Annotated in this window: 110 protein-coding genes (2 of these 110 cut by a window edge); 53 read left to right on the top strand and 57 right to left on the bottom strand. The window is 61.6% G+C overall.

The genetic code is table 11. The features are described 5' to 3' along the window. Together C4Q26_RS11540 and C4Q26_RS11535 are read right to left on the bottom strand one after the other, a co-directional pair. On the bottom strand, positions 1–460 hold the 5' portion of the coding sequence (locus C4Q26_RS11540) for a DUF1329 domain-containing protein (RefSeq protein WP_023377941.1). 902 nt of this gene lie to the left of the window's left edge; the window shows 460 of its 1,362 coding nt (coding positions 1–460); it begins with the start codon at positions 458–460; its stop codon lies off the left edge, out of view. 26 nt (positions 461–486) lie between these two features. Then, the gene (locus C4Q26_RS11535; RefSeq protein WP_104881044.1) at positions 487–2,349 is read right to left on the bottom strand and encodes a DUF1302 domain-containing protein; all 1,863 of its coding nucleotides are present in this window, start codon (positions 2,347–2,349) and stop codon (positions 487–489) included. 235 nt (positions 2,350–2,584) lie between these two features. On the opposite strand from C4Q26_RS11535, the gene C4Q26_RS11530 reads away from it, so the two are divergent. Further along, entirely contained in the window at positions 2,585–3,907 is a 1,323-nt protein-coding gene (locus C4Q26_RS11530; protein ID WP_104883100.1) for a CapA family protein, read from the top strand. An 80-nt stretch (positions 3,908–3,987) separates the two neighbouring features. Here C4Q26_RS11530 and C4Q26_RS11525 read toward each other — a convergent pair whose 3' ends face one another. After that, positions 3,988–4,407, bottom strand: a complete 420-nt coding sequence (locus tag C4Q26_RS11525; protein ID WP_023377944.1) for an RcnB family protein — start codon at positions 4,405–4,407, stop codon at positions 3,988–3,990. 130 nt (positions 4,408–4,537) lie between these two features. Next, positions 4,538–5,842 carry a sigma-54-dependent Fis family transcriptional regulator gene (locus C4Q26_RS11520; protein ID WP_104883099.1) on the bottom strand — a complete coding sequence of 435 codons (1,305 nt, stop codon included), beginning with the start codon at positions 5,840–5,842 and terminating at the stop codon, positions 4,538–4,540. A gap of 235 nt (positions 5,843–6,077) precedes the next feature. Here C4Q26_RS11520 and C4Q26_RS11515 point away from each other — a divergent pair, with 235 nt between their 5' ends. The 3 genes from C4Q26_RS11515 to C4Q26_RS11505 are packed head-to-tail and all read left to right on the top strand — an operon-like array spanning position 6,078 to position 9,097. Continuing rightward, positions 6,078–6,962: an MBL fold metallo-hydrolase gene (locus C4Q26_RS11515; RefSeq protein WP_027906648.1), complete on the top strand. Its 885-nt coding sequence runs from the start codon at positions 6,078–6,080 to the stop codon at positions 6,960–6,962. A 39-nt stretch (positions 6,963–7,001) separates the two neighbouring features. Then, positions 7,002–8,282 carry an FAD/NAD(P)-binding oxidoreductase gene (locus C4Q26_RS11510; RefSeq protein ID WP_023377947.1) on the top strand — a complete coding sequence of 427 codons (1,281 nt, stop codon included), beginning with the start codon at positions 7,002–7,004 and terminating at the stop codon, positions 8,280–8,282. Next, positions 8,279–9,097 (top strand): sulfite exporter TauE/SafE family protein, encoded by an 819-nt coding sequence (locus C4Q26_RS11505; RefSeq protein ID WP_027906647.1) that lies wholly within the window; start codon positions 8,279–8,281, stop codon positions 9,095–9,097. The genes C4Q26_RS11510 and C4Q26_RS11505 overlap by 4 nt, the downstream gene beginning before the upstream one ends. On the opposite strand, the gene C4Q26_RS11500 is transcribed toward C4Q26_RS11505, so the two are convergent. Continuing rightward, positions 9,086–9,973, bottom strand: a complete 888-nt coding sequence (locus C4Q26_RS11500; RefSeq protein ID WP_023377949.1) for a LysR family transcriptional regulator — start codon at positions 9,971–9,973, stop codon at positions 9,086–9,088. The genes C4Q26_RS11505 and C4Q26_RS11500 overlap by 12 nt on opposite strands. Before the next feature lie 210 nt (positions 9,974–10,183). Between C4Q26_RS11500 and C4Q26_RS11495 the strand changes: the two genes are divergently transcribed. Further along, entirely contained in the window at positions 10,184–11,830 is a 1,647-nt protein-coding gene (locus C4Q26_RS11495; protein ID WP_104881041.1) for a GMC family oxidoreductase, read from the top strand. 97 nt (positions 11,831–11,927) lie between these two features. After that, complete coding sequence (locus C4Q26_RS11490) at positions 11,928–13,547, top strand: MFS transporter (protein WP_023377951.1); 1,620 nt, start codon at positions 11,928–11,930, stop codon at positions 13,545–13,547. 211 nt (positions 13,548–13,758) lie between these two features. On the opposite strand, the gene C4Q26_RS11485 is transcribed toward C4Q26_RS11490, so the two are convergent. The 4 genes from C4Q26_RS11485 to glyQ form a co-directional block, all read right to left on the bottom strand. Continuing rightward, a complete protein-coding gene (locus C4Q26_RS11485) occupies positions 13,759–14,529 on the bottom strand; it encodes a 1-acyl-sn-glycerol-3-phosphate acyltransferase (protein ID WP_023377952.1) in 771 nt (256 codons plus the stop codon). Positions 14,530–14,590: 61 nt separating this feature from the next. Next, on the bottom strand, positions 14,591–15,118 hold the full coding sequence (gene gmhB / locus C4Q26_RS11480) for a D-glycero-beta-D-manno-heptose 1,7-bisphosphate 7-phosphatase (RefSeq protein ID WP_104881039.1): 528 nt from the start codon (positions 15,116–15,118) through the stop codon (positions 14,591–14,593). A gap of 3 nt (positions 15,119–15,121) precedes the next feature. Further along, positions 15,122–17,176 carry a glycine--tRNA ligase subunit beta gene (gene glyS, locus C4Q26_RS11475; RefSeq protein WP_023377954.1) on the bottom strand — a complete coding sequence of 685 codons (2,055 nt, stop codon included), beginning with the start codon at positions 17,174–17,176 and terminating at the stop codon, positions 15,122–15,124. Continuing rightward, positions 17,173–18,120: a glycine--tRNA ligase subunit alpha gene (gene glyQ, locus C4Q26_RS11470; RefSeq protein ID WP_023377955.1), complete on the bottom strand. Its 948-nt coding sequence runs from the start codon at positions 18,118–18,120 to the stop codon at positions 17,173–17,175. Before glyQ ends, glyS begins: the two co-directional genes overlap by 4 nt. Before the next feature lie 84 nt (positions 18,121–18,204). Between glyQ and C4Q26_RS11465 the strand changes: the two genes are divergently transcribed. Further along, positions 18,205–18,756 (top strand): DNA-3-methyladenine glycosylase I, encoded by a 552-nt coding sequence (locus C4Q26_RS11465; RefSeq protein WP_023377956.1) that lies wholly within the window; start codon positions 18,205–18,207, stop codon positions 18,754–18,756. A 40-nt stretch (positions 18,757–18,796) separates the two neighbouring features. After that, complete coding sequence (locus tag C4Q26_RS11460; RefSeq protein ID WP_023377957.1) at positions 18,797–19,684, top strand: lysophospholipid acyltransferase; 888 nt, start codon at positions 18,797–18,799, stop codon at positions 19,682–19,684. A gap of 86 nt (positions 19,685–19,770) precedes the next feature. Here C4Q26_RS11460 and C4Q26_RS11455 read toward each other — a convergent pair whose 3' ends face one another. Genes C4Q26_RS11455 through def form a run of 5 tightly spaced genes read right to left on the bottom strand, consistent with a single transcriptional unit; the run spans position 19,771 to position 24,305 of the window. Beyond that, positions 19,771–20,088: a tetratricopeptide repeat protein gene (locus C4Q26_RS11455; RefSeq protein ID WP_104883098.1), complete on the bottom strand. Its 318-nt coding sequence runs from the start codon at positions 20,086–20,088 to the stop codon at positions 19,771–19,773. A gap of 11 nt (positions 20,089–20,099) precedes the next feature. Continuing rightward, positions 20,100–21,473, bottom strand: coding sequence for a Trk system potassium transporter TrkA (gene trkA, locus C4Q26_RS11450; protein WP_023377959.1), 1,374 nt, complete (start codon positions 21,471–21,473; stop codon positions 20,100–20,102). Between the two features lie 25 nt (positions 21,474–21,498). Continuing rightward, positions 21,499–22,809 carry a 16S rRNA (cytosine(967)-C(5))-methyltransferase RsmB gene (gene rsmB / locus C4Q26_RS11445; RefSeq protein WP_027906642.1) on the bottom strand — a complete coding sequence of 437 codons (1,311 nt, stop codon included), beginning with the start codon at positions 22,807–22,809 and terminating at the stop codon, positions 21,499–21,501. Continuing rightward, positions 22,806–23,738 (bottom strand): methionyl-tRNA formyltransferase, encoded by a 933-nt coding sequence (gene fmt / locus C4Q26_RS11440; protein WP_027906641.1) that lies wholly within the window; start codon positions 23,736–23,738, stop codon positions 22,806–22,808. Before fmt ends, rsmB begins: the two co-directional genes overlap by 4 nt. A 60-nt stretch (positions 23,739–23,798) precedes the next feature. Beyond that, positions 23,799–24,305, bottom strand: a complete 507-nt coding sequence (gene def, locus C4Q26_RS11435) for a peptide deformylase (RefSeq protein ID WP_011531480.1) — start codon at positions 24,303–24,305, stop codon at positions 23,799–23,801. A 207-nt stretch (positions 24,306–24,512) separates the two neighbouring features. On the opposite strand from def, the gene dprA reads away from it, so the two are divergent. Together dprA and C4Q26_RS11425 are read left to right on the top strand one after the other, a co-directional pair. After that, the gene (dprA, locus tag C4Q26_RS11430) at positions 24,513–25,610 is read left to right on the top strand and encodes a DNA-processing protein DprA (RefSeq protein ID WP_023377963.1); all 1,098 of its coding nucleotides are present in this window, start codon (positions 24,513–24,515) and stop codon (positions 25,608–25,610) included. Between the two features lie 38 nt (positions 25,611–25,648). Next, the gene (locus C4Q26_RS11425) at positions 25,649–26,206 is read left to right on the top strand and encodes an L-threonylcarbamoyladenylate synthase (RefSeq protein WP_023377965.1); all 558 of its coding nucleotides are present in this window, start codon (positions 25,649–25,651) and stop codon (positions 26,204–26,206) included. A gap of 150 nt (positions 26,207–26,356) precedes the next feature. On the opposite strand, the gene C4Q26_RS11420 is transcribed toward C4Q26_RS11425, so the two are convergent. Continuing rightward, positions 26,357–27,334 (bottom strand): NADPH:quinone reductase, encoded by a 978-nt coding sequence (locus tag C4Q26_RS11420; protein WP_104883097.1) that lies wholly within the window; start codon positions 27,332–27,334, stop codon positions 26,357–26,359. Positions 27,335–27,466: 132 nt separating this feature from the next. Here C4Q26_RS11420 and hemF point away from each other — a divergent pair, with 132 nt between their 5' ends. Both hemF and aroE read left to right on the top strand, forming a co-directional pair. Continuing rightward, positions 27,467–28,378: an oxygen-dependent coproporphyrinogen oxidase gene (gene hemF, locus C4Q26_RS11415; protein ID WP_023377967.1), complete on the top strand. Its 912-nt coding sequence runs from the start codon at positions 27,467–27,469 to the stop codon at positions 28,376–28,378. Between the two features lie 25 nt (positions 28,379–28,403). Continuing rightward, positions 28,404–29,228, top strand: coding sequence for a shikimate dehydrogenase (gene aroE, locus C4Q26_RS11410; protein ID WP_104881035.1), 825 nt, complete (start codon positions 28,404–28,406; stop codon positions 29,226–29,228). Between the two features lie 312 nt (positions 29,229–29,540). On the opposite strand, the gene C4Q26_RS11405 is transcribed toward aroE, so the two are convergent. The 3 genes from C4Q26_RS11405 to betC form a co-directional block, all read right to left on the bottom strand. Continuing rightward, entirely contained in the window at positions 29,541–31,106 is a 1,566-nt protein-coding gene (locus C4Q26_RS11405) for a SulP family inorganic anion transporter (RefSeq protein ID WP_027906640.1), read from the bottom strand. Positions 31,107–31,221: 115 nt separating this feature from the next. Then, positions 31,222–32,145, bottom strand: coding sequence for a choline ABC transporter substrate-binding protein (gene choX, locus C4Q26_RS11400; RefSeq protein ID WP_023377971.1), 924 nt, complete (start codon positions 32,143–32,145; stop codon positions 31,222–31,224). Between the two features lie 14 nt (positions 32,146–32,159). Next, positions 32,160–33,677 (bottom strand): choline-sulfatase, encoded by a 1,518-nt coding sequence (betC, locus tag C4Q26_RS11395; protein WP_104883096.1) that lies wholly within the window; start codon positions 33,675–33,677, stop codon positions 32,160–32,162. A gap of 109 nt (positions 33,678–33,786) precedes the next feature. Here betC and C4Q26_RS11390 point away from each other — a divergent pair, with 109 nt between their 5' ends. Together C4Q26_RS11390 and C4Q26_RS11385 are read left to right on the top strand one after the other, a co-directional pair. After that, positions 33,787–34,692 carry a LysR family transcriptional regulator gene (locus C4Q26_RS11390; RefSeq protein ID WP_104881032.1) on the top strand — a complete coding sequence of 302 codons (906 nt, stop codon included), beginning with the start codon at positions 33,787–33,789 and terminating at the stop codon, positions 34,690–34,692. 17 nt (positions 34,693–34,709) lie between these two features. Further along, positions 34,710–35,042, top strand: coding sequence for a DOPA 4,5-dioxygenase family protein (locus C4Q26_RS11385; protein WP_023377974.1), 333 nt, complete (start codon positions 34,710–34,712; stop codon positions 35,040–35,042). Positions 35,043–35,132: 90 nt separating this feature from the next. On the opposite strand, the gene trpA is transcribed toward C4Q26_RS11385, so the two are convergent. Both trpA and trpB read right to left on the bottom strand, forming a co-directional pair. Beyond that, entirely contained in the window at positions 35,133–35,942 is an 810-nt protein-coding gene (gene trpA / locus C4Q26_RS11380; RefSeq protein WP_104883095.1) for a tryptophan synthase subunit alpha, read from the bottom strand. After that, the gene (trpB, locus tag C4Q26_RS11375) at positions 35,939–37,156 is read right to left on the bottom strand and encodes a tryptophan synthase subunit beta (protein ID WP_023377976.1); all 1,218 of its coding nucleotides are present in this window, start codon (positions 37,154–37,156) and stop codon (positions 35,939–35,941) included. The genes trpA and trpB overlap by 4 nt, the downstream gene beginning before the upstream one ends. A gap of 109 nt (positions 37,157–37,265) precedes the next feature. On the opposite strand from trpB, the gene C4Q26_RS11370 reads away from it, so the two are divergent. Next, complete coding sequence (locus C4Q26_RS11370; protein WP_023377977.1) at positions 37,266–38,162, top strand: LysR family transcriptional regulator; 897 nt, start codon at positions 37,266–37,268, stop codon at positions 38,160–38,162. Here C4Q26_RS11370 and C4Q26_RS11365 read toward each other — a convergent pair. Continuing rightward, positions 38,159–38,482 (bottom strand): YqjD family protein, encoded by a 324-nt coding sequence (locus C4Q26_RS11365; RefSeq protein WP_023377978.1) that lies wholly within the window; start codon positions 38,480–38,482, stop codon positions 38,159–38,161. The genes C4Q26_RS11370 and C4Q26_RS11365 overlap by 4 nt on opposite strands. 150 nt (positions 38,483–38,632) lie before the next feature. Between C4Q26_RS11365 and C4Q26_RS11360 the strand changes: the two genes are divergently transcribed. Next, positions 38,633–38,848: a dodecin gene (locus C4Q26_RS11360; protein WP_023377979.1), complete on the top strand. Its 216-nt coding sequence runs from the start codon at positions 38,633–38,635 to the stop codon at positions 38,846–38,848. Between the two features lie 106 nt (positions 38,849–38,954). Beyond that, entirely contained in the window at positions 38,955–39,176 is a 222-nt protein-coding gene (locus tag C4Q26_RS11355; RefSeq protein ID WP_104883094.1) for a DUF1161 domain-containing protein, read from the top strand. Between the two features lie 77 nt (positions 39,177–39,253). On the opposite strand, the gene C4Q26_RS11350 is transcribed toward C4Q26_RS11355, so the two are convergent. Continuing rightward, entirely contained in the window at positions 39,254–40,258 is a 1,005-nt protein-coding gene (locus C4Q26_RS11350) for an LLM class flavin-dependent oxidoreductase (RefSeq protein WP_023377983.1), read from the bottom strand. 154 nt (positions 40,259–40,412) lie between these two features. Between C4Q26_RS11350 and C4Q26_RS11345 the strand changes: the two genes are divergently transcribed. Beyond that, positions 40,413–40,838, top strand: a complete 426-nt coding sequence (locus tag C4Q26_RS11345) for an OsmC family protein (protein WP_023377984.1) — start codon at positions 40,413–40,415, stop codon at positions 40,836–40,838. Positions 40,839–40,911: 73 nt separating this feature from the next. Then, positions 40,912–41,145 carry a DUF1161 domain-containing protein gene (locus C4Q26_RS11340; protein WP_023377985.1) on the top strand — a complete coding sequence of 78 codons (234 nt, stop codon included), beginning with the start codon at positions 40,912–40,914 and terminating at the stop codon, positions 41,143–41,145. A 30-nt stretch (positions 41,146–41,175) separates the two neighbouring features. On the opposite strand, the gene C4Q26_RS11335 is transcribed toward C4Q26_RS11340, so the two are convergent. After that, entirely contained in the window at positions 41,176–41,589 is a 414-nt protein-coding gene (locus C4Q26_RS11335) for a hypothetical protein (protein WP_023377986.1), read from the bottom strand. A gap of 55 nt (positions 41,590–41,644) precedes the next feature. After that, positions 41,645–42,058, bottom strand: a complete 414-nt coding sequence (locus C4Q26_RS11330) for a hypothetical protein (RefSeq protein WP_023377987.1) — start codon at positions 42,056–42,058, stop codon at positions 41,645–41,647. Positions 42,059–42,124: 66 nt separating this feature from the next. Between C4Q26_RS11330 and C4Q26_RS11325 the strand changes: the two genes are divergently transcribed. Then, on the top strand, positions 42,125–43,216 hold the full coding sequence (locus tag C4Q26_RS11325) for an aminopeptidase (protein WP_027906637.1): 1,092 nt from the start codon (positions 42,125–42,127) through the stop codon (positions 43,214–43,216). Between the two features lie 33 nt (positions 43,217–43,249). On the opposite strand, the gene C4Q26_RS11320 is transcribed toward C4Q26_RS11325, so the two are convergent. After that, a complete protein-coding gene (locus C4Q26_RS11320) occupies positions 43,250–43,900 on the bottom strand; it encodes an HAD family hydrolase (protein WP_023377989.1) in 651 nt (216 codons plus the stop codon). Between the two features lie 58 nt (positions 43,901–43,958). Next, positions 43,959–44,507, bottom strand: a complete 549-nt coding sequence (locus C4Q26_RS11315) for a gamma carbonic anhydrase family protein (RefSeq protein WP_023377990.1) — start codon at positions 44,505–44,507, stop codon at positions 43,959–43,961. Positions 44,508–44,609: 102 nt separating this feature from the next. On the opposite strand from C4Q26_RS11315, the gene prlC reads away from it, so the two are divergent. The 6 genes from prlC (at position 44,610) to C4Q26_RS11285 (ending at position 52,951) form a co-directional block, all read left to right on the top strand. Beyond that, positions 44,610–46,661, top strand: a complete 2,052-nt coding sequence (gene prlC, locus C4Q26_RS11310) for an oligopeptidase A (protein ID WP_256583400.1) — start codon at positions 44,610–44,612, stop codon at positions 46,659–46,661. Beyond that, positions 46,658–46,939 carry a YheV family putative zinc ribbon protein gene (locus C4Q26_RS11305; protein WP_023377992.1) on the top strand — a complete coding sequence of 94 codons (282 nt, stop codon included), beginning with the start codon at positions 46,658–46,660 and terminating at the stop codon, positions 46,937–46,939. Before prlC ends, C4Q26_RS11305 begins: the two co-directional genes overlap by 4 nt. A gap of 132 nt (positions 46,940–47,071) precedes the next feature. Further along, positions 47,072–49,081 carry a M3 family metallopeptidase gene (locus tag C4Q26_RS11300; RefSeq protein ID WP_104883092.1) on the top strand — a complete coding sequence of 670 codons (2,010 nt, stop codon included), beginning with the start codon at positions 47,072–47,074 and terminating at the stop codon, positions 49,079–49,081. A gap of 76 nt (positions 49,082–49,157) precedes the next feature. Further along, on the top strand, positions 49,158–50,216 hold the full coding sequence (locus tag C4Q26_RS11295; protein ID WP_023377994.1) for a PA0069 family radical SAM protein: 1,059 nt from the start codon (positions 49,158–49,160) through the stop codon (positions 50,214–50,216). 292 nt (positions 50,217–50,508) lie between these two features. Then, positions 50,509–51,228, top strand: a complete 720-nt coding sequence (locus tag C4Q26_RS11290) for a carbonic anhydrase (RefSeq protein WP_023377995.1) — start codon at positions 50,509–50,511, stop codon at positions 51,226–51,228. 187 nt (positions 51,229–51,415) lie between these two features. After that, positions 51,416–52,951, top strand: a complete 1,536-nt coding sequence (locus tag C4Q26_RS11285; RefSeq protein ID WP_023377996.1) for a SulP family inorganic anion transporter — start codon at positions 51,416–51,418, stop codon at positions 52,949–52,951. Positions 52,952–53,055: 104 nt separating this feature from the next. Here C4Q26_RS11285 and C4Q26_RS11280 read toward each other — a convergent pair whose 3' ends face one another. Continuing rightward, complete coding sequence (locus tag C4Q26_RS11280) at positions 53,056–53,697, bottom strand: hypothetical protein (protein ID WP_023377997.1); 642 nt, start codon at positions 53,695–53,697, stop codon at positions 53,056–53,058. A gap of 370 nt (positions 53,698–54,067) precedes the next feature. Here C4Q26_RS11280 and coxB point away from each other — a divergent pair, with 370 nt between their 5' ends. From coxB to C4Q26_RS11260, 4 genes are read left to right on the top strand one after another with little or no spacing between them, the layout of a single operon-like run. Then, entirely contained in the window at positions 54,068–55,195 is a 1,128-nt protein-coding gene (coxB, locus tag C4Q26_RS11275) for a cytochrome c oxidase subunit II (RefSeq protein ID WP_023377998.1), read from the top strand. A 43-nt stretch (positions 55,196–55,238) separates the two neighbouring features. Beyond that, positions 55,239–56,828, top strand: coding sequence for a cytochrome c oxidase subunit I (gene ctaD, locus C4Q26_RS11270; RefSeq protein ID WP_023377999.1), 1,590 nt, complete (start codon positions 55,239–55,241; stop codon positions 56,826–56,828). Positions 56,829–56,838: 10 nt separating this feature from the next. Beyond that, complete coding sequence (locus C4Q26_RS11265; RefSeq protein ID WP_023378000.1) at positions 56,839–57,405, top strand: cytochrome c oxidase assembly protein; 567 nt, start codon at positions 56,839–56,841, stop codon at positions 57,403–57,405. A 16-nt stretch (positions 57,406–57,421) separates the two neighbouring features. Continuing rightward, complete coding sequence (locus tag C4Q26_RS11260) at positions 57,422–58,309, top strand: cytochrome c oxidase subunit 3 (protein WP_023378001.1); 888 nt, start codon at positions 57,422–57,424, stop codon at positions 58,307–58,309. A gap of 45 nt (positions 58,310–58,354) precedes the next feature. Here C4Q26_RS11260 and C4Q26_RS11255 read toward each other — a convergent pair whose 3' ends face one another. Beyond that, positions 58,355–58,558: a twin transmembrane helix small protein gene (locus C4Q26_RS11255; RefSeq protein ID WP_023378002.1), complete on the bottom strand. Its 204-nt coding sequence runs from the start codon at positions 58,556–58,558 to the stop codon at positions 58,355–58,357. Positions 58,559–58,621: 63 nt separating this feature from the next. On the opposite strand from C4Q26_RS11255, the gene C4Q26_RS11250 reads away from it, so the two are divergent. The 5 genes from C4Q26_RS11250 to C4Q26_RS11230 are packed head-to-tail and all read left to right on the top strand — an operon-like array spanning position 58,622 to position 62,508. Then, positions 58,622–59,362, top strand: a complete 741-nt coding sequence (locus tag C4Q26_RS11250) for an SURF1 family protein (protein ID WP_104883091.1) — start codon at positions 58,622–58,624, stop codon at positions 59,360–59,362. Then, positions 59,328–59,912 (top strand): hypothetical protein, encoded by a 585-nt coding sequence (locus tag C4Q26_RS11245; protein WP_023378006.1) that lies wholly within the window; start codon positions 59,328–59,330, stop codon positions 59,910–59,912. Before C4Q26_RS11250 ends, C4Q26_RS11245 begins: the two co-directional genes overlap by 35 nt. A gap of 9 nt (positions 59,913–59,921) precedes the next feature. Further along, positions 59,922–60,995 carry a heme A synthase gene (locus C4Q26_RS11240; RefSeq protein WP_104883090.1) on the top strand — a complete coding sequence of 358 codons (1,074 nt, stop codon included), beginning with the start codon at positions 59,922–59,924 and terminating at the stop codon, positions 60,993–60,995. Next, positions 60,980–61,879: a heme o synthase gene (gene cyoE, locus C4Q26_RS11235; RefSeq protein ID WP_023378009.1), complete on the top strand. Its 900-nt coding sequence runs from the start codon at positions 60,980–60,982 to the stop codon at positions 61,877–61,879. The genes C4Q26_RS11240 and cyoE overlap by 16 nt, the downstream gene beginning before the upstream one ends. Then, positions 61,876–62,508: an SCO family protein gene (locus tag C4Q26_RS11230; protein WP_023378011.1), complete on the top strand. Its 633-nt coding sequence runs from the start codon at positions 61,876–61,878 to the stop codon at positions 62,506–62,508. Before cyoE ends, C4Q26_RS11230 begins: the two co-directional genes overlap by 4 nt. A 120-nt stretch (positions 62,509–62,628) precedes the next feature. Here the strand turns inward: C4Q26_RS11230 and C4Q26_RS11225 are convergent, their stop codons facing one another. The 3 genes from C4Q26_RS11225 to C4Q26_RS11215 form a co-directional block, all read right to left on the bottom strand. Continuing rightward, complete coding sequence (locus C4Q26_RS11225; protein ID WP_023378012.1) at positions 62,629–63,399, bottom strand: MetQ/NlpA family ABC transporter substrate-binding protein; 771 nt, start codon at positions 63,397–63,399, stop codon at positions 62,629–62,631. A gap of 64 nt (positions 63,400–63,463) precedes the next feature. After that, on the bottom strand, positions 63,464–64,135 hold the full coding sequence (locus C4Q26_RS11220) for a methionine ABC transporter permease (protein WP_023378014.1): 672 nt from the start codon (positions 64,133–64,135) through the stop codon (positions 63,464–63,466). After that, on the bottom strand, positions 64,135–65,142 hold the full coding sequence (locus tag C4Q26_RS11215) for a methionine ABC transporter ATP-binding protein (protein ID WP_023378016.1): 1,008 nt from the start codon (positions 65,140–65,142) through the stop codon (positions 64,135–64,137). The genes C4Q26_RS11220 and C4Q26_RS11215 overlap by 1 nt, the downstream gene beginning before the upstream one ends. A 228-nt stretch (positions 65,143–65,370) precedes the next feature. Here C4Q26_RS11215 and katE point away from each other — a divergent pair, with 228 nt between their 5' ends. Further along, positions 65,371–67,506, top strand: coding sequence for a catalase HPII (gene katE / locus C4Q26_RS11210; protein WP_104883089.1), 2,136 nt, complete (start codon positions 65,371–65,373; stop codon positions 67,504–67,506). A gap of 24 nt (positions 67,507–67,530) precedes the next feature. Here the strand turns inward: katE and C4Q26_RS11205 are convergent, their stop codons facing one another. The 4 genes from C4Q26_RS11205 to zur form a co-directional block, all read right to left on the bottom strand. Beyond that, positions 67,531–68,238: a PA5502 family lipoprotein gene (locus C4Q26_RS11205; protein ID WP_023378018.1), complete on the bottom strand. Its 708-nt coding sequence runs from the start codon at positions 68,236–68,238 to the stop codon at positions 67,531–67,533. A gap of 127 nt (positions 68,239–68,365) precedes the next feature. Further along, on the bottom strand, positions 68,366–69,148 hold the full coding sequence (znuB, locus tag C4Q26_RS11200) for a zinc ABC transporter permease subunit ZnuB (protein WP_023378019.1): 783 nt from the start codon (positions 69,146–69,148) through the stop codon (positions 68,366–68,368). After that, a complete protein-coding gene (gene znuC / locus C4Q26_RS11195) occupies positions 69,141–69,914 on the bottom strand; it encodes a zinc ABC transporter ATP-binding protein ZnuC (protein WP_023378020.1) in 774 nt (257 codons plus the stop codon). Before znuC ends, znuB begins: the two co-directional genes overlap by 8 nt. Then, positions 69,911–70,396 (bottom strand): zinc uptake transcriptional repressor Zur, encoded by a 486-nt coding sequence (gene zur, locus C4Q26_RS11190; protein WP_023378021.1) that lies wholly within the window; start codon positions 70,394–70,396, stop codon positions 69,911–69,913. The genes znuC and zur overlap by 4 nt, the downstream gene beginning before the upstream one ends. 18 nt (positions 70,397–70,414) lie before the next feature. On the opposite strand from zur, the gene C4Q26_RS11185 reads away from it, so the two are divergent. Then, a complete protein-coding gene (locus C4Q26_RS11185) occupies positions 70,415–71,371 on the top strand; it encodes a zinc ABC transporter substrate-binding protein (protein ID WP_049818686.1) in 957 nt (318 codons plus the stop codon). 110 nt (positions 71,372–71,481) lie between these two features. Here the strand turns inward: C4Q26_RS11185 and C4Q26_RS11180 are convergent, their stop codons facing one another. Together C4Q26_RS11180 and C4Q26_RS11175 are read right to left on the bottom strand one after the other, a co-directional pair. After that, the gene (locus C4Q26_RS11180) at positions 71,482–72,432 is read right to left on the bottom strand and encodes a homoserine kinase (protein ID WP_104883088.1); all 951 of its coding nucleotides are present in this window, start codon (positions 72,430–72,432) and stop codon (positions 71,482–71,484) included. Between the two features lie 69 nt (positions 72,433–72,501). Next, complete coding sequence (locus C4Q26_RS11175) at positions 72,502–72,789, bottom strand: DUF2782 domain-containing protein (protein ID WP_023378024.1); 288 nt, start codon at positions 72,787–72,789, stop codon at positions 72,502–72,504. Positions 72,790–72,863: 74 nt separating this feature from the next. Here C4Q26_RS11175 and polA point away from each other — a divergent pair, with 74 nt between their 5' ends. Further along, a complete protein-coding gene (gene polA, locus C4Q26_RS11170; RefSeq protein WP_023378025.1) occupies positions 72,864–75,611 on the top strand; it encodes a DNA polymerase I in 2,748 nt (915 codons plus the stop codon). A gap of 352 nt (positions 75,612–75,963) precedes the next feature. Here the strand turns inward: polA and yihA are convergent, their stop codons facing one another. Further along, entirely contained in the window at positions 75,964–76,596 is a 633-nt protein-coding gene (gene yihA / locus C4Q26_RS11165) for a ribosome biogenesis GTP-binding protein YihA/YsxC (RefSeq protein WP_023378026.1), read from the bottom strand. 193 nt (positions 76,597–76,789) lie between these two features. Between yihA and C4Q26_RS11160 the strand changes: the two genes are divergently transcribed. The 8 genes from C4Q26_RS11160 to C4Q26_RS11125 all read left to right on the top strand — a co-directional run bounded on the left by C4Q26_RS11160 (position 76,790) and on the right by C4Q26_RS11125 (position 84,546). Further along, on the top strand, positions 76,790–77,092 hold the full coding sequence (locus C4Q26_RS11160; protein WP_023378027.1) for a cytochrome c5 family protein: 303 nt from the start codon (positions 76,790–76,792) through the stop codon (positions 77,090–77,092). 31 nt (positions 77,093–77,123) lie between these two features. After that, complete coding sequence (locus C4Q26_RS11155; RefSeq protein WP_023378028.1) at positions 77,124–77,741, top strand: cytochrome c; 618 nt, start codon at positions 77,124–77,126, stop codon at positions 77,739–77,741. 151 nt (positions 77,742–77,892) lie between these two features. Then, a complete protein-coding gene (gene dsbA, locus C4Q26_RS11150) occupies positions 77,893–78,525 on the top strand; it encodes a thiol:disulfide interchange protein DsbA (RefSeq protein ID WP_023378029.1) in 633 nt (210 codons plus the stop codon). A gap of 12 nt (positions 78,526–78,537) precedes the next feature. Continuing rightward, positions 78,538–79,392, top strand: coding sequence for an endonuclease/exonuclease/phosphatase family protein (locus C4Q26_RS11145; protein WP_023378030.1), 855 nt, complete (start codon positions 78,538–78,540; stop codon positions 79,390–79,392). Between the two features lie 96 nt (positions 79,393–79,488). Continuing rightward, positions 79,489–81,486 carry a GGDEF domain-containing protein gene (locus C4Q26_RS11140; protein WP_104883087.1) on the top strand — a complete coding sequence of 666 codons (1,998 nt, stop codon included), beginning with the start codon at positions 79,489–79,491 and terminating at the stop codon, positions 81,484–81,486. 103 nt (positions 81,487–81,589) lie between these two features. Next, a complete protein-coding gene (locus C4Q26_RS11135) occupies positions 81,590–81,985 on the top strand; it encodes a hypothetical protein (RefSeq protein WP_023378032.1) in 396 nt (131 codons plus the stop codon). Positions 81,986–82,066: 81 nt separating this feature from the next. Further along, complete coding sequence (locus C4Q26_RS11130; RefSeq protein ID WP_104883086.1) at positions 82,067–82,843, top strand: N-acetylmuramoyl-L-alanine amidase; 777 nt, start codon at positions 82,067–82,069, stop codon at positions 82,841–82,843. A 92-nt stretch (positions 82,844–82,935) separates the two neighbouring features. Further along, positions 82,936–84,546 (top strand): EAL domain-containing protein, encoded by a 1,611-nt coding sequence (locus C4Q26_RS11125; protein ID WP_023378034.1) that lies wholly within the window; start codon positions 82,936–82,938, stop codon positions 84,544–84,546. Between the two features lie 18 nt (positions 84,547–84,564). On the opposite strand, the gene C4Q26_RS11120 is transcribed toward C4Q26_RS11125, so the two are convergent. Continuing rightward, complete coding sequence (locus tag C4Q26_RS11120; RefSeq protein ID WP_023378035.1) at positions 84,565–86,343, bottom strand: KinB sensor domain-containing domain; 1,779 nt, start codon at positions 86,341–86,343, stop codon at positions 84,565–84,567. Continuing rightward, on the bottom strand, positions 86,340–87,686 hold the full coding sequence (gene algB / locus C4Q26_RS11115; protein WP_027906627.1) for a sigma-54-dependent response regulator transcription factor AlgB: 1,347 nt from the start codon (positions 87,684–87,686) through the stop codon (positions 86,340–86,342). Before algB ends, C4Q26_RS11120 begins: the two co-directional genes overlap by 4 nt. Before the next feature lie 210 nt (positions 87,687–87,896). Here algB and C4Q26_RS11110 point away from each other — a divergent pair, with 210 nt between their 5' ends. From C4Q26_RS11110 to C4Q26_RS11085, 6 genes are all read left to right on the top strand, one after another. Continuing rightward, a complete protein-coding gene (locus tag C4Q26_RS11110) occupies positions 87,897–88,718 on the top strand; it encodes a BON domain-containing protein (protein WP_104883085.1) in 822 nt (273 codons plus the stop codon). Between the two features lie 175 nt (positions 88,719–88,893). Beyond that, complete coding sequence (locus C4Q26_RS11105) at positions 88,894–89,178, top strand: hypothetical protein (protein WP_027906625.1); 285 nt, start codon at positions 88,894–88,896, stop codon at positions 89,176–89,178. A gap of 43 nt (positions 89,179–89,221) precedes the next feature. Next, a complete protein-coding gene (locus C4Q26_RS11100; protein WP_003252966.1) occupies positions 89,222–89,383 on the top strand; it encodes a DUF1328 domain-containing protein in 162 nt (53 codons plus the stop codon). Positions 89,384–89,385: 2 nt separating this feature from the next. Beyond that, a complete protein-coding gene (locus C4Q26_RS11095; RefSeq protein ID WP_041925428.1) occupies positions 89,386–89,856 on the top strand; it encodes an inhibitor of vertebrate lysozyme family protein in 471 nt (156 codons plus the stop codon). 736 nt (positions 89,857–90,592) lie between these two features. Beyond that, the gene (gene gltP, locus C4Q26_RS11090; RefSeq protein WP_023378040.1) at positions 90,593–91,927 is read left to right on the top strand and encodes a glutamate/aspartate:proton symporter GltP; all 1,335 of its coding nucleotides are present in this window, start codon (positions 90,593–90,595) and stop codon (positions 91,925–91,927) included. 136 nt (positions 91,928–92,063) lie between these two features. Further along, entirely contained in the window at positions 92,064–93,293 is a 1,230-nt protein-coding gene (locus C4Q26_RS11085) for a nucleoside recognition domain-containing protein (protein WP_023378041.1), read from the top strand. Here C4Q26_RS11085 and C4Q26_RS11080 read toward each other — a convergent pair. The 9 genes from C4Q26_RS11080 to C4Q26_RS11040 all read right to left on the bottom strand — a co-directional run bounded on the left by C4Q26_RS11080 (position 93,275) and on the right by C4Q26_RS11040 (position 103,443). Continuing rightward, positions 93,275–93,898, bottom strand: a complete 624-nt coding sequence (locus tag C4Q26_RS11080) for an ABC-type transport auxiliary lipoprotein family protein (protein WP_023378042.1) — start codon at positions 93,896–93,898, stop codon at positions 93,275–93,277. The genes C4Q26_RS11085 and C4Q26_RS11080 overlap by 19 nt on opposite strands. After that, positions 93,895–94,833: an MlaD family protein gene (locus C4Q26_RS11075; RefSeq protein WP_023378043.1), complete on the bottom strand. Its 939-nt coding sequence runs from the start codon at positions 94,831–94,833 to the stop codon at positions 93,895–93,897. The genes C4Q26_RS11080 and C4Q26_RS11075 overlap by 4 nt, the downstream gene beginning before the upstream one ends. Before the next feature lie 3 nt (positions 94,834–94,836). Further along, positions 94,837–95,628 carry an ABC transporter ATP-binding protein gene (locus C4Q26_RS11070; RefSeq protein ID WP_023378044.1) on the bottom strand — a complete coding sequence of 264 codons (792 nt, stop codon included), beginning with the start codon at positions 95,626–95,628 and terminating at the stop codon, positions 94,837–94,839. Continuing rightward, positions 95,625–96,758, bottom strand: coding sequence for an ABC transporter permease (locus C4Q26_RS11065; protein ID WP_027906622.1), 1,134 nt, complete (start codon positions 96,756–96,758; stop codon positions 95,625–95,627). The genes C4Q26_RS11070 and C4Q26_RS11065 overlap by 4 nt, the downstream gene beginning before the upstream one ends. A 99-nt stretch (positions 96,759–96,857) precedes the next feature. Further along, the gene (locus tag C4Q26_RS11060; RefSeq protein WP_023378046.1) at positions 96,858–97,877 is read right to left on the bottom strand and encodes a DUF5924 family protein; all 1,020 of its coding nucleotides are present in this window, start codon (positions 97,875–97,877) and stop codon (positions 96,858–96,860) included. Between the two features lie 94 nt (positions 97,878–97,971). Further along, entirely contained in the window at positions 97,972–99,375 is a 1,404-nt protein-coding gene (locus C4Q26_RS11055) for a pitrilysin family protein (RefSeq protein WP_104883084.1), read from the bottom strand. Between the two features lie 29 nt (positions 99,376–99,404). Further along, complete coding sequence (locus C4Q26_RS11050; RefSeq protein ID WP_023378048.1) at positions 99,405–101,063, bottom strand: Na/Pi cotransporter family protein; 1,659 nt, start codon at positions 101,061–101,063, stop codon at positions 99,405–99,407. A 235-nt stretch (positions 101,064–101,298) separates the two neighbouring features. Then, complete coding sequence (locus C4Q26_RS11045; protein ID WP_023378050.1) at positions 101,299–102,069, bottom strand: TerC family protein; 771 nt, start codon at positions 102,067–102,069, stop codon at positions 101,299–101,301. Positions 102,070–102,135: 66 nt separating this feature from the next. Continuing rightward, entirely contained in the window at positions 102,136–103,443 is a 1,308-nt protein-coding gene (locus tag C4Q26_RS11040; protein WP_023378051.1) for a CitMHS family transporter, read from the bottom strand. 266 nt (positions 103,444–103,709) lie between these two features. Here C4Q26_RS11040 and C4Q26_RS11035 point away from each other — a divergent pair, with 266 nt between their 5' ends. Beyond that, complete coding sequence (locus C4Q26_RS11035) at positions 103,710–104,114, top strand: GFA family protein (protein ID WP_023378052.1); 405 nt, start codon at positions 103,710–103,712, stop codon at positions 104,112–104,114. Positions 104,115–104,149: 35 nt separating this feature from the next. Here C4Q26_RS11035 and C4Q26_RS11030 read toward each other — a convergent pair whose 3' ends face one another. From C4Q26_RS11030 to C4Q26_RS10995, 8 genes are all read right to left on the bottom strand, one after another. Continuing rightward, positions 104,150–106,108: a DUF4105 domain-containing protein gene (locus C4Q26_RS11030; RefSeq protein ID WP_104883083.1), complete on the bottom strand. Its 1,959-nt coding sequence runs from the start codon at positions 106,106–106,108 to the stop codon at positions 104,150–104,152. Then, the gene (locus C4Q26_RS11025; RefSeq protein ID WP_027906620.1) at positions 106,105–106,425 is read right to left on the bottom strand and encodes a DUF2388 domain-containing protein; all 321 of its coding nucleotides are present in this window, start codon (positions 106,423–106,425) and stop codon (positions 106,105–106,107) included. The genes C4Q26_RS11030 and C4Q26_RS11025 overlap by 4 nt, the downstream gene beginning before the upstream one ends. Positions 106,426–106,461: 36 nt before the next feature. Then, on the bottom strand, positions 106,462–106,755 hold the full coding sequence (locus C4Q26_RS11020; RefSeq protein ID WP_023378055.1) for a DUF2388 domain-containing protein: 294 nt from the start codon (positions 106,753–106,755) through the stop codon (positions 106,462–106,464). Positions 106,756–106,843: 88 nt separating this feature from the next. Beyond that, complete coding sequence (locus tag C4Q26_RS11015; protein ID WP_023378056.1) at positions 106,844–107,161, bottom strand: DUF2388 domain-containing protein; 318 nt, start codon at positions 107,159–107,161, stop codon at positions 106,844–106,846. Positions 107,162–107,463: 302 nt separating this feature from the next. After that, positions 107,464–107,679: a DUF1127 domain-containing protein gene (locus C4Q26_RS11010; RefSeq protein WP_023378057.1), complete on the bottom strand. Its 216-nt coding sequence runs from the start codon at positions 107,677–107,679 to the stop codon at positions 107,464–107,466. Positions 107,680–108,073: 394 nt separating this feature from the next. After that, the gene (locus C4Q26_RS11005; RefSeq protein WP_023378058.1) at positions 108,074–109,567 is read right to left on the bottom strand and encodes an acetyl-CoA hydrolase/transferase family protein; all 1,494 of its coding nucleotides are present in this window, start codon (positions 109,565–109,567) and stop codon (positions 108,074–108,076) included. A 187-nt stretch (positions 109,568–109,754) separates the two neighbouring features. After that, positions 109,755–111,191 (bottom strand): NAD(P)(+) transhydrogenase (Re/Si-specific) subunit beta, encoded by a 1,437-nt coding sequence (locus C4Q26_RS11000; protein WP_023378059.1) that lies wholly within the window; start codon positions 111,189–111,191, stop codon positions 109,755–109,757. A gap of 2 nt (positions 111,192–111,193) precedes the next feature. After that, positions 111,194–111,242, bottom strand: partial view of an NAD(P) transhydrogenase subunit alpha gene (locus C4Q26_RS10995; protein WP_023378063.1) — the 3' portion only. The gene runs 266 nt beyond the window's last position; the window shows 49 of its 315 coding nt (coding positions 267–315); its start codon lies off the right edge, out of view; the stop codon is at positions 111,194–111,196.

The raw sequence follows: 111,242 nt of genomic DNA, 5'->3' as shown, positions 1-111,242 counted from the left end.
TCTTGAAGTTCTGCAGGCCGTTTCCGCCTTCCGCGAGGGTCGTGCGAGTAGCGTTCTCCTTGACCGCAGCGAACACTTTTGGGGGCAAAGTGACGCTGCGATGTGTGGTGTACACCGGGATGCGATAGGTGTCCGGAAACCGTGCGAACATCGCCAGCTGTCCGGGTGTCAGGCGTGCCTTGTACTGTTCGGCATTTTGCGCCGTGATCACAAACAAGGGCTTCTCGTTGGCGTAGGGGTTGGGGATAAAACCACCGGCGTCCACTGAGCCGGTGCTGGCCGGCAAGCCGCCGGTCCAGGCTGGGATGCTGCCGTCGGCATTACCGGCTTTCTCGGCACCGATAGGGGTCAGCTCGCCTCCCAGGCGGGCTGCTTCCTGTTCGGACACGGCCGCCATCACCTGGCTGGCCAACAGGCTAAGGACCAGGCAGCTGCTGCGGATCAAGGCTTTGCGAAACATGGTCTACCTCCAGGAACAAAGGAGCGTCAGAAGCTCACGCCCAGGCTGACGGCGAGGAAGTCGCGGTCTGTGTTGGTGTTGAAGTCACCGCCGAAGTAGTCGGTGTAACTGATGGCGAGGTTGTAGCGGTTGAGGTATTCGGCATCCACGCCGATGCTCACCGACTTGTCTCCCTCGTTGAACGTCGGGCCAAAACCTTCGACGTCATGGGCAAAGGACACACTTGGGCGCAGCACCACACCGCCGATAAGGTCGGCGTACTCCAGCATTGCGCGCACTCGGTAACCCCAGGAGTCGGCGGTATAGAAGCCCTTGCTGTTGCACTGGTCCGGGTTGGCCGAGTTGGCGACCTGACGGCACAGGTTGTTTCCGGAAATACCACCAAGCAACGGGGCGCTACCGGCGGTGGACAATTCGCCGTTGCCATAGACACTGCTGCGGCCAAAGCGCAGGTCCGAACCATCGGTCGCGCCCAAGTCGGCGATGTGGCTGTAACCGACTTCGCCCACCAGTGTCAGGCGATCCGCACCGATGAAGGTCAACTGGTCGATGGTGCGGGTCAGGGTGACTTGTGCCTGGGTGAACGGCTTGCGCACGTAGCCGTTGATCAGCGAGCCGTAGGCGGAGCTTGCGAAACCGGTCTGGAAGACCGGCAGGCCGGCGTTGACCAGCGGATTGGTGGCAGCCGCGCCGAGGGTGGCGGCTGCCGACACATCACTGGCATTCAGTGACAGCGGCATGTTCGGGCGGTAACTGATTTCGCCGGCCACGGCGGTGGCGCCGACCGTCGTGCTGAAGCTCAGGCCGTACAGGCGAATGTCTTCCGGGTACTCCAGGTAGTAGCGTGCCGTGCTGACACCACCCTGCCCTGCCAAGCCGCCCACCGGGTCGAGCAAGGCGCCACGGCCGACCCTCCACGTACTGGTCGGGGTACGGCTGTGATAGTTCATGGCGTAGACACCGAACTCAGTGTCGTTGAGTTCAGGCACCATCCAGCGCAGGGCCACGCCGAACTGGCCACTGTTGCGTGGGTCCTTGTCGGAAAGGCGTGGCACATAACCATAACCACCGGGTATCCCGGTACCGTCCACGTCGCGGTCAAAGTCGCTGCCGTTGATTGCCATGTTGTTGTCGCAGCCCTTGGCGACCACATCGCTGCTGAAGAAAGTACCGCAGTTGTCGGCGACGGTTTTTTCCCATTGCAGCTGGTAGAAGGCTTCGAACGAAAGGCTGTCGGTCAGGCCCTGGTTGAAATAGAGCATGTTGACTGGAATCAGTGCTTCCTTGACCTCGGAGCCTGGACGGCGCAAGGCTGAGACATCGACCGGGTTGATACTGTTAATGCCGTTCTGGATGAAGGTGCTTTCACCCCAGCTGACCACCTGTCGGCCAGCGCGAACGGTGCCTGGCAAGTCGTTGATGGTGTAGTTGTGATAGACGAAGGCATCCAGCAACTCGAAGCCCGAAGACTTGGCGGCCATGTCGCGGTGGTTGTCATCGATGTCCTCGAGCAAGCGACCTTCATCCTTGAGCTCGAAGTCGTACCAGTACTTGCCTCGCACGAACACACCGGTGTCGCCGTACTTGAGCTCGAGGTCGTGCACGCCCTTGAAGATCTTCGAGAACGTTTCGCCCTTCTTGAAATTCAGGCGGCCGTCGTCGGAAGTCTGGGTAGAGGCCGTGCCTCCGTTGCGCGTGCCAATGAAGGCGCGGTCCGGGCTGTCCATGGCCCAGCTGGCCCCAATGGACAGGCTGGTATCGAAACGCCCTTCGATTTCCCCGATGTTGAAGGTAACGGCCTGTGCGCTGGTTGCCGCGAGTGCCAGGCTGACTCCCAGCGGAAGTACGCGAAGCCGAGGGCCCGCGACGCCGGTCATTGTTTTTTTCATAAGTGCTCTGCGCCTTGAACTTGCTGTTCATGAGAAAGCCTCCCCTTCGGCGGGGGCGTCTGCATGGTAAGCAGCGAGTCACAGCGGCGGCTTCTGAAAAAAAGTGATGCCCATAGCCAAATGAGAGGGTGGCGACTGTCGATAACCGGCAGCTATCGGGATGAACCATATTCAGTCTGATGCCACGCGGTCTTGGCCTATAGTCCGGACGGAATTCAACCTTCCGAGGCAGACCATGAAGATTGCCCTGACTGGCGACAGTATCCTGCAGCGCCGTCTGCACAGCCGGGATGACCAGGCGCTGAGCCCTTTGTTCGACCTGATCCGCGCAGCAGACGTGAGCTTCACCAACCTTGAGGTATTGCCCAACGACTTCGCCGGTGATCCCGCGCTAGAAAGCGGTGGCTCGCATTTCGGTGCCCCGTCCTGGGTGCTCGATGAACTGGTCGAAGGTGGCTTCGATCTGTTCTCCACGGCCAACAATCACAGCCTGGACTACGGCATCAGCGGGCTTCATGCGGCCCATGAGCAACTACGCAAACGTGAGCTGCTGTTCGCTGGCACCGGGCGCAACCTGGAAGAGGCCCGCCGACCGGTGTACTGCAGCAAACCGGCGGGTACTGTCGCGTTGCTGGCGTGCAGTTCGACCTACGGCAAGGGTCAGGAGGCCAGCGACCAGAGTCGAGACATGCCTGGCCGTCCGGGCCTCAACCCATTGGGTTACGACACTCTGCATGAGGTCAGTACCGAGCAGATGGCACAGGTACGCCAGCTGATTGCCGACCTGGGACTGGATCGTCTTTACCAGGGGGCGGTGGACCTCGGTTTCGCCCATCCCCTGCCTGACCCGTCGCTCGCGATATTCGGGCCATTCACCCCACTGTTGTTCCGTGAAGGTGCCAATACCCGGCTGCGTACGCTCGCCCGAAAAAGAGACCTGGATGGCATTTTGCGTTGGGTCGAAGAAGCACGGTTGACCTCGGACATTGTGCTGGTCAGCCTTCATGCTCATGAATTGGGCTACAACCCAGCGGGGGAATGGGACCTGGAAGTACCTGCCGAATTCATCCAGCCGGTGGCACGCAAGCTGATCGACGCTGGCGTCGATATCGTCGTAGGCCATGGTCCGCACCTGTTGCGAGGCATGGAGATTTACCAAGGCAAACCTATCTTCTACAGCCTGGGTAACTTCATCGGCCAGAACGAACTGGTCGAACGTCTGCCGGTGGACAGCTATGAGCAGTTCCGCGTAGACCGCCAGCAGACCCCGTCCAAGGTGTTCTTGCAGCGTACCCATAATGGCACGCGCAGTTTCCCGTCCGATGCGCGATTCTGGGAGAGCATTGTGCCGATCTGCACCTTCGATGGCCGCACCCTTACACGCATCGAGTTGCATCCAGTGCAGTTGGGGTTTGGCGAAGCCATCCACCGTCGGGGGCGGCCGCGATTGGCCTCAGGACAGCAGGCCAGGACCATTTTGCAGCGCTTTGCTGCCTTGTGCGCAGGCTTCGATACGCGTCTCGAGGTGAGCGGCGACACGGCGCAGGTCGTGCTTTGAGCACGCGATGTTCCACGTGGAACTTATGACATTGCCAACTACAAAAGCCCGCTGATGCGGGCTTTTGTATGCCCGCAAAATCAGTAGCCTGAAAGAACGCTGACGACCACGCCCGTGGCGATCGCTACCAGAACGTAGTCACCGTTCACATACAACCAGCGGTGATCGCGGGGAGGCGCGTACAGGTGACGTGCACGCCAGTCGGTTACCCAATAGCGGTCGTCGCGGTAGCGTGGCTCTACGACATAGCCACGATGCCATTGGCGATGCGGCATCGGCATGCCTGCATCGGGTCGGAAGTTCGGGTTGTGGTAGGCCGGGTATCGACCATTGTCATGTTGGTCATGTCGTTCGGGTTGGCCGTGGTGCGGATCGAACTGATGGGATGGGCCAGGGCCACCGTCGTGACGGTCAGGGCCAGGTGGGCCCGGCTGAGCGAAACTGGCCAAGGATGCGCTGAACGCAAGCGCGGCGCAGACTGCGGTCAGGGTTTTCTTCATGTGCGGATTCTCTGCTGTTTAACGCCCGGCGATGTCCTGCTGTGCGCCTGGTGCGGTTAACTGATCAGACCATGGTTTGTTCCAATTAATGTCAGGACAGTGGTAAAGATCCGGTAAAGTTCGCCTCGCCCTAACTAAGGCCGAGCGCTTTCAACCGTCGATACAAGGTTCGCTCACTCAGGCCAAGATGACGGGCCAGTTCGCTACGTGGCCCTTTGAATTGTTCCAGCGCTTGGGCCACTTCACTCAGGTCGTTGCGCCCTCGCCCACTGTTGACATTGACCTGCTGCACCACATCCTCTGGCAGGTGCTCAGGTCGGATCAGACCATCATCGGCAAATAACCGGGCCCTCTCCAGAATGTTGCGCAGTTCGCGGATGTTGCCCGGGAACGCATGCAGGCCAAGCTGCTTGAGCGCCTGCTCGGTCAAACTTGTCGGCTTGCCACTCATGCGCTGCAGCAGGCTCTCAGCCAGCAGAGGCAAATCCTCCACACGTTCGCGCAACGCCGGCAGCCGGATCGGGAAACCACTGATGCGGTAATAAAGATCTTCCCTGAACGTACCCTCCGCCACCATCTTCTTCAGCGGTTTATGGGTCGCCGACACGAGGCGGAAATCTGAATGCACGGTGCGCAGGCTGCCGACCGGTCGAAAGCTCCCCGACTCGATCAAGCGCAGCAGTTTGACCTGCATCGCCAACGGCACCTCGCCGATTTCATCGAGGAACAGCGTGCCACCGTGGGCCGCCTCGGCCAAGCCGATCTTGCGTTGATTGGCACCCGTGAAGGCGCCCTTCTCGTAACCGAACAGCTCACTTTCGAACAGTGATTCGGTCAGACCGGTGCAGTCAACGACGACCAGCGGGCCATTGGCGCGCGGGCTTCCCATGTGTATGGCCCGTGCGAACAATTCCTTGCCAGTACCCGACTCGCCCTGCAGCAGTACCGGAATTTGCGCAGGAGCCGCACGCTGCAGGCTGGCCAAGGCGGCCTTGAAGGCTGGCGCTCGGCCGACCAACCCCTGTTGTTGAGGTTGTGCAGATGCCAGCGTGATGGTGGTGAGCCGTTCGACGAAGGCCACGACATTGCCCTGTTCGTCGAGGATCGGGCGCAGCTCCACATCCACGTGTTCAGGGCCACGCGGCGTGTGATGGATGTGCAGCACACGCTCTGGCACTTTGCTGTCCAATGCCTTGCGCATCGGACAGTGTTCACCGGCTTGGTCACAGGGCACGGCATAGTGATGCGAGACGCGGTGGCACTTCTGGCCGACCGGCGCCTGCCCGTCACCGCCGAACTGACGGCGATAGGCTGCGTTGGCGGCGAGAATGTTGTAGTCGGTGCCCAGCACGATGGTTGGCAGTACATCGTGTTCGAGGTAGGACACCAGCGCGAGAATAGCCGGATGGGAGGCTGTGGCGTGAAGCTCAGACATGGGGGCACCGATGGATTGACCTGCCGCAGAGTAGCGAGGTCTGCCAAATACTGCCATTAGCTGACAGTCGACTGCCACAACCACTGTCACCCGTTCGTCTGCCAGTCCCGCAAACCCAATGAATACGCGGGATCGACCACAAAACCAGGGCCAAATCTTCTGGCATGCATCTTGATAAACCTCCAATCACTGCCTACGCCTCATATAAGGCGCGGTGGATTATTTGGAGAACGTGATGATCATCGGCAACAACCTTCACGTGGAAGCCTTCTTCGATGAGGCGACCTCGACCATCAGCTATCTGGTCCTGGACAACGAGACGCTTCAGTGCGCGTTGATCGACAGCGTTCTGGACTACGACCCGAAGTCTGGACGTACCTGCACGGCGTCGGCCGACCGTTTGATCGACCGGGTAAAAGCACTGAATGCCAAGGTGCAGTGGATTCTGGAAACCCATGTGCACGCCGATCATCTTTCCGCGGCGGCTTACCTCAAAGAGAAACTCGGTGGCCATACCGCCATTGGTGCGCACATTACCCAGGTGCAGAAAGTCTTCGGTGCGCTGTTCAATGCCGAATCGGATTTCGCCCGGGACGGTAGCCAGTTCGATGTGCTGTTCAAGGACGAACAAGGTTTTCGCATCGGCAACTTGCAAGCGCACGCTCTGCACACCCCTGGGCATACCCCGGCCTGCATGAGCTACTTGGTCGAGGACGCGGGTGAGAAAGCATTGTTCGTCGGCGACACATTGTTCATGCCGGACTACGGGACAGCGCGTTGCGATTTTCCAGGTGCCAACGCACGTACATTGTACCGCTCCATTCGCCGCCTGCTTGCCTTCCCAGATGAGACCCGCCTGTTCATGTGCCATGACTACCTGCCGGGGGGGCGGGAAATGCGCTACGTCACTACCGTGGCTGAACAGCGCGCCCACAACATCCACATTCACCAGGGGGTCGATGAGGACCACTTCGTCGCCATGCGCGAAGCCCGCGACAAAACCCTGGAAATGCCTGTGCTGATCCTGCCTTCGGTGCAGGTGAACATGCGCAGCGGCCATTTTCCCAAGCCCGAAGACAACGGGGTGAGCTACCTGAAGATTCCGCTGAACAAGCTCTGATCGTCTTTGCCCATAACCAGATTTCCAGGACGTACCGCCATGCCTGCCTTGCTGTCCCCCGCCAAAACATCCAATGCGGATCACCACAAAGTGGTGATCGTCGGTGCCGGAGCTGCCGGTATCGCCACTGCCTCCAGTCTCATCAGCCGCGACCCATCGCTGGATATCGCCCTGATCGACCCCGCCGATGTTCACTACTACCAGCCTGGTTGGACGATGGTGGGCGCTGGTGTATTCAAGTCGACCAGTACCGCGCGCACCATGGCTTCGACCATCCCCCGAGGTGTGCGGTGGATCAAGGCGCGAGTCGAAGGCTTCGACCCTCAGGCGCAGCTGGTCATTCTCGAAGACGGCCGTGCCGTCAGCTACGAACAACTCGTTGTCTGCCCAGGCCTGAAACTCGATTGGAGTGCCATCGAAGGGCTGAGCGAAACCTTGGGTCGAAACGGGGTGACCTCCAACTACCGATACGATCTGGCTCCCTACACCTGGTCGCTGGTGCAGAACCTCAAGCAAGGTCGTGCCTTGTTCACCCAGCCACCGATGCCGATCAAATGTGCCGGCGCGCCGCAGAAAGCGTTGTACCTGTCCTGTGACCATTGGCTTCGCAATGGGCAGCTGGGTGATGTGAAAGCCAGCTTCTTCAACGCTGGCGCGGTGCTGTTCGGGGTCGCCGACTATGTCCCTGCGCTGATGGCCTACATCGACAAGTACGGCGTTGATCTCAATTACTCGCATCGACTGGTGGCGGTGGACGGGCCGAACAAGCGCGCCACTTTCATTCGCACATTGCCTGACGGTAGCAGCGAAAGGCGCACCGAAGCCTTTGACATGCTGCACGTGGTGCCCCCACAGGTCGCTCCGGACTTCATTCGCAACAGTCCGTTGGTGGATGCGGCGGGTTGGGTCGATGTCGATCCCCATACCCTTCGTCACCGCTCGTTTGGCAATATCCACGCCCTTGGCGATGTCGCCAACACCACCAACGCCAAGACTGCCGCCGCCGCCCGCAAGCAGGCGCCGGTCGTGGCCAACAATGTTCTGGTAGCGTTGGGCAGGCTCGGCACCCTTGCCCAATACGACGGCTACGGCTCCTGTCCATTGACCGTCGAACGCGGCAAGATCGTGCTTGCCGAATTCACCTACGGGGGCAAGGTTGCTCCAAGCTTCCCCCGTTGGCTGCTCGATGGTCGTCAGGCAACCCGTCTGGCCTGGCTGCTCAAGGCAAGGGTACTGCCGCCTCTTTACTGGCAAGGCATGCTCAAGGGGCGTGAATGGCTGGCACGGCCTCAGCCGCTGGTGGTCGAGGGTACGCGGTGATCGAGCATCAACTGTTGGGCGCTGGGTTGGGCGCAATCATCGGTGGAGTGTTGGCACTGACCGGCGCGGGCGGCGGTATCCTCGCGGTGCCGCTGCTGGTGTTCGGCCTTGGCCTGTCGATGGTCGAGGCCGCGCCTATCGGCTTGCTTGCCGTAGGGCTCGCCGCATCCGTGGGGGCCGTGCTCGGCCTGCGTGAGGGGCTGGTGCGTTATCGCGCCGCACTGTTCATTGCCCTGATCGGCATCGCTGCTGCACCCCTTGGGCTGATGCTCGCGCATCGCTTGCCCAACACGCCGTTGGCACTGACCTTCGCCGGGGTACTGGTGTACGCCTGCCTGCGCATCTGGCGCAAGGCCAGCAACGAACTGCGTGGCGAGCACAATGATGCTCATCGATACATCGAACCGTGCGTGCTCAACCCATTGCAGGGCCGCTTGCGCTGGACGCTGCCGTGCGCCCGTGCCTTGGCCATGACGGGGGCATTGTCCGGGCTGCTGTCGGGCCTGCTTGGTGTGGGCGGGGGCTTCGTGATCATTCCCGCCTTGAACCGTTACACCAATCTGCGCATGAAGAGCATTGTCTCGACATCGCTGGCGGTAATCGCCCTGGTGTCCGCGGCAAGCGTTGTCAGCGCCAGCCTGGCAGGGGTGATGCAGTGGCGGATCGGTGCTCCGTTCGCCATCGGTGCGGTACTTGGCTTGTTGCTGGCGCGGCCACTGGCGGCCAGGCTTGCCGGGCCGCGCCTGCAGCAGATGTTTGCCGTGGCCGGCTGGTTCGCGGCCCTGCTGTTGGCCGGTAAGGCGCTACTCGGCTAACAGCTCGGCTTGTTCCGCAGCGCACAGCGCCAGCAGGTAGTCCCAGACCACCCGCAGGCGCACCGACTTGTGCAGCTCCCTGCGCGTGCAGATCCAGTAGCTGCGCTGGATGGTCTCGGTGGGTAATAGGCGGACCAGCGTCGGGTCGTGGCGGGCCATGTAATTGGGCAGCACGGCGATGCCCAAGCCTGCGCGGGCGGCATGCTGCTGGGCGATCACGCTGGTGCTGCGAAAGACCACGTTGGGCGCCCGGCAGAAGCTGTTGAGGAACAGCAGTTCCTGACTGAACAGCAAGTCATCGACATAGCCAATCCAACTGTGACGAGCCAGGTCATCGCGGTTTCGCAGCGGTGGCGCCCGGTCGAGATAGTTTTGGCTGGCGTAAAGGGCCAAGCGGTAGTCGGTGAGCTTGCGGGTAATCAGAAGGTCGGCATTGGGCCGCTCCAGGTGGATGCTGATTTCAGCTTCGCGGTTGAGGATGCTGACAAAGCGCGGTACTGCCACCAGTTCAACTTCCAGGCCTGGGTATCGTTCGAACAACGCGTTCATGCGTGGGGTGAAGAACATGATGCCGATGCCCTCAGTCACCCCAAGGCGGATCTTGCCCAACGGTGTAATGGCCTGGGTGATTTCTTCCTGCGCCAGCAAGGCGACATTCTCCATGGCTTCGGCGTGCTTGAGCAGGGCCTGGCCGGAACTGGTCAGTTCATAGCCCTGGGCGTGCTGCACGAACAGCGGCGTGCCAAGGCTTTTCTCGATGCTTTCGATATGCCGGGCCACGGTGCTGTGGGTAGTGTTCAGACGCTTGGCGGCGGTGAGCAGCCGGCCGCTGCGCTGCAACTCGAGGAAAAACCGCAGATCATTCCAGTCGAACATGCTTGTCCTTTCAGGCCGTCCGTTGTGGCCTATTTGCGGGTGAACCCGCTCCCACGGATACAGCGGTGCTTGTCGGGGCAATGCAAGCGACCCGCACAGGCATTGCGCTGAACGAAAACGCACAACCGCTGCGTGAAATCTCGTGTTTCCTCGTCGAAATTAATCAATAAGATGTAGGACGACAAGAACAATAATCAGGCGAGGTTTCACATGCCATCAGCCGATTCTGTCTTCGACTACGTGGTCGTTGGGGCCGGTCCTGCCGGTTGCCTGCTGGCCAATCGTTTGTCGGCCAACCCCTCCTGCCGAGTGCTGTTGCTTGAAGCCGGTGGGCGCGACAACTACCCCTGGATCCACGTCCCTGTCGGTTATCTCTACTGCATCGGCAACCCGCGCACCGACTGGTGCTTCAAGACCGAGGCGCAGTCCGGCCTGGGGGGGCGCAGCCTGGGTTACCCTCGCGGCAAGGTGCTGGGTGGTTGTTCCTCGATCAACGGCATGATCTACATGCGTGGCCAAGCCGCCGACTACGACCACTGGGCCGATCAAGGCAACGAAGGCTGGGCATGGAAGGATGTGCTGCCACTGTTCAAGGCCAGTGAAAACCATTTTGCCGGCAGCACTGATCACCATGGTGCCGACGGTGAGTGGCGCGTCGAGCGCCAGCGCTATAGCTGGCCTATCCTCGATGCCTTCCGCGATGCGGCTGAGCAGAGCGGCATCGGCAAGGTCGATGACTTCAATACCGGCGACAACCAAGGCTGTGGATACTTTCAAGTCAACCAGCGCAGTGGTGTGCGCTGGAATGCATCCAAGGCCTTTCTGCGGCCAATCAAGGATCGCCCCAACCTGACCGTGCTGACCGATGTGCAGGTCGACCAGGTGTTATTGAACAATACCCGTGCTCGGGCGGTGAAAGCGCAATGGCAGGGTGCCTGGCACGAGTTCTCCGCACGCCGCGAGATCATTCTTTGTGCCGGTGCCGTAGGCTCTCCTGGCATCCTGCAGCGCTCAGGAATTGGCCCGCGCAAGCTGCTGGAAAGCCTCGGTATCGGAGTTCGCCACGATATGCCTGGCATCGGCGGCAACCTGCAGGACCACCTGCAGCTGCGCCTGATCTACGAGATCCGCAATACCCGTACCCTCAACCAGATGGCCAACAGCCTTTGGGGCAAGCTGGGTATGGGCTTGCGCTATCTCTACGACCGCAGTGGCCCGTTGGCCATGGCACCGAGCCAACTGGGGGCCTTCGTACGCTCGAGTCCTGAGCAGGCCACCGCCAACTTGCAGTATCACGTGCAACCCCTTTCGCTGGAGCGCTTCGGCGAGCCGCTGCACCGTTTCCCGGCTTTCACCGCGTCGGTGTGCAACCTGCGCCCAGCAAGCCGTGGACGCATCGACATCCGCTCTGCCGACATGAACACGACGCCGCTGATCGACCCCAACTACCTCAGCGACCCCGAAGACCTGCGCGTCGCCGCCGATGCCATTCGCCTCACCCGGCGCATCGTCCAGGCCCCTGCCCTGGCCGCATTCGAACCCCGCGAGTATCTGCCCGGTCCGGCCTTGCAAACCGAAGAAGAACTGTTCGAAGCCGCTGGCAAGATTGGCACCACCATCTTCCACCCGGTCGGTACCTGCCGCATGGGCAATGGCCCGTTGGACGTTGTGGATAACCAGTTGCGCGTTCATGGCATCCCCGGGCTGCGCGTGGCGGATGCGTCGATCATGCCGCAGATCACCTCCGGCAATACCTGTTCACCCACTCTCATGATCGCCGAGAAGGCGGCCCAACTCATTCTCAAGGGGGCTACCACCCAGACCAGCTTCAACGAAGACGCAATACCGACGCCCTGACCCGGGTGCGTGCAGTACCGGCAGCTTGCGGTCAGAGGCTGCCGACAGTGGAACAACAAGAATAATCACTGTGGCCTTCGGGCCGAGGACAGCAACGATGTCGGATTACATTCAAGAGCAGGGTGCGGCGGCCAGCAGCTCCAGTGGCCGTGAGGAACGCAAGATCATTTTCGCGTCATCCCTCGGGACGGTGTTCGAGTGGTATGACTTTTTTCTCTATGGTGCACTGGCAGCGGTCATCAGCAAGCAGTTCTTCGCTGGGGTGAACGACACTACCGCCTTTATCTTCGCTTTGATGGCCTTTGCCGCCGGCTTCCTCGTTCGGCCTTTCGGTGCGCTGGTGTTTGGCCGTCTGGGTGACATGATCGGTCGCAAGTACACCTTCCTGGTCACCATCGTGCTAATGGGCTTGTCGACATTCGCTGTCGGCCTGCTACCCACCTACGCCAGCATCGGTATCGCTGCCCCGATCATTCTGGTGGTATTGCGCATGCTCCAGGGCCTGGCCCTGGGCGGCGAGTACGGTGGTGCAGCCACCTACGTGGCCGAGCACGCGCCACCTGGCAAGCGCGGTTTCCACACCGGTTTCATTCAGTCCACCGCCACCCTTGGACTGCTGCTGTCGTTGCTGGTGGTGCTGGCTAGCCGTTACATCAGTGGGGATCAGTTCGAGACCTGGGGCTGGCGCCTGCCCTTCCTGCTGTCGATCTTCCTCCTGGCCATTTCCACGTGGATTCGCATGAGCATGCACGAGTCGCCTGCTTTCGTGAAAATGAAGGCCCAGGGCAAGGTCAGCAAGTCGCCGATTCGTGAGTCGTTCACCTCTTGGCCAAACCTCAAGGTGGTGCTCACAGCCTTGTTCAGCATCAACGCGGGCCAGGCGGTGACCTTCTACACCGCGCAGTTCTACGTGCTGTTCTTCATGACGCAGATGCTCAAGATGGACCCTGCTCAGGCCAATACCCTGCTGATCATCAGCGTGGTGATCGGTGCGCCATTCTTCGTGTTCTTCGGCTGGTTGTCGGACAGGGTTGGGCGCAAGCCGATCCTGATGCTGGGCCTGCTGCTGGCCACGGTGCTGTACTTCCCGATGTTCAAAGCGCTAAGCCACTACGCCAACCCGCAAATCGACGCGGCCAGCCGCCAGGCGCCGATTGTGGTCACAGCGGACCCGAAAGGTTGCACCTTCCAGTTCGACCCGGTCGGCAAGGCGCGTTTCGACAGCCCATGCGACAAGGTCAAGACCTTCCTGGTCAAGCAAGGCCTGCCCTACAGTTCGGTGAATGCGCAGGGTACCGAGGTGGTGGTGAGCATTGGTGACAAGACCATCAGCGGCTTCGACGAAGCGGCCATGCGTGCTGCGGTCGAACAGGCGGGCTACCCGGCCAAGGCTGATCCAGCCAATGTTAACCAGGTGATGGTCGTGGTGCTGATCGTGGCGATGATCCTGATCGCGACCATGACCTACGGCCCACTGGCAGCCGTGATGGTCGAGCTGTTCCCGACCCGCATCCGCTACACCTCGATGTCCCTGCCCTACCACATCGGCAACGGCTGGTTTGGCGGCTTCCTGCCCACGGTGTCGTTCGCGTTGGTGGTATACACCGGGGATATCTTCTACGGCCTTTGGTACCCGGTACTGGTGACAGGGATCAGCCTGGTCGTGGGGATTTTCTGCCTCAAAGAGACTAAGGATGTGGATATCGACAAGGTCTGAGGTGTTTCACGGGCCCTGCCGCTGACAAGACGGCTGGCCTGCAAGGCTCATAAAAAAACCGGCTGTAAAAGCCGGTTTTCTTATACCTCGAAAAAACTTATGCACGATTTTCAGAAAAATGTCATACACAGAAATAAATAGCCAATTCAATCACTTAGCATCTATTTGAAGCATTCCATCCAAAAATTGCACACAAGTTATCCACAGATCGTCAGGCGATCTGCTCTTGGGCTTTTTCATCTGCTGGCGGCAGTGAACCCATGGCACGTTGGGTCGCTTCATTCCACGCGGCTGCGCGGTCATTGAGCTCGGCGATGGCACGCGGGCCGGTGCCATTGGCATACATTGGCTCGCCAATCACCACCTCGATGGTGCCCGAGCGTTTACCCCAGCCTTCCTTCGGCCAGAACTTGCCGGCGTTATGTGCGATCGGCAGCACCGGCAGGCCTGCGTTGACCGCCAGTGCGGTGCCGCCACGGGAGAACTTGCCGACCGTACCGAAGGGCACGCGGGTCCCTTCCGGGAAGATCAGCACCCATACCTTCTGCTTGAGCAGCTCATCACCTTTGCTTGCAACCTGGCGCAAGGCTTCCTTGGGGTTGTCGCGGTCGATGGCGATCGGCCGCAGCATGGCCATGGCCCAGCCAAAGAACGGGACGTACAGCAGCTCACGCTTGAGCACCTGGCTCAGTGGCGAGAAATAGGCGGACAAGAAGAACGTTTCCCATGTGCTCTGGTGGTTCGACAGGATCACGCAGGGCTCATTCGGCACGTTCTCGGCACCGGTGACCTTGTAGCGAATGCCCAGGATCACTTGCGCCAGCAGCACGGCGAAACGGCACCAGTAGACGTTGATGAAGCGATAGCGCTTGGGGAACGACAAAAATGGCGCGATGAAAAAGCTCAGGGAGCACCACAACAGCGAACTGGTGCCCAGCAGCAGGTAAAAAAGAAAGATTCTGATCGCCTGCAGGATCGACATAGTGGCATGTACCGTTGCGGGGCGCGCCCGCCTGAGAAAAATGCGCCCGAAGGCGCACTGTTTAAATTAGTTCTCTGGCGATAGCAGCCAGATCGTCGAAAATCAGTGTAGTTTCCGGCACACCCTTTTCCAGGGTCCGCTCGCCCTTGCCGGTTTTCACCAACACGGGTTGTGCACCGACGGCCAGGGCGGCCTCCAGGTCACCTTTGCTGTCGCCGATGAACCAGACGCCGCGCAGGTCGGCCTGGTAGTGCTCGGCGATCGCCCGCAGCATGCCAGGCTTGGGCTTGCGGCAATCGCAGCCTTCGTCCGGCCCGTGCGGGCAATACACGATATGACCCACTTCGCCACCCAGTTCGGCCACCAGCGCGCGCAGGCGGGCATGCATGGCTTCAAGGGTTTCCAGCGGGTAGTAGCCGCGGGCAATGCCGGACTGGTTGGTGGCCACGGCCACCGTCCAGCCGGCTTTGCTCAACTGCGCGATAGCCTCGACCGAGCCGGGAATCGGAATCCACTCCTCCAGCGACTTGATATAGGCGTCGGAGTCGTAATTGATCACCCCGTCACGATCGAGAATCAGCAGTTTCAAGGCTTACCCCAGCAGCGAAATATCGGCAACGCCCAGGAACAGGCCACGCAGGCGGCTGAGCAGGGCATAACGGTTGGCACGGACCTTGGCGTCTTCGGCGTTGACCATCACGGCCTCGAAGAAGGCGTCGACCGGGTCACGCAGGGCAGCCAGGCGGGCCAGTGCTTCGCTGTACTGACGCGCAGCAGCCATCGGCTGCACGGCCTGGTCGGCCTGCTGGATGGCCGAGTACAGGGAGAACTCGTTGGCATTGTCGAAGTACTTCGGTTCGACGTGGTCGGCGATAGCACCTTCGGCCTTGCTCAGCAGGTTCGATACTCGCTTGTTCGCCGCAGCCAGGGCGTTGGCTTCCGGCAGCTTGCGGAAGGCCTGCACGGCCTGTACGCGCTGGTCGAAGTCCAGGGCCGAACCCGGCTTCAGGGCACGCACCGACAGGTAGGTCGAGACGTCGATGCCTTCGTCTTCGTAACGCGCACGCAGACGGTCGAAGACGAACTCCAGCACCTGTTCGGCCAGGCCGGCGGCTTTCACCTTGGCACCGAACTGCTTGACCGCGAATTCGACGGCGGCATTCAGGTCCAGGTCCAGCTGCTTCTCGATCAGGATGCGCAGCACGCCCAGGGCGGCACGGCGCAGGGCATACGGGTCCTTGCTGCCGGTTGGCAGCATGCCGATGCCGAAGATGCCGACCAGGGTGTCGAGCTTGTCGGCGATGGCCACGGCTGCACCGGTCAGGGTCTGCGGCAGTTCGGCGCCGGCGCCACGAGGCATGTACTGCTCGTTCAGGGCCAGGGCGACGTCTTCCGGCTCGCCATCGTTCAGCGCGTAGTAGTAACCGGCGACACCCTGCATTTCAGGGAACTCGCCCACCATCTCGGTGGCCAGGTCGCACTTGGACAGCAGGCCGGCGCGACCGGCACGCGCGGCATCGCCGCCAATCTTGGGTGCGATGAATGCGGCCAGTTTGGAAACGCGCTCGGCCTTGTCGAAGACAGTGCCCAACTGAGCCTGGAACACCACGTTCTTCAGGCGCTCGTTGAAGGTTTCCAGCGGCTGCTTCTTGTCCTGCTTGAAGAAGAACTCGGCGTCGGTCAGGCGCGGGCGCACGACCTTCTCGTTGCCTTGCACGATCTGCTTCGGATCGCGGCTCTCGACGTTGGCGACGGTGATGAAGCGCGGCAGCAGCTTGCCTTCGCTGTCCAGCAGGCAGAAGTACTTCTGGTTGTCCTGCATGGTGGTGATCAGGGCTTCCTGCGGCACTTCGAGGAAGCGCTCTTCGAACGAGCAGACTAGCGGCACCGGCCACTCCACCAGCGCGGTGACTTCATCCAGCAGCGCTGGCGGTACGATGGCGCTGCCTTCCTGCTGCATGGCCAGCTCGGCGGTGCGCTTGCTGATCAGCTCGCGACGCTCGGCGAAGTCGGCCAGTACATAGGCCTTGCGCAGGTCCTCGACATAGTTGGCCGGGGTAGTGATGACCACGTTTTCCGGGTGATGGAAGCGGTGACCACGGGATTCACGGCCGGCTTTCTGCGACAGGATGGTGCACTCGACGACCTGGTCGCCCAGCAGCATTACCAGCCACTGGGTCGGGCGGACGAACTCTTCACGGCTGGCCGCCCAGCGCATGCGCTTGGGGATGGGCAGGTCGTTGAGCGAGTCTTCGACGATGGTCGGCAGCAGGCTGGCAGTGGCCTTGCCTGGAATGTGTTGGGAGAAGCGCAGCTTGGCGCCGCTCTGGTCGATTTCCGACAGCTCTACTCCGCACTTCTTGGCGAAGCCCAGAGCAGCCTGGGTCGGTTGGCCTTCAGCGTTGAACGCCGCCTGAATGGGCGGGCCGTCGATGTTGATGCTGCGGTCCGGCTGCTGCACGTCCAGTTGACGAATCAGCACGGCCAGGCGGCGCGGCGCGGCGTATACCTGCTTGCCGGTGTAGTTCAGGCCCGCAGCCTGCAGGCCTTTCTCGATGCCCGCCAGGAAGGCGTCGCCCAGCGAGGCCAGGGCCTTCGGTGGCAGCTCTTCGGTGCCCAGTTCTACCAGGAAATCTTGAGCACTCATTGTGCAGCCTCCAGCTTCGCCAACACTTCGTCACGCAATTCAGGGGTGGCCATCGGGAAGCCCAGGCGTGCACGGGCTTGCAGATAGCTTTGCGCTACGTCCCGAGCCAGGGTACGTACGCGCAGGATGTACCGCTGGCGCTCGGTCACCGAGATGGCGCGGCGGGCGTCCAGCAGGTTGAAGGTGTGGGATGCCTTCAGGACCATTTCATAAGTCGGCAGCGGCAGCTCAAGCTTGATCAGGCGGTTGGCTTCGCTTTCATAGAAATCGAACAGCTCGAACAGCTTCTCGACGTTGGCGTGTTCGAAGTTGTAGGTCGACTGCTCCACTTCGTTCTGGTGGAACACGTCGCCGTAGGTCACCTTGCCGAACGGGCCGTCGGCCCAGACCAGGTCGTACACCGAGTCTACGCCCTGGATGTACATGGCCAGACGCTCCAGGCCATAGGTGATTTCACCGGTGACCGGGTAGCACTCGATGCCACCGACCTGCTGGAAGTAGGTGAACTGGGTCACCTCCATGCCATTGAGCCAGATTTCCCAGCCCAGGCCCCAGGCGCCCAGGGTTGGCGATTCCCAGTTGTCTTCGACGAAGCGGATGTCGTGGACCAGCGGATCCAGGCCGATCGCTTTCAGCGAGCCGAGGTACAGCTCCTGGAAGTTGGCCGGGTTCGGCTTGAGCACCACCTGGAACTGGTAATAGTGCTGCAGGCGGTTGGGGTTTTCGCCATACCGCCCGTCGGCAGGGCGACGGCTAGGCTGCACATAGGCGGCGTTCCAGGTCTCTGGGCCGACGGCGCGCAGGAATGTAGCGGTGTGGAAAGTGCCGGCGCCTACTTCCATATCGTAGGGCTGAAGCACCACACAACCTTGCTCGGCCCAGTAGTTCTGCAGGGCGAGGATCAGGTCTTGGAAGGTACGCACGGCTGGCGTAGGCTGGCTCACGAAATTCACCTGTATCTGGGGATGCGGATGTAAAGAGCGGGAGTATAACCTGATTCGCCTCTCCCTCTACTCAATTGGAGCCTTATGCCACGCTGCTTTTGGTGTACCGACGATCCGTTGTACCAGGCTTACCACGACCAGGAATGGGGGACACCGCAGCGCGACCCGGCGTTGCTCTTCGAGATGCTTTTGCTCGAAGGGTTCCAGGCTGGGCTGTCGTGGATCACCGTTCTGAGGAAGCGCGAGCGCTACCGGGAGGTGATGTACGGTTTCGACCCGGTTCGACTGGCGCAGATGAGCGACGAGCGGATCGAGGAACTGATGCTCGATACCGGCATCATTCGCAACCGTCTCAAGCTCAAGGCGGCCCGGCGCAATGCTCAGGCCTGGCTGGCTGTGGATAACCCGGCGCAGTGGCTTTGGTCGTTCGTCGGTGGTGCGCCCAGGATCAACCATTTCCAGGCCCGTGAGGAAATCCCGGCTGTGACCGACGAGGCCAAGGCCATGAGCAAGGCCCTGCAGAAAGCCGGCTTCACCTTCGTTGGCCCGACCATTTGTTACGCCTTCATGCAAGCCACTGGCATGGTCATGGACCACACCACCGATTGTGATCGCTACGCCGCGCTGCTGCGTTGAGCGTTACAATGCGCGCCTTGCTGAAATAAGGAATCTGCCTGTGGAAAAGTTCAAGGGCGCCCTGATGGTCGGGGTGCTGCGACTGTTCGCCAAGCTGCCTTGGGGAGCTGTGCAACGCGTCGGCGCCGGTATCGGCTGGCTGATGTGGAAAATCCCCAATGGGTCGCGCAACGTGGTGCGTATCAACCTTGCCAAGTGCTTTCCGGAGATGGACCCGGTCGAGCGTGAGCAACTGGTTGGCCGAGCGTTGAAAGACATTGGCAAGTCATTCGTCGAAAGCGCCTGCGCGTGGATCTGGCCGCCGCAGCGTTCGCTGGAGCTGGTCAAGGAAGTCCACGGCCTGGAAGTGCTTGAGAAGGCCCTGGCCTCGGGCAAGGGCGTGGTGGGCATCACCAGCCACCTGGGCAACTGGGAGGTGCTGAACCACTTCTACTGCAACCAGTGCAAACCGATCATCTTCTACCGCCCGCCAAAGCTCAAGGCGGTGGATGACCTGCTGCGCGAGCAGCGGGTGCAGATGGGCAACCGTGTGGCGCCTTCGACCAAGGAAGGCATCCTGAGCGTGATCAAGGAAGTACGCCGTGGTGGACAGGTGGGGATTCCGGCCGATCCGGAGCCCGCCGAGTCTGCCGGTGTCTTCGTGCCGTTCCTGGGTACCCAGGCGCTGACCAGCAAATTCGTGCCGAACATGCTGGCCGGTGGCAAGGCAGTCGGGGTATTCCTGCATGCACTGCGGCTACCGGACGGTTCCGGGTTCAAGGTCTTCCTCGAGGCGGCGCCGGAGGAGATGTACAGCGAGGATGTGGCCGTATCGGCGGCGGCCATGAGCAAGGTGGTCGAGCGTTATGTGCGCGAGTACCCGAGCCAGTACATGTGGAGCATGAAGCGCTTCAAGAAGCGCCCGGCCGGGGAAGCGCGCTGGTATTGATAAGGCGCTCCCCTGTGGATAGGGTTACCTGCGAATGCGGTCTTGGATTTGCTGGCGCGTTCGCGGGTGACCCCCCGCCCACACGGTTACGAAGCCGATGTTTTGCTCAATTTCTTGAGGAACACCGCCATCTCTTTCTCGGCCTGCTTGTCGCCATGGGCCTGCGCCGCCACCATCCCCTCCTCCCAGGCCTTGCGCGCAGCCGCCAGGTCACCCTGCAGCTGGTACGCCTTGCCCAGCAGCTTCCAGGCTGCAGAATACATCGGGTCTTGCTCCACGCACCGCGCCAAATGAACCGCCGCCTCGGCACCCTTGCCTTCGTCCAGCCAAGCCTTGCCCAGGCCAAACCTGAGCAACGGGTTATCCACACCCTTGGCCAGCATTTTTTCCAGCGATTCGCGCATGCCGTTTCTCCTTAGAAGAAGGTCAAGCCGACGTGGAACAGCTTCTCCACATCACGGATGTGTTTCTTATCCACAACGAACAGGATGACATGGTCGCCCGTCTCGATCACGGTGTCGTCGTGGGCGATCAGCACTTCCTCGTCCCGGATGATCGCGCCGATGGTGGTACCCGGCGGCAGGGCGATGTCTTCGATGGCCTTGCCAACTACCTTGCTCGACTTGGCGTCACCATGGGCAACCGCCTCGATCGCTTCGGCCGCGCCACGGCGCAGTGAGTGTACGCTGACGATATCGCCCCGGCGCACGTGGGCCAGCAAGGTCCCGATCGTGGCCAGCTGGGGGCTGATGGCGATGTCGATTTCGCCGCCTTGCACCAGGTCGACATAGGCCGGGTTGTTGATGATGGTCATCACCTTGCGCGCACCCAGGCGCTTGGCCAGCAACGACGACATGATGTTGGCCTCGTCGTCGTTGGTCAGGGCCAGGAAAATGTCGGCGTCAGCAATGTTCTCCTCCAGCATCAGGTCTTTGTCCGATGCGCTGCCCTGCAGCACCACGGTGCTTTCCAGGGTGTCGGAGAGGTGTCGGCAACGTGCCGGGCTCATCTCGATGATCTTGACCTGGTAGCGACTTTCGATCGCTTCGGCCAGACGCTCGCCGATCTGGCCGCCGCCGGCGATGACCACGCGCTTGTTGGTCTCGTCGATGCGTCGCAGCTCGCCCATGACGGCGCGAATGTCCTTGCGTGCCGCGATGAAGAACACTTCGTCGTCAGCCTCGATCACGGTATCGCCCCTCGGTGTGATCGGCCGGTCACGGCGGAAGATCGCCGCCACGCGGGTATCGACGTTAGGCATGTGCGCGCGGATCTGTCGCAACTGCTGGCCCACCAGCGGGCCGCCGTAGTAGGCCTTCACCGCAACGAGTTGCGCCTTGCCTTCGGCGAAGTCGATCACCTGCAGAGCACCGGGGTGTTCGATCAGGCGTTTGACGTAGTTGGTCACTACCTGTTCTGGGCTGATCAGCACGTCCACCGGGATATGGTCGTTGTCGAACAGCTCTTCACGGGTCAGATAGGAAGACTCACGCACCCGCGCGATTTTGGTCGGGGTATGGAACAGCGAGTAGGCGACCTGGCAGGCCACCATGTTGGTTTCGTCGCTGTTGGTCACCGCCACCAGCATATCGGCGTCGTCGGCCCCGGCCTGGCGCAACACGGTGGGTAACGAGCCGCGACCCTGCACCGTGCGGATATCGAGGCGGTCGCCCAGGTCACGCAGGCGTTCGCCGTCGGTGTCGACCACGGTGATGTCGTTGGCTTCGCTGGCCAAGTGTTCGGCCAGCGTTCCGCCGACCTGCCCTGCGCCGAGGATGATGATCTTCATCCGCTACTCCCTAACCTTTTTTCACTTAGCCACGCGAGGCGGCAATCTTGATCAGCTTGGCATAGTAGAAGCCGTCATGGCCGCCTTCCTGGGCCAACAGCTGGCGCCCGTGAGGCTGGCGCAGGCCGGCCTCGGTCGCCAGGTCGAGTTCACGGGCACCTGGGGTGCGGGTGAGGAAGGCGTCGATCACTTCGGTGTTTTCCGTCGGCAGGCTCGAGCAGGTGGCGTAGAGCAGGATGCCGCCCACTTCGAGCGTCGGCCACAGAGCATCGAGCAATTCGCCTTGCAGAGTGGCCAGGGCCGGAATGTCGTCGGCCTGACGGGTCAGCTTGATGTCCGGGTGACGGCGGATCACGCCCGTGGCCGAGCACGGTGCGTCGAGCAGGATTCGCTGGAACGGCTTGCCATCCCACCAACTGGCGGTGTCACGGGCGTCGCAGGCAATCAGCTCGGCGTCCAGTTGCAGACGGTCGAGGTTCTCGCGCACACGGGTCAGGCGCTTGGCTTCCAGGTCGATGGCCACGACATGGGCCAGGCCCGCTTCGGCTTCGAGCAGGTGGCAGGTTTTGCCGCCAGGGGCGCAGCAGGCGTCGAGCACGCGTTGGCCTGGGGCCAGTTCCAGCAGGTCGGCGGACAGCTGCGCGGCCTCGTCCTGTACGCTGACCCAACCTTCGGCGAAGCCCGGCAGTTGGCGAACATCGCAGGCTTCAGCCAGCAGGATACCGTCGCGGCTGAACCGGCACGGGGTGGCGGCGATGCCCGCCTCGGCCAGCAGGCCAAGATAGGCATCACGGCTGTGATGACGGCGGTTGACCCGCAGGATCATCGGCGGATGGGCATTGTTGGCGGCGCAAATGGCTTCCCACTGCTCGGGCCAGAAGGCTTTCAGCGATTTCTGCAGCCAACGCGGGTGAGCGGTGCGCACCACCGGATCGCGCTCCAGGCCGGCGAGGAGTTCTTCGCCTTCGCGCTGGGCGCGGCGCAGCACGGCGTTGAGCAGGCCCTTGGCCCACGGTTTTTTCAGCTTATCGGCGCAGCCAACGGTTTCCCCGATGGCGGCATGGGCCGGAATGCGGGTGTAGAACAGCTGGTACAGGCCGACCAGCAACAATGCCTGCACATCGCAGTCGGCGGCCTTGAACGGCTTTTGCAGCAACTGCGCAGCCAGCAGGTCCAGGCGAGGCTGCCAGCGGGCGGTGCCGAATGCCAGGTCCTGGGTGAGGCCTCGGTCGCGCTCATCGACCTTGTCCAGTTGTGCCGGCAACGAGCTGTTCAGCGAGGCCTTGCCGCTCAGGACAGCGGCCAGGGCGCGGGCGGCGGCCAGGCGTGGGTTCATTGGCCCAACACCTTGCCGCTGGCGAACTTCTCGCGGCGGCTGTTGAACAGGTCACTGAAGGCCAGGGCCTTGCCGCCGGGCAATTGCAGGCGGGTCAGGCTCAAGGCCTGCTCGCCACAGGCGACGACCAGGCCGTCCTTGCTGGCGGAAAGGATTTCACCCGGGGCGCCTTTGCCTGTGGACACGTTGGCGGCCAGCACTTTGACGCTCTCGCCATCCAGGGTGCTGTGGCACACCGGCCATGGGTTGAACGCGCGAATCAGGCGCTCCAACTCGACGGCTGGGCGGCTCCAGTCGATGCGGGCCTCGTCCTTGTTCAGCTTGTGAGCGTAGGTGGCCAGGGCATCGTCTTGTACTTCACCCTGCAGGGTGCCGTCGGCCAGGCCTGCGATGACCTGCACCACGGCCGGCGGTCCCATTTCGGCAAGGCGGTCGTGCAGGCTGCCACCAGTGTCGTCGGCGCTGATCGGGGTAACCACCTTGAGCAACATCGGGCCGGTGTCCAGGCCCGCTTCCATACGCATCACGGTCACGCCGCTCTCGGCGTCTCCAGCCTCCACGGCGCGCTGGATCGGCGCGGCGCCTCGCCAGCGGGGCAGCAAGGAGGCGTGGCTGTTGATGCAGCCAAGGCGCGGGATGTCCAGCACTGCTTGCGGCAGGATCAGGCCATACGCGACCACCACCATCAGGTCTGGCTGCAGTGCCGCCAACTCCGCCTGGGCCTCGGCGTTGCGCAAGGTTGGCGGCTGGAACACCGGAATGTCGTGGGCTACGGCCAGCTGCTTGACCGGGCTCGGCATGAGCTTCTGGCCACGGCCAGCAGGGCGGTCGGGCTGGGTGTAGACGGCCACCACTTCATAGGGGCTGTCGAGCAGGGCCTTGAGGTGTTCGGCGGCAAACTCTGGAGTGCCTGCGAAGACGATGCGCATGGAGTTCTCGCTTCAAAAAAGAAAAAGGCTTGCCGGAGCAAGCCTTCTGGAAGGAATGGATCAGGCTTGCTGGCGGTGCTGCTTTTCCAGTTTCTTCTTGATCCGGTCGCGTTTGAGCTGAGACAGGTAGTCGACGAACAGCTTGCCGTTGAGGTGATCGAATTCATGCTGGACACACACCGCCAGCAAGCCTTCGGCTTCAAGCTCGTAGGGCTTGCCATCCCGGTCCTGGGCCTTGACCCGGACACGCAGCGGACGGTCGACGTTCTCGTAGAAGCCCGGTACCGACAGGCAGCCTTCCTGATACTGACCCATGTCGTGGGTCAGCTCTTCGACCGTGGGGTTGATGAAGACCCGCGGCTCGCTGCGGTCTTCGCTGAGGTCCATCACCACGACTTGCTTGTGGACGTTGACCTGGGTGGCGGCCAGGCCGATGCCAGGCGCTTCGTACATGGTTTCAAACATGTCGTCGATCAGCTGACGCAGGGCGTCGTCGAACTCCGTCACCGGTTTGGCAATGGTGCGCAGGCGCGGGTCCGGGAATTCGAGAATGTTCAAGATGGCCATAGGGTCAGGCAGTCACTGTGCGTTCGGTTGAAAACTGAGCACACATAATAAAGGGAATCGGGGGATTCGGCACCTGGCAAAGCTCGGCTACGGTTTCAGGAGACGACTTCAACGTCATTCGATGGACAGGTTGTCAAAGTATTATCAACAAACTTATCCACAGGTTGTGCCACGTTTATGGCCCTCTTCCGATCAAGGATGATCCCCATGTCGACTCACCATTCATCGAATTGTCCGCCTGCCGAACTGGAGGCGCGATTACGTCTGCACCGCTTGCCCGAGATAGGACTGCGTCGCTTTCAGCGCCTTCTGGAGGCCTTCGGAACGGCGTCTTCGGCGCTGAGTGCACCGGCCAGTGCCTGGCGTGCCCTTGGCCTTGCGCAAGCCAGTATCGATGCGCGCCGCTGTGCGCAGGTACGCGAGGGTGCTTTGGCTGCAATGGCCTGGCTAGAGCGTCCAGGCCAGCATTTACTGATGTGGGACGGTGCCGGTTACCCCGCGTTGCTGGCGGAAACGGACGACCCGCCGCCCCTGTTGTTCGTCGCAGGCGACCCCGCTTGCCTGGAGCAACCGCAGCTGGCCATTGTGGGTAGCAGACGTGCTTCACCTCCGGCTCTGGACACCGCTCGGGCATTTTCACGTGCCCTTGCGCAAACGGGTTTCACCATCACCAGTGGCCTGGCGCTGGGCGTTGATGGTGCCGCTCATCGGGCGGCGCTGGAGGTCGGAGGGCAGACGATTGCCGTGCTTGGCACTGGGCTGCAAAAACTTTATCCACAGCGCCATCGTGACTTGGCGCGAGCGATCATCGACAGCGGCGGTGCGGTGGTTTCGGAGTACCCGTTGGATGCTGATCCCCTGCCTGCCAATTTTCCGCGACGCAATCGCATCATCAGCGGCATGTCCCTGGGGGTGCTGGTTGTCGAAGCCAGTCTGGGCAGTGGCTCGCTGATTACTGCCCGCTTGGCGGCTGAACAAGGCCGGGAGGTGTATGCCATTCCCGGTTCGATCCACCACCCGGGCGCCAGGGGATGCCATCAGTTGATACGCGATGGCGCGCTGCTGGTCGAGAGCGTGGAGCAGATCATCGATACCCTGCGGGGTTGGCAGAATCTGCCGCAACCGGCTGTGGATAAACCTCAACATCCGCTCCTGGCCCTTCTGCACGCAGCACCCCAGACCAGCGAGGGGTTGGCGCTCAGCAGTGGCCGGCCTTTGGCCGAGGTACTGGCCAGCTTGACCGAGCTGGAGCTCCAGGGCCAGGTCAGCAATGAAGCCGGACGTTGGTTTGCCCGCTCGGCCTAAGTAAACTGCGCCCAAGGCTTAGATGCGGAGAGATACAAATGGTGAGCAGTTGGCGTGTGCAACAAGCCGCACGTGAAATTCGGGCGGGGGCGGTGATCGCCTATCCGACGGAAGCGGTCTGGGGCCTGGGCTGCGACCCCTGGAACGAGGACGCGGTGTATCGCCTGCTGGCCCTGAAGTCGCGGCCTGTGGATAAGGGGCTGATTCTGGTCGCCGACAGCATCCAGCAATTCGATTTCCTGTTCGAGGATTTCCCTGAAGACTGGATCGACCGCATGAGCAGCACCTGGCCGGGACCCAACACCTGGCTGGTGCCGCACCAGGACCTTTTGCCGGAATGGGTGACGGGGCAGCACGACACCGTGGCGCTGCGGGTCAGTGACCACCCATTGGTACGTGAACTGTGCGCGCTGGTGGGGCCGCTGATTTCCACCTCTTGCAACCCTGGCGGGCGCCCGGCAGCCAAGACCCGGTTGCGGGTTGAGCAGTATTTCCACAACCAGTTGGACCTGGTGCTGGGTGGAGCGTTGGGTGGGCGAAAGAACCCGAGCGTGATTCGTGACCTGGTGACTGGCGAAGTCGTTCGACCGGGTTGATTTGCCTGGTGGACACCGACTTTTGATGGGGCGGTGGCTGTGTGGTTACTGTTGCCGCTCTTTCGCGACCCAAGGCCGCTCCTGCAGAGGGGCTGCATCAGCGCGAATCTTTACTGCGCAGCCCTCGCAGGAGCCGACTTGCCGGCGATTTCAGGGCAGTAGTACCGTCGAACCCACGGTCCTGCGCGCCGACAACTCAGCCTGCGCCTTGGCCGCCTCGCTCAGCGGATAGCGCTGCTGGATATCCACGACCAGCTTGCCACTGGCGATCATCGAGAACAGATCGTCCGCCATGGCCTGAGTGTTTTGCGCATTGTTGGCATAGCTTGCCAGCGTTGGTCGGGTGACATACAGCGAACCCTTCTGCGACAGGATCCCCAGGTTGACGCCGGTCACCGCTCCGGAGGCATTGCCGAAACTCACCATCAGCCCCCGTGGTTTGAGGCAGTCCAACGAAGTCAGCCAGGTGTCGGCACCCACGCCGTCATACACCACCGGGCATTTCTGACCGTCGGTCAGTTCCAGCACGCGCTGGGCGACATCTTCGCGGCTGTAGTCGATGGTCGCCCAAGCCCCTAGTGCCTTGGCCCGCTCGGCCTTTTCGGCGGAGCTTACGGTTCCGATCAGTTTGGCGCCCAGCGCCTTGGCCCACTGGCACGCCAGCGACCCTACCCCACCGGCTGCTGCATGGAACAGAACGAAGTCACCCGGCTGCACGGCGTAGGTCTGCTTGAGCAGGTACTGCACGGTCAGACCCTTGAGCATCACTGCCGCGGCTTGCTCGAAGCTGATGCTGTCGGGCAGCTTGACCAGATTGGCTTCGGGCAAGGTATGTACCTCGCTGTAGGCGCCCAGTGGGCCGCCAGCGTGGGCCACACGGTCACCGACCTCCAGCCGGGTGACGCCTTCGCCAACTGCCTCGACAACGCCGGCTGCTTCGGTGCCCAGGCCCGAAGGCAGAGACGGTGGCGAGTAAAGCCCGCTGCGGAAATAGGTGTCGATGAAGTTCAGGCCAATCGCATGGTTACGCACCCGCACTTGCTGCGGACCGGGTGGCGCAGGCTCGAACTCCACAAGTTGCAGAACCTCTGGGCCGCCATGCTGGCTGAACTGTATACGCTTGGCCATCTCGCACTCCTGTTGTCGGGATCGGAAGGCCTTCTATCGGACGCCTTTGCTTGATCGTCGTCAACTGCGGCGCGCTGGCTGCCGGTGGTATGCTACGCGGCGAATTTCTTCCTGCTCCTTCCAGGTGACCCGATGACCAGCCGCACCGAGGCCGTGAAAGCCTACCTGCTCGACCTGCAAGACCGCATCTGCTCTGCCCTCGAAGCTGAAGACGGCGGCGCCCGCTTCGTCGAGGACGCCTGGGTGCGCGAAGCCGGTGGCGGTGGCCGTACGCGGGTGATCGGTGAAGGCAAAGTGATCGAGAAAGGCGGCGTGAACTTCTCCCATGTATTCGGCGCCGGCCTTCCGCCTTCGGCCAGTGCCCACCGCCCGGAGCTGGCGGGTCGTGGCTTCGAGGCGTTGGGCGTGTCGTTGGTGATTCACCCGCACAATCCACATGTACCCACCTCCCATGCCAATGTGCGTTTCTTCATTGCCGAGAAGGAAGGCGAAGAGGCGGTCTGGTGGTTCGGCGGTGGTTTCGACCTGACCCCCTACTACGGCAACGAGGAAGACTGCATCCACTGGCACCGTGTGGCCCAGCAGGCCTGCGCGCCGTTCGGCGCCGACGTGTACCCCCGCTACAAGGCCTGGTGCGACCGTTACTTCCACCTCAAGCACCGTGGTGAACCTCGGGGTATTGGGGGCTTGTTCTTCGATGACCTGAACGAGTGGGACTTCGATACCTGCTTCGCTTTCATCCGCGCCATCGGTGACGCCTACGTCGACGCTTACCTGCCGATCGTCCAGCGCCGCAAGGACACGCCCTACACGCCCCAGCAGCGTGAGTTCCAGGAGTACCGCCGTGGCCGCTACGTCGAGTTCAACCTGGTCTACGACCGTGGCACTCTGTTCGGCCTGCAATCGGGTGGGCGCACCGAGTCGATCCTGATGTCGTTGCCACCGCAGGTACGCTGGGGTTATGACTGGAAGGCCGCACCAGGTAGCGAAGAAGCGCGCCTGACCGAGTATTTCCTGCAGGACCGTGACTGGCTCGCCCAGTAAGTCTGTGGATAACCAAGGAGCCCTCATGGATCAGTATGTCGTTTTCGGCAACCCGATTGGCCACAGCAAGTCGCCTTTGATCCATCGTCTGTTCGCCGAGCAGACCGGTCAGGATCTGGAGTACGCCACCCTGCTGGCGCCGCTGGATGAGTTCAGCGATTGCGCCCGCGGCTTCTTCAAGCAAGGCAGCGGGGCCAATGTGACCGTGCCGTTCAAGGAAGAGGCTTTCCGGCTCTGCGAAAGCCTCACGCCTCGGGCCCGGCGAGCGGGCGCAGTGAACACCTTGAGCAAACTGGCGGACGGCACGCTGCAAGGGGATAACACCGATGGCGCGGGCCTGGTGCGAGACCTGACGGTGAATGCCGGGGTCGAGCTGACAGGCAAGCGCATCCTCATTCTCGGTGCCGGAGGTGCGGTACGCGGCGTGCTGGAGCCGATCCTGGCGCACAAGCCACAATCATTGGTGATCGCCAACCGCACGGTGGAAAAGGCCGAGCAGCTGGCGCGTGAATTCGATGAGCTGGGGCCGGTGGTGGCCAGCGGTTTTTCCTGGTTACAGGAGCCGGTGGATGTGATCATCAATGCGACGTCTGCGAGCCTTTCCGGTGAGTTGCCACCGATTGCCGACAGCCTGGTCGAGCCGGGGCGGACGGTTTGCTACGACATGATGTATGGCAAGGAGCCGACGCCGTTTTGCCAATGGGCCAGCAAGCTTGGGGCTGCCAAGGTGCTGGATGGGCTGGGGATGCTGGCCGAGCAGGCGGCCGAGGCGTTCTTCATCTGGCGTGGGGTGCGGCCGGACACGGCGCCTGTGCTGGATGAGCTGCGTCGGCAGTTGGCGCGCCGTTGACCTCGGATCGCTGTTGGATGAATTGGCGTTCCAGGGCGATCTGCTGCCGGTATTGAGCGAGCTTTGCTTCGGATTGCGCTTTGCCAGTATAGGGATCCCGAGCGGTCATTTGGCTTTCCAGCCGGGCAATGCGTGCTTGTGCATCGGCAACGCTCCAGCAGTCATCCGCAGCATAGGTGCCTGGCGCCACCAGCAATGGCACCAACGCGAGGTAAACGCAGCTACTCATGGCGTACTCTGTGGTGAATGGACGCCATGCACTTTTTCATCGCCTGCAGGTTGTCCGCAACTGACAGAATTGACAGTTGACTGTCAGTCTTCGAAACGTATTGGACAGTTCGCAAGGCCTTCCAGCTTCTGCAATTCCTCTACCACCTGCGGCCTTGCCCGCTGCAATGTCAGGCTCCCACCAAGGCGCATCAATCGCCGCGCTTCGCGGTGCAGCATATCCACACCCGAGTAGTCGATGAAGTTCACCTGCCGCGCATCGATCACCACATGCGGCCCCTGGCAGCGCTGTAACCGCACTTGCAGGTAATGCGCTGCGCCGAAGAATATCGACCCGCCCACCCGCAGCATGTCGGCTTCGCCTTCCCGGCTCTGCTGCACCCGTGGCCGCGAAGTGCGCTTGAGGTAGAAGAACAGTGACGCCAGCACCCCGGCATAGATCGCTGTCTGCAGCTCCAGCAGCAAGGTGGCGGCGGCGGTCAGTGCCATGACCAGGAACTCAGAGCGGCTGACCCGAAACAGCGCCCGGATTGCCCGATGGTCCACCAGCCCCCAGCAGATCAGCAAAATGCTGCCGGCCATGGCCGGAATGGGCAGATGCGCAATCAACCCGGCGCCCATGACGGCGAACAACGCCACCCACAGGGCCGAGAACACGCCAGCCATGGGGGACTGAGCACCCGCGTCGTAACTTAGCCCGGAACGGGTGAACGAGCCGGACGACAAGTAGCCGGAGAAGAATGCCCCGACGATGTTCGACACGCCTTGGCCACGGATTTCCTGGTTGGCGTCGATCAGTTGCTCGGAGCGCGACGACAAGGAACGGGCAATCGAAAGACTGGTCACCAACCCCAGCATGCCCACGGCGACGGCACTGGGCAGTAGACGCAAGATCAGCTCGAAGTCCAGCAATGGCAGTGGGCTGAGCGGCGGCAGTTGGCCGACGAAGGCAGGCACGCGCTGTACATGGCCAAAGACGCTCGGCAACAGCCAGGTCACCAGACTCACCAGCACCAGACTTATCAACAGGCTGGGCCAGCGGGGGCGCAGGCGTTTGAACGCCATCCCGATCAGCAAGGTGGCCAGTCCCAGCGCCAGCGACGGCCAGTCGACTTCTCCGGCATGGCTAGCCAAGTCCTGCAGGGTTTTCAGCGCCGTGGCCTGGCTGGGCAGGTCCATGCCCAGCAGATTGGGCAATTGGCCGAGGGCGATGACGATGGCGGCGCCCAGCGTGAATCCAAGCACCACGGAATGGGAAACGAAATTGACCAGCGCGCCGAAACGCAGCAAGCCCAGCAGCAATTGGAAAATGCCGGCGAGGAACGTCAGCAGCAGCACCAGGGTCACGTAGTCAGCGCTTGTGGGCACGGCCAGCGGGCTGACACTGGCGTAGAGGACGATGGAGATGGCGGCGGTCGGGCCGCAGATCAGGTGCCAGGAGGACCCCCACAGGCAGGCGACCAGAACCGGCACGATGGCGGCGTACAGGCCATACTCGGCAGGCAGCCCGGCGATCAGGGCATAGGCGATGGATTGTGGCAAGGCCAGGATGGCCCCACTCAGGCCCACCAGCAGGTCCTGGCGCAGACTGCGGCCCGATTGGCGGGGCAGCCAGGTGAGGAAGGGCAGCAGGTGGTAAAGGCGCGGCATGCATCGTTCCTGTTCATTGTCGCCTACGAGGGCTTGGCCTTCGTTGCGCGACACAAGGCCGCCCCCGCAAATTCTCTGGGTGTGCGGAGCGGCCTCAGTAGCCCACAGTCAAAAATCAGAGCCTAGCGTTCACTGCCTCCAGGGCATCGCCATCGGCCTTGGTGGTAACGCCTGCCAACCACGCTTCCAGCACCTGCGGATTGGCCTTCACCCACGCTTTGGCCGCTTCATCGAAGCCGATCTTCTTATCCACAACCTCGGCCATGATGCTGTTTTCCATGTCCAAGGTAAATTTCAGGTTGCCAAGCAGTTTCGCCGCATTTGGGCATGCTTGTGGATAACCCTTGCGCGTCAACGTGTAGACGTCGCCTTTGCTGCCGAACCACTTCTCCCCGCCGGTCAGGTAATGCATTTTAAGTTTCACGTTCATCGGGTGAGGTGTCCAGCCGAGGAAAGTGATGAACTGCTGCTTCTTCACGGCGCGGTCCACCTGCGCCAGCATTGCCTGCTCGCTGGATTCGACCAGTTTCCACTGGCCGAGGTTGAACTGGTTCTTGTCGATGATCTCTTTCAGCGACAGGTTGGCGGGGGCCCCGGAACCGATCCCGTACAGCTTCTTGTCGAACTGCTCGGCATGCTTCTGCAGGTCGGCAAAGTCTTTCACGCCTGCCTGCCAGACATAGTCCGGCACTGCCAGGGTGAACTCGGTTCCCTCCAGGTTGCGCGACAGCCGCTGCACATCGCCGTTGGCGATGAATTTGTCATGGAAGCCCTGCTGTGCAGGCATCCAGTTACCAAGGAACGCGTCGACCCGGCCATCTTTGAGGCCACCGTAGATGATCGGTACCGCCAGGCTGTCGATCTTCACCTGGTAGCCCAGGCTTTCCAGAAGCAGGCGGCTGATGGCGTTGGTGGAAGCGATATCGCTCCAGCCGGGGTCAGCCATTTTCACGGTGCTGCATTGTGCATCGCTGTCGGCGGCATGGGCCGTGCCCAGGCTCAGGGTAAGGGCGAACACGGCGGCGGAGAACTTCTGCATGGCGGCCTCTCTTCTCAATCCAGGGGGGCGGGCTGTGGATAACGTGCCTTGCGCTCGAGGTCGTCGAGATCGATGTGGTTACGCATGTACTGTTGGCTGGCATCGACCATCGGTTGGTGGTCCCAGCTTTTCAGCGTGCCGATGGCCAGCGCTTCGGCCACCAGACGGCGGCGTCTCTGGCTGGCCAGCACCTGCTGGCGCAGGCTGGGGATATCCCAGCGTTGGTGGGCTTCATCGACGAATGCCTGCAGCAGCGCCTGATGGTCCGGGCTGCTGGTGAGGTTCTCCCGCTCGTGCGGGTCGCGGCTCAAGTCATAGAGTAAGCAAGGATCGTCCTCGCTGTACACGAACTTGTACGGGCCACGACGGATCATCATCAGTGGGCCGACGGTGCCTTCGGCCATGTATTCGCCGATCACCTCGTCATGGCCACCCTGCCCTTGCAGGTGGCCGAGCAATGAGCGGCCATCCAGGTGCAGGTTTTTATCCACAGCACCGCCGGCCAGTTCGACCAGGGTCGGCAGCAGGTCACAAGTGGAGACCGAAGCGCTGACTCTCGTTGGAGCGAAGCGTTTCGGCGCATGGATCAACAGTGGCACACGGGCCGACATCTCGAACCAATGCATCTTGTACCAGAGCCCGCGCTCGCCAAGCATGTCGCCATGGTCGCCGGAGAATACGATCAGGGTGTCATCCGCCAGGTCACACTCCTCGAGCGTTTGCAGGAGTTGGCCGATGTTGTCGTCGATATAGCTGCATGCGCCGAAGTACGCGCGGCGTGCGTCGCGAATCTTATCCACAGGCAGGGTTCGGTCCCACAGGTCGTAGACCTTGAGCAGCCTTTGCGAGTGCGGGTCCTGCTCATGCTGGCCGAACTCAGCGCGCGGCATGGGGATATCCACAGCCTCGTAGCGATCCCAGTAGCGTCTGGGGATGGTGTACGGATCATGGGGATGGGTCATGGACACCGTCAGACAGAACGGGCGGCCATCATTGTCGCGGACATGGTCGTAGAGGTACTGGCGCGCCTTGAACACCACCTCCTCGTCGAAGTCCAGTTGGTTGGTGCGCACGCAAGGGCCGGCCTGAAGTACCGAGGACATGTTGTGATACCAGCTCGGGCGCTCGTCCGGGGCGTCCCAATTCACCGCCCAGCCATAGTCGGCCGGGTAGATGTCGCTGGTCAGGCGCTCCTCGTAGCCGTGCAACTGGTCTGGACCGCAGAAGTGCATCTTGCCGGAAAGTGCGGTGCGGTAACCGAGGCGGCGCAGGTAGTGGGCGTAGGTCGGCACATCAGCGGGGAAATCGGCCGCGTTGTCATAGGCACCAATGCGGCTCGGGAGCTGGCCACTGACCAGGGTGAAACGCGACGGCGCACAAAGCGGGCTGTTGCAGTAGGCGGAGTCGAACACCACGGCTTGCTCGGCCAGGCGGCTCAGGTGGGGCATCTGAATGGGTGAAGGGGCGTAGATCGGTAGCAGGGGCGCGGCCATCTGGTCGGCCATGATGAACAGGATATTCGGGCGCTTCATGGTTGGCTTCCATCGTTCAGTATTATGCGAACCGCTTGCCTACCAAGATGCGACTGTGGATAACATGGGTAAAGCCCATGGCGGGCAATGACTGGGATTAGCCAAGCTTATGTTTGAGCACCTTGCCAAGTTATCCCTCGATGCTCTGCGCGTATTCGAGGCCGCTGCTCGGCTGCGCGGGTTCACCGCTGCCGCGACCGAACTGGGGACCACCCAGCCGGCAGTGAGTCAGCAGGTCAAGCGGCTTGAGGCGCAGCTGGGGGCGCGCTTGTTCGACCGGATCTACCGGGGAATAGAGCTGACCGAAGCGGGCCAACAGCTGTTCGAGCAGGTACATCAGGGCCTGCAGACCATGAACGAAGGCATCGGCCAGGTCAGTGGCCGTGGCCAGCGAGAAGTGCTCCAGGTGGCCACTGATTTCGCCTTCGCGGCGTTCTGGCTGATGCCGAGGCTGCAGCGTTTTCATCAGGCTTATCCACAGGTCGATGTGAGTCTTGTCACTGGCGAGCGCAGTCAGGGCATGTTGCGGCCCGATATCGATGTGGCAATCCTGTTCGGGGACGGGCGCTTTCATCAGGGCGAGAGCAGGTGGCTGTTCGATGAGGAAGTATTCCCTGTCTGCAGCCCTCGGCTGATTCATGGCAAACCCCTGTCAGCCGTGGCTTTGCAACGATTGCCGTTGCTCCATTTGCGGGGCGAGCAGGCCAGTCGCTGGTTCGACTGGGCGGGCGTGTTTCGTGGACTCGGTGTGGAAAGCCCGGCCCCCTCCGGCCAGCTGCGTTTCGATAACTATACGTTGCTGATCCAGGCTGCCATCGCAGGCCAAGGGGTGGCCATCGGCTGGCGGCATCTGGTCGATGGCTTGGTGGAACAGGGGCTTCTATGCCGGCCGCTGGAGCAGAGTCTGAAGTCGAGTCGGGGCTATTATGTGGTATTGCCACCGCGCAAACGGCGTGGGGCATTGATCGAGCGGTTTGTCGACTGGCTGGAGCAAGAGCGCAGTGGCAATTCGTAGTGCATTCAGGAGTTTTCGTGCAAAGAATCAAGGGCTATCACGCCCATGTCTATTACGACGCGTCCACCATCGACCAGGCCCGCGAGTTGTGCGAAGAGGCCGCGCGGCTGTTTCCTGTAACCATGGGGCGTATGCACCAGAAACCGGTCGGTCCGCACCCAGACTGGAGTTGTCAGTTGGCGTTCGGACCAGAGGTGGTGGGGGTGGTGTTGCCGTGGTTGGCGTTGTACCGCAAGGGGCTGGTGGTGTTTCTGCATCCGCTGACGGGGGATGAGCTGGCCGACCACAGGGACCATGCGATCTGGATGGGCGCTGTGCGGCCGCTGGATCTGTCGATTTTTGCGAGTTAGGGCTTCAGGTCCCATCGCCGGTGTGCCGGCTCCTACGAGGTCCGAGCAGACCTGTAGGAGCCGGGTTGCCGGCGATGAGTACGACGTGTATCAGGCGCGAGCGCTGCGCACGCCATCGGCCAGTGCCGAGCAAAGGTTCAGCACGTCCTTCACAGCCTGATCGGCATTCTCGGCCTTGGCGATCTTGTCCACCAGCGCCGAACCCACCACGACACCGTCCGAGAGACGGGCAATCGCGGCAGCCTGCTCCGGCGTACGAATACCGAAACCAACGCTGATCGGCAGATCGGTATGTCGACGCAGACGGGCGATCGCCTCGGTCACGTGCTCGGTGGTCGCCGAGCCGGCTCCGGTCACACCCGCCACGGAAACGTAGTAGACGAAGCCCGAACTGCGCTCGAGCACCCGCGGCAGGCGAGCATCGTCGGTGGTCGGGGTGGTCAGGCGGATGAAGTCGATGCCCGCGGCCTGGGCCGGGGTAGCCAGTTCAGCGTCGTGCTCCGGTGGCAGGTCGACGATGATCAAGCCATCGACACCCGCTTCTTTGGCTTGGGCCACGAACTGTTCAACGCCAAAGCGGTGGATGGGGTTGTAGTAACCCATCAACACGATCGGCGTGGCCTGGTTGCCCACGCGGAACTCACGGACCATCTGCAGGGTTTTCGCCAGCGTCTGACCGGCCTCCAGTGCGCGCAGGGTGGCCAGCTGGATCGCGACGCCGTCGGCCATCGGGTCGGTGAACGGCATGCCCAGTTCGATCACGTCCGCGCCGGCTTCAGGCAGGCCTTTGAGGATCTGCAGCGAGGCGTCGTAGCCAGGGTCGCCGGCGGTGACGAAGGTGACCAGCGCGGAGCGGCCTTCGGCCTTCAGTTCGGCGAAGCGTTGTTCAAGACGGCTCATGCCTGTTTCTCCTGGGCGGCCATGTGATTCATCACGGTTTGCATGTCTTTGTCACCACGGCCGGACAGGCAGATGACCATCAAATGGTCCTTGGGCAGGGTCGGCGCACGCTTGATGGCTTCAGCCAGGGCATGGGAGCTTTCCAGGGCCGGGATGATGCCTTCGAGGCGGCACGTGGTGTGGAAGGCCGCGAGGGCTTCGTCGTCGGTGATGCTGACGTACTCCACGCGCTTCACTTCGTGAAGGTAGGCGTGCTCCGGGCCGATGCCTGGATAGTCGAGGCCTGCGGAAATCGAGTGGGCGTCTGTGATCTGACCGTCATTGTCCTGCAGCAGGTAGGTGCGGTTACCGTGCAGCACGCCTGGCACCCCACCGTTGAGGCTGGCGGCATGTTTGTCGGTGTTCACGCCGTGGCCACCGGCTTCCACGCCGATGATCTGCACGCTGGCATCATCGAGGAAATCGTGGAACAGGCCCATGGCGTTGGAGCCACCGCCGACGCAGGCGATCAGGCTGTCGGGCAGGCGACCTTCCTTTTCTTGCAGCTGGGCGCGGGTTTCCTTGCCGATGATCGACTGGAAGTCGCGGACCATCGCCGGGTACGGGTGCGGGCCGGCCACGGTGCCAATCAGGTAGAAAGTGTCTTCGACATTGGTAACCCAGTCGCGCAGGGCTTCGTTCATGGCGTCTTTCAGGGTGCCGGTGCCGGCGGTGACCGGGACGATCTCGGCGCCCAGCAATTTCATGCGGAACACGTTGGCCTGCTGGCGCTCGATGTCGGTGGCGCCCATGTAGATCACGCAGGGCAGGCCGAAGCGTGCGGCGACGGTGGCGGTGGCCACGCCGTGCATGCCGGCGCCGGTTTCGGCGATCAGGCGCTTCTTGCCCATGCGCTTGGCCAGCAGCACCTGGCCGATGCAGTTGTTCACCTTGTGGGCGCCGGTATGGTTGAGCTCTTCACGCTTGAAGAAAATCTTCGCGCCGCCGCAGTGTTCGGTCAGTCGCTCGGCGAAGTACAGAGGGTTCGGGCGGCCGATATAGTCGCGTTGGAAGTAGGCCAGTTCTTCGAGGAACTTGGGGTCGGCCTTGGCCGCTTCGTACTCACGGGCCAAATCCAGCACCAGCGGCATGAGGGTTTCGGCCACGTAGCGGCCGCCGAACGAGCCGAACAGGCCGTTGGCATCGGGGCCAGCGCGGTATTGAGTCTGGGTCATGGTGCGCTCCAAGGCGTGATCAAAGGGATATGGGCTTTACTCTAACCACGACACGCTCGCCTGAAAACCGATAAGATTGCGTAAACCTGTCAGAAAAACTCACACGTAAATGGCTCAGGATCTCCCTCCCCTCAACGCCGTGCGCGCTTTCGAAGCTGCCGCCAGACTCAACAGCGTCAGCTTGGCGGCCGAAGCGCTGCATGTAACCCATGGTGCCGTCAGTCGGCAGATCAAGGTGCTGGAAGAGCACCTGGGCGTGGCGCTGTTCGTCAAGGACGGGCGTGGCATCAAACTCACAGATGCCGGTGTGCGCCTGCGTGACGCCAGTTCCGATGCCTTCGACCGCCTGCGTGCTGTGTGCGCCGAGCTGGGCCGGGATGTCGGGGAGGCGCCGTTCGTCCTGGGTTGTTCGGGCAGCCTGCTGGCGCGTTGGTTCATTCCCAGGCTCGGTCGGCTGAAGGCGGACCTCCCCGAACTGCGCCTGCACCTGTCTGCAGGTGAAGGCGACCTGGACCCACGACGGCCTGGGCTGGATGCCTTGCTGGTGTATGCCGAGCCGCCCTGGCCGGCGGACATGCAAGTGCATGTGCTGGCCGAGGAGCGCATCGGGCCGGTACTGAGCCCGCACTTCGCCGGTTTCGAGCGCTTGCGTGGCGCACCGGCCAAGGCCTTGCTGGAGGAGGCGCTGCTGCACACCACATCACGGCCTCAGGCTTGGCCGACCTGGGCCGGGCAGCAGGGGCTGGACCCCGCGGCGTTGAAGTACGGCCAGGCATTCGAGCATTTGTACTACTTGCTGGAGGCGGCCGTTGCCGGCCTGGGCGTGGCAATTGCCCCGCAGCCCCTGGTGGCCGATGACTTGCGTGCGGGACGTTTGACTGCGCCGTGGGGCTTTTCACCGACCTCCGCTGCCCTGGCGCTTTGGGTGCCCCGGCGCGCCGCGGATGGGCGCGCCGAGCAACTGGCGGATTGGTTGCGTCGTGAACTTCAGCGTCAGGCGGGTTAGTTGCGACGGGACAGCAGGTAAGCCGCCAGCAGACCAAGTGCGCCCACCGCCACGCCTGTGGTCGTCCAAGGATGCTGCTGTGCGTAGTCTCGGGTGGCAATGCCGGTCTGACGGGTACGGGTCTTCACCTCCTCGTAGGCATCGCTGAGCAGGCTGCGCGAATGCTTGAGCGCGCTTTCGGCGTTGCTGCGGATGGCCTTCATCGACTTCTGGGATTCCTCGGACGCGTCATGTTTGAGCGTTTCAAGGGTTTTCAAAAGGCTTTCGATTTCCGCTTCCATGCTTTCCAGGGATGCTTTGCGCAGCGAGTTGCGGTGCATGTTGACTCTCCTTCGCAGGGTGGACTGTACAGGTTGCGACTGCGCGGGCAGGCAAAAGTGCGATCGAACTTTCGATGGTGGCTGCTGCTCGCAGGTAAACCATGCCTGCGCTGCTAGGCTGAATCTCACCGTCATCCAAGGAGAGTGCTCATGTCCGATCATCACACCTACAAGAAGATCGAGCTGGTGGGATCTTCACCCAACAGCATCGAAGAGGCGATCAACAATGCCCTGGCCGAAGCTGGCAAGAGCATCAAGCACCTGGAATGGTTCGAAGTGGTCGACACCCGGGGTCACATCCGGGACAACAAGGCGGCGCACTTCCAGGTCACGCTTAAGGTCGGGTTCCGCATCGCCAATAGTTGACCCATGATCGGGATGGAAAGTCCCGGCGTGATGGCGTTATAACGCTGGAGGGTGCCTGGGTGGCGCCCTTCTTGTCTTTTCTCATCTGAAACAAGGAATGCGGTCGATGAAGAAACTGATGCTTGCGATAGGCCTGATGGCGCTGGCCGGTGGTGCGATGGCGGCCGGGAAGCCGTGCGAGGAACTCAAGGCGGAAATCGCGGCCAAGCTCGATGCCAAGGGTGTCAAGGGCTACGCGCTTGAGATCGTCAACAAGGGTGACCCAGCGGGCAAGGTGGTCGGCACCTGCGAAGGCGGCAAAAAAGAAATCGTCTACCGACGTGGATGAGCGTTGGCCCGTTCGCCGGCAAACCCGCTCCCACGGGCGGTGCCCCCGCAGGAGCCGGTTTGCCGGTTGATTGGGCGCTACTCGGCCTTCAAGGCCTGCGCCAGTAATTCATAGGACCGGACCCGGTCTGCATGCTCGTACAAGTCGCAGGTGAAGATCAGCTCATCCGCGCCCGTCTGTTCCAAGAGCACTTGCACCTTGGCCCGCACTTTCTGCGGGCTGCCGATCATCGCCAGGCCCAGGAAGCTGCCCACTGCGTCCCGCTCATGGGGCAGCCAAAGGCCGTCCATGCTCGGCACCGGGGGCCGCTGCATCAGGCTTTGTCCGCGAATCAGGGCGAGAATGCGCTGGTACACGGATGTGGCCAGGTATTCGGCCTTCTCGTCGGTTTCTGCCACGACCATCGGTACTCCGAGCATTACATAAGGCTTGTCCAGGACCGTGGACGGTTTGAAATGGTCGCGGTAGATGCGGATGGCCTCATGCATGTAGCGCGGCGCGAAGTGCGATGCGAAGGCATAGGGCAGCCCACGCATGCCCGCCAACTGGGCGCTGAACAAGCTGGAGCCGAGTAACCAGAGTGGTACCTCGGTATCGTGGCCGGGGACGGCGATCACTTTCTGATCAGGTGTGCGCGGTCCGAGATAGCGCGACAGTTCTTCGACATCGTCGGGGAAGTCGTCAGCACTGCCGGAGCGTTCGCGGCGCAGGGCCCTTGCAGTCATCTGGTCGGAGCCTGGCGCACGGCCAAGGCCCAGGTCGATGCGGCCCGGATAGAGGCTGGCCAGGGTACCGAACTGCTCGGCGATCACCAGGGGCGCGTGGTTGGGCAGCATGATGCCGCCGGAGCCGACCCGAATGGTCGATGTGCCACCGGCCAGGTAGCCGATCAGCACTGACGTGGCCGAACTAGCGATCCCATCCATGTTGTGGTGTTCGGCGACCCAGAAGCGGTTGTATCCGAAGCGCTCGACGTGTTGTGCCAGGTCCAGCGAGTTGCGCAGCGACTGCGCCGGGCCGGCGTCGGCACGGACGGGCACCAGGTCGAGGGTGGAAATTTTCAGGTCACGCAACTGCGTCATCGGAGCCTCCGTAAGGGTGATTGGCCAGAGGCCATGTGAACTCTGTATGGGCACATTCGGCCGTTTCAATGCGTGATGGCCGATTAGTCTGAACTTGCCGGGGGGCGTTGGCCTCTGAACCCATGAGTACCTAACCCAGCGCTCAGGAGGCAATATGAAGAAGACAGCATCAGCGATCTGGCAAGGTGGTTTGAAAGACGGCAGCGGCTTTCTCTCCACGGAAAGCGGGGCCCTGAAGCAGAACCCTTATGGCTTCAATACCCGTTTCGAAGGCTCACCTGGCACCAACCCGGAAGAGTTGATCGGCGCAGCCCACGCAGGCTGTTTTTCGATGGCCCTTTCCATGATGCTGGGCGAGGCGGGGCTGACCGCAGAGCGCATCGACACCATCGCCGAGGTCTCTCTGGATAAACAGGCCGATGGCTTTGCCATTACCGCGGTGCACTTGGTTCTGCGGGCCAAGGTGCCGGGGGCCAGCGAGTCGCAGTTCCTGGAAATCGCCAACAAGGCGAAGGCAGGCTGCCCGGTTTCCAAACTGCTCAATGCCACTGTCAGCCTCGATGCCTTGCTGGTGGGCTAGGCGGCGCAACTGCGGCGGTTTGCGGTAGTCTAAACAGCGTTGGCAGCGAGACTGCCTTTTGAGGAGCTGTTCAATGATCCGCGTAACAATCGCCGTGCTGGCTTCCTTGGTCGCTACGTCCGCACTGGCCGCGGTCAAACCGTGCGAGGAACTGAAGGCCGAGATCGAAGCGAAGATCCAGGCGCAAGGTGTGCCGTCCTACACCCTGGAAATCGTGCCTAACAGCGAGGTCAAGGACCCCAACATGGTCGTGGGCAGCTGTGATGGCGGTACCAAGAAAATCATCTACCAGAAGAATGACCGGTAGCAGGTGGGGCCGCTTTACGGCCCCAAGCGCTCAGGGCACGCAGAAGACCCTGCTGGGTTCATTCACCAGCACCTCGCGGTTGGCATCGTACAACAGCACTTGTGGCTTCATCACCGGTGCCCTGGCCTCCAGGCGATAGCGCTCGCCGGCCTTGAAGTCGTCGTAGCGTACGGTCAGGTAACAGGTGCGATCCACGGGTTGGGACATGACCCCGCCGGAGTAGATCTCGTAGTCGAAACGCACCACCAGTTCATGCTTGCCCGGCGTGACCTGGAAAAAGCGACCGTCCTCCAGGCGCTTGCCATCGAGTCGATCGGCCATGATGACCCGTCCTGGGGTGGTGGTATAGAGGTCGACCCAGGCCTGCTTGGGGTCGGCGGGCGGCAAGGGGCTGGCGCAAGCCCCCAGTGCGCTGAGAGCGATCAGCATCATAGGCTGGCGCATGGCGAAACTCCCGCTTGCGGTTCACAAGCTACAAGCATAGCGCCGTTCAGCATGTTCAGGTACGTTGGCAGCCCGCTGGCAGCCCTTGTCCGACCAGTTTTTGCTGCTGGTCGTAGAGTTTGATCCAGGGGCGGAAACCGATGCTGCCGGCCTGCATCTGGTAGCGCTGGCCAGCGCTGAAGTCCTTGAACGTGAGATTGAGTTGGCAGTCGCGCCACAGGGGCTCGCTGACCGGGCCGATATTGCTCGGTGTGACTGGAAACTGGTAACGCACGGTCAATTCGTGGCTGCCGGGCGCCACTTCGAAATAGCGTTTGTCGGCCCATTCGCGCTCGTCCACTTCAACGGCGTGCAGTGAGGTGTCGTCACTTGGGGCGAGATCGACCCATGCCTGGTTGGGGTCTGGGTTGGGCAGCGTCGAGCAGGCGGACAACAGCATCAGCAAGCCGATGGCAAACAGTGGACGCATGGCGAAACTCCCCCTTGGCAAGATAGTCTTGGAGCGCATCGGCTGTGAGCGAGTAGATAGCCCAAGATGGTTCGATTTCTTCTTTTAAAGCGCTCAGGCTCTGGGCCACTCGACCGCGTTTTGACCTGTTTGGTTCCCTGGTTGGCCGCCCTTCTGCTGAACGGTTGCAGCAGCCTTGGGTATTACGGTCAGTTGGCTGAGGGTCAATGGCAGTTGTTGAATGCCCGCACGCCGGTGGCGCAGGTCATTGCCGACCCTGCTACCACGCCACGTTTGCGAGCTCGACTGGAGCATGCCGAGCAAGCTCGGGCATTTGCCAGCGAGCATCTGAAACTGCCGGACAACGGTAGTTACCGGGTATACGCCAATTTGGGGCGCCCCTTCGTCGTCTGGAACGTATTCGCCACGCCGGAGCTTTCGCTGCAGCCGGTGACCCACTGCTTCCCCATCGCGGGCTGTGTGGCCTATCGCGGCTATTACCGACAGGGCGCGGCACGCGGTGCGGCGGCGGTGATGCGCCGGGACGGCATGGATGTCTATGTCGGCGGCGTGGAGGCCTATTCGACCCTCGGCTGGTTCGATGACCCCATTCTGTCGTCGATGGTCGGCTGGGGGGATGAGCGGCTGGCTGCGCTGATCTTCCATGAGTTGGCCCACCAACGTGTCTATGTGAAGGATGACACCGAGTTCAACGAGTCATTCGCCACCTTCGTCGAGCAGGAAGGATCGCGGCAATGGCACGTGGCGCGCGGGTTTGCAACGATTCGGGACGGTCAGGTGAAACAACGCGACCAGTTCACGCGACTGGTTCTTGCCAGCCGCGAGCGACTCCAGGCGATCTATGCCGGGCCGCTGGACGATGCCCACAAGCGTATCGCGAAGCAGGCGGAGTTCGAACGCTTGCGTCGGGAGTATCGAGTGCTGCGCGACACCCAGTGGAGCGGCGACAAGCGTTACGACGCCTGGGTATACGGGCCAATGAACAATGCCAAGCTGTTGCCATTTGGGCTGTACGACCAGTGGGTGCCAGCCTTTGCGGCGCTGTTCGACGACGTGGGCGGGGATTGGGCGCGGTTCTATGGACGGGTCGAAGCGCTTGGGCGGTTGCCCCTTGCAGCGCGCAAGGCAGCTTTGGAGCAGTTGTTGACCGGGCATTGAGGTTTTGGGGCCGCGCAGCAGCCCCGACTGCCATCAGGCCTTGATGAATGCCGCGTGCATCTGGGCCAAGGTCGCGAAGTGGAACGCCGGCTCCTGTGCCATCAGCTCTTCATGGCTACCAAAGCCGTAACCCACGGCCACTGCCTGCAGGCCGTTGCTGCGGGCGCCGATCAGGTCGTGTTTGCGGTCGCCGATCATCAAGGTCTCGGCCGGGTTCAGCCCCTGCTCGTCGAGCAGGTGCCGGATCAGCTCCACTTTGTTGGTGCGAGTACCATCGAGCTCACTGCCGTAGATCACCTTGAAGTGGTGGTCGAACGCGAAGTGCCGGGCGATCTCGCGGGCATACTTCCAAGGCTTGGACGTGGCGATGTACAAGGTGCGGCCCTGCCCATTGAGCGCACTCAGCAGCTCGGGAACCCCATCGAACACCAGGTTTTCGTACAAGCCGGTGACGCTGAAACGCTCACGGTAGAAGTTCACCGCATCCCATGCCTTGGCCTCGTCGAAGTTGTAGAACTGCATGAAGGCCTGCAGCAGGGGGGGGCCGATGAAGTGTTCGAGGCGGGTCAGGTCCGGCTCGTCGATACCCAGCTTGGCCAAGGCGTACTGGATCGAGCGCGTGATGCCCTCGCGGGGGTCGGTGAGGGTGCCGTCAAGGTCGAAGAGTATGTTTTGCTGGTGCATGTGAAGGGGGTCACTCAAGTCGTTGATCGTTCCATTGGCGGGCTTACCCGCGAAGAGGTCATTCCGGTCGGTCGTAGCCTTCGGCCAGGTGCTGGTCCTTGAGCTTCACGTAATTGCTGGCGCTGTAGGGGAAAAAGGCGCGTTCCTTGTCAGTCAGCGGTCGGGCCTGCTTCACCGGACTGCCGACATACAGGTAACCGCTTTCCAGACGCTTGCCCGGCGGCACCAGGCTGCCGGCGCCGATGATCACTTCGTCCTCGACGATGGCGCCATCCATGATGGTGCTGCCCATGCCGACCAGGATGCGGCTCCCCAGGGTACAGCCATGCAGCATGACCTTGTGGCCAATGGTGACATCGTCGCCGATGATCAGCGGGAAACCATCGGGGTTGAACGGGCCTGCATGGGTGATGTGCAACACGCTGGCGTCCTGCACGCTGGTGCGCGCACCGATGCGGATGCGGTGCATGTCGCCGCGGATCACCGTCAGTGGCCAGACCGAGCTGTCCTCGCCGATTTCCACATCGCCCAGCACCACCGCCGAACGGTCGACGAAGGCCCGTGGTCCAACTTTCGGAGTGTGTTGCTGGAAGCTTCGGATGGCCATGATAGCGTCTCTCATCTGTGCCGATAGGCAGGCTGCCTGCTGCGGTCGGCGTCGATTGTAATTAAGATGGTCCAGTGTTTCTCCTGCCAAGGTATCCAAACCGTGAGTGCGAACAACCCGCTTCTGCAGTCCTACGATCTGCCGCCCTTCTCGGCGATCCGTGCCGAACATGTGCTGCCGGCGATCGAAGAGATCCTGGCCGACAACCGTAAAGCCATTGGCCAGATCCTCGAACAGCAAGGCAAGCAGCCCACCTGGGCCGGCCTGGTGCTGGCGATGGACGAGCTCAACGACCGACTGGGCGCCGCCTGGAGTCCGGTAAGCCACCTCAATGCGGTGTGCAACAGCCCGGAGCTGCGCGAGGCCTATGAGTCCTGCCTGCCGGCACTGAGCGCCTACTCTACCGAACTGGGGCAAAACCGCGCGCTGTTCGAAGCCTACCAGGCGCTGATCGACAGCCCGGAAGCCGCAGGCTTCGACGTGGCGCAGAAAACCATCCTGGAGCACGCCCTGCGTGACTTCCGCCTGTCGGGTATCGACCTACCTGCCGACAAGCAGCAGCGCTACGCCGAAGTGCAGAGCAAGCTGAGCGAGCTGGGCAGCCGCTTCTCCAACCAACTGCTCGATGCCACCCAGGCCTGGACCAAGCACGTCACCGACGAGGCAGCCCTGGCCGGTCTGACCGATTCGGCCAAGGCGCAGATGGCCGCCGCCGCTCAGGCCAAGGGCCTTGAGGGTTGGCTGATCACCCTGGAGTTCCCCAGCTATTACGCGGTAATGACCTACGCCAGCGATCGCGCCCTGCGCGAGGAGCTGTATGCCGCGTATTGCACCCGCGCCTCGGACCAGGGCCCGAATGCCGGGCAGTTCGACAACGGCCCGGTGATGCGTGAAATCCTCGACCTGCGCCAGGAACTGGCCGAGCTGCTCGGTTTCAAGAATTTCGCCGACCTGAGCCTGGCCACCAAGATGGCCGAGTCCAGCGACCAGGTGCTGAGCTTCCTGCGCGACCTGGCCAAGCGCTCCAAGCCCTTCGCTGCCCAGGATCTGGAACAGCTCAAGGCCTATGCAGCCGAACAAGGCTGCGCTGAGCTGGCCAGTTGGGACGCCGGCTACTTCGGCGAGAAGCTGCGCGAACAACGCTACAGCGTTTCGCAGGAAGCCCTGCGTGCCTACTTCCCGATCGACAAGGTGCTGTCCGGCCTGTTCAACATCGTCCAGCGTCTGTACGGCATCGAGATCGCCGAGCTCAGAGGCTTCGACACCTGGCACCCCGATGTGCGTCTGTTCGAGATCAAGGAAAATGGTCAGCACGTCGGCCGCTTCTTCTTCGATCTGTACGCCCGCGCCAACAAGCGTGGCGGCGCCTGGATGGACGGCGCTCGCGACCGTCGTCGCACCGCCAGTGGCCAGTTGCAGAGCCCGGTTGCCAACCTGGTGTGCAACTTCACCCCGGCCGCACCTGGCAAGCCCGCTTTGCTGACTCACGATGAAGTCACCACGCTGTTCCATGAATTCGGCCATGGCCTGCACCACCTGCTGACTCGGATCGAGCATGCGGGTGTATCGGGCATCAATGGCGTGGCTTGGGATGCGGTCGAGCTGCCGAGTCAGTTCATGGAAAACTGGTGCTGGGAGCCCGAAGGCCTGGCGCTGATCTCTGGCCATTATGAAACGGGCGAACCGCTGCCCAAGGACCTGTTGGACAAGATGCTGGCTGCGAAGAACTTCCAGTCCGGCATGATGATGGTGCGCCAGCTGGAGTTCTCGCTGTTCGATTTCGAGCTGCACGCTCGCCACGGCGACGGCCGCAGCGTACTGGAAGTGCTCGAAGGCGTGCGTGACGAGGTCTCGGTGATGCGTCCGCCGGCCTACAACCGCTTCCCCAACAGCTTTGCCCACATCTTCGCGGGCGGTTACGCGGCAGGCTATTACAGCTACAAATGGGCGGAAGTGCTGTCGGCTGACGCTTTCTCGCGCTTCGAAGAAGAAGGTGTGCTCAACGCCGAGACCGGGCGTGCATTCCGTGAGGCGATCCTCGCCCGTGGTGGCTCCCGCGAGCCGATGGTACTGTTCGTCGACTTCCGTGGTCGTGAGCCTTCCATTGATGCATTGCTGCGTCATAGTGGCTTGAGCGAGGACGCAGCGGCATGAGCGAGGTAGTCGTGAACAGAACCAAGAAGCGCTTCATCGCTGGGGCGGTATGCCCGGCATGCAGCGAGCCCGACAAGCTGATGATGTGGAACGAGGACGATGTGCCGCACCGCGAATGCGTGGCCTGCGGCTTTGCCGACACACTCAATGAGCAGGGCCTGTCGGTGCCCAAGGAACTCGGCACCCGGGTCAACCAGCTGGCACCCAAGGCTGCTCCTGCCAAGGTCCAGACGGTGCAGTTCTTCCCCAATCCGAAGCTGAAGAAACCGGCTGAGTGAAGCCCTGATGCCACCTGGGCCTTGTGCCTGGGTGGCATTCTCCTCTGCCCTGGGTGGTACATAGTGACGCCACCTGTTGTCTCTCCAGTGCGCATGCTCGCCTGCTCTTCAACATGAGCAAGGCAACGCACCATGGATACCCGTAATCCATTCCTGCAACACAGCAAGGTACCGCTGGACTACCATGCGGTGACCCTGGACAACATGCTCGCGGCTTTCGATTTCGTGCTGCAAGCCCATGAACACGGTATTGCGCGGATCATCGACGCTCAACAGACGCATCCGACCTGGGACGACTTCGTGCTGGCGATCGATGAACTGGACGCCCAGTTGCTGGCCGTCTTCAATGCGTCGTTGCCGCTGCTGGGCAGAGGAGAGGATTGGGGCAAGGCCGTCCTCGGGTTCTATGGAAAGGTTGTTGAACGCTTCGACCAGAAGCTGACCAATGGCCGCCTGCAAGCGCTGTACGAGCGCTTGGCGAGGCGTGCCAACGGCGTGAATCTGGACGCGCACAAGCGTGCCACCTTGCGCTGGTACCTCGACAACTTCGCCATCAGCGGCACGGCCCTCGATACCGACGGCAAGGCCCGTCTGGCTGAGTTGCAGAGGCAGATCACCACCTTGCGCGGGCAATATCAGTTGAATCTCAACCGCCCCGGCCTGCGCATCGACGATGAAGCTCAATTGCGTGGCATTCCCCAGCGTGTGCGCGACGAACTGGCATCCCGAGCGAGGGAGGCAGGTGAGCGAGGTTGGTTGATCGCGTGCGAGACTGCGGTCACTGAAACGGTGCTCATGTACGCTGAGCATCGTCCGCTACGTGAAAGCGTCTATCGTGCGTACCACCTTCGAGGTGTCAGCGAAGATGGGCAGCAGGACAATGGCACGTACTTGCAGCGTCTGGCGGAACTGCTGGATGAGAAAGCGCTTTTGCTCGGTTTTGCCAACCACCCTGAACTGAGCTTGCAAGCCAAGAGCGCGGGGGGACTCGCGCAGGTGAACAGGTTCCTTCACGACCTGGCCGACAATCTGCGGCCAGCCATGATCGAGCGTCGCTCACGGATCGAGAGCCAAGCCGCCGTGCAGGGTGTGAGCGACCCTGAGCCGTGGGACATGAGCTTCTTGCAGGCGCGACACAAAGCGTCGACCAAAGTGCTTTCCACCGAGTCACTGCGCGAGTTCTTCCCGTTGCCCGTGGTAGTGTCGGCATTGACCCAGTTGGCTGAGAAGCTATTTGGCCTCTTGCTTGTACCAAAGCCGTTCGCCGCCTGGGATGAAAGCGTGCAGACATTCGAGGCCTGGCAGGACAACGCCTTGATCGGCTTCTTGTATCTGGACGCCGTGCAGCATCCTGGCAAGCAGCTGGATTGGGTGAGCACCACTTACATACGCAGCCGTCGGGTCAATGCCGAAGGGGTGTATCAAGAAGCTGCCGTCGTAGTGTTCAGCGACATTCCAGCCGCCGTCGATGGCGGCCAGCCGCTACTCGATCACCTGTCCCTGCGCAAGCTCTACCATGAGTTTGGCCATGCCTTGCACCACCTGCTGGTGCGTACCACAAACCATGTATTGTCCAATGTGTCCGCGCTCGGTACGGACGGCGTCGAGCTGTTTGGCAAGCTGTTCGAGCGTTGGGTGTGGAACGCGGATTACCTGGCCGGAATCTCGTCGCATCAATGGAACGGCACTAAGCTCGATCGCACGCGGGTGGAGGAATGCCTGGGCCGCCTTAGGCAGGATGGCCTGGAGGAAGCGGCAGGCCACCTGAGCCTTGCGCTGTTCGACCTGGACCTGCATGCCACACCGAAGGATGGTCGGACCCTTGAACAACGCCTGACCGACGCCCGCGCACGCTGCGGATATTGGCCGCTTGCCGACTTCGAGCGTCCTGCCCATGCCTTCCAGCACCTGGTAAGCGGCTACGATGCGGGCTACTACGCCTATTTATGGTCGGACGTGCATGCCTTCGACCTGTTCACGCGTTTCGAGGCTCAAGGCCTGCTCGACCGTGGCACCGGGCGCGCGTTGCAGGAGGCATTGTTCGCCCCAGGAGCCTCACGGCCACTTCGCGAAGGAATCGAGGCCTTCCTTGGGCGTGCACCAAGCCACCTGCCCTACTTGCGCTGGCATGGTGTGAATTGATACTGCCCTGACCAAAGGGGCTGGAAGAATCATCTGGGCTGAGGCACTGTATGTAAATACAGTATCGAGGTGAGCGATGATTCCTCCAGCGCCGCAAAAGGGCCGTGGCACGGTTCACAATCCGCACAACCGCTTCGCACCGAGTCAATCGGTGGCCGAAGACGATGGCTGGTATCAAGAGGTTCCTCTCACCCAGGGTACCGAGGTGAGCGTCGAAACGGCCAAGTCAGTCATCAGCCGCAACACCTCCCCCGACCTGCCCTTCGATCGTTCCATCAACCCCTACCGTGGCTGCGAACATGGTTGCATCTACTGCTATGCCCGCCCCTCGCATGCTTACTGGGACTTGTCTCCGGGCCTGGATTTCGAAACCAAACTGATCGCCAAGACCAACGCAGCCGAGGTGCTGGCACAACAGCTGAGCAAACCGGGTTATGTCTGCGCACCGATCAACCTGGGCTCCAATACCGACCCCTACCAGCCCATCGAACGTGAACAGCAATTGACCCGGCGTCTGCTTGAGGTGCTGTTGCGCTTTCGCCATCCGGTCACCATCGTCACCAAAGGTGCGCTGGTGCTGCGTGATCTCGACTTGTTGGCGGAGATGGCCAGCCAGCGCCTGGTGCGGGTGATGATCAGCCTCACCACGTTGGATGATGAGCTCAAGCGCGTGCTGGAACCCCGCGCGGCGGCACCCAAGGCGCGGTTGAGGGCGATTCGGGTATTGCGCGAAGCAGGGGTGCCGGTGGGCGTGCTGTGCTCCCCCATCATCCCGATGATCAATGACAGCGAGCTGGAGCACCTGCTGGAAGCCGCCAAGGAAGCCGGCGCGCAGAGCGCCGCCTACATGATGCTGCGCCTGCCACTGGAAGTGGCGCCGCTGTTCGAGCAATGGCTGCACGACCACTATCCACAACGTGCCGCGCATGTGCTCAGCTTGATCCGCCAGAGCCGAGGCGGCGAGCTCTACGACAGTCGGTTCGGGGCACGCATGCGTGGCGAGGGGGTATTCGCCGATCTGCTGGCCCAGCGTTTCGCCAGGGCCATGCGTCGTCTGGCTTTCGAACGCCGGGAGGCTCAGTCTCTGGACTGCTCGTCCTTTTGCCCTCCGGGTGGACAGATGGCGCTGTTCTGAACCATCGAGGCAATGCTGTTGCATCCAATGAGGCTAATGGCAGCCAATAATTTCACTCATAGGGGTTGGCGGCTGATGCTTTTTTGATATTATTCAGCTCCCTCCTCCTTGGTCTGGAACGCTTGTTCTAGAGCCTCCGAATTCAGTTTCAATTAAGTTTTCCCCGCTAGCGTATGCAATCAGTCGGCAGCGACTGTGATGAATGGCCTGCGTGCGTCATCTAAATCCCCGCATAGCCAGAATCTTTCACCGGTAAAATGGATTTACCTACAAACCGTCAAGAGGATGAATCATGCCCGTCAAGGACCCATCCAAGGTCGTTCCGGAGGCCCCCGCCGAGAGCGCCGATGCCGCCCTGAAGCACATCGTCGACGGCTTCCTGCGCTTTCACCATGACGTCTTCCCCGAGCAGCAAGAGTTGTTCAAGAAGCTCGCCACCGCGCAGAAGCCGCGCGCCATGTTCATCACCTGCGCCGACTCGCGCATCGTCCCTGAGCTGATCACCCAGAGCTCGCCAGGCGATCTGTTCGTGACCCGCAACGTCGGCAACGTGGTCCCCCCGTATGGTCAGATGAACGGCGGCGTTTCCACCGCCATCGAATATGCGGTGCTCGCCCTAGGCGTGCATCACATCATCGTTTGCGGCCACTCCGACTGCGGCGCGATGCGTGCCGTGCTCAACCCCAGCTCGTTGGAGAAGATGCCAACGGTCAAGGCTTGGCTGCGCCACGCCGAAGTCGCCCGTACCGTGGTCGAGGACAACTGCTCGTGCGGCAGCGAGCACGAGACCATGAAAGTGGTGACCAAGGAAAACGTCATCGCCCAATTGCACCACCTGCGCACACATCCTTCGGTCGCGTCGCGCCTGGCGGCGGGCCAGCTGTATATCCATGGTTGGATCTACGACATCGAGACCAGTCAGATCGAAGCCTACGACGCGGCAAGCGACAGCTTCCTGCCGCTCACCGCGGGTGAGCCGATCCCCTGCGCGACCCCGAGAGGCCGCTACTAAGCGACCCTGACACCCGCATTACCTTGATAGCCGACTGCACCCGTTCTGGGTGCGGTGCGGCCTTCTGCTGCCTTGAATCTCCCTGACTGTCTTGCCGGCAACGCTGCTGGCGGCCCGCGCCTGCGCGCTTGTCAGGGCCAACATGCCTATGGCCAGAGGAATGGCCTGTGACAGAGGAAGGAAAGAAATGGTGAACAAGACACAGATAACAGCGGCATTGCCGCGCGAACTACTGGCATCAGTCGTAGTGTTTCTGGTGGCCCTGCCGTTGTGCATGGGCATTGCGATCGCCTCGGGCATGCCTCCGGCCAAGGGCCTGATCACAGGCATCATCGGCGGTATCGTGGTTGGCTTCCTGGCAGGTTCGCCGCTGCAGGTCAGTGGACCGGCGGCTGGTCTGGCGGTGCTGGTGTTCGAGCTGGTACGCCAGCATGGCATCGCCATGTTGGGGCCGATTCTGCTGGTAGCAGGCTTGTTGCAGCTGCTGGCCGGGCGCCTGAAGTTGGGCTGTTGGTTCCGGGTCACGGCCCCAGCGGTGGTGTATGGCATGCTGGCCGGCATCGGGGTGCTGATCGTGCTGTCGCAGTTGCACGTGATGTTTGACACCGCCCCGCAGCCAACCGGCATGCAGAATCTGCTGGCGTTTCCTGCGACAGTTGCCGCAGCCCTGCCGTCGGAAAGCGCCGGCGCGGCCTGGCAGGCCGGTGCGCTGGGGCTGGGCACCATCGCCATCATGTGGGGCTGGGAGCGCCTGCGGCCTCAGCGACTGCGCTTCATCCCCGGCGCCCTGCTGGGCGTGGCATCAATGACGGCAGTCAGCATATGGCTGGGGCTTTCGGTGAATCGGGTGCAGGTGCCGGCCGACCTGACCGAGGCCATCGACTGGATTCGCCCGGATGACCTGCTGAAGCTGGCCGACCCTACGCTTCTGGTAGCGGCCTTCGCCTTGGCTTTCATCGCCAGTGCCGAAACCTTGCTTTCAGCCGCTGCGGTGGACCGCATGCACAGTGGCCAGCGTTCGGACTTCGACCGTGAATTGTCCGCTCAAGGTATCGGCAATATGCTGTGCGGCGTGCTTGGCGCCTTACCGATGACCGGGGTGATCGTACGCAGCTCAGCCAATGTCCAGGCGGGAGCAAAGACCCGCGCCTCGGCCATCTTCCACGGCCTTTGGCTGCTGGCGTTCGTCGTCGCCCTGAGCAGCGTGCTGCAGCAAATCCCGGTGGCAAGCCTGGCAGGCGTTCTGGTGTTCACGGGTATCAAACTGGTGGACTTCAAGGCCTTCCGTGGTTTGGGGCGCTACGGGCGGATGCCGATGTTCACCTACGCGGCCACCGCGCTGGCCATCATTTTCACCGACCTTCTGACCGGTGTGCTGCTGGGCTTTGCCCTGACCCTGCTCAAGCTGGCTTTCAAGGCGGCGCGCCTGAAGATCAGCCTGGTAACCCTGGAAAAGCCTGGGCACATGGAGCTTCGGCTCAGTGGTGCCGCGACCTTTCTCAAGGTGCCGGCGCTGACCCAGGTGCTCGATACCGTTCCGGCGGGTACCACATTGCATGTGCCGCTGGGCAACCTGAGCTACATAGACCACTCATGCCTTGAGCTGCTGGAGGACTGGAGCCGCAGCAATTCGGCCAATGGTTCGCGGTTGAAGATCGAGCAGCGCCGCTTGAAACGGCGCATCGAGGGCCGGTTGCGTACGACCGTGGGCGTCGGAGCGTAACCCCAAACTGGCGTACAGGGCGACGTGGTCATTGGTGGGCGCGGGACAAACCCGCCCCCACAGGTCCGGTGGAATCGAAGGCCTCTGTTGCGCAGCCTTGGCGGTCAAGCCGGCTGGCCCAGCTCCACGCCAAGCTGGCGCGACAGGCACGGCCAGCGTTTCCAGGCTGCGCCGGTTTCCGGGCTGCACAGGTTTTCGCGGTATTGTTCGACCGACTCCGCGGCGAAGCTTTCGTCGTCCAGCATTTCATCGACCGAGTGGTGCACCACCTCATCCAGCTGGTTGGCGAAACTTTCACCGATCAGTTGGTGAGCGATGAGGTTGGCCACGGTCGTGTCGACCGGGATCAATGGCTGCTGGAAGTGGCGGATGTAAAGGTCGTTGACCTCTTCCACCAGCCGGTGTGCCAGGTAAGCCTCATCCAGCAGGCAATCCAGGCCCACATGACCCTGCATCACGCTGGGTGGCTGCAGGAAGTAGGCTTCGGCGATCTTCAGCACCGGTTTGATCTGCGACTCGATACCCGCCTCGCGGGCGACTGCGTTTGCCGCCTCCAGCAATTCTGGAACCTGGTCGATGTAAGCGCTGACGAAGCGCGCCAAAGTACCCTGGGCGTCCTGCTCAGGCAGTTGGATCGAGGGGTGCAGATGGGGTAGTTGCGCCTCGAGACGCTGTTTCAGTTGGCCGGTACGGCTCTCATGTTGGTGGGCTTGGCTAATCTGCTCGCGCACGGCAGCGATGTTCATGACAACTCCAGGGACAAGGCATTACAAACGGAAGACACTAAGGTAGCTCGGTATACGGAATGCCTAAGACAAGTTTGTTATAAAACCCGCAAACGTGTGCGGACCGAGCTATATCAATATGCCATTATTGTGCTAGCAAGGCTCTAGCCCGCGGTTTGTGGGGGCATTATCCAATTTCGTGCGGTTCATTTCACGCCCTTCATTGCGCACCATTGGTCGCTGTCTATACTCCCGTTGAACGTGATTCGTTGATGAGGCCCGTCTGCTTTCGCAGGGGCTCGGTCGTCGAAGTCAGGCAGTCTTGACCGCCGTTCCCGCTTGCCGCAGGTGAATGCCTCCGGGACAACAAGAACTAGAAGGGGAACCCGCAATGATGCGACATCCACATGTCTGGATGGGCCTTCTGTTGTGGTCGGTTTTCGGTCAGGCACACGCCGCCTGGACTGTGAACATGGCGCCAGGGGCGACGGAAGTCTCCAACGCCGTGTTCGACCTGCACATGACCATCTTCTGGATCTGCGTGATCATTGGCATCGTGGTGTTCGGTGCGATGTTCTGGTCGATGGTCATCCATCGGCGTTCCACGGGGCAGCAGCCCGCACATTTCCACGAACACACCTGGGTGGAAATCCTTTGGACGGTCGTCCCCTTCCTGATTCTGGTGGCCATGGCCATTCCGGCCACCAAAACGCTGATCGACATCTACGACGCCAGTGAGTCGGACGTCGATATCCAGGTGACCGGTTACCAGTGGAAGTGGCATTACAAGTACCTGGGCCAGGACGTGGAGTTTTTCAGCAACCTGGCCACGCCAGCGGACCAGATCCATAACAAGGCGCCCAAGGACGAGCATTACCTGCTCGAGGTCGATCAGCCACTGGTGCTGCCGGTGGGTGCAAAGGTGCGCTTCCTGGTGACTGCTGCCGATGTCATTCATTCCTGGTGGGTACCCGCCTTCGCCGTCAAGCGCGATGCCATTCCAGGCTTCGTCAACGAGGCTTGGACCCGCATCGAGAAGCCCGGTATCTACCGTGGCCAGTGCACCGAGTTGTGCGGCAAGGACCACGGCTTCATGCCAGTGGTGGTGGAGGTCAAGTCCAAGGCCGATTACGACACCTGGCTGGGTGAGCGCAAGGCAGAAGCGGCCAAGCTCAAGGAGTTGACCAGCAAGGAGTGGACCCTTGAAGAGCTGGTCGAGCGTGGCGACAAGGTCTATCACACAACCTGCGTGGCCTGTCACCAGGCCGAAGGCCAAGGCTTGCCGCCCATGTTCCCGGCACTCAAAGGCTCGAAGATCGCAACGGGACCGAAGGAAGGTCACTTGAACATCGTCTTCCACGGCAAGCCTGGCACGGCCATGGCTGCCTTCGGCAAACAACTGTCGGAAGTCGACATCGCCGCCGTCGTTACCTACGAGCGCAATGCCTGGGGCAACAACAAGGGCGACATGGTCACGCCCAAAGACGTGCTGGCGCTCAAGCAGGCCGAAGCGCAATGAACCGGGATACTCGCGGCAATCAATGGGTTGCAGGAGACAGGACATGAGTGCAGTGATCGACGACCACGCCCACGGCCACGAACATGCCCATGGCCCAGCCAAGGGCTTGATGCGCTGGGTGCTGACCACCAACCACAAGGACATCGGCACGATGTACCTGTGGTTCAGCTTCATGATGTTCCTGCTCGGCGGCTCGTTCGCCATGGTGATACGCGCCGAGCTGTTCCAGCCGGGACTGCAGATCGTGGAGCCGGCCTTCTTCAACCAGATGACCACCATGCATGGCCTGATCATGGTGTTCGGTGCCGTGATGCCCGCCTTCGTCGGACTCGCCAACTGGATGATCCCGCTGATGGTCGGGGCACCGGACATGGCCCTGCCGCGGATGAACAACTTCAGCTTCTGGCTGCTGCCGGCGGCGTTCCTGCTGCTGGTCTCGACCCTGTTCACCCCGGGCGGCGGGCCTAACTTCGGCTGGACCTTCTACGCCCCGCTGTCGACCACCTATGCGCCGGCCAGCGTGACGTTTTTCATCTTCGCCATCCACATGATGGGTATCAGCTCGATCATGGGGGCGATCAACGTGATCGCCACCATCCTCAACCTGCGTGCCCCCGGCATGACCCTGATGAAGATGCCGCTGTTCGTCTGGACCTGGCTGATCACCGCTTTCCTGCTGATTGCGGTGATGCCGGTACTGGCTGGCGTGGTGACCATGATGCTGATGGACATTCACTTCGGCACCAGCTTCTTCAGCGCCGCCGGTGGCGGTGACCCGGTACTGTTCCAGCATGTGTTCTGGTTCTTCGGCCACCCCGAGGTGTACATCATGATCCTGCCGGCGTTCGGCGCTGTGAGCTCGATCATTCCGGCATTTTCGCGCAAGCCGCTGTTCGGCTACACGTCGATGGTGTACGCCACCGGTGCGATTGCCTTCCTGTCGTTCATCGTCTGGGCGCACCACATGTTCGTGGTTGGCATCCCGGTGGTTGGCGAGCTGTTCTTCATGTACGCCACCATGCTCATCGCCGTACCCACCGGGGTCAAGGTGTTTAACTGGGTCAGCACCATGTGGGAGGGCTCGTTGACCTTCGAAACGCCGATGCTGTTCGCCATTGCCTTCGTCATCCTGTTCACCATCGGCGGGTTCTCAGGATTGATGCTGGCCATCGCACCGGCTGACTTCCAGTACCACGACACGTACTTCGTGGTGGCGCATTTCCACTACGTCCTGGTACCCGGGGCGATCTTCGGCATCTTTGCCTCTGCCTATTACTGGTTGCCCAAGTGGACTGGCCACATGTACGACGAAACCCTGGGCAAGCTGCACTTCTGGTTGTCGTTCATCGGCATGAACCTGGCTTTCTTCCCCATGCATTTCGTTGGCTTGGCCGGCATGCCACGGCGGATTCCCGACTACAACCTGCAATTTGCCGACTTCAACATGGTGTCATCGATCGGTGCCTTCATGTTCGGTGCGACGCAGATCTTCTTCCTGTTCATCGTCATCAAGTGCATCCGCGGTGGCGCACCTGCGCCGGCCAAGCCTTGGGATGGCGCCGAGGGCCTGGAATGGTCGATCCCCTCGCCAGCGCCCTACCACACCTTCCAGACGCCACCGGAAGTGAAATAGGAAAGTGCCCATGAACGGCCTGTCACTCAAACGCCTGGTGCTGCGCCTGCTGATGCTGACCGTTGTGATGTTCGCGTTCGGCTTTGCCCTGGTGCCCCTCTACGACGTGATGTGCAAAGCCTTTGGCATCAATGGCAAGACCGGCGGGCAGTACGAAGGCACCCAGCTCAGCGACCCGTCGCGCAGCGTGCGGGTGCAGTTCATGTCGACCAATGCCGGTGACATGGTCTGGGACTTCTATTCCACGGCCGACCAGATCGACGTCAACCCAGGGGCGGTGAACCAGATGATTTTCATCGCGCGGAACCCGACGGAGCGGCCCATGAGCGCCCAGGCCGTTCCCAGCATCACCCCGGCCGAGGCGGCGGCGTATTTCCACAAGACCGAATGTTTCTGCTTCACCCAGCAGGTGCTGCAACCCGGCGAACGCATCGAGATGCCGGTGCGTTTCATCGTCGATCGCGACCTTCCGGCCAGCGTGAAGCACCTGACACTGGCCTACACCTTGTTCGACATCACCGCTCGCCACCCGCCGGTCGCGCATCTCGCGACCCAGGACGTCCAGGGCGCCCGTTAAGGGAAGGAGAACAGCAATGGCAAGTCACGAGCACTATTACGTCCCGGCGCAGAGCAAGTGGCCGATCATCGCGACGATCGGCATGTTCATCACCATGTTCGGCCTGGGCACCTGGTTCAATGACCTCAAGGCCGGGCATCCCGATTCCCATGGGCCACTGATCTTTTTCATCGGTGCGTTGTTTCTGGCCTACATGCTGTTTGGCTGGTTCGGCGCGGTGGTCAAGGAAAGCCATGCCGGTCTCTACAGCGCGCAGATGGACCGCTCGTTCCGCTGGGGCATGAGTTGGTTCATCTTCTCTGAAGTGATGTTCTTCCTGGCCTTCTTCGGTGCGCTGTTCTACGTGCGCGTGCTGGCTGGCCCATGGCTGGGGGGCGAAGGACACAAGGGGATCGCCCACATGCTGTGGCCAAGCTTCGAGTTCGCCTGGCCGTTGCTCAACACCCCGGACCCGAAACTCTTTCCGCCGCCCAAGGAGGTGATCGACCCGTGGCACCTGCCGCTGATCAATACCATCTTGCTGGTCAGTTCCAGTGTAACCATCACCATCGCCCACCACGCCTTGCGGCGTGATCATCGTGGGGCACTGAAGTTGTGGATGGCGCTGACCATCATCCTGGGCATCAGCTTCATCGCGCTGCAAGCGTACGAATATCACGAGGCCTACACCAAGCTTGGGCTGACCTTGGGTTCTGGCATCTACGGCGCGACTTTCTTCATGCTCACGGGCTTTCACGGTGCCCACGTTACCCTTGGCACGATCATTCTGATCGTCATGCTCGTGCGTATCCTGCGCGGGCATTTCAACCCGGACAAACACTTCGGTTTCGAGGCGGCCAGTTGGTACTGGCACTTCGTCGATGTGGTGTGGGTCGGGCTGTTCATCTTTGTCTACGTGCTGTAGGGGCGGTTGCGGGCAAGCCGGCTTTAGCCGCAGATGCAACGTGTTTCAGAAGGGGGCGTTGGAAACCAGCTGGCCACTGATGAAGCCCCAGGCCACCAGCCCCACGGTGACGGCGGCCAGGGCGACACGAACGGTCAGTGCCTTGAGCAGCCGGGTCGAGTTTTCATCGTCCTTGACCAGAAACACCAGGCCACTGAACAGGCTGGCAATCGTGGCCAACAGCATCAGGACAATCGCGGCCTTGAGCATGACGATACTCCGGGGGGATGCGGTGATGTGGATAAGTATAGCGCTCGACCGTATGAGGCCGTTGTGAGGCCGTTTCGACCAGGCTGGATGCCCACCCTGGTAGTGCTTGCACTGCTGCCGGTGCTGATTTCGCTCGGCGGCTGGCAGCTCGGCCGCGCGCAGGAAAAACGCGCCCTGCTGGACACCTATGCCCAGCGCCAGGTGGAGGCCCCGGTGGGCGCGGCTCAGTTGCAGCTGGCTGAGGATGTAGCTTACCGACGCGTGCACCTCTTTGGACGCTTCGATGGCGAACACAGTGTGCTGTTGGATAACCGCATGCGCGACGGCCAGGCAGGCATCGAGCTGCTCCAGCCCTTCCATGACCAGGCCAGCGGGCTGTGGCTGTTGGTCAACCGCGGCTGGCTGCCCTGGCCCGACCGCCGTGTACCCGTGCACTTCGAGACGCCTGCGCAATCCATGGTGCTGGATGCTTCGGTCTATGTGGCGCCGGGCAGTGCTTTCCAGCTTCACCCCGACCCGGAGGGCGGTCAATGGCCTCACCTGCTGACCGCTGTCGACCCCGCCCTCCTGTGGCAACAGCTGGACCGCGAAGGTTTCGCCCATGAATTGCGCCTGCAGCCCGGCCCCGCCAGCTACCGTGCAGACTGGCCGGTGGTCGCCATGGGCCCGGAAAAGCACCAGGGCTATGCCGTGCAGTGGTTCGCCCTGGCCACCGCCCTGGTGCTGCTTTACCTCTACTTTGGCTGGCACAACAAGAAGGAGAACGACCATGGCCGCCGCCACCAGTCCACTGGACGTGCCTGAAGGCCGCAAACCCAAAGCCCGTGGGCGTTTGCAGCTGATTCTGATCCTGCTGGTGGTGCTCGGGCCGATGCTGCTCGCCACCTTCATGTACAAGCTGCAGTTCTGGGTGCCGGAGGGGCGCAGCTATCACGGCGTGATGATCGGCAATGGCGAGAGCCTTGCAGACATCGGCATCACTGCGCAGGACGAACGGTGGCAGCTGCTGGTCAGCACGCCCCAGGCCTGCGCCGACGATTGTCAGAAACTGGTGTACCTGGCCCGGCAGATCCAGATCGGCCTTGGTCGCGACGCCAGCCGTGCCAGTCATGCCTTGGCCATCGCCCAGCCATTGAGCCCCGACTATCAGGCCCTGCTGGGTCGCGAATATCCCCAGTTGCAGCGCTACCCGCTGGATATTCAACGCTACCTGCAGAAAGTGGAGGAGGCCGGTCCGCAACTGTGGATCGTCGACCCTCACGGCAACCTGGTGCTGCGCTATGACGCCAAGGTCAACGGCAAGCATGTGCTGGACGACCTGCGTCACCTGCTCAAGCTGTCCAACATCGGCTAGGAGCCTGTCATGGCCAGACCTGGATTCCGCCTCGCTGTGTTCGCCACCCTGCTGGCACTGCTGGTCGTCCTGCTCGGTGCCTATACCCGCCTCACCCATGCAGGCCTCGGTTGCCCGGACTGGCCAGGCTGCTATGGCTTCATCAGCGTTCCCAAGACTGAAGCGCAGCTGGCCCATGCCGAATTGCACTTTCCCGAACACCCAGTGGAAGAGGCCAAAGGCTGGGCCGAAATGGTCCATCGCTACTTTGCCGGTACCTTGGCGCTGGTGATCGCTTACCTGGCCCTACAGGCGGTGCGCCGTCACGCGCGTGATGGCCAGCCCTACCGCTTGCCGGTATTGCTGCTTGGGGTGGTCCTGGCCCAGGCGGCATTCGGGATGTGGACGGTCACTCTCAAGTTGTGGCCGCAGGTGGTCACTGCGCACCTGCTGGGGGGCTTTACCACGTTGAGCCTGCTGTTACTGTTGTCGCTGCGTCTATCCCGGGCATTTGCGCCACTGCCAAAACTGCCGTTGAGCCTGCGCAGGGTGGCTGCCTTGGCATTGCTGGTGGTGATTGGGCAGATCGCCTTGGGTGGTTGGGTCAGTGCCAACTATGCCGCGGTTGCCTGTATCGACTTGCCCACCTGCCATGGGCAATGGTGGCCGTCAGCCGACTTCAGCAATGGCTTCCACCTGACCCAACATGTCGGTCCGAACTACCTCGGCGGGCAGCTGGACAGCGATGCGCGCACGGCCATTCATATCAGCCATCGACTGGGCGCGATGATCGTCACCTGTGTCCTGCTGATGCTCAGTTGGAAGCTTCACCGCTGTGGCCTGAGCCGGTTGGCGCGCCTGGTGCTCCTGGCATTGGTGATGCAGGTCGGGTTGGGCATCAGCAACGTGCTGTTCCATTTGCCCCTGGCCGTCGCCGTGGCACATAACGCAGGCGGCGCGCTGTTGTTGCTGAGCATGGTGCTTGTGAACTACCGCATTCGGGTGGTCGACAAGGTTCGCGTCGGTCATGGCTGGCGTCTTACGCCTGTGCCAGGCGTAGGCCTCTCGCAACCTATGAGGAATGATTCGTGGCGACGCTTCTGAGTGCACACCGCTCGCGTGCCGGTTGGCGCGACTATCTGGAATTGACCAAACCCAAGGTGGTCGTGTTGATGCTGATCACCTCGCTGGTGGGCATGTTTCTCGCCACCCGTGCGGGTGTGGCCTGGAGCGTGCTGGTGTTCGGCAATTTGGGCATAGCCCTGTGCGCCGGTGGTGCGGCGGTCATCAACCATGTGGTCGACAGGCGTATCGATGCACTCATGGCACGCACCCAGAAGCGGCCACTGGCCGAAGGCCGGGTAGCGCCTCTGCCGGCGCTGTTGTTCGCGCTGGCGTTGGCCCTGATGGGCATGGCTTCGCTGCTGGTCTTCACCAACGCCCTCACGGCCTGGCTGACCCTGGCTTCATTGTTGGGTTATGCAGTGCTCTACACCGGCTTTCTCAAGCGCGCCACGCCACAGAACATCGTCATCGGCGGGTTGGCTGGCGCGGCACCGCCGTTGCTCGGCTGGGTGGCGGTCAGCGGCCACATCAGCGCCGAGCCACTGCTGCTGGTGCTGATCATCTTTGCCTGGACGCCCCCGCATTTCTGGGCGTTGGCCATTCACCGCAAGGAGGAATACGCCAAGGCCGATATTCCGATGCTGCCGGTAACCCACGGCGAGGGATACACCAAGCTGCATATCCTGCTCTACACCCTGATTCTGCTGGCGGTTACCCTGTTGCCCTACGCCATCCACATGAGCGGCCTGCTCTACCTGGTTTGTGCCCTTTTGCTCGGCCTGCGCTTTCTGCATTGGGCGTGGGTGTTGTACCGTGGCAGCCGGCCGCACGCGGCGATCGGCACGTTCAAGTACTCTATCGGCTACCTGTTCGCACTGTTCATCGCGTTGCTCGTTGACCACTACTTGTTGCTGAACCTATGACTCGAACCCAGAAAACCGTATTCATCCTCGTCGCCCTGGTCGCGCTGATCCTGGGCCTTACCGTCAACAAGGTGCTCAATGGCCGCAGCCAACCCAACCCTGCCGAGCTGATCGACGCCGGCATTATCCTGCTGCCCCAGAGCCGTACGGTGGCGGACGTGACCATGACCAATCAGGACGGCCAGCCGGTAAAGCTGGATGACCTCAAGGGCAAGTGGTCGCTGCTGTTCTTCGGCTACACCTACTGCCCGGACATCTGCCCTACTACCCTGGCCCAGTTGCGCCAGGTGAAGAGCGAACTGCCCAAGGAGGCCGTGGACCGGCTGCAAGTGATGCTGGTGAGCGTTGACCCGAACCGCGATACGCCGAACCAGCTCAAGCAGTACCTGGGCTATTTCGACAAGGACTTCGTGGGGGTCGCGGGGTCGATCGAGGATACCCAGAAACTGGCCAACGCCTTGAGCATTCCCTTCATTCCGGCCGATACCAGCAAGCCTGGGTATACCGTGGATCACAGTGGCAACCTGGCAATCGTCGGGCCGGACGGGCGTCAGCGTGGGTTCATTCGAGCGCCGTTCAATAACCAGAAGCTGGTGGCGCAGTTGCCGGGGTTGGTCAAGCGGGATTGAACCAGGCCCTGAAAGCCCCGCGGGTGAACCCGTTCCCAGAGCTTTTCCGCTGATCTGGAGCACAGCGGTTCACCTGTGGGAGCGGGTTTGCCCGCGAAGAGGCGGGTGTAGATCTGCGGCTTAGAACGCCGGAATCACCGCACCCTTGTACTTCTCTTCGATGAATTTCTTCACCTCTGGCGAGTGCAGCGCAGCAGCCAGTTTCTTCATGTCGTCCGAGTCCTTGTTGTCCGGACGAGCCACCAGAATGTTCACGTAAGGCGAGTCGCTGCCTTCGATGACCAGTGCATCCTTCTCCGGGTTCAGCTTGGCTTCCAGCGCATAGTTGGTGTTGATCAGCGCCAGGTCGACCTGGGTCAGTACGCGGGGGATGGTGGCTGCTTCGAGCTCACGGAACTTCAGGCCCTTGTCGTTACCGGTGATGTCTTTGACGGTGGACAGGATGTTCTTGTTGTCCTTGAGCTTGATCACACCGGCCTTGTCCAGCAGCAACAGGGCACGACCGCCGTTGGTGGCGTCGTTGGGGATGACCACGGTGGCACCGGAGGACAGCTCGTCGAGCTTCTTGATCTTGGTCGAGTAGGCGCCCAAGGGCTCCAGGTGCACGCCGGTAACGCTGACCAGCTGAGTGCCCTTGGACTTGTTGAATTCATCCAGGTACGGCTGGTGCTGGAAGAAGTTGGCGTCCAGGCGCTTCTCGGCGACCTGCACGTTCGGCTGGATGTAGTCGGTGAATTCCTTGACCTTCAGCTCTACGCCTTCCTTCGCCAGCTGTGGCTGGACGAACTTGAGGATCTCGGCGTGCGGCACCGGGGTGGCGGCAACGGTCAGGGTGTCGGCGTGGGCCGAGAAGGCCGCGATGGCGGCAGCGACAGCAAGCAGCTTCTTCATTGATCACTCCTTGTGAGGGCCGCGACGGCCCCCGAACGGGTCGGCCTGGCCGACCCCATTGGGGTTACTTACGGGAAAAATGCACGACCAGTTTGTCGCCCACGCTTTGCAGGACTTGAACCAGAATCAGCAGCAGCACGACGGTAACGATCATCACGTCGGTCTGGAAACGCTGGTAGCCGAAGCGGATCGCCAGGTCGCCCAGGCCGCCGGCACCCACCACACCCGCCATGGCGGTGTAGGACACCAGGGTGATGGCAGTAACGGTGATGGCTGCGAAGATGCCCGGACGGGCCTCTGGCAGCAACGCGTTGGTGATGATCTGGCGGGTGGTGGCGCCCATCGACTGGGTGGCTTCGATGATGCCACGGTCCACTTCGCGCAGGGCCGTTTCGACCAGGCGTGCGAAGAACGGCGTGCAGCCTACCACCAGCGGCGGGATGGCGCCCGCGACACCCAGCGAGGTACCAGTGATCATCACGGTGACCGGGATCATCACGATCAACAGAATGATGAACGGCAGCGAACGCAGCACGTTGACGACGAACGACAACAGCGCATAGACGCCCTTCTGCTCGAACATCTGCCGTGGTCCGCAGAGGAACAGCAGTACGCCCAGCGGCAGGCCTAGCAGCACGGTGAAGAACAGCGAGCCGAACAGCATGATCATGGTATCGACGGTGGCCAGCCAGATTTCGGCCCAGTCGACGTTGGCGAAGAAATTGAGCGCGTCCATCAACGCAGTACCTCCATATGTACGTCAGCTGCCTTGAAGCGGTCGAACGCCGCCTCCATGTCGCCGCCGGTGACGGCCAGGGTCAGCTGTCCATAGGGGACATCCTTGATGCGGTCGATACGTCCAGCGAGGATGCTGTAGTCGACCCCGGTCTCACGGGCCACGGTGCCCAACAGCGGTGCGTAGGTCGCATCGCCCTGGAATGTCAGGCGCACGATGCGGCCTGGCACGTGGGCGAAGTCGTCACGCTGCTCGCTTTCATCGACGTGTTCGTCTTCCTGCACGAAGCGCTTGGTGGTCGGGTGTTGCGGATGCAGAAATACTTCGGCCACCGAGCCCTGCTCGACGATATGGCCGGCATCCATGACCGCAACGCGGTCGCACACCCGGCGGATCACGTCCATTTCGTGGGTGATCAGCACGATGGTCAGGTTCAGCTCGCGGTTGATCTCGGCCAGCAGCTGCAGCACCGAGGCCGTGGTCTGTGGGTCGAGGGCGCTGGTGGCCTCGTCGCATAGGAGGATTTTTGGGTTGGTGGACAAGGCACGGGCGATGCCGACGCGCTGCTTCTGACCGCCAGACAGCTGTGCCGGGTACTTCCTGGCATGGTCCTGCAGGCCAACGCGGGCCAGCAGTTCGCTGACGCGCTTGTCGATCTCGCTGCGCGACAGCTCGCCGGCCAGGGTCAGTGGCAGCGCCACGTTGTCGGCCACGGTCTTGGATGCCAGCAAGTTGAAGTGCTGGAAAATCATCCCGACCTGCTGACGAAAACCGCGTAGCTGGTTGGCATTGAAGGCGGTGACATCTTCGCCGTCGACGATGATCTTGCCGCCCGAGGGCTCCTCGAGGCGATTGATCAGGCGCAGCATGGTGCTCTTGCCCGCACCGGAGTGGCCAATCAGGCCGAATACCTGGCCGTTTTCGATGGTCAGGCTGGTCGGGTTGAGAGCTGGGATTTCCCTACCGGCGACGCGGTAGGTCTTATGCACATTTTGGAACTCGATCACGTAGCGAACCTTGTGGGGCGCATGGAATTTGTGTCGGCGGTTGGCCGGGGGTCGCGCATTTTAGCCTTTTCCCATAGCTGTTCTTAGCATTTATTTCGTCATGCACCAATCCAGCGGGCATAACGCGACAACCGGTAATCCTGATTGAACGCTCGGCAAAGCTTCCTAGTCACTACTTGAACGAGCCCGTACAGGGCATGCCTGAAGACTGACGAGGAGAGCCGACTCATGCCCACCAAGAAGAACGACGCGCCCAAGCACAGTGAAGTCGCCGGCACCGATACCCCTGACCGGGCCAACACCAACGCCAAGCTGCAGCGGCTGGAGTCCTGCCGCAGCGATGCCACCGGGCAGGCGCTGCGCACCAACCAGGGCGTGAAGATCGCCGATAACCAGAACAGCCTGAAGGCGGGCCCTCGCGGACCATCGCTGCTCGAAGACTTCATCCTGCGCGAGAAGATCACCCACTTCGACCATGAACGCATCCCTGAGCGTATCGTCCACGCCCGGGGTACCGGTGCCCATGGCTACTTCCAGAGCTACGGCTGTCATGCCCAGTTGACCAAGGCTGGCTTCCTCCAGGACCCGGAGAAGATCACGCCGGTGTTCGTACGGTTTTCCACGGTACAAGGGCCACGCGGCTCGGGAGACACGGTGCGCGATGTGCGCGGCTTCGCCGTCAAGTTCTACACCGATGAAGGCAACTTCGACCTTGTTGGCAACAATATGCCGGTGTTTTTCATTCAGGATGCGATCAAGTTTCCTGACTTCGTGCATGCCGTGAAGCCTGAACCGCACAACGAGATACCGACGGGCGGCTCGGCCCATGACACCTTCTGGGACTTCGTTTCGCTGGTGCCGGAATCGGCGCACATGGTCATCTGGACCATGTCCGATCGCGCCATTCCGCGCAGCCTGCGGATGATGGAAGGCTTTGGCGTGCATACTTTCCGCATGATCAACGCCGAGGGCGTGGCCAGTTTCGTCAAGTTCCACTGGAAGCCGCGCCAGGGCGTGCATTCATTGCTATGGGATGAGGCACAGAAGCTGGCGGGCAAAGACACCGACTACCATCGCCGCGACTTGTGGGAAGCGATCGAAACCGGTGACTACCCTGAGTGGGAGCTGGGTGTGCAGATCGTACCTGAGGCCGATGAGCACAAGTTCGACTTCGACTTGCTCGATCCGACCAAGATCATTCCCGAGGAACTGGTGCCAGTCACCAAGCTGGGCAAGATGGTGCTCAACCGCAACCCGGACAATTTCTTTGCCGAAACCGAGCAAGTGGCTTTCTGTCCGGGGCACATCGTGCCGGGTATCGACTTCAGCAATGATCCGCTGCTGCAGGGCCGGCTGTTTTCCTACACCGATACTCAGATCAGCAGGCTGGGTGGCCCGAACTTCCATGAGATCCCGATCAACTGCCCGATGTCGCAGAACCACAACGGCCAGCGCGATGGCATGCACCGCATGACCATCAACAGGGGGCGTGCCTCATACGAGCCGAACTCTATCGACGGCGGTTGGCCCAAGGAGACGCCTCCTGCGGCGCAGGACGGCGGTTTCGAGAGCTATCAGGAGCGCATCGACGCGCACAAGATCCGCCAGCGCAGCGAATCGTTCGGCGACCATTTCTCCCAGGCGCGGCTGTTTTTCCAGAGCATGAGCCCGACTGAGCAGCAACACATCATCAAGGCCTACAGCTTCGAGTTGGGCAAGGTGGAGCGAGAGACCATCCGCCAGCGTGAGGTGAACGAGATCCTGGCTAACATCGACCTGAAGCTGGCGGCTGCAGTAGCAGCGAACCTCGGGTTGCCGGCGCCCAAGCAGGGCACGGTGAAGGTCAAGGGAAGCAAACTCGCGCAATCCGAGGCGCTGAGCCAGATGAACCATCCTGGTGACGTCGGTATCAAGGGGCGCAAGATTGCGCTGCTGGTGGCCGATGGGGTGGATGCGGCTAGCGTTGACGCGCTGGTCAAGGCGCTGGAGGCCGAGAGCGCCCGTCCACTGCTGCTGGGGCCGAGCTCCGCGCCGGTGAAGACGGCAGATGGCAAGCAGTTACCGGTAGACGCGTCGATGGAGGGTATGCCGTCGATCATGTTCGATGGGATAGTCGTTCCGGGCGGCAGCGAATCGGTCAAGGCGCTGGCGTCTAGCGGCTTGGCGAAGCATTTCCTGCTGGAGGGTTACAAGCATCTGAAGGCGATGGTGCTGACCAAGGATCTGGCAAGCAGCCTGGGCCTGAAGCAAGACAGGGGGCTGCTGCTGGGAGATGACCAGGCGGTAATGAATGCCTTCGTCAAAGCCGTCGAAGGGCATCGGGTATGGGAGCGAGAGGCCGTCGCGGAGGGTGTGCCGGCCTGAGGGCTGCAAACGCAGCCCTGATCGTCACTGCTGATGCGGGACCAGAACGACCTGTGCCCGCATCGAGCGTCGGATTTCATGCTTCTGCTTGAGCTCGAAATCGCTGTCGATCTTGTGCACGCGCTTCTCAAGCAGTGTCTTCAGCCAAGGCGCGTCTTCGGTCCGAGGTACCTGGAACACCACCTCGCACTGGTAATTCACCACGTCCTTGGCAATTTCGTCGAGCTGGCGTCGCATCGCCCGGATATCGGTGGTTTTCAGCGCAACGACGGTGCTTGGTGCAGCCGGGTCGATCACCCGCGCCTGGGGCTTGGCCTCGGCAGCCTTCAGCGCTGCCTCGGCTTTTTCCAGCTCGGCCTTGCGTGCCTGGGTAACGGCATCGCCACCGGTCACCGCTGGCGCCTGGGGCATCAGCGCCCGGGCACGGGCCAGCGCGGTGGCTGCAGCATTGACGTCGCCCTTCTGCAGGACGATCTGGCTACGCTGCAGGTAGGCTTCGGCAAGCTGGCGCTGGTATTGCTCCAGGCGTGCGTCGTCGGGCGACTGGGTCTGCAGCGCCGCCAGCTGATCTTCGGCGGTGGCCAGCTCATCGCTGGTGATACTTTGCTGCAATTGCTGCCAGGCATCGGCTTGGGCAGGTGCACCCGCCTGTTCGACCGGCGCGCTGGAACAGGCAGCCAGGAACAGCGAAAACGCGGCAACAAGCAGATAACGGGAGGCGAACGGCTTCATTCCTGCGACTCTCTATTTGCGCAAAAAGCGAGCAAGTCTACACCCAGGGGCATACGCTCGAAAACAGGTCTTACAGACCCTTTACCCTTGAAAAGGTTGCAGGGTATGCCTGCGCACCCCCCGGTTTTCAGCGCTTGGGCAAGGCCAGGCTCAGCAAGAATAGCACTGCGGCGCACACCACGATCGACGGGCCGGCCGGTGTGTCCTTGAACCATGACAGGGCCAGGCCGCCACACACGGCGGTGACGCCCAGCAGGCTGGCACCCAAGGCCATTTGCTCGGGGGAGCGGGCGTGACGTTGTGCCGCGGCGGCGGGAATGATCAGCAGCGATGTGATCAACAGCACCCCGACGATCTTCATGGCGACGGCGATGACCACTGCAATTAGCAGCATCAGCGCCATGCGCAGGCTCGCCACTGGCAAGCCTTCGACCATGGCCAGCTCTTCGTGCACGGTGACCGCCAGCAGCGGGCGCCACAAGGCTGCGAGCAGCAGCAGGACCAGCGCGCTGCCACCGAGGATCCAGGCCAGGTCGGTGGTGCTGATGGCCAGCAAATCACCGAACAGATAGGCCATGAGGTCGATGCGCACATCGTGCATGAAGCTGAGCGCCACCAGGCCCAGCGACAGGGTGCTGGGGGCCAGGATGCCGAGCAGGGTGTCGGAGGCCAGCGGCTGGCGCTGTTGCAGCGTCACCAGCAGGATCGCCAGCAGCAGGCAGCCCACGGTCACTGCCAGCGCAGGGCTGACATCCAGGGCGAAGCCCAGTGCCACGCCGAGCAGGGCCGCGTGGGACAGCGTATCGCCGAAGTAGGCCATGCGCCGCCAGACCACGAAGGAACCCAGTGGGCCGGCCACCAGCGCCAGGGAAAGGCCCGCAAGCAGGGCATACAGAAGAAAATCAGCCATGCTTGCAGTGCTCTCCGTGAACATGGGTGCCAGGGGCGATCACCGAGCCATGCAGGTCATGGCTGTGATCGTGGTGGTGATGGTAGATGGCCAGGCTTGGCGCGTTCTGGCCGAACAGCTCGACGAACGCCGGGTCGTTGCTGACCTGCTCGGGGTGGCCGGAGCAGCACACATGGCGGTTCAGGCAAACCACCTGGTCGGTGGCGCTCATCACCAGGTGCAGGTCGTGCGACACCATCAGCACGCCGCAGCCATGGCGGTCGCGCAGGCGAGTGATCAGGTTGTACAGCTCGGTCTGCCCGACCACGTCGACGCCCTGCACCGGCTCATCCAGTACCAGCAGCTCAGGTTCGCGCAGCAGTGCGCGGGCCAGCAGCACGCGTTGCATCTCACCCCCGGAGATGGTCTGGATCGGGCTGTCGATGACCTGTTCGGCGCCCACTTCCTGCAAGGCCGACAAAGCAGCCGCACGGTCGACACCCGGTACCAGTCGCAGGAAGCGCAGTACCGAAAGTGGCAGCGTGGCGTCCACCTGGATTTTCTGCGGCATGTAGCCGATGCGCAGGCGCGGTTTGCGCCATACCGTACCGCGGTGCGGCTTGAGCAGGCCGAGCACGGCGCGTACCAGCGTGGTCTTGCCGGCGCCGTTGGGGCCGATCAGCGTGACGATCTGCCCAGGGGAGACCGACAGGTCGATGCTGTCGAGCACTGCCTCGCCACCGAAAGTGACGCCGACCTGCTCAAGGCGGATCAGTGCATCGCTCATGCCGCGCTCCGGCAGTTGCCGCACAGGCCGACGATCTCGACGGTCTGGGTTTCGACGCTGAAACCTACGTCCTTGGCACTGGCGATGATGGCGTCGCTGATGCTGTCCTGCTCCAGCTCGATGGCTACATGACATACCCGGCAGATCAGGAACTGGCCTTGGTGCGCATGTTCAGGGTGACTGCAACCGATGAAGGCGTTGAGCGATGCGATGCGATGGACCAGGCCGTTTTCGAGCAGGAAGTCCAGTGCCCGGTACACGGTAGGGGGCGCGGCGCGGCGCCCATCCTGCTCGCTGAGCACGGCAAGGATGTCATAGGCGCCCAACGGCTTGTGGCTCTGCCAGACCAGCTCCAGTACGCGACGGCGCAGAGCGGTCAGGCGCAGGCCCTGGCGCGTGCACAGGGCGTCGGCCTCAGCCAGTGCGCTGTGTACGCAATGGGAGTGATCGTGGGGACGGTGAGCCAGCGGCGTAATGGACATGGGCAGCGACGGTTCTGGATGGAGACGTTATTATGTTACCTGTTTCTGACGAGTCGAGTATTCATCGTGTCCCGATTCCTTGTGCTTTTTGTCGCTTTCCTCGCCTGTTCGGCGCACGCCGACGTGCGGGTGCTCACCAGTATCAAGCCGCTGCAGCAGATTGCCGCCGCCGTGCAGGACGGCGTAGGTACGCCCGATGTGCTGCTGCCGCCGGGCGCCTCGCCGCACCACTATGCCCTACGCCCCTCCGACATGCGGCGTGTGGGCGATGCTGACCTGTTGTACTGGATCGGGCCGGACATGGAGAGCTTCCTGCCACGGGTGCTGGGCAGCCGCAGCAAGCCCACGGTCGCGGTTCAGTCGCTGCCGGGCATGAGCCTTCGTCACTTCGGCGAGGATAGCCATTCCCATGAGGAAGAAGACCACGACGACCATGATCACGATCACCGGCCGGGTAGCCTGGATGCGCATTTGTGGCTGTCGTCGGTCAACGCCCGGGTGATCGCGACGAAGATGGCCGCCGACCTGGCGTCGGTCGATCCTTCCAACGCGGCGCGCTACCAGGGCAACCTGAAAGCTTTCGTCGAACGTCTGGATGCCTTGGATGCGCGTATCAAGGCGCGGGTATCGGGTATCGCCAACAAGCCGTACTTCGTGTTCCACGAAGCCTTCGACTACTTCGAGGCCTCTTACGGTCTGAAACACGCCGGAGTGTTCACTGTCGCTGCCGAGGTGCAGCCTGGCGCGCAACATGTGGCCGCCATGCGCAAGCGCCTGCAGGAAGTGGGCAAGACCTGTGTCTTCAGTGAGCCACCGCTGCGGCCGCGGTTGGCCGAGACCCTGACGGCAGGGTTGCCGGTGCGCCTGGCCGAGCTGGATGCCCTGGGTGGCACCGACCTGGTGGATGCCGGGGGCTATGAGCGGCTGCTGGAGAAATTGGGTGCTGATCTGGCGGGGTGTCTGGAACAGTTGTAAGCCTGTTCCGACCGCTTCGCGGGTAAACCCGCTCCCACGGCGCTAGCGAAAACCCCCAGGTTATCGCTTTAGTGCAGGAGCGGGTTTACCCACCAAGAGGCAGGCGCGGCCTAGAGCGCGAACGGCAGGTGCAACGCCACCTGCTGACGCTGCGCCAGACGCACCTCGAACTCGCTCGGGTCATGGATCATCACGTCCATGCCGGCGAACGACTCGGCCGCGATCAGTCGCGACAGCCAGAACCGCACGCAGCCGACTCGCAACATCTCTGGCCACAGCTCAGCTTCCGCCGCCGTGAACGGTCGCAGCGCCGCATAGGCCGCCAGCAGCGCCTGGGCGCGGGGCACATCGATGGCGCCGTGCTCATCCAGGCACCAGTCGTTCACGGTGATGGCGATGTCATACAGCATCGGGCCCGAGCAGGCGTTGTAGAAGTCGATCACACCGGTCAGGTGGGTGCCTTCGAACATCACGTTGTCGCGGAACAGGTCGGCATGCAGGTTGGCCCGGGGCAAGGCCAGGATCTGCGCCCTGTGCGCGGTGATCTCGTCCAGTGCCGGCTGTAGCAGCGCAGCCTGCCCGGCGGTGAGACGCGGCAACAGCTCGGCACCCGATTGCAGCATCCAGTCCAGGCCGCGGTCGGTACGGCGCTCGATGATGCGCTCGCGGGTGGCGAGGTGAATGTGCGCGAGCAGTTCGCCCACCTGAGCGCAATGCTGGTTGTTGGGCGCCTTGATGTGCTTGCCCGACAACCGTGGTTGCAGCAGGGCCGGCTTGCCGCACAGTTCGCGCAGGGCGTTGTCGTCGCGGTCGCGCAGTGCATAGGGCACCGGCATGTCTGCTTCGTGCAGAACATCGAGCAGCTCGATGAAGAACGGCATGTCCTCGACCGGGCCCCGTTCGACCAATGTCAGGACGAACTCCCCCTGTTCGAGGCTGACGAAGAAGTTGCTGTTCTCGGTACCGGCGGCAATGCCCTGGAAATCGAGCAAACGGCCCAGCTCGTAGGGCGCCAGAAAGGTTTCCAGCTCAGGCCGGGTCACGGGGGTGAAGACTGACATGATGAAGAGTTGCCCATGCGGGCACTTCCGCCGGGAAGTGCCAGGTTGATGTGAACGGTGCGCGTCAGATTACCACTCGAAGATCTTCCAGGACGGAATCAGCATGTCCGGCTGGTCGGAACGAATGAAATTGCCTTCGGAGCCGTCGGCGCGTACCAGAAAGTAAGGCTTGCCGTTCTTCGGCGTGACCTTGATCGCATACAGGAAGCCGTTTTGCCGATATTCCTGGATGGTTTTGTCGCCTTCCGTGCGAATGGTCACATCGGGATCTGCCGATGGGGCGTCGTCCGCCGCCAGGGTGACGACCGGCGTGGTTGCCAACAGGCCGAGCAGTAACAGGCGAATGGGTGTACGCATGATAACCTTGTCCCTTTGTCGTCATTGATCTGGCTATTCTAGCGCCGGACCCGCCGAAAAGGTTGATTCTCCTCATGAGCCAAGTGCCCCTCGTCCTGGTGGACGGTTCCTCCTATCTCTACCGCGCCTTTCACGCGCTGCCGCCGCTGACCACGTCCAAGGGCATGCCAACCGGCGCGGTCAAGGGTGTGCTGAACATGCTCAAGAGCCTGCGCAAGCAATATCCAGACAGCCTGTTCGCCGTGGTGTTCGACGCCAAGGGCGGCACGTTCCGCGATGCGATGTTCGCCGAGTACAAGGCCAACCGGCCAAGCATGCCCGACGATTTGCGGGTACAGGTCGAACCGCTGCACGCCAGTGTGAAGGCCCTGGGCTACCCCCTGTTGTGCGTCGAAGGCGTCGAAGCCGACGACGTGATCGGCACCCTGGCTCGCAGCAGTGCCACCGCTGGCCGGCCGGTGATCATCTCGACCGGTGACAAGGACATGGCGCAGTTGGTCGACGGGCACGTCACACTGGTGAACACCATGACCGGGAGCGTGCTGGACGTGGCGGGCGTGCGCGAAAAGTTCGGTGTCGGGCCCGAGCACATCATCGACTTCCTTGCCCTGATGGGCGACAAGGTCGACAACATCCCCGGCGTGCCGGGCGTGGGCGAAAAGACGGCGGTCGGCCTGCTGACAGGGATCGGCGGTGGTCTGAGCGACCTGTACGCCAACCTCGACAAGGTGGCGGCCCTGCCGATCCGTGGTGCCAAGACCCTGCCAGCCAAGCTCGAAGAGCATCGCGATGCCGCGTTTCTGTCGTATGAGTTGGCCACCATCAAGGTCGACGTGGCGCTGGAAATCGACGTCGATGACCTGGTCTGCGGCGAACCCGACCGCGAGGCGCTGCTGGCGCTGTACACCGAAATGGAATTCAAGAGCTGGATCGCCGAGGTCCAGCGTGACGCCAGCCAGGCCGGTGAAGCCCTTGAACCGGTCGAGGCACCGGCGGCCAAGGTTGAACCTAAATACGAAACCATCCTCGACCAGGCTCGCTTCGATGCCTGGCTTGAGAAGCTGCGCCAGGCCCAGCTGTTTGCCTTCGACACCGAAACCACCAGCCTGGATGCACAGCAGGCACAGTTGGTGGGCCTGTCGTTCGCAGTCGAGCCCCATGAGGCGGCCTATGTGCCGCTGGCCCACGACTACGAAGGGGCCCCGACGCAGCTGGACCGCGAGCAAGTGTTGAAGGCGCTCAAGCCTTTGCTGGAAGACCCAGGCAAGGCCAAGGTCGGTCAGAACGCCAAGTACGACATCAATATTCTCGCCAATTGCGAGCTGGCCATTCAGATGCGTGGCGTCGCCTATGACACCATGCTCGAATCCTACGTGCTGGATTCCACTGCCACCCGTCACGACATGGACAGCCTGGCGCAGAAATACCTCGATCACACCACCATTACCTTCGAGCAGATTGCGGGCAAGGGTGCCAAGCAGCTGACCTTCAACCAGATTCCCCTGGAAAAGGCCGGCCCCTATGCTGCCGAGGACGCCGATATCACCTTGCGTCTGCACCAGGCGCTGCAGGCGCGCCTGGCCAAGACCCCGAGCGTGCAGCCGGTTCTGATGGACATCGAGATGCCGCTGGTGCCGGTGCTGGCCAAGATCGAGCGCCAGGGGGCATTGGTCGATGCCGAACTGCTGAAGATCCAAAGTGGCGAGCTGGGTGTGAAAATGGCCGAGCTGGAGCGCCGCGCCTTCGAGTTGGCTGGCGAGGAGTTCAACCTGGGTTCGCCCAAGCAGCTGGGTGCCATCCTGTACGACAAGCTGGGCATGCCCGTGCTGAGCAAGACTGCCAAAGGGCAGCCTTCCACCGCTGAAGCGGTGCTCGATGAACTGGCCGAGCAGGGTTACCCGCTGCCCGAAGTACTGATGCAGTACCGCACCCTGAGTAAACTCAAGAGCACCTACACCGACAAGCTTCCAGGGCAGATCAACCCGCGTACTGGGCGCATCCACACCTCGTACCAGCAAGCCGTGGCCGCGACCGGGCGCCTGTCGTCCAGCGACCCGAACCTGCAGAACATCCCGATCCGCACGGCCGAAGGCCGACGCATTCGTCAGGCCTTCATTGCCAGCCCCGGTTACAAGCTGCTGGCGGCGGACTACTCGCAGATCGAGCTGCGCATCATGGCTCACCTGGCCAAGGACGAAGGCCTGCTGCATGCCTTCCGCAACAACCTCGATGTCCACCGTGCGACTGCCGCCGAAGTCTTCGGTGTGGCACTCGAGGCGGTCACCACGGACCAGCGCCGCAGCGCCAAGGCCATCAACTTCGGCTTGATCTACGGTATGAGCGCCTTTGGACTGGCCAAGCAGATCGGTGTCGATCGCAAGCAGTCACAGGACTACATTGACCGTTATTTCGCCCGCTACCCCGGTGTGCTGGCCTACATGGAGCGCACGCGTGCCCAGGCGGCCGAGCAAGGCTTCGTCGAGACCCTGTTCGGACGCCGCCTGTACCTGCCGGACATCAACGCCAAGAACCCAGCCTTGCGCAAAGGCGCCGAACGCACGGCGATCAACGCGCCGATGCAGGGCACCGCAGCCGATATCATCAAGCGGGCGATGGTGAATGTGGACAACTGGCTCACCCAGAGCAATCTGGATGCCCGTGTGATCCTGCAGGTTCACGACGAACTGGTACTCGAAGTGAAAGAGGGTCTGGTCGAGCAGGTGAAAGATGAAATTCGCACGCAAATGAGCAATGCCGCGCAGCTGGATGTTCCGCTGCTGGTAGAGGTAGGCGTGGGCTCGAATTGGGACGAAGCTCACTGATTACGCTGGAAAAGCTGTGTAGGATCGGGGATGTGTGCCGCGGATCCGAAGCAGGCCTCGGGCCTCTGGTTCTGAAGTTTCATGAAACTATCGCAAATAGTTTTGAGGGCTTCGGAACTAAATCGGTGAAACGGGGCTCAGAGTAACTGAATGGCTGGTGAAGCCTTTCGATGCTCCTATGTTGTGTTAAGTGTTGGCAGATACCCGGACCCCGCCCTAGCGGTCCGGACTTGAACCCCAGACTTCCCCCTCCCCATATGAAGTCCGGGGTTTTTTTTGCCCGGAATTTGACCAGCCGGTACACACCTGCAGGAGCGGGTGGGCCCGCTCCTGCAGGGTGGTTGTGCTCACTTCAGGCAGTTGGCTTGTCTTCGAGCTCCATCCAATCCGCCAGCACGCGGTAGGCATCCTCGACTCCCAGGCGCTTGGGCGCCGAGAACAGCTGGATGGTCACACCGTCGCCCCAACCCTTGCGAATTTCCGACTGCACCTTGAGCAAGGTGTTCTTGCCGGCACCGTGGGTCAGTTTGTCGGCCTTGGTCAGCAGAATGTGCATCGGCATGCCGCTGGCCTTTGCCCAGTCGAGCATCATCTTGTCGAAGTCGGTCATGGGGTGACGCACGTCCATCATCAGGATGACGCCACGCAGGCACTCGCGGCTGCCCAGGTAGGCCTCCAGGTGGCGCTGCCAGTGCTGCTTGAGCGGGATCGGGACTTTTGCATATCCGTAACCCGGCAGGTCGACCAAACGCCGTTCATCGTCCAGACTGAAGAAATTCAACAGCTGGGTGCGCCCTGGGGTCTTCGAGGTGCGCGCCAGGCTGGCATGAGTCAGGGTATTGAGGGCGCTGGACTTGCCGGCGTTGGAGCGACCGGCGAAAGCCACCTCGTAACCCTGGTCGTCCGGACATTGTTCGACCTTGGCTGCGCTGAGGGCGAATTTGGCTTTCTGGCAGAGGCCGAGGATGGGGTTCTTGACTTGCATGGGATATCCGATGTGGGTGTTGCCAAGGCCGAAGCCGGCAAGCGGTGTCGTTTCCGTTTGGATGGCGGAAGTATATAATGCCCCAGTTTTTGTGTGCTCATTCTCCCAGCGAAGGAGATCGAGCATGGGGTGTCGAACAATAGCTCGCGCATCAGAACGCAGCGCGGCCCCCAACCCTGTCAGGTCGTTCCGCATGGCGAAATGGCTGCTTGCTGTCGGTATGTTCCTACCGTTTTTCAGCGCACAGGCTACACAGGATCCCGAGGCGTTGTACAACCGCACGTGTGCGGCCTGTCACGCCGGGCAGTTGCCACAGGCACCCAAGCGGGGTGACCGGGCAGCCTGGGAGCCAAGGCTGGCGCAAGGTGTGAACACACTGGTGGCGCATGTTACCCAGGGTTTCAAGGCTATGCCGCCGCGTGGATTGTGCATGGACTGCAGTGCCGAGGACTACCGTTTGGTCATCCTTTGGATGAGTGGCAGTCCCGATACATAACATTTCACCCTTAGCCGTGTTGGATTAGCTGATGAACAAACTAGTCGTGAGTCTGCTGTTGACCATGGGTGTCGCAGGTGCGGCCACTGCTGCTGACCCCATCAAAGGCGATGCCGCCGCCGGCCAGGCCAAGACGGCCGTCTGTGGTGCCTGCCACAACCCCGACGGTAACAGTCTGGCGCCGAACTTCCCGAAACTGGCCGGCCAAGGCCAGCGCTACCTCGAAAAACAACTGCATGACATCAAGTCCGGCAAGCGTACCGTGCTGGAAATGACAGGCATGCTCGCCAACTTCAACGACCAGGACCTGGCCGATATCGCCGCCTATTTCTCCAGTCAGAAAGGCAGCGTGGGGGCGGCCGATCCAAAACTGGTCGAGCGGGGCCGTGCCCTGTTCAACGGCGGTGACCTTGAGAAAGGCATGCCGGCCTGTACCGGCTGCCACTCGCCCAATGGCGCTGGCATCGCCCTCGCCGGCTTCCCGCACCTGGGGGGCCAGCATGCGCAGTACGTGACCAAGCAGCTCACGGACTTCCGCGAAGGCAATCGCACCAATGATGGCGATGCCATGCCCATGCGCTCGATTGCCGGCAAGCTGAGCAACAAGGATATCGAGGCGTTGTCCAGCTACATCCAGGGCCTGCATTAACATTCGGTTAATGCTGTACGGCAAAGATGAAAGGGCGGCCGGACCGCCCTTTTTTCAGTCCGCAGCCGTTACACTACAGAACTCGGGCCCTTCCCGACCTGTCTGAATTCAGGTCGCGTCGAGGCGACCAATGACTGCTCAGGAGTAAAGCATGCGTAAACTGATTCTCAGCGCTGCGCTGGTCGCTGCCAGCGTATTCGGTATGACTGCCGTCCAGGCTGCGGAGCCCGTGGCCGGCAAGGAATACATCGAGCTGAGCAACCCTGTTCCGGTATCCGTGCCTGGCAAGATCGAAGTGATCGAGCTGTTCTGGTACGGCTGCCCACACTGCTACCACTTCGAGCCGACCATCAACCCATGGGTAGACAAGCTGCCCAAGGACGTCAATTTCAAACGCGTTCCGGCAATGTTCGGCGGCCCATGGGATGCCCATGGCCAGATGTTCCTGACTCTCGAAGCCATGGGTGTGGAGCACAAGGTGCACGCCGCCGTGTTCGATGCCATCCAGAACCAGCGCAAGCGTCTGACCGACCCTGCCGACATGGCTGACTTCCTCGCTACCCAGGGCGTCGACAAAGACAAGTTCCTGGCGACCTACAACTCCTTCGCCATCAAAGGCCAGGTCAACCAGGCCAAGGAGCTGGCGAAAAAGTACGAAATCACGGGTGTACCGAGCATGGTGGTCAACGGCAAGTACCGCTTCGACCTGGGTACCGCAGGCGGTCCGGAAGGCGTCCTGAACGTCGCCGACCAACTGATCGCCAAGGAGCGCGCCGCTAAGTAAGCGGCGAACCCTATGCCCCGCTTCAGAAACACGCGTGGCATTGGCCTGCATCAGCCGCAGGTCAACGAACATCACCTGCAGGCCCCTGGCCTGCCCGAGGATGGCCGCCTGCGGTTGCTGAGCTTCAACATTCAGGTCGGCATCAGCACCGAGCGTTACCGTCATTACCTGACCCGTAGCTGGCAGCATTTGCTGCCGCACAACGGGCGGGCGGGCAACCTGCAAAAGATCGGCGAGCTGCTCAACGATTTTGACCTGGTGGCCCTGCAGGAGGCCGATGGCGGCAGCCTGCGTTCAGGCTTCGTCAACCAGGTCGAGCACTTGGCCCAGTTGGGCGCCTTCCCCTACTGGTACCAGCAGCTCAATCGCAACCTCGGGCGGTTCGCCCAGCACAGCAACGGGGTGCTCAGCCGCCTCAAACCGCATCTGCTGGAAGACCATCCGTTGCCTGGCCCGGCTGGGCGTGGGGCAATTCTGGTGCGATTCGGCGAGGGCGACGACGCGCTGATCGTGGTGATGATGCACCTGGCACTGGGGGCGAAGACCCGTGCCAGGCAGTTGGCCTACATTCGCGAGCTGATCGGCGGCTATCGTCACCAGGTGTTGATGGGCGACATGAACACCCATGCCACCGACCTGCTCGACCACTCGCCTCTGCGCGATCTGGGCCTGATCGCCCCGCAGGCCGAGGCCACCTTCCCCAGCTGGCGCCCTCAGCGCTGCCTGGACCATATCCTGCTCAGCCCGAGCTTGACCCTCGAACGGGTCGAGGTGCTGGCGCAGCCAATTTCCGACCACCTTCCCGTCGCTGTCGAGATCCGATTGCCTGAAGCATTGACTGTGGATACGCTGCCGGTCCTGAGGTAGATCAGCAGAAGCGTTTCGAGCGCTCAAGTGTTCGAAGCGTTCGCCGAAAGCGTGTAATCACAGCTCATAGATGCATCACTTTTTGCGGATCCAGGCATGACCATCGACGCCGAGCGCTGGAAAGAAAAATATCTAAAAAGCATCGAACAGCAGGAAAAGCTCGAGCGTCGCTGGAATGCTCGACTTGACCTGTTGCGCCGGGGCCTGGTGCGCAGCACCCTGGCAGCCGAAGGCAGCGACAAGGCGGTCGACCAGTGCATGAAGGAAATGCGCGAGGTGATCCGCAGCGACAACATGGACGCCGGCCTGGCCGGCCTGATTCCGCGCCTGGAAAAAGCCGTTCTGGATTCCGAGCAGCGACGTGAAACACGGATGAACCAGGTCCGCGATGCGCTCACGTCATTGGTAAGCCAGTTGCAAACGCTGCCATTGCCGGGTGATGTATCCAGATCATTGAAAAAGCTGGCCAAGAAACTCGATGGCGGCGTAAGCCAGTCCCGCGACCTGCCTCCTTTACTCGGCGAGCTCAGCGGTCTGCAAGGGCTCGCCCTGTCCACGCTGAGCAAACCCGAGGAAGAAGCCCGGCCGGGGTTTCTGCAGCGCCTGTTCGGTAATCGCGAAATCGAACAGCAGGGTGAGCAGGCACTGGTCCATGCAGACCAGGCAGCGGCCGATGTTCCCGCGGTACCTCCTTCGCTCGACGTCGCGCCCGCGCCGCCAGCTTCCGATGTAGTCGAGGCACCAGCGCCCGATGTGGATGAGCTGCAGCCGCTTGCGGCGCAGCTGCAAGCGCCTGCCGAGCCCGTGAGTGCCGAGCAGCCCCAAATGCCGGAAGCCGTTGCAGAGTCGGAACCGACCGTGCTGTCCGAGCCTGCGCTGGTCGAGAACCAACGCCATGAGCCACCGGCGGCCCCATCCGCTGCGCCGTTGCCCGTGTCTGAGCAGCTCCAGGAAGGCGAGCTGCCTTCACTGGTCGACGCTTCGTTGCAGGTCGAGGATGCTGCTGGCGAGGACGGCCCCTATGCCTTGCCCGACGCTGTCGAACCACCTTACAGCCAGGTCGCCGCGCATATCGAGCAGACCCTGATTGGCCTGCTCGACGACCTGAGCCTGCCCGAGCGCCACAAGGCACAAGCCCTGGCAATGCGCGAGCGGGTGGCGCGCGGCTTGAACTGGTATGAGCTGATCCCGGTTCTCGACGACCTGGCAGTGCTCATGCTGGCCATTACCGACAGCGGTCAGCACGAATTCGAGGCTTACCTGCAACAGCTCAACGAGCGCCTGGAGAATTTCCAGAGCCACTTGCAGGAAGCCAGTGCCGGACACGCCGACAACAGTACCGCTGCCCGTGAGCTGGACAGCCAACTGCGCGAACAGGTCGATGGCCTGCAAAGTAGCGTACAGGGCGCGGCGGACCTGGAAAGCCTCAAGCACATCCTGGAAAACCGTCTTGAGGGGTTGTCTGTCACCATTGACGATCATCAGCGTGAGCGCGACCGCCGCGAACAGGAACTGGCAGGGCGCCTGCAGGGCCTGGCCGAACGTGTGGCCAGTATGGAGCAGGAAGCCCTTGGCTACCGTGAGCATCTGGAGGAGCAACGGCAGAAGGCGCTTATCGACCCGCTCACCGGCTTGCCGAACCGCGCAGCCTGGGCCGAGCGGGTCGAGCGCGAGGTCCAGGACTGGCAGGAGGGTGGCGGGCATCTGCTGATGGCTATCCTTGACCTGGACCATTTCAAGCGCATCAACGACGGCTACGGCCACCTGGCCGGCGACAAGGTGCTGAAGATCGTTGCCGACCAACTGCGCAAGCGGCTGCGAGGCCAGGATTTCATCGCCCGCTTTGGCGGTGAGGAGTTCGTCCTGTTGTTGCCGCAGACCTCCCCGGCTGCCGGTCAACAATTCGCCGAAGTGCTACGCGCGGCCATCGAGGCGTGCCCATTTCACTTCAAGGGCGAGCGCGTGGTGATCACCGCTTCCATTGGCGTGAGCGCTTTCCGCTCCGGCGAGCGTGCCGACCAAGTGCTCAAGCGTGCCGACGACGCCTTGTACCGGGCGAAGGACCTGGGGCGTAACCGGGTCGAAATGGCATAAACAAGTACCGCATTCATCGCGCCTACGAGGTCGAGACTGCGTAACCGACATGTGCACTGTCGTGCATGTCGTTACGGAACGATCTCTGATGAGGAGCCGAGCGATGAAAGCATTCAAAGCGTGGGTTGTACTAATGATGGGGTTGGCCTACCAGGCCTCTGCCCTGGCCAATGAAACCTGGTGGACCGCACACATTGGCGGTGACGGCAGTGTGTTGCGCCAATGGCCAAAGTGGATCGAAAGGGTCGAGCACAAACCTCAGGACAACTACTTCACCCAATACACGCTGTTCTTCAACAAGCGCATCGTGCATCAGGACCCCGGCTTCTGCTCGGTCTCGCCGATCGATGCCAGCAGCGAAAACAGGCTGGTACATGGCTACGCCAAAGTGATCGGCAAGCCATTGGCCGAGCAGGCAACGGTGCTGACCCAACTGGTGGATGTGAAAGGCCCCAGTGGCGACAACTCGATGGAATTCCTGGTGCTGTGCACACGCTGAATCACTCTTTAGCCTAATGGCCGGGAAGGAGCACGTTATACTGTAGCGACGATGTAGACTCCTCCAGACGTGCTCCCACCGATGAAAACCTTATTCACCGCTTGCATGCTGTTGATCCTAGCGGGCTGTTCCACAGGCCTGCGCATCGACCGCAGCCATGTTTCCGCCAACCAGGACGACCGAATCCAGTTCGTGGTCCTGCATTACACCAATGCGTCCCTTGAACGTTCCCTGGCGCTGCTGACCCATGGTGAGGTCAGCAGTCATTACCTGATAGGTGACGGCCCGGCGACGGTCTACCAGTTGGTCGACGAGAGCCGTCGGGCCTGGCATGCCGGTGACAGCCAGTGGCAAGGTCGAACCTGGCTCAATTCGAGCTCCATCGGCATCGAGATCGTCAATCCTGGTTTCACCGACACCCCCAATGGTCGGGTCTGGCACCCTTACAGCGAGGCGCAGATCCAGTCGCTGATCGCCCTGCTCAACGATATCGTCAAACGCAATCACATCGAGCCGCGCCACATTATTGGCCACAGTGATATCGCACCATTACGCAAACTGGACCCCGGGCCGTTGTTCCCCTGGAAGCGCCTGGCCGAAGCGGGCCTCGGGATTTGGCCAGACGCCGCGGCGGTAGCACGCCAGCAAGCATATTTCAGTGCCAATCCCCCCACGATCGGCTGGTATCAGCAAGAATTAGCCCGTTTTGGTTACGCAATCGAGCAAACCGCAGAGCTGGACGTTGCCACCCGCCATGTGATCGCTGCATTCCAGATGCGCTTCCGTCCAGCGCGTTTCGATGGCATGCCGGACGCACAGACAGCCGCAATTCTGCAGGTGCTCAACCGCATGCGTTAGTCAGGCGCCCCCACGCGCCTTAATCACCGCTCAACGGGCAGGCTGAGTGTCAAACCAGTTGCTATACCTTGTTAATCAACTGGATGCTAGCGATGTCAGCCTTGCTCACTGCACTGCGCCAATTTTTTTACCGTCCCTGGATGCTGGCCACCTTGGCAGCGTTGGCCAGTGGCGCAGTGCTGCTGACTGCCAGCTTCGGTATCGCCCTGCAACAGATGAAGCAGAACGAAAGTGCGCAAATGAATGCGCAGGGCGACCGATTTCTCGAGCGGCTAGAGCAGGTATTCGGCCAGCTGCGCGAGGGCGTCGATGCGTTGCAGGCGCAGCCCTTGCGCGGCTGTGACGCGGCGATGTTGCAGGCCTTGCAGGCAGTCGGCCTCGGGTCGCGCTTTATTTATGAGGCCGCATACATCGACGGCAACATCGCCTGTTCGAATCGGGGGGGTGAAAGGCTCATCGAATCCCTGCGGGCGCCAGACATTCGAGGCCCCACCTACAGCTATTGGTTGAACACCACCACCGAGCCTGATGAAAACCTGGCGGCGCTGATGTTGGGGCGCGGCAGGTTCGTGGTTTCGACATCCCGTGGGCACCTGACCGATGTGGTCGACTTGCCCCCCGGCGGCAGCTTGCTGGTCGTGCTCGACAATGGTGCCCGAGCCATCCCGGTGCTGGGCCCGCCGCAAGTCTGGCCGCCTGCTGCTGCCTGGCCTTCCAGCGAGAACACGCTACTCGAACTGAGCGACCGTCTTATCTATCGCATGCCGACGAAATCGCCGGATTACCAGTTGGTGCTGATCGCTCCACGGGCGAGCCTGCCATTGAAAATGAACGGCATGCTCTGGTTGCTGATTCCTGGCAGCCTGTTGGCGGCCTGCTGCATCGGTTGGCTGGTGCTGCAGCTGGTGCAGCAGCGGCGCTCGATGAGTTCCGAATTGCAGAACGCTCTACGCCGTGGCGAACTGCAAGTGCTTTACCAGCCCATATTCGAACTCGACAGCCGACGATGCGTGGGGGCCGAGGCGTTGGTGCGCTGGCGCCGCCCAGACGGGACGCTGACCAGCCCGGATTTGTTCATTCCCCTGGCCGAGAACACCGGGCAGATATGCCAGATCACCGACTTCGTCCTGCAGCGTGTGCTCGAACAACTTGGGCAGTTGCTGCGTTCGCACCCCAACCTGTACATCTCGGTCAACCTCGCTGCCTGTGATGTGATGGTGCCGCGCATCGGGCGAGTCGCTGCACGGTTATTGGCGTTGCACCGGGTGTCGGCCAGCCAGATCGCCTTCGAGGTTACCGAGCGGGGGCTGATCGACGTGGTAGTGGCCCGTGACAATCTGCAGGCGTTGCGGGCCGTGGGGCACCAGGTGCTGATCGATGATTTCGGCACGGGATATTGCAGTCTGGCCTACCTGCAGACCTTGCCCGTGGATTGCCTGAAGATCGACAAGGCCTTCATCGATGCACTGGGTCACGATGCCGCCAGTAGCGGAGTTGCACCGCACATCATTCGCATGGCCCATGACCTGCACCTGCGAGTGATTGCCGAAGGCATCGAATGCGAAGACCAGGCCGAGCTGCTCAACAGCGAAGGGGTGAACTACGGCCAGGGCTGGTTGTTCGCCCATCCACTTAACGCACGGCAGTTCGCCGAGCTGGTGACCCGCGGAAGACAGGTTGCAGCTCGGCGGGGTGAAAACTGACTTGCGTTGGGCGAGGGTTCAGACAGGCAGCGCCATATAGAATTGGGTGCCTTGTCCGGGGCGGGAAAACACGCCCATGCGCCCCCCATGCAGTTGCACGATCTCCTTGCACAATGCAAGGCCCAGCCCTGCGCCGCCCTTCTTGCGGCCCACCTGCACGAACGGTTCGAAAATTCGGCCTTGCTGCCCATAGGCGATACCTTCGCCATTGTCTTCGACACTGATGATCACTCGCTCTGCGTGCCGCCGTGCATGCAGGCGGATCTTTCCACCGTTTGGAGTATGGCGAATGGCGTTGTGCAGCAGGTTGTCCATTACCCGGTCGAGTTGGGCGACGTCGGCCTGTATGCGTGGCAATGGCGGTTCCAGGACGTTGACCAATTCGATTTGCTTATGCGCAGCCTGCTCGGTGAAGCGTGCCTTGGCGCGTTCAAGCAGATCGTCGATGGGGCAAGGCGCCAGTTCGAGTTTTTGCAGCCCACTTTGATAGCGTGAAAAGTTCAGCAGGTCATTGATCAACTGGGTCAGACGCTGCATCTCTTCGCCGATGGTTTCGATCAGGTCGTACTCGCGTGCATCCGGGGGGAATGTCAGGCGTTCGCGAAGCAGGCCGAATGCCATGTGCATGCCGGTGATCGGCGTGCGCAGCTCATGGGAGGCACGCAGTACGAACTCGCTGCGTACACGCTCGAAGGCGCGCTGCTCGGTCACATCGTGCAGCACCATCACCGCGCCCAGAATTGGCCCCTGTGGATGGCTGACCGGTGTCAGGCTATAGGTCAGCAGCCGAGACTCTTCGTCGACTTCGATCTGCAGGTCGTCAGGGGGGCGATCGAGGTTGCCGCCGCGCAATACCTGTCGCAGTTGATGTTCCAGCTCCGGGCGCTGCAGGGCGTCGGCCAGGCTGCTGCCCACACGGCTGTCGCTCCAGCCCAGCTGACGCTGTGCTACCGGGTTCAGATGCTCCAGATGGCCTTGGCGGTCGATGATCAGCAAGCCATCGTCGATGCTGTCGAGCACAGCCTGCAGGCGCTGCTGGCCGGCCATCAATTCATCGACATTGGTTTCCTGGTGCTTGCGCAGCGCTTCGGCCATCAACCCGAAACGGCGAGTCAACTGGTTCAGCTCGGCTGCCTGGGTGACCGGCAGGGTGACGTTGAAGTTGCCTTTGCCCAGTTGGTCGGCGGCCTGGGCCAGGGCCTCGATCGGTTGGCCCAGGCGGCGGGCGATCTTGTGTGCGGTGACGAACCCTAGCGCCAGTACTACAAGGCCGATCAGGCCAAGCAGGCCACTGACCAGCAGGGCGCGGCTGCGCGTCTGCTCTTCGCTGCGGATGATGAGCTCTAGCGTTTGCCTGTGGGAGTCGATCAGGTCGGTGCGCACTTGACCAAACGCCGCGCCAAGCGGTTGATCCGCACCCATGCTTCGAGCCGGATTGGCGCTTTCCCGATAGGCCCGCAGAAAGCTTTGAAAATGGCTACTGGCCTTGCTGAAGCTGCTCTGTTCACCACCCTGAGCTAGACCCTGATCGAGCAGGGCCTGGAAGTTGTCCTGCAGCGATTGCAGATGCTCGGGGACGGTATCTTCATCAAGGATCAAGGTCAGTTGTTCGCCTAGGTTCTGCCGCAACTTGAGGCCGATTTCCAGGGCGTGGGTCGCTTCTTTCACCAACTGCTGCTGTACCGTCGCCATTTGCATCACGCTGACCAGACCCAGGGTCAGGCCAAGCAGAGATGCTGTAACGAGCGTTGAAATGCTTAGAAAAAGCCGCGTGCGCAGCTTCATCGACCATTTCATAAGTTGTACTGCTTACGCTTGCGGTACAGGGTGGAGGCATCGATACCCAAGGTCTTGGCGGCTTGGTCCAGCGTATCGCTGGTGGCCAGCACCGCGCCGATATGGGCGCGCTCCAGCTCATCCAGACTGAGGGGCGCGCCGATCCGAGGGGTGTTGCCTGCAGGTTGTTCACCCATTCCCAGGTGGCTCATTTCCACCCACTCCTGCGGGCAGATGATGCTGGCCCGCTCCACCACGTTACGCAGTTCGCGGATGTTGCCCGGCCATCGGTAATTGAGCAACGCAGTGCGAGCTTGCTCACTGAAGCCTCTGGCGGGGCGGGAGTATTCCTTGACGAAGCGGGCCAGGAAGCGCTCGGCCAGGGTCAGGATATCCTCGCTGCGCTCCCGCAGAGGTGGCAGGTGCAACGTGATGACGTTGAGACGGTACAGCAGGTCTTCGCGGAAACGGCTTTCGCGCACCATTTCTTCCAGGTTCAGGTTGGTGGCCGCGAGAATCCGTACGTCGGCTCGCCGGGTGACCGGATCGCCTACCCGCTCGTATTCCTTATCCTGGATGAAACGCAGCAGCTTGGGTTGCAGGGTCAGCGGGAAATCGCCGATCTCGTCGAGGAACAGCGTACCGCCATCGGCCTGGCTGACGCGCCCCAATGTGCTCTCGCTGGCGCCGGTGAAGGCACCACGGGTATGGCCGAACAGTTCGCTTTCCATCAGCTCGGCGTTCAGTGATGGGCAGTTGATGGTGACGCATGCCTTGCGTGCCCGCTTGCTCCAACCATGAATCGCCCGGGCCAGTTCGCCCTTGCCGGTGCCCGATTCTCCCAGAATCAGGATATTGGCATCGGTGGTGGCGACTTGGCGGGCAGTCTCCAGGACAGCCATCATCGCCGGGCTGTGCGAATCCAGCCCGTCCTTTGGTTTGCGTACTTCGCCTTCGAGGGCTTCCAGCCGCGCCGACAGCTGGCGCACTTCCAGTTGTTTGGCCGTGGCCAGGCGCAACTGGTCGGGGCTGCAGGGCTTGACCAGATAGTCGGCAGCCCCGGCCTGAATGGCGTCCACCGCCGTGTCGACCGCGGAATGAGCGGTGACGATCACCACCCGCATCCACGGCGCTTGGATGCGCATCTGGGCCAGTACGTCCAGGCCGTTGTCATCGCCCAGGCGCAAATCCAGGAAGCACAGGTCGAACACCTGGCGCTGAAGCAAGGCTTCGGCCTGGGCGGCGCTGCTTGCGGTGGACACGCTGTAGCCTTCGTCCTCGAGGCAATAGCGGAATGTACGCAGGATAGCGGACTCATCATCCACCAGCAGAATACGGCCTTGGGTGTCCTGGGCTGACTCCATTTCCTGCGCTCCTTAGGATGTGTCTTCAATTAGTGTGGGAAAAATCGGGCAAGTTGCATGGTCAATATTGACGGATTCTGTCCTTTGCATGCTAGCCAATGGCCCATCTTCGCGGTGAAGCCGCGATATCTCGATGATTGGCTTAGAGGTGTCGAATGGCACATTGGTTGCGAAGATTTTTAGCTTTTGCCTACAGAAGGAGGTGCAGTCATGCCCTTTTCCTACCGCCTGGCCGTGTTGGCGGTCACGCTGCTACCAGCATTCCCCCCAGCTTTCGCTGACCCTGTGAATGACGCTCGCCTGGAGGGTGCCCTGCAAACGGCGTTGGCGTTGAACAGCATGCTGAACCCGTTTCGTATCGAGGTAGAGGTCGACGGCCAGCAGGCCCGACTGGCCGGCGAAGTCGAGAGCGAGGTCGAGCGACAGCTTGCAGAAAAGGTTGCCCTTGCCACTCGGGGGATCGAAGAGGTCGACAATCAGCTGCGGATCAACGCCGACCTGGTGGAACGGCCGCTTGAACTGCGTGCCTACGCGCAGCGTCTGGAGGATGCGACGCTGGCGGCGAAGATAAAGGCGCGGCTGCTTTGGAGCCACACCACCGAGCAGGCACCTATAGACGTGCAAAGCAGTGAGGGCGTGGTGACTTTGCGAGGCAAGGTCGAGAGCGCGCAGGCCAAGGAGTTGGCGGGTGTTCTGGCGCGGACCACCGAGGGTGTGTATCTGGTCAACAACCTGGTCAGCCTGGACAGCGCAGCCATGGCCAAGGCCAGGGAAACGCCTGTGGGAGCGCAAACCGGGCCGCAACCCAGTGACCGCTGGGTGGTGGACAAGATCCAGGCCAGTTTCAGGTTCAGTCGCAATCTCGATGGCTTGAATATAAAGGTGGACTGCGAGCAGGGGCTCGTCAGGCTTTCTGGCGAAGTGGTCAGTCGCGAGCAGAAGAGCATCGCGGTGGAAACCGCTCGACAGATCTCTGGAGTGCGTGGCGTCGACGCCGACCTGCTGAAAGTAGCCACCAAAGTAGAGGGTTGAATCGTGCAATACGCACGATGCCAGAGGGGGCATCGTGCAGGATACGTCCCCTGCGCCTTGCGGCTTGTTTCATAAGTAATTGATTTATAAAGCTTTTTATTAAAATAAAAGTCTGGCATGCAGGCTGCAATTACCTGTTCAGGTTTGAACAAGAATTACAGCAGGAGAAGCCGGCATGAACCGCCCATCCGTGGACCGTTTCCAAGCTGCAGCATTACCCATTCGCCAGGCGTTGTTTCTTGCACTGGCGCTGCTGTTGACGCTGGCTGCCGGTCTCTTTCACTACAGCTGGCAGACCGCACGGCTGTCCGAGCAAGTGGCGGCTCAAACGGCGTTGATCATGCAGATCCAGTCGACCCGTGCCAACACGCTGGTGAAGGCAGCCGATCCTTTGCCTTCGGCCAAGACTTCCCCTGCCACTCTCGAAAACGTCGTGCCGCAGGACCGTTGGGTGTTCTGAGGCACGCTGACGGGCTGATTTCAAAAAAGAAAGGAGAACCACCATGCTGAGCTGGGCTATCACTTTCCTCATCATCGCCATTGTCGCTGCTGTGCTGGGCTTCGGTGGCATTGCCGGCGCTGCCACTGGTATCGCGAAGATCCTGTTCATTGTCTTCCTGGTGCTGTTCGTAGCCTCCTTCTTCTTTGGACGTGGTCGAGGTTGAAGATGAGCAGGATGCTTCGCAACGCCCTGGTTACCGCCCTGCTGTTGGGCGGTAGCGCAGGGGCGATAGCGGCCAATGACGGCCAGGTCCGGGTCGACCAACTGCTGGGCTCGGACCCCCAATATCGCGAGACGTGGCAGCACACCATCGAGGACGAGGAGCGGCTGCCAGACTGGGTCATCAACCTGAGCGGCAGTGCCCAGGAGCAGATGTCGGCGGTCACCGAGGACGGTGATCGCTACCTGGTCGGTCCTTTGTGCGAATCGGCGGACAAGTGCACCTACAAACGCCTCATCGTGGCCTTCAGCTGGGATAAGGACGATGCTTACGGGATGCTCGTGGAGGTGCCCGAAGGCCTGCCGAGCGACAAGTCGCCGACCCGCCATGCACAGTACCGCTGGTTGGGCGACCCGGATGACGGCATGAAGGCAATGCTGCAAGAGCAACTTAAGCGCGATCCGAAGTGGTACTGACACCGATGCGCGCGCTGTCACGAAATAGAAGCTGAACCTTTCTATATTTCACGCTTCTATGATGCGCTGCCCCGAGGAGGGGCTGCACATGACCAAGGGGTCGGGCTGTTCTGATTGTTGCAGGATCGGAGTGGCCTAGGGGTACAGGGAGTGCCTCCAGCAATGGGCCGGGTCAGGAAAGGCAGATTCGGAAGTCCCGGACCGGTCGTGTCTTCAAAGCTGAAAGACACTTCGGACCGGTCGGGCTTCCGAGACGCCATAGGGATTTGTCCCATTCCCTTTCTGGATTTTTCCTACGAGACACATTTTGTCTCGACCGTATATCCATTTTTTTTCGTCTGCCGAGAGGGCGCAAGAGGTGTCATTTCGGCCATTCGGATTGTCGAACAAGCCATTTTCAGCCCGGCTTGGGTACGGTCAAATCTGCCTAAGAATGGCGGTTTGGTCTTGTTCGGGATTCCGAACGTTACAAATCAAAGGCTTGAGAACAGTGGTTTAAGAACAGAAACGTTATGCATATTCGGCATAGGGTATCTGTTTCCGGCATTAGATTTCCCCCTTCCCCATCGCAATAGTTGCGGCCTTTTTTCGCTGGTCGAGCACCCGAATGCTCGGCAGCGGTGTCTTTACATGCGGTCTCCGGTTGGAATCAAAACGCTAACGAAGACGTTAAGAACGGCTCTGTTACGCGCCTCTCCAGCCGGCTCCCATGACCACTACAACAAAGGGTAATGACATGAAGAAGGCAAAACTGAGCCTCGCCTGGCAGATTGTGATCGGTCTGCTTCTGGGCGTTGCAGTCGGCGCGCTACTGAACCATTTCAGTGCAGAAAAGGCATGGTGGATCAGCAACGTACTCCAGCCCGCCGGCGACATCTTCATTCGCCTGATCAAGATGATCGTCGTCCCGATTGTGATTTCGTCGCTGATCGTGGGCATCGCCGGGGTAGGCGACGCGAAGAAACTGGGCAGCATCGGCCTGAAGACCATCATCTACTTCGAAGTGGTGACCACCATCGCCATCGTCGTCGGCTTGGTGTTGGCGAACCTGTTCCACCCGGGCGCTGGCATCGACATGAGCACCCTGGGTACCGTCGATATCTCCAAGTACCAGGCCACTGCGGCCGAAGTGCAGCATGAGCACGCGTTCATCGAGACCCTGCTCAATCTGATCCCGTCCAATATCTTCGCAGCGCTGATGCGTGGCGAGATGCTGCCGATCATCTTCTTCTCGGTCATGTTCGGCATGGGTCTGTCGAGCCTCAATGCCGACCTGCGCGAGCCGTTGGTGCGTACCTTCCAGGGCGTGTCGGAGACCATGTTCAAGGTCACCCACATGATCATGAACTACGCCCCGATCGGCGTGTTCGCCCTGATCGCCGCTACCGTCGCCAACTTCGGTTTCGCCTCGCTGCTGCCCCTGGCCAAGCTCGTGCTGCTGGTGTACTTCGCCATCGCTTTCTTCGCCTTCATGGTGCTGGGCCTGGTAGCGCGCGTATTTGGCTTCTCGATCATCAAGATCATGCGCATCATGAAAGACGAGCTGATCCTCGCCTACTCGACCTCCAGCTCCGAGACCGTCCTGCCGCGCGTGATCGAGAAGATGGAGAAGTACGGTGCGCCGAAGTCGATCTGTTCGTTCGTGGTACCGACTGGCTACTCGTTCAACCTCGACGGTTCGACCCTGTACCAGAGCATCGCAGCGATCTTCATCGCCCAGCTGTACGGTATCGACCTGTCGATCGGCCAGCAGCTGATGCTGGTACTGACCCTGATGGTCACCTCCAAAGGTATCGCTGGCGTGCCGGGCGTGTCCTTCGTGGTCTTGCTGGCCACCCTGGGCAGCGTGGGCATTCCGCTGGAAGGCCTGGCGTTCATCGCCGGTGTCGACCGCATCATGGACATGGCCCGTACCGCGCTGAACGTGGTGGGTAACGCACTGGCCGCCGTGGTCATTGCCCGCTGGCAGGGTATGTACGACGCTCAGAAAGGCGAGGCGTACTACACATCGCTGGTGCAGGCTGCAGGCAAGAAAGAAGCCGTAGTCGTCGGCGAAACCGCCAAGCACTAAGCCTCACGCACTGAACGAAGAGCCCCGACTTGTCGGGGCTTTTTGTTGTCTGAGGGCGTTACGGGCTGCATCAGGGACGCAGCCCTCGCGGATAATCTCCGCTATCATTCGGGCATTTTTCAGGGGGAATACACGGATGCTCAACGGCCTTTGGCTCGGCTTTTTCCTGGTGGCGGCGGTGTCCGCGCTGGCCCAGTGGCTGTTGGCTGGCAATGCCGGTATTTTCGCCGCGATGGTCGAGAGCATCTTCGCCATGGCCAAATTGTCCGTCGAGGTCATGGTCTTGCTGTTCGGCACCCTGACCCTTTGGCTGGGCTTTCTCAAGATCGCTGAAAAGGCCGGAATCGTTGAATGGCTGGCAAAAGTCCTCGGCCCGTTGTTCGCACGGCTGATGCCGGAGGTGCCGCCGGGGCACCCTGCGCTTGGCCTGATCACCATGAACTTCGCTGCCAATGGCCTGGGCCTGGACAACGCTGCTACGCCAATCGGCCTCAAGGCCATGCGTGCCCTGCAGGAGCTCAACCCCAGCAGCACCACCGCGACCAACGCACAGATCCTGTTCCTGGTGCTCAATGCCTCGTCCCTGACGCTGCTGCCGGTTACCATCTTCATGTACCGCGCCCAGCAAGGCGCGCCCGACCCGACCATGGTGTTCCTGCCAATTCTTCTGGCCACCAGTGCCTCTACCCTGGTGGGCCTGCTGTCGGTCGCAGTGATGCAACGCCTGCGGCTATGGGACCCGGTGGTGCTGGCGTATCTGGTTCCTGGCGCGTTGTTGCTGGGCGCTTTCATGGCGTTTCTCGGCACATTGTCCGCCGCCGCCCTGGCAAGCCTGTCATCGATCTTGGGCAACCTCACGTTGTTCGGCGTGATCATCCTGTTTCTGCTGGTTGGCGCGCTGAAGCGGGTGAAGGTCTATGAAGCCTTCGTCGAGGGAGCCAAGGAAGGCTTCGACGTTGCCAAGAGCCTGCTGCCATACCTGGTAGCGATGCTGGTGGCCGTCGGCGTGCTGCGTGCCTCGGGGGCGCTGGAGATTGCGCTGGATGGCATACGCCACGCGGTGAACTGGATGGGGCTCGATACCCGTTTCGTAGAGGGGTTGCCAACGGCGCTGGTCAAACCGTTCTCGGGCAGTGCCGCGCGCGCCATGCTGATCGAGACCATGCAGACGCAAGGGGTGGACAGCTTCCCGGCGCTGGTGGCAGCGACCATTCAGGGCAGCACCGAAACGACTTTCTACGTGCTGGCGGTCTACTTCGGTGCGGTTGGCATCCAGCGCGTGCGTCATGCGGTTGGCTGCGCGCTGCTGGCCGAACTGTCCGGCGTGATTGCGGCGATCTTCGTCTGCTACTGGTTCTTCGCCTGAGCCTGGGCACTGCGGGCCACTGTCCAGTCCACCACCTGCGAGGCCAGTTGGTCGCTGGCCGCGCCAAAACCTGCCACCACTGCTGAGACCTCGGTGCCGGCCAGCGGCTGGTGGATCTCGAAGCGCTTGCTGGCGAGGATGCGCTGGCTACGGCCCTGAACCAGTCGTGCGTCATAGCGGATCACCACCTCTACCGTACCGCCCGGACGATACTCGCTCTGGAAAGCCTGCAGCTCACCTGCCAGTTCGTAGTCGGCCTGCAGGTTGCTATCGTCGGCGCTCAGGCGCTGTACCCGGCCGTCACGCTGGAACCCATCGAGCAGCCGGTTACGCACCAGCAGGGGCGTCGGGTCGCTCCAGCGGGCGCCCTTGTAGCTGCTGATCACATTACCTTGGGGGATCACGGCGATACGCGGCCCGGCGAGCACTTCACTGGCCAGTGGCTTGTTCAGGCGCAGTGACCAGTCCACCGCCACCACGTTTCGGCTGGCTTGGCTCACTGGCAGGCGGTAGATATCCACAGGCTCGGTTTTCGGCAGGATTGAGCAGGCCGTGGCCAAGCCCATCGTGGCCGCCAGGGCCATCACGCGCAGCAACGGTTTCATGGCTGGAACTCCTTGTTGTTGTCGCGGCCCAGCAGGTAACCACTCGGGTCTGCCTCCAGGCGCCGGGAAATGCCCTTGAGCGCATTCAGGGTTTCACGTAGCTCGCGTATGGCGGGGGCTAGCTGATCGAGGCCCTGGGCGCCTCCATCGAGGGCTTCGCGGTTGTCCTTGAGCAGCTCGTTGATGGTCGCTGTGCTTTCGGCGAGCGACTGCATGGCTTGCTCGGCGCTCCCGAAGGCCTGCCTGCCCTCTTTGCCCAGTAGGCCGTTGGCGTTGTGCATCAGCGCCTGGGTCTCTGCCAAGGTGGCGCTGGCCTGCTTGCCGACTTCGGCCAATTGCTCGATCGCCTGGGCAATGCCGCCTTTCTGGCTGGCGAAGGCACCGGTGGTTTGTTCCAGGTTGGACAAGGTGTTGCTCAGTCGGTCGATATTGCTTTCCGAGAACATCTGGTTGGCGTTGTGCAACAGCATGTTGATGTTCGTCACCAGGTCGCTGCTGTCATTGAGCAGACGCGAAATGGGCGAAGGCGAGGCGATGATGACGGGTAGCTTGCCGTCCTTGCCCTTGAGTTCCGGGCTCTTCGGCGTGCCGCCGCTGAGCTGGATGAACGAGTTGCCGGTCACCCCAGCCAGGGTCAGTTTGGCCTGGGTGTCTTCCTTGACGGGCGTATCGCCACTGAGGCGCACACGGGCCAGTACACGGCGTGGGTCCTTCGGATCGAGGCGCAGGCTGGTGACGTCGCCGACCTTGATCCCGTTGTATTGCACCGGGCTGCCCCGGGACAAGCCAGAGACCGCTTCGTTGAAGACGACTTCATAGTCCTTGAACGCGTCGTCGACGCTGGACTTTGTCAGCCACAGACCAAAAAGCATGGCGCCGGCCACCACCAGGACGGTGACCAGGCCGATCAGGACGTGATGAGCTCGGGTTTCCATTGTTCAGCGCTCCTGCGCCGCGTTGGTGGCGGCGTGTTCGGCCGCCCGCCCGCGCGGGCCGTGAAAGTATTCGTGAATCCAAGGATCGTCGGTCTGCTCGACCTCGGCCAATGGTCCTGCCACCAGTACCTTCTTCTGCGACAGCACGGCCACACGGTCGGTGATGGTGTAGAGGGTGTCCAGGTCGTGGGTGATGAGAAACACCGACAGGCCCAGGGCGTCGCGCAGGGTAAGGATCAATTGGTCGAAGGCTGCGGCACCGATGGGGTCGAGGCCGGCGGTAGGCTCGTCGAGGAACAGGATGTCCGGATCCAGCGCAAGGGCACGGGCCAGTGCGGCGCGCTTGATCATGCCGCCGGACAGTGACGACGGGTACTTGTCGGCAGCGGAAATCGGCAGCCCTGCAAGGGCCAGCTTGACCCCGGCCAGGTGCTCGGCATCGGCGCGGGACAGCCCCGCGTGCTCGATCAGGGGCAAGGCAACGTTTTCGGTCACCGTAAGTGAAGAGAACAAGGCGCCCTTCTGGAACAGCACGCCAAAGCGTCGCTCTACCTGTGAGCGCTGGCTCTCATTGAGGCTGGCCAGGTCCTGGCCGAACACCTTGACCTGCCCTTCGTTGGGCCTGCGCAGGCCGATGATGCTACGCAGCAGTACCGACTTGCCGCTGCCAGAACCGCCGACCACGGCCAGGATCTCGCCCCGGTTAAGGTCGAGGTCGAGGTTTTCGTGCACGCTCTGGCTGCCGAAGCGGTTGCAGATGCCCCGCGCTTCAATCACTGCATCCCGGCCATTCACCAACCCATCTCCATGCAGAACAACGCCGCCACCGCATCCAGCACGATGACCACGAAAATCGACTGGACCACGCTGGAGGTGGTATGTGCACCGACCGACTCGGCGCTGCCGCTGACCTTGAAGCCCTCCAGGCAGCCGATGGAGGCGATCAGGAAGGCAAAGAACGGCGCTTTGGCCAGCCCGACGAGAAAATGCTGGACGCCGATGTCGCTTTGCAGCAGCGACAGGAACATCGCAGGCGAGATATCCAGTGTCAGGGCGCAGACCACGGCGCCGCCGACGATGCCGCAGATCATTGCGAGGAAGGTCAGCAACGGCAGGGCTATCAACAGGGCCAGTACCCGCGGCACCACCAGCAGTTCGATCGGGTTCAGCCCAAGGGTGCGGATGGCGTCGATTTCTTCATTGGCCTTCATCGAGCCAATTTGTGCGGTGAAGGCGCTGGCTGTCCGTCCGGCCATGAGGATGGCGGTCAACAGCACCCCGAATTCGCGCAGGAAGGAAAATGCCACCAGGTCCACGGTGAATACGGTTGCACCGAAGTCCGCCAGCACCGTAGCGCCGAGAAACGCCACCACCGCCCCCACCAGAAAAGTCAGCAGCGCCACGATGGGCGCTGCATCCAGGCCGGTTTGCTCGATGTGCGCGACCACTGGCGTGACCCTCCAGCGGTGAGGCTGGAAGACGCGCAGCAGGAGGGTTTCCAGGATCAGGCCGACGAAGCCCAGTATCTGCCGGGTGTCCTGCCAGAGTTTGTCCACCGCCCGTCCGATACGTTCCAGTAGCTGCAACAGTACCGGGCGTTCTGGTTCCTTGACCGGAATGCAGTAGTCCTGCACCGAGCAATAGACATTCTTGAGCAAGGCGCGGCTGGCCTCGGGTAGGTCGTCGGTACAGCGCGACAGCCGATCTGAGCCCAGCAGCTCGGCCAGCAACGAGGCGCCGGCGGTATCCAGTCGCCCCAGTTGACTGAGGTCGGCAATGGTGTCGGCGCCGTATTGCGTACGCAGGTGCTCGCTCGCACGCTTGAGGCTGGCGTAATGGGCCAGCGTCCAGTCACCGACAATGCGCAGGCAAGCCGGTTGAACGCTAGTGTCCAGGGTGGCGCTTGGGGTGGTCATAGGCTCCATGCAACTGACGGTCCGCTAGGCGTAGAGCCTGATCATAGCGCAGCAGGCATGGAGTGGTTTGTTGAGAATGTGCTGTCTACGGCTACAAAAGACCTGAGCTCATGGCGCGGCGTCGTCCACCACCTTGAAGCGCAGCACGCCGATGACCTGGCCATCCTCGGTCAGCACTCGCACTTGCCACTTGCCCACCGGGTTGGGCGGGAAATTCTGCTTGTGGGTCCAGGCCCGGTAGCCTTCCTTGCGCCCGCCATGGATGTCGAGGGCGATGCGGTCGACCTCTTTGCCATCCTTCTGCCACACATGGTAGATCCGCTCGTTCAGGCCCCGAGGTGCGTTGATGGCGGTGTAGGCGTACAAGCCACTGCTGCGGATGCGACTGGCGGCAATTTCATCGAGCGAGTCGCCCGGCTGGCGGTTCAGCACCTCAGTGCTCACTGCCACTTCGGTCATCCACAACGTCGCCGGTGGTACCCAGGAACGCAGCAGCCATCCGCCGCCGCCGACCGCCAGGGTCACCAGTACCAGCGCCACGCCTCGCCGCCAGTTGTTGATCGGGAAACTGCTGGCCAGGCTCGGGAACGACAGCGCCATTGCCGCGATCAGCGCCAGCTTGAAGCTTTGGGCTGTGGTCAGGTGAAGGATGATCGGGAGCGCGGTGAGCAGCGCTGCGAACAACGTCAGGGTATGCAGGGCGAGGAACAGCCAGCGGCGCGGGGCCAGCCACTTGTAGTACAGCGGGTCGATGATCGAAATCAGTCCGGCAGCGCCCAGCAAGCCGGTGAAGACCAGTTGTCCGCTGTTCCAGGTGGTGGTGATGAAGAAGAACGGCAGGACGAAGAACAGGCTTTCCTGGTGGATCATCTGCGTCGCGTAACGCAGCAGCGGCTGTGGGATCTCGCGGTTGAAGGTGCGGGCGAACAGGCCGGTGAGGGTGTTTTCGAGCATCAGCCAGACCCAACTGACCAGCATGAGAACGGCTACCCAGCTAGCCAGGCCGGCTTGGCGATCGACCAGGATGAAACTGCCGATACCGGAAAGAAAACCGCCGAGAGCGATGATGCCGGGGTAGCGTTTGAGCAGTTCGATGACGCGCTGGACGAAGTGGGGTATTGGGGGCATGGGTTTACAACAAGGCATATGGGGAGGCAGTGTCGGCCTTTCGCGGGTAGACCCGCGAACCGGCCGCTGATGGCGAAAGGATACCGCCGATTTACTACTGCCGTGTAGCACCGCTTGGTCGCTTCGCGCCATGACCGCGCCAACGCAGCAACCCCAGCGCCAGAATCAGTCCCAGCAACAAGGCAACCAGCCCATACAGTTCGTCATACCCCAGCAACGGCTTCTCGATACGCAAATAGCCTTGGTCCTTGAGCAATGTCTGCAACGCATCGTTGGCTTGCTCCAGTGTCACTTGGCGTAGCTTGCGTGCCGGGTCGGGGAAGCGTCCGTTGCTGTAGTCGTTGAGCGCCCCCCAGTAAAAGTCAGCAAGGGCACTGTTACCCTGGGTGCTCCAGCTTTCCTTGGCGACGGCGGCATCCTTGATGCGCGCGAAGGTATCAGGGTCCAGGCCGTCCTTGCGCAGGTGATCCAACAGCTGTTGCATCACCTTGGTCGCCTTGTCGATGTCGTCGCGCTCAAGGTCGGCGTTGAGGCTGAGCATGCCGCTGTCACCGAAGCTCTCACGCTGAACAGTTGGACCGTACGACAGGCCATGACGCAGGCGCAGCTGGTCGTAGACGGCCCACTCCAGGTAGCGTGAGAGCAGGTCGAGGGTGCTCTGGTGGTCGTTGTCCAGCACCGGCTCGATGAACAGCCAGTGCAGTTTGACGCTGTCGCCGAGCCACCCTTTGATGAGTTCGCGACGTTGCTGGGCAGGTTGGCTGATGCTGTCGAGGTTGCGTCGTTCTTCGGGTTCGGTGGCTGGCAGTTCGCCATAGGTGCGTTCGAGGTAGGCCGGCAGCAACCGATCAAGGCCACCGACCATGATCAGCGTCATGTTGTTGGCCGCGTACCAGCGCTCGCGCAGGGCTTGGACCTGCTCCAGGGTCATGTCGTCCAGCTTGGAGCGCTCCGGACATTTGAGGCCCAGCTCGACAGCCAGCTGGTCGCTGGCGGGGTGACCGATGTCCTGGCGGTCGAGCCAACGCTGCAGGTGACCATAATGGCCACCATCTTCACGTTCGATGATGCGCTTGGCCGTGGCCAGCGCCTCGGCGTCGATGCGAGTATCGCGGATGACCGCCAACAGCAGGTCGAGGACTTTGCGCTGGTTGCGTGCCGGCGCTTCGATCACGAACGTGGTGTCGGCGCTGCTGGTGTAGGCATTCCATTCCCCGCCCAGTGCCTGCAGCCGTTCTTCGAGCCCCCCCTCCCCGGTCTCGTCGATACCGCTGAACAGCAGGTGTTCGAGCAGGTGCGGCAACTCCTTCTGGTCACAGTCGAAATCGTCCAGGCCAACGCCCACTACCAGGCGGATGGCGACATGGTCGCGTTCATAGCCGGACTTCAGGATCACTTGCAGGCCATTGGGTAGCAGATAGCCCTCAACGCTCGACCGGTCGAGGGCCAGCGTGGGCAGGCTGCAGATCAGCAGGCAAAGGAACATCAGGCAACGCATGGGCGAGCTTGGGTCTCCGGTCAGCGAGATCAGGGCAAGCGGGCTTCGTCCGGTACAGTGTCGAGCATCAGCCCGCCAGTATCGGAACCGCCCAGTACAACGTAGGCACTGCTGCAGAACAAAGAGTTCAACCGCTTCATGTCAGCGATCAGCTCCAAGTGTAGCGAACTGGTTTCGATACTTTGTACCACCTTGCGTTGCAGTCGGCTGACATGGGCATGAGCCAGGCGCCGCTCCTGGGCTCGGAAGCGACGTTTTTCCCGGAGCAGCAAGTGGGCGCTCTGAGGGTCGGCGCTGAGAAATACCGACAGGCCAAGTCGCAGGTTGGCCAGCAACTGCTCCTGCAAACCGGTCAGTTCCTCCAGGCCGACTTGGGAAAACTCCCGGCGCTGGCTGGTTTTCTGCTGCTGGACTTTGCGCAGCATGCGCTCGATCAGGTCGCAGGCCAGCTTCAGGTTGATGGCCAGTTCGATGATCTCGGCCCAGCGGCGATTGTCTTGGTCGCTCAAGTCTTCGCGAGTCATTTGTGCCAGGTACAGCTTGATCGCGCTGTACAGGGCCTCGCCATCCTCGCCCAAGGCCCGGACCTGCTGAGGCAAGGCGGTCTGGGTGCCGCGCAAGGCGCCAAGCATCGCTTCGAGCATGTTGTCGACGATGTCGCCCAGGCGCAGGGTTTCCCGGGCGGCGTTGGCCAGGGCCAGGCTGGGCGTGCTCAAGGCGGCAGGGTCGAGGTGACGGGGGCGAATCTGGCCGTTTCCGTTTTCACGCTCGGGCAGCAGGCTATTGCACAGCCGACCCATGGGTTTGACGGTGGGCAGCATGATCAGGCAGCGCAGCGTGTTGTAGAGCAGGTGGAAGCCGATGACCAGCTCTTGCGGGCTGAAACTCAGGCTATCCATCCAGTTCACCAGTGGATGCAGCACGGGAATGATCAGCAGCAGGCCGATCAGCTTGTACAGCAGGCTGCCCAATGCCACTCGGCGGCCGGAGGCGTTCTGCATGCTGGTGCTGATGAAGGCCAACAGGCCACTGCCGATGTTCGCGCCCACCACCAGGCCGATGGCCACGGGCAGGCTAATCAATTCGGCGCCCGCCAGAGTGGCGGTAAGCAGCACGGCGGCCAGGCTGGAATAGGTGATCATGGCGAACAGCGCGCCAACCAGGGCGTCGAGCAGAATGTCGCCGGTGAGCGAGGCGAACAGCACTTTTACGCCCTGCGCGTGGGTAATGGGCGCCGCGGCCTGTACGATCAGTTCGAGGGCCAGGATGATCAGACCCAGGCCGATCGCTACCCGGCCCAACTGGCCCAGACGCGTCTGTTTGCGTGACAGGAAGAAGATGACGCCGATGAACACCAGCAGCGGCGACAGCCACGACAGGTCGAAGGTCAGGACCCTGGCCATCAACGCAGTGCCGACGTCGGCCCCCAGCATGATCGCCAGCGCGGGGGTCATCGCCATCAAGCCTTGGCTGACGAACGACGTCACCAGCATGGCGGTGGCGTTGCTGCTTTGCACCATGGCTGTAACCAGAATCCCGGCGATGAAGGCCATCGGGCGGCGGTTCATGTTCTGGCTCAGTACGCGGCGCAGGTTGGAGCCGAACACGCGCAGGATCCCAGTACGGACGATGTGTGTGCCCCATACCAGCAATGCCACGGCGGAGAGCAGGTTGAGCAGGGTCAGCATGTGTAGCCCCCCTTCCTTCTATGCCCCAGTGTCAGGGCCAATGGGTGAAGCGGTGAGCCTGGCCCGGGGGTGGGCTTCTTTTCAGTGCTCACTCAAGCTTTAGTTGTTTTGCGGACGTGGCGCCAGCTTGGCATGGCTGGAACATATTTGAAACATTTGATGATCGTCCGGCGACAGTGCAGGTCACACGAACAAAAAAAGCCCCGAAGGGCTTTTAATGTCGCACGCTCCAGTCTTATTGACCTGGAATGTCCTTGCGCAGTTTCACCGGCTCATGCTCTTTGCCCTGCTTGCGCGCCATGGCGGTACGCATGCGGATGTTGATGGCTTCCACCGCCAGGGAGAAGGCCATGGCGAAGTAGACGTAGCCCTTGGGCACATGCACGTCGAACGACTCGGCGATCAGCACCGTGCCCACCACGATCAGGAATGACAGCGCGAGCATCTTCAGCGACGGGTGTTTGTCGATGAAATTGCTGATGGCACCTGCGCACAGCATCATCACCAGTACAGCCACGATGATGGCGGCGATCATGACCGGCACATGCGAAACCATCCCAACGGCAGTGATGACCGAGTCCAGGGAGAACACGATGTCGATGATGGCGATCTGGATGATGGTGTAGAAGAACTTGCCGCCTGCGCCTTTGGGTTCTTCTTGGTTTTCGTCCTCACCTTCCAGGCCGTGGTAGATCTCCTGGGAGCTTTTCCACAGCAGGAACAGGCCACCGAAGAACAGGATCAGGTCGCGGCCGGAAATACCCTGGCCGAAGATCACGAACAGGTCGGCCGTCAGGCGCATGACCCAGGTGATGGACAGCAGCAGCATGATGCGCGTGACCATGGCCAGGGCCAGGCCGAAGATCCGGGTGCGCGGCTGCATGTGCTTGGGCATGCGGCTGACCAGGATCGAAATCATGATGATGTTGTCGATACCGAGAACGATCTCAAGCGCGGTGAGGGTGAAAAAGGCAACCCAGATTTCCGGGCTGGTCAGCCATTCCATGTGTATTCCTTCAAACGATAAAGGCGCTGCGCACAGTGAAGCACGCAGCGCGGTTGGGTGATGCGTTTACAGACTGCTGAACAGCGGGAAAATGCCCATCAACAGCGCGGCGAGCATTATGCACAGGCAGACCAGCACTGCCCACTTGAGGGTGAAGCGCTGATGGTCACCGAACTCGATACCGGCCAGGGCCACCAGCAGGTAGGTAGAGGGTACCAAGGGGCTCAGCAGGTGTACCGGCTGTCCGACGATCGACGCACGGGCCATTTCCACCGGGCTGATGCCGTAATGGCTGGCGGCTTCCGAGAGCACCGGCAGTACGCCGTAGTAGAAGGCGTCGTTGGACATGAAGAAGGTGAACGGCATGCTCACGATCGCGGTGATCACCGCCAGGTACGGCCCCAATGCCTCTGGAATGACCGCGAGCAGGCTCTTGGACATCGCCTCGACCATGCCGGTACCCGAGAGAATGCCAGTGAAGATGCCGGCGGCGAAGATCAGCCCGGTGACTGCCAACACGCTGCCAGCATGGGCGGCGATACGGTCTTTTTGCTGCTGCAGGCACGGGTAGTTGACGATCATGGCGATGCTGAAGGCGATCATGAACAGCACGGGCAGCGGCAACACGCCTGCGATCAGGGCCACCATCAGTGCGGCGGTCAGGGCACCGTTGAACCAGATCAGCTTCGGACGACGAGCTTCGGGGAACTGCGAGACGCTGATTTCGCTGTGGTCGATATCGTCGGTCGGCAGGTGCAGTTCGCCCAGGCGGGCACGCTCGCGCTTGCCGTACAGATAGGCGATGGCAAGAATCGCCAGCACGCCGAAGACCATGGCCGGAATCATCGGCACGAAGATGTCGGATGGGTCCACATGCAGGGCGCTGGCGGCGCGAGCGGTCGGGCCGCCCCATGGGGTCATGTTCATGACCCCACCGGCCAGGATGATCAGGCCGGCCATGATCCGCGGGCTCATGCCCAGGCGGCTGTACAGCGGTAGCATCGCGGCGCAGCAGATCATGTAGGTCGTGGCGCCGTCCCCGTCGAGCGAGACCACCAGGGCCAGGGCGGCAGTGCCGACAGAAACTTTCAGCGGGTCGCCCTTGACCAGTTTGAGGATCTTGCGCACGGCCGGGTCGAACAGGCCGGAATCGATCATCAGGGCGAAGTAGAGGATGGCGAACATCAGCATCACGCCAGTCGGCGCAAGCTTGCTGATGCCCTCGAGCATCATGGGGCCGATCTTGGCGGAAAAGCCCCCGAACACGGCGAACAGGATCGGTACCAGGATCAGTGCGATCAAGGCCGACAGGCGCTTGGTCATGATCAGGTACATGAAGGTGATGACCATGGCAAAGCCGAGGAAGGTCAGCATGGCGGTACTCCAGGCGTGGCGCGGCGAAAGGACAGTCGATTCGGGCTGATCAGCGCGTGATGCGCTGCGCGGGGAGTAAGCGAAGTGGGACTACGAACGGGCGGGCACAGGAAAACATCAGAATCACCATTGTTGTTGTTGATTGGGCCGGGCATGGACGTTTCCGAATGCCCTGGCTGACCGGTCTGCTGCCGGTGGTGGGGCTATCCTATTGGCGCAAGCTTTCAGCCAGCTTTCGCCTCGATGAAGGCGACAGGAGGTAGGTCATGACGGAATCACTCGAAGGAGGTTGCCATTGCGGCGCCCTGCGCTACCGGCTGGAGGGCGATCTGACGGATATCGCCCATTGCCATTGCTCGATCTGCCGGAGGGTCACAGGCGGGTTGCTGGTGACTTGGCTCACCCTGCCCCGCGACGGTTTCACCTGGCTGGCCGGCACGCCCAACCGTTATGTCGCGCCGACCAGTTGTAGCCGGTACTTCTGTGGCCACTGCGGCGCGCACGTGGCGTTGGAGACCACGCACAGTCCGCAAAGCATCGATGTGACAGTGGGCACGCTGGACTACCCGGAGCGCGTCCGGGCCAACCGGCATATCTGGATTGCAAGCCGCTTGCCGTGGCTGCACCTGGATGAGGATTTGCCTGGGGAGGTCGAAGAGAGATACCTGTAGGAGCCGACTAGCCGGCGATGAGGCCGCTGCAGGCACTACGGTAACTGCAACCCACCCGCGGCCTTGTGCAGCGCCCGCAGGTGCTCGCCAACCTGCTTCACATTGGCCTCGACAGCGGCAATTTCCCTGGCCCGCGACGGCTTCAGCAACGCCCTCACCTCTTTGTCCAGGTCGGTGCTCAGGCGCAGTAGTTGGGCCTGCCGCTCACTGCTGACCTTTTCCAGGTGCTGGCGCTCTTCCGGCTGCGGCAGGCCGTAGCCCCTGGCGTCGAGCAATTCTGCTGGCCGGCTGAGGAAGCCACTGTTGGCCAGCATCTGCTGCAGGGCCTTGTTGGCCTTGTCGATGCTGCCATCCTTGAGCGCACTGGCATTGAGATAGCGTTGCTTGACCTCATCCTGAGCCAGCAGAAGTTGGCGACGCAGACTGGCTTGTTCGAGCAGTAGCAAGGCCGCACTGGTTCGCAGATCGGCCTGCTGGAACCAGCCGCGACGCCGATCGGCATCCAGGGCTAGCCAGTCCTCGACCTTGTCCTGCTTGATCGGCAACTGCTTCTTCAACACCTCGAACATGGCCTGGTAGCGATCGCGGTAGGAGTCGAAGCGATAACCCAGGCGCAGCGCCTCGCGCGGGTCGTCGAGCACGCTGGTATCGGCCAGCCCTCGCCCTTTGAGCACTTCCAGCAGGCCGTTGGGCATGATGTTGTCCAGGTCGTTCAAGCGTGGATTGGCCGTGCCGCTGCGCAGCAGCTTGAGCGATTCCACTGCGCAATTGTTGGACAGGAAGTAGTAGTTGCCGTCATAGCTCCAGTGCATCTCTGCCGCTTGGCGGACCAGGTTTTCGATCTCTGGGCGGCTGAGCTTGAGGGGAACGGAGGCCAGGCTGCGCAGTTCGGTCTTGGTGTATTCGTCGATCACCTGACCCAGCGGTAGGACGAACAGCCGTGATGGATACGCCCCGACCAGGCCGTCCCAGCTGGACAGTTGTACGTCGTTGACGAACGCGCGATACGACAGTACCAGATGCTGGTCAAGGTCCAGCCGACAGTCTGGGCCGCGTGGGCGCCCTGGGGCGCAGATCACCAGGCGCAACATGCTGTGGCCCCAGCGGCTGACCCAGTTCTGATTGGCTTCGGCCAGCAGGTAGTCGACTTCGTAGACCCGTTGCGGGTCGATTTCGCCCAGCGGTTGGCGGGCGAAGTCGCTGCCTGCGTTGAGGAACGGCAGGCCCTTGGCACAGGTGTCCTGCGGCGGCGCCCAGCCAAAGTGGTCTCGCAGATACTGGTTGAGCGCTGGGCGGCGGCAACCGTAGCTTGGGTCAAGCAGGAAGTACTCCATATTGACCGCGATGAATTCCTTCGGGCTGCTCAGTTCATACGTGTCAGGGCTGCGAACGCCCTGGCCGTTGTGCTGTTCGCGTTCTCCACGGCGCCCCACGTACTGCGGCCAGCCGGCAAGGTCCAGCAGACGTGGGTCGTCACTCAGGGTGAAGCGGCGTTCGGCCTGGCCACGGCATTGTTCTGGCAAGCCGACTTTGCCCAGGGTGCCCTGCTGGCGCTTGCATTGGGCAATCAAAGAACGATCGGCACTGGACCAGAGGCGGGCTCGGTCGTAGATATGGGTCAGTTCGTGCAGAACGGTGGCCAGAAGTTCCTGGCGAACCGTGCCGTGCGGGCGGTTGGTGCGTTCGCGCGCGGCGCTGCCATCGACCAGTCCCGGCAGTAGCCGGCTGTTGAGCGCCAGCGTGGAAACCAGAGATGCCTGTCCATAAGCGTCAGCGGGCATCGCATTGCTCCAGCTGACCAGGATGCGGCGGTCCAACTGCTGTTTGAAGCGCGGCGGCAACTTGCCCAGTGCTTCGTCAAGCAGGGCTTGGGTGGCTTGCTGTTCTGGGGAAGTGAGGCCGGAAGCCTGCAGCTCGAGCTGCAGGTCGGCCAGGGCGGGCGTGCCGAGCAGTGTCAGCACACCGCCGAGCAGCCAGGCACGCAAGGATTTCACAGCGCGAGGATGGCTTCTGCCAGTACCTGGTCACTGGCGCCACGCGCTTCGGGAACGCGTTCGCGCAGGGTGTTGAAGGCAGCCTCGAGCTGGGCGCCACGGATATCACCGTTGCTGGCGACAAAGCTGGCAGCATCGTCGTGCGCTTCACGTACCACTTTCGAGTCGCGGATCGAGGTGGTGGTGTCAGAGGTGAAGTCGATCGAACGGCCAAAGGCACGCACGATGATGTTGCTGGTGGCCACCAGGGTTTGCGCCTGAGCCAGGTCGGCCAGCACGAGCATGCCGAGGGTGGCGGCGATCAGCGATTTACGCATGGAACATCTCCGGAACATACAAGGAGTCAGGTGTAGTTATTGGACGAGAATTGCTTCTGCCAGTTCAAGGTCGCCGACAGAGTGCCGGGCACCACTGTGCCGCAAAGCGCCGAGGGCGGCTTCAAGGCGGGCACCGCGAATCATGCCGTCGCTGGCCACGAAGGCCGCAGCATCGTCCCGGGCTTGCCGGACCAGCTTGCGGTCGAACGGGGCGGTGGTGACCTGACTGGTGACATAGCCAGTGATGACCAGGCTCTGTGTGGTGGTGTCCATGGCATGGGCTTGCGCCATCCCGACAACGGCGAACAGCAAGGGCAACAGATAACGCATGGGTATTCTAAAGGCTTGGAACGTGGACAGCGAAGGCTACCCCGGATGGGCCGGCCAGAGCCAGCGCATCCGTTTTAGCCGTTACGAGTCAAAGCGCGAGGATGGCCTGGGCAAGTTGAGCGTCACTGGCCTGCAGGGCGGGCATCTGCGAGCGAATGTGCACGAAGGCGCTTTCCAGTTTGGCGCCGCGGATGGCGCCCTGGCTACCGACGAAGCTGGCGGCATCGTCACGGGCGGCCTGAACGATCTTGTCATCTTTGAACGAGGACGAGACATCGGACGTGGCGTCGGTCGAGGCGGCGACTGCGCCAACGACAGCATCGGTGGTAACGACGAAGCTGGTGGCGTTGGCAGTGCCGACGAGGCTCAGCAGCAGTGCGGCACCAATCAGGTGGTTGCGGGACATGATCGTGGACTCCTGGACTAGGGGCAGTGGTACTGCTTATCGGACGCTTACACGGCTATTGGCGGTACGTTACAACAAGATGTTCTACCAGAGTGCTGAAGCAAGCGTATCACGCGCCGATGTTTCTGGATGTTAATGAGCACTGCGCAGCTTAACTGTTATGGTTGTTTTCTGAATTACAGAAACTGTACCTGTTTCGAGTTAGGGGTGCTCTAGCTCGGGGCCTAAATAAAAAACCCGCTGCAGTTTCCTGCAACGGGTTAGGGAAATCGCGGTGCCGGCCGTAGCTGGCGAACCGGTGCTTAGCGCCAGAACGGCTTGCTCAGCTCTTCGTAACGCTGCGACTCGCTGATACCGGCGTCGGCCAGCAGGCGGGCGTCCAGGCGAGCCAGTTGACGGCGGCTGGCCATGCGACGCTGCCAGAGCAGCAGGGTGGAGAGCGCGCGCAGCGGCAGCGAAGCGTTAGATTGCTGGGCGTTGTTTTCAAAAACCAGACCGGAACTGAGGGTACGTTCCATGATGTGACATCCTTCCGCTTATGGCGGCATTAGGTAGTGATTTAACTGATGCCAATGATCCTCTCCTGTCGTCCATAACAGTAGATACAGTTCAATGGTAATGCGATGGTCCAGTTAACTGTTTAACCCTACTGTTGCACTCGAAACTGGCGCAACTGTACTGGTCCGCACTGATATGGTGCGAATTTGAATAATGAGATGGGTTTTATGCGTCGGGAAGGTCGCGATTAACGGTACAGTAGTACAGTTTTTTCGTGAGACTGAAGTGGTCTGTCCGGGCGAGTGGTTTGACTCTACTGGCGCTATCGCCGGCAAGCCGGCCCCTACAGGGATGGTGTACATCCAGTAGGAGCCGGCTTGCCGGCGATAGGGGTGTAACAGTGAAGCGGCTGGATCAGCTGGCCAGCATGCGACCGGTTTCTTCCAGGTTTTCGTGCCAGCTCAGCGCCTCACGCAGGATGTGCGGGGTGTGGCCGCCACGTTGGCAGGCGCGCTCGAAGTAATCGTTCAGCGCGGCGCGGTAGTCCGGGTGGACACAGTTGTCGATGATCGCACGGGCCCGCTCACGTGGCGCCAGGCCGCGCAAGTCTGCCAGGCCTTGCTCGGTGACCAGAATGTCGACATCGTGCTCGGTGTGGTCGACGTGGCTGACCATAGGCACGACGCTGGAAATGGCACCGCCTTTGGCGATCGACTTGGTCACGAATACGGCAAGGTGCGCGTTACGGGCGAAATCGCCGGAACCGCCAATGCCGTTCATCATCTTGGTGCCGCACACGTGGGTGGAGTTCACGTTGCCGTAGATGTCGAACTCCAGGGCGGTGTTGATGCCGATGATGCCCAGGCGACGCACGACTTCCGGGTGGTTGGAGATTTCCTGCGGGCGCAGGACCAGCTTGTCCTTGTAACGCTCGAGGTTGCCGAAGACGTCGGCATTGCGACGGGTCGACAGGGTGATCGAGCTGCCCGAGGCGAAACTCAGCTTGCCGGCGTCGATCAGGTCGAAGGTCGAGTCCTGCAGTACTTCGGAGTACATCGTCAGGTCTTCGAACGGCGACTCGATCAGGCCGCACATCACCGCGTTGGCGATGCTGCCGATACCGGCTTGCAGCGGGCCGAGCTTGTTGGTCATGCGACCGGCCTCGACTTCGCCCTTGAGGAAGTCGATCAGGTGGTCGGCGATGGCCTGGGTTTCGTCGTCCGGCGGCAGAACAGTCGACGGCGAGTCCGGCAGGTCGCTGATGACGATACCGACGATCTTGGCTGGGTCGATCGGGATGGCGGTGCTGCCGATACGGTCGTCGACCTTGACCAACGGAATGGGCGTGCGGGTCGGACGGTAGGTCGGGATATAGATGTCGTGCAGGCCTTCGAGATTGGCATTGTGCGACAGGTTGATCTCGACGATCACTTGCTTGGCGAAGATCGCGAAGCTCGCCGAGTTGCCCACCGAAGTGGTCGGCACGATGTGGCCCTCTTCGGTGATCGCCACCGCTTCGATGACAGCGATGTCAGGCAGTTTCAGCTGCTTGTTGCGCAGCTGTTCGACCGTTTCCGAAAGGTGCTGGTCGATGAACATCACCTTGCCATCGTTGATGGCCTTGCGCAGGGTGCTGTCAACCTGGAAGGGCATGCGACGAGCCAAGACTCCGGCTTCGGTCAGTTGCTTGTCCAGGTCGTTGCCCAGGCTGGCGCCAGTCATCAGGCTGATTTGCAGCGGCGACTGCTTGGCGCGCTCGGCCAGTGCATGGGGTACGGCCTTGGCTTCGCCGGCGCGGGTGAAACCGCTCATGCCGACGGTCATGCCGTCCTCGATCAGACCAGCGGCATCAGCCGCACTCATTACCTTGCTGTGCAGGGAGGACAAGCGGATACGATCACGGTACATGGATTGTTATCTCGGGCTACTGAGGCTACTGCAGCGCAGTCTAGAGATTTCGCCCGTCGCCGTCCCACGACCATGGTCGTATGAGAACCCAGGAAATAGAGCCGTTGATCTGGAGCAATGAATGAGGAAGCCCCGGTCGATTCTGACCGGGGCTTCCTTTATAGCGCAGGGTTTGAAGCGGGTGTCGTCACTCCACTGCCTTGACCATGTCCTCGATGACTTTCTTCGCGTCACCGAACACCATCATGGTCTTGTCCAAGTAGAACAGTTCGTTGTCCAGGCCCGCATAGCCGCTGGCCATGGAGCGCTTGTTGACGATGATGGTCTTGGCCTTGAACGCTTCCAGGATTGGCATGCCGGCAATCGGCGACTTAGGATCGTTTTTCGCTGCCGGGTTGACCACGTCGTTGGCACCCAATACCAACACCACGTCGGCCTGGCCGAACTCGGCGTTGATGTCCTCCATCTCGAACACCTGGTCGTACGGCACTTCGGCCTCGGCCAGCAGCACGTTCATGTGTCCAGGCATGCGCCCCGCTACCGGGTGGATCGCATACTTCACGGTCACGCCGTTGTGGGTCAGTTTTTCGGTCAACTCCTTCAACGCGTGCTGGGCGCGCGCAACGGCCAGGCCGTAGCCCGGAACGATGATCACGCTGTCGGCGTTGCTCAGCAGGAACGTGGCATCGTCGGCCGAGCCGGACTTCACCGGGCGTTGTTCTTTCGAACCCGCCGCTGCGCCGGCATCGGCATCACCGCCAAAGCCGCCGAGGATGACGTTGAAGAACGATCGGTTCATCGCCTTGCACATGATGTACGAAAGAATCGCACCGCTGGAACCGACCAGCGAGCCAGCGATGATCAGCATCGAGTTGTTCAGCGAGAAACCGATGCCCGCCGCCGCCCACCCCGAGTAGCTGTTGAGCATCGACACCACCACAGGCATGTCGGCGCCACCGATCGGGATAATGATCAGCACACCCATGATGAAGGCCAGGACCAGCATCAGGGTGAAGGCGCTGTAATGGCCAGTGAAGGTGAACAACAGGCCCAGCACGATCGTGGTCAGGCCCAGGATCAGGTTCAGTTTGTGCTGACCCGCGAACTGTACCGGTGCCCCTTGGAAGAGACGGAACTTGTACTTGCCGGACAGCTTGCCGAAGGCGATCACCGAACCGGAGAAGGTGATCGCACCGATAGCCGCACCCAGGAACAGCTCCAGCCGGTTACCGGTTGGAATCGGGTCGCTGATGCTGGCCACGATACCCAGCGACTGAGGTTCAAGCACGGCGGCGATGGCGATGAACACGGCAGCCAGGCCGATCATGCTGTGCATGAAGGCGACCAGTTCAGGCATTTTGGTCATTTCAACGCGCTTGGCCATGATCGAGCCGGCGGTACCACCGATCAGCAGGCCCAGGATCACATAGCCGATACCTGCGGTCGCCAGTTCGGAGCCAAGCTTGTAGATGAGGCCGACGGTGGTGAGCATCGCGATGCCCATGCCGATCATGCCGAACACGTTGCCGCGGCGCGATGTGGTCGGGTGCGAAAGCCCCTTCAGTGCCTGGATGAAGCACACCGACGCGACGAGGTAGAGAAGCGTTACCAGATTCATGCTCATGCTTACTTCTGCCCTTCGTTCTTGGTTTTCTTCTTGAACATCTCAAGCATG

Origin of the sequence: Pseudomonas sp. SWI44, from assembly GCF_002947915.1 — a bacterium.
GTDB lineage: Bacteria > Pseudomonadota > Gammaproteobacteria > Pseudomonadales > Pseudomonadaceae > Aquipseudomonas > Aquipseudomonas taiwanensis.
This window is presented reverse-complemented; position numbering and strand designations above follow the sequence as displayed.

Excerpts from the sequence above, each read along its gene's own strand:
- C4Q26_RS11050 (WP_023378048.1), bottom strand. The coding sequence starts at position 101,063 with ATGCTGACCCTGCTCAACCTGCTCTCCGCCGTGGCATTGCTGGTATGG.
- C4Q26_RS11135 (WP_023378032.1), top strand. The coding sequence starts at position 81,590 with ATGAAAGCATTCAAAGCGTGGGTTGTACTAATGATGGGGTTGGCCTAC.
- C4Q26_RS11525 (WP_023377944.1), bottom strand. The coding sequence starts at position 4,407 with ATGAAGAAAACCCTGACCGCAGTCTGCGCCGCGCTTGCGTTCAGCGCA.
- C4Q26_RS11220 (WP_023378014.1), bottom strand. The coding sequence starts at position 64,135 with ATGGACGCGCTCAATTTCTTCGCCAACGTCGACTGGGCCGAAATCTGG.
- C4Q26_RS11535 (WP_104881044.1), bottom strand. The coding sequence starts at position 2,349 with ATGAAAAAAACAATGACCGGCGTCGCGGGCCCTCGGCTTCGCGTACTT.
- C4Q26_RS11225 (WP_023378012.1), bottom strand. The coding sequence starts at position 63,399 with ATGAAGAAGCTGCTTGCTGTCGCTGCCGCCATCGCGGCCTTCTCGGCC.
- katE (WP_104883089.1), top strand. The coding sequence starts at position 65,371 with ATGCCCACCAAGAAGAACGACGCGCCCAAGCACAGTGAAGTCGCCGGC.
- C4Q26_RS11405 (WP_027906640.1), bottom strand. The coding sequence starts at position 31,106 with ATGCCGCGCCTTTACCACCTGCTGCCCTTCCTCACCTGGCTGCCCCGC.
- C4Q26_RS11010 (WP_023378057.1), bottom strand. The coding sequence starts at position 107,679 with ATGGAACGTACCCTCAGTTCCGGTCTGGTTTTTGAAAACAACGCCCAG.
- C4Q26_RS11000 (WP_023378059.1), bottom strand. The coding sequence starts at position 111,191 with ATGAGCATGAATCTGGTAACGCTTCTCTACCTCGTCGCGTCGGTGTGC.
- C4Q26_RS11230 (WP_023378011.1), top strand. The coding sequence starts at position 61,876 with ATGACTCGAACCCAGAAAACCGTATTCATCCTCGTCGCCCTGGTCGCG.
- C4Q26_RS11260 (WP_023378001.1), top strand. The coding sequence starts at position 57,422 with ATGGCAAGTCACGAGCACTATTACGTCCCGGCGCAGAGCAAGTGGCCG.
- C4Q26_RS11005 (WP_023378058.1), bottom strand. The coding sequence starts at position 109,567 with ATGTACCGTGATCGTATCCGCTTGTCCTCCCTGCACAGCAAGGTAATG.
- C4Q26_RS11080 (WP_023378042.1), bottom strand. The coding sequence starts at position 93,898 with ATGAAACCGTTGCTGCGCGTGATGGCCCTGGCGGCCACGATGGGCTTG.
- algB (WP_027906627.1), bottom strand. The coding sequence starts at position 87,686 with ATGGAGTCAGCCCAGGACACCCAAGGCCGTATTCTGCTGGTGGATGAT.
- C4Q26_RS11085 (WP_023378041.1), top strand. The coding sequence starts at position 92,064 with ATGCTCAACGGCCTTTGGCTCGGCTTTTTCCTGGTGGCGGCGGTGTCC.
- C4Q26_RS11265 (WP_023378000.1), top strand. The coding sequence starts at position 56,839 with ATGAACGGCCTGTCACTCAAACGCCTGGTGCTGCGCCTGCTGATGCTG.
- polA (WP_023378025.1), top strand. The coding sequence starts at position 72,864 with ATGAGCCAAGTGCCCCTCGTCCTGGTGGACGGTTCCTCCTATCTCTAC.
- C4Q26_RS11105 (WP_027906625.1), top strand. The coding sequence starts at position 88,894 with ATGAACCGCCCATCCGTGGACCGTTTCCAAGCTGCAGCATTACCCATT.
- C4Q26_RS11455 (WP_104883098.1), bottom strand. The coding sequence starts at position 20,088 with ATGCGCGAATCGCTGGAAAAAATGCTGGCCAAGGGTGTGGATAACCCG.
- C4Q26_RS11390 (WP_104881032.1), top strand. The coding sequence starts at position 33,787 with ATGTTTGAGCACCTTGCCAAGTTATCCCTCGATGCTCTGCGCGTATTC.
- C4Q26_RS11145 (WP_023378030.1), top strand. The coding sequence starts at position 78,538 with ATGCCCCGCTTCAGAAACACGCGTGGCATTGGCCTGCATCAGCCGCAG.
- C4Q26_RS11130 (WP_104883086.1), top strand. The coding sequence starts at position 82,067 with ATGAAAACCTTATTCACCGCTTGCATGCTGTTGATCCTAGCGGGCTGT.
- C4Q26_RS11425 (WP_023377965.1), top strand. The coding sequence starts at position 25,649 with ATGGTGAGCAGTTGGCGTGTGCAACAAGCCGCACGTGAAATTCGGGCG.
- C4Q26_RS11060 (WP_023378046.1), bottom strand. The coding sequence starts at position 97,877 with ATGCCCCCAATACCCCACTTCGTCCAGCGCGTCATCGAACTGCTCAAA.
- C4Q26_RS11020 (WP_023378055.1), bottom strand. The coding sequence starts at position 106,755 with ATGCGTTATCTGTTGCCCTTGCTGTTCGCCGTTGTCGGGATGGCGCAA.
- C4Q26_RS11345 (WP_023377984.1), top strand. The coding sequence starts at position 40,413 with ATGAAGAAGACAGCATCAGCGATCTGGCAAGGTGGTTTGAAAGACGGC.
- C4Q26_RS11370 (WP_023377977.1), top strand. The coding sequence starts at position 37,266 with ATGGCTCAGGATCTCCCTCCCCTCAACGCCGTGCGCGCTTTCGAAGCT.
- C4Q26_RS11065 (WP_027906622.1), bottom strand. The coding sequence starts at position 96,758 with ATGGAGCCTATGACCACCCCAAGCGCCACCCTGGACACTAGCGTTCAA.
- C4Q26_RS11285 (WP_023377996.1), top strand. The coding sequence starts at position 51,416 with ATGGTGAACAAGACACAGATAACAGCGGCATTGCCGCGCGAACTACTG.
- C4Q26_RS11485 (WP_023377952.1), bottom strand. The coding sequence starts at position 14,529 with ATGTCGATCCTGCAGGCGATCAGAATCTTTCTTTTTTACCTGCTGCTG.
- C4Q26_RS11180 (WP_104883088.1), bottom strand. The coding sequence starts at position 72,432 with ATGTCAGTCTTCACCCCCGTGACCCGGCCTGAGCTGGAAACCTTTCTG.
- ctaD (WP_023377999.1), top strand. The coding sequence starts at position 55,239 with ATGAGTGCAGTGATCGACGACCACGCCCACGGCCACGAACATGCCCAT.
- C4Q26_RS11315 (WP_023377990.1), bottom strand. The coding sequence starts at position 44,507 with ATGGCCATCCGAAGCTTCCAGCAACACACTCCGAAAGTTGGACCACGG.
- choX (WP_023377971.1), bottom strand. The coding sequence starts at position 32,145 with ATGCAGAAGTTCTCCGCCGCCGTGTTCGCCCTTACCCTGAGCCTGGGC.
- C4Q26_RS11530 (WP_104883100.1), top strand. The coding sequence starts at position 2,585 with ATGAAGATTGCCCTGACTGGCGACAGTATCCTGCAGCGCCGTCTGCAC.
- C4Q26_RS11015 (WP_023378056.1), bottom strand. The coding sequence starts at position 107,161 with ATGTCCCGCAACCACCTGATTGGTGCCGCACTGCTGCTGAGCCTCGTC.
- C4Q26_RS11025 (WP_027906620.1), bottom strand. The coding sequence starts at position 106,425 with ATGCGTAAATCGCTGATCGCCGCCACCCTCGGCATGCTCGTGCTGGCC.
- C4Q26_RS11040 (WP_023378051.1), bottom strand. The coding sequence starts at position 103,443 with ATGCTGACCTTCCTCGGCTTTGCCATGGTCATCACCTTCATGTACCTG.
- coxB (WP_023377998.1), top strand. The coding sequence starts at position 54,068 with ATGATGCGACATCCACATGTCTGGATGGGCCTTCTGTTGTGGTCGGTT.
- C4Q26_RS11420 (WP_104883097.1), bottom strand. The coding sequence starts at position 27,334 with ATGGCCAAGCGTATACAGTTCAGCCAGCATGGCGGCCCAGAGGTTCTG.
- C4Q26_RS11520 (WP_104883099.1), bottom strand. The coding sequence starts at position 5,842 with ATGTCTGAGCTTCACGCCACAGCCTCCCATCCGGCTATTCTCGCGCTG.
- C4Q26_RS11325 (WP_027906637.1), top strand. The coding sequence starts at position 42,125 with ATGGTTCGATTTCTTCTTTTAAAGCGCTCAGGCTCTGGGCCACTCGAC.
- C4Q26_RS11465 (WP_023377956.1), top strand. The coding sequence starts at position 18,205 with ATGCCACGCTGCTTTTGGTGTACCGACGATCCGTTGTACCAGGCTTAC.
- C4Q26_RS11205 (WP_023378018.1), bottom strand. The coding sequence starts at position 68,238 with ATGAAGCCGTTCGCCTCCCGTTATCTGCTTGTTGCCGCGTTTTCGCTG.
- C4Q26_RS11140 (WP_104883087.1), top strand. The coding sequence starts at position 79,489 with ATGACCATCGACGCCGAGCGCTGGAAAGAAAAATATCTAAAAAGCATC.
- znuB (WP_023378019.1), bottom strand. The coding sequence starts at position 69,148 with ATGGCTGATTTTCTTCTGTATGCCCTGCTTGCGGGCCTTTCCCTGGCG.
- C4Q26_RS11280 (WP_023377997.1), bottom strand. The coding sequence starts at position 53,697 with ATGAACATCGCTGCCGTGCGCGAGCAGATTAGCCAAGCCCACCAACAT.
- C4Q26_RS11330 (WP_023377987.1), bottom strand. The coding sequence starts at position 42,058 with ATGCGTCCACTGTTTGCCATCGGCTTGCTGATGCTGTTGTCCGCCTGC.
- trpA (WP_104883095.1), bottom strand. The coding sequence starts at position 35,942 with ATGAGCCGTCTTGAACAACGCTTCGCCGAACTGAAGGCCGAAGGCCGC.
- trpB (WP_023377976.1), bottom strand. The coding sequence starts at position 37,156 with ATGACCCAGACTCAATACCGCGCTGGCCCCGATGCCAACGGCCTGTTC.
- C4Q26_RS11300 (WP_104883092.1), top strand. The coding sequence starts at position 47,072 with ATGGATACCCGTAATCCATTCCTGCAACACAGCAAGGTACCGCTGGAC.
- zur (WP_023378021.1), bottom strand. The coding sequence starts at position 70,396 with ATGTCCATTACGCCGCTGGCTCACCGTCCCCACGATCACTCCCATTGC.
- C4Q26_RS11355 (WP_104883094.1), top strand. The coding sequence starts at position 38,955 with ATGAAGAAACTGATGCTTGCGATAGGCCTGATGGCGCTGGCCGGTGGT.
- C4Q26_RS11175 (WP_023378024.1), bottom strand. The coding sequence starts at position 72,789 with ATGCGTACACCCATTCGCCTGTTACTGCTCGGCCTGTTGGCAACCACG.
- C4Q26_RS11350 (WP_023377983.1), bottom strand. The coding sequence starts at position 40,258 with ATGACGCAGTTGCGTGACCTGAAAATTTCCACCCTCGACCTGGTGCCC.
- hemF (WP_023377967.1), top strand. The coding sequence starts at position 27,467 with ATGACCAGCCGCACCGAGGCCGTGAAAGCCTACCTGCTCGACCTGCAA.
- C4Q26_RS11155 (WP_023378028.1), top strand. The coding sequence starts at position 77,124 with ATGAACAAACTAGTCGTGAGTCTGCTGTTGACCATGGGTGTCGCAGGT.
- C4Q26_RS11365 (WP_023377978.1), bottom strand. The coding sequence starts at position 38,482 with ATGCACCGCAACTCGCTGCGCAAAGCATCCCTGGAAAGCATGGAAGCG.
- aroE (WP_104881035.1), top strand. The coding sequence starts at position 28,404 with ATGGATCAGTATGTCGTTTTCGGCAACCCGATTGGCCACAGCAAGTCG.
- C4Q26_RS11045 (WP_023378050.1), bottom strand. The coding sequence starts at position 102,069 with ATGGAATGGCTGACCAGCCCGGAAATCTGGGTTGCCTTTTTCACCCTC.
- C4Q26_RS11360 (WP_023377979.1), top strand. The coding sequence starts at position 38,633 with ATGTCCGATCATCACACCTACAAGAAGATCGAGCTGGTGGGATCTTCA.
- C4Q26_RS11055 (WP_104883084.1), bottom strand. The coding sequence starts at position 99,375 with ATGCGTTGCCTGATGTTCCTTTGCCTGCTGATCTGCAGCCTGCCCACG.
- fmt (WP_027906641.1), bottom strand. The coding sequence starts at position 23,738 with ATGCGCATCGTCTTCGCAGGCACTCCAGAGTTTGCCGCCGAACACCTC.
- C4Q26_RS11510 (WP_023377947.1), top strand. The coding sequence starts at position 7,002 with ATGCCTGCCTTGCTGTCCCCCGCCAAAACATCCAATGCGGATCACCAC.
- C4Q26_RS11335 (WP_023377986.1), bottom strand. The coding sequence starts at position 41,589 with ATGCGCCAGCCTATGATGCTGATCGCTCTCAGCGCACTGGGGGCTTGC.
- znuC (WP_023378020.1), bottom strand. The coding sequence starts at position 69,914 with ATGAGCGATGCACTGATCCGCCTTGAGCAGGTCGGCGTCACTTTCGGT.
- C4Q26_RS11245 (WP_023378006.1), top strand. The coding sequence starts at position 59,328 with ATGGCCGCCGCCACCAGTCCACTGGACGTGCCTGAAGGCCGCAAACCC.
- C4Q26_RS11320 (WP_023377989.1), bottom strand. The coding sequence starts at position 43,900 with ATGCACCAGCAAAACATACTCTTCGACCTTGACGGCACCCTCACCGAC.
- C4Q26_RS11125 (WP_023378034.1), top strand. The coding sequence starts at position 82,936 with ATGTCAGCCTTGCTCACTGCACTGCGCCAATTTTTTTACCGTCCCTGG.
- trkA (WP_023377959.1), bottom strand. The coding sequence starts at position 21,473 with ATGAAGATCATCATCCTCGGCGCAGGGCAGGTCGGCGGAACGCTGGCC.
- C4Q26_RS11035 (WP_023378052.1), top strand. The coding sequence starts at position 103,710 with ATGACGGAATCACTCGAAGGAGGTTGCCATTGCGGCGCCCTGCGCTAC.
- C4Q26_RS11095 (WP_041925428.1), top strand. The coding sequence starts at position 89,386 with ATGAGCAGGATGCTTCGCAACGCCCTGGTTACCGCCCTGCTGTTGGGC.
- C4Q26_RS11075 (WP_023378043.1), bottom strand. The coding sequence starts at position 94,833 with ATGGAAACCCGAGCTCATCACGTCCTGATCGGCCTGGTCACCGTCCTG.
- C4Q26_RS11295 (WP_023377994.1), top strand. The coding sequence starts at position 49,158 with ATGATTCCTCCAGCGCCGCAAAAGGGCCGTGGCACGGTTCACAATCCG.
- C4Q26_RS11490 (WP_023377951.1), top strand. The coding sequence starts at position 11,928 with ATGTCGGATTACATTCAAGAGCAGGGTGCGGCGGCCAGCAGCTCCAGT.
- C4Q26_RS11515 (WP_027906648.1), top strand. The coding sequence starts at position 6,078 with ATGATCATCGGCAACAACCTTCACGTGGAAGCCTTCTTCGATGAGGCG.
- C4Q26_RS11100 (WP_003252966.1), top strand. The coding sequence starts at position 89,222 with ATGCTGAGCTGGGCTATCACTTTCCTCATCATCGCCATTGTCGCTGCT.
- rsmB (WP_027906642.1), bottom strand. The coding sequence starts at position 22,809 with ATGAACCCACGCCTGGCCGCCGCCCGCGCCCTGGCCGCTGTCCTGAGC.
- C4Q26_RS11340 (WP_023377985.1), top strand. The coding sequence starts at position 40,912 with ATGATCCGCGTAACAATCGCCGTGCTGGCTTCCTTGGTCGCTACGTCC.
- C4Q26_RS11305 (WP_023377992.1), top strand. The coding sequence starts at position 46,658 with ATGAGCGAGGTAGTCGTGAACAGAACCAAGAAGCGCTTCATCGCTGGG.
- C4Q26_RS11240 (WP_104883090.1), top strand. The coding sequence starts at position 59,922 with ATGGCCAGACCTGGATTCCGCCTCGCTGTGTTCGCCACCCTGCTGGCA.
- dsbA (WP_023378029.1), top strand. The coding sequence starts at position 77,893 with ATGCGTAAACTGATTCTCAGCGCTGCGCTGGTCGCTGCCAGCGTATTC.
- def (WP_011531480.1), bottom strand. The coding sequence starts at position 24,305 with ATGGCCATCTTGAACATTCTCGAATTCCCGGACCCGCGCCTGCGCACC.
- C4Q26_RS11160 (WP_023378027.1), top strand. The coding sequence starts at position 76,790 with ATGGCGAAATGGCTGCTTGCTGTCGGTATGTTCCTACCGTTTTTCAGC.
- C4Q26_RS11120 (WP_023378035.1), bottom strand. The coding sequence starts at position 86,343 with ATGAAATGGTCGATGAAGCTGCGCACGCGGCTTTTTCTAAGCATTTCA.
- C4Q26_RS11110 (WP_104883085.1), top strand. The coding sequence starts at position 87,897 with ATGCCCTTTTCCTACCGCCTGGCCGTGTTGGCGGTCACGCTGCTACCA.
- gltP (WP_023378040.1), top strand. The coding sequence starts at position 90,593 with ATGAAGAAGGCAAAACTGAGCCTCGCCTGGCAGATTGTGATCGGTCTG.
- glyS (WP_023377954.1), bottom strand. The coding sequence starts at position 17,176 with ATGAGTGCTCAAGATTTCCTGGTAGAACTGGGCACCGAAGAGCTGCCA.
- C4Q26_RS11495 (WP_104881041.1), top strand. The coding sequence starts at position 10,184 with ATGCCATCAGCCGATTCTGTCTTCGACTACGTGGTCGTTGGGGCCGGT.
- dprA (WP_023377963.1), top strand. The coding sequence starts at position 24,513 with ATGTCGACTCACCATTCATCGAATTGTCCGCCTGCCGAACTGGAGGCG.
- C4Q26_RS11255 (WP_023378002.1), bottom strand. The coding sequence starts at position 58,558 with ATGCTCAAGGCCGCGATTGTCCTGATGCTGTTGGCCACGATTGCCAGC.
- yihA (WP_023378026.1), bottom strand. The coding sequence starts at position 76,596 with ATGCAAGTCAAGAACCCCATCCTCGGCCTCTGCCAGAAAGCCAAATTC.
- C4Q26_RS11500 (WP_023377949.1), bottom strand. The coding sequence starts at position 9,973 with ATGTTCGACTGGAATGATCTGCGGTTTTTCCTCGAGTTGCAGCGCAGC.
- betC (WP_104883096.1), bottom strand. The coding sequence starts at position 33,677 with ATGAAGCGCCCGAATATCCTGTTCATCATGGCCGACCAGATGGCCGCG.
- C4Q26_RS11290 (WP_023377995.1), top strand. The coding sequence starts at position 50,509 with ATGCCCGTCAAGGACCCATCCAAGGTCGTTCCGGAGGCCCCCGCCGAG.
- C4Q26_RS11185 (WP_049818686.1), top strand. The coding sequence starts at position 70,415 with ATGGAGACGTTATTATGTTACCTGTTTCTGACGAGTCGAGTATTCATC.